This window comes from Kitasatospora sp. NPDC086791, from assembly GCF_040685975.1.
GTDB lineage: Bacteria > Actinomycetota > Actinomycetes > Streptomycetales > Streptomycetaceae > Kitasatospora.
This window is the reverse complement of the sequence record NZ_JBFBOC010000001.1, coordinates 801,106-883,303: the sequence shown is the minus strand read 5'-3', so window position 1 is coordinate 883,303 and position 82,198 is coordinate 801,106. Positions and strand designations below refer to the sequence as shown.

Here is an 82,198-nt window from a genome sequence, read left to right as displayed (position 1 = left end):
AGGCCCAGGCGAGGAGCGCGAGGAGGAGCGCGAAGGGGATGAGTGTGCAGAGGGTCGCGTGGCCCTCGGTATGGCGGGGTTCAGGTGCGTCCGCACGGACCCCTCTTCGTTCGTTTCCGATTCCGTTTCGGATCGACGTGAGATCGATCCGGATCGATCTGGGACCGCCGAGGGGACGCGCCATGACCGACCAGGACTTCCACCCCGGTCTCACCCCGGGACACCTGGGTGCGCCGGTGCTGGAGCCGGAGGGCCGCCCGCCGGCCGCGCCCCGGCCGCGCCACGATGCGCCGGATCCGCACCGACGGCGTAACGGACTGGCCTGCGGGCTCACCGCGCTCGCGCTGATCGCGGTGTTCGGAGGGGTCGGGATCACCGGCTACACCTGGTTCCAGGCGCAGCGCAAGCCCCCGGCCGCCGCCGACTTCGCCGGGCAGGGCACCGGCAGCGTCCAGGTCTCGGTGCCGGAGGGCGCGGGCCTGTCCCAGATCGCGTCCGCCCTGGTCCGCAACGGGGTGGTGGCCAGCTCGCTCGCCTTCACCCGGGCCGCGAAGGGCAGCGCGGCGGCCGCCGGACGGATCCAGCCCGGGACGTACACGCTGAAGCAGAGGATGTCGGCCGTGGCGGCGCTGGCGATCCTGATCGACCCGGCCAACGCCAACGGCCTGACCATCCCCGAGGGCTGGCGCGGCTACCAGATCTACGCCGCCATCGACAAGAAGCTCAACCTGCCCGACGGCACCACCCGGCGCACCGCCCAGGAACAGGGCGTCGAGCTCGGCCTGCCGGACTTCGCCAACGGCAGCCCCGAGGGCTACCTCTTCCCGGCGACGTACGCCGTCACCGACGCCACCACCGCGCTCGACCTGCTGAAGCAGATGGTGGAACGGGCCGGCAAGGAGTACGCCCGGGACGACGCCACCGTCGTGGCGCAGAACCTCGGGCAGACCGCGTACGGGCTGGTCACCGTGGCCAGCATGGTCCAGGGCGAGGCCGACAACACCGAGGACATGGGCAAGGTGGCCCGGGTGATCTACAACCGGCTGGCCAAGGGCATGGCGCTGCAACTGGACTCCACGATCAACTACGCGCTCGGCCGGTCGACCCTGAACACCACGGTGACCGAGACCAAGCTGGACTCCCCGTACAACACCTACCTGCACCCCGGGCTGCCGCCGACGCCGATCTCCAACCCGGGACGGCAGGCGATCATGGCGGCGCTGGACCCGACGCCGGGGGACTGGCTGTACTTCGTCACCGTGCGGCCCGGGGACACCCGGTTCACCGACAACTTCGAGGTGCATCAGCGCAACGTGGCGGAGTTCAACGCCAACCGGGCGGCGGCGAAGCCGAGCGCCACGGCGTCCGGGCCGGCCACCGCGTCCGGGTCGGCGTCCGGGGCTCCGTCGGGGGCCGGGGCTCCGGCCGGGCCGGGTGCGGCGACGCCGTAGTGATCTTGTGTGCTCTCCGTGAGGTCGCCCGTCGACGGTGCACTCACCCGGGCAGGGGTAAGGCTGCGGTACGGTAACGTCTCCCTCCAGGCGCTGCGCTAGCACGCCGGTTCGAGATTCAGCCGGGACGATGCCGTCCCGGACGGCCGGTCCGATCCGCCGGCCGTCACCGTCGGTTAAGGGGATCAATGACCGATCTGGGTGGGGGCTACGCCCCCCAGGGCGAGCCGTGGCACCCCGGTGATTCCGGGTACGACGGCCGGCAGCCGGTCCCCGGCCAGCAGGACGGCCAGTGGCAGCAGCAGTACCCGCAGCCGGGCCAGCCCGGCCAGCAGCCGTACGGGGACGGGCAGCAGGGGTATCCCCAGCAGCAGATGCCGCAGATGCAGCAGGGCCAGGGCTATCCGCAGCAGCAGGTGCAGCAGCAGGGCTTCCAGCAGCAGGCGTTCCCGCAGCAGGGCTTCCCGGGCGGTCAGCAGGGCTTCGTGCCGCAGGGCCACGCGCAGCAGGGGTATCCCCAGCAGCAGATGCCGCAGGGCCAGGGCTATCCGCAGCAGCAGATGCCGCCGCAGATGCAGCAGCAGGGTTTCCAGCAACAGGGCTTCCAGCAGCAGGGGTTCCCGGGCGGTCAGCAGAACGGGATGCCGCAGCAGCCGGGCATGCCGCAGCAGAACGGGATGCAGCAGCCCGGCGTGCAGCAGCAGCCGGGCATGCCCCGGCAGCAGATGGCACAGCAGCAGCAGGCCCGGCCGCAGGCGGCGCCGGCGCCCGCGCCTGCTTCGGGGCCGGGGCCGGACGGCATCGACTGGGAGGCCGAGGCCGCCGCGCTGGAGTCCGGCGCCCCGGTCGGCGGCGAGGGCGAGGGCGCGGCCGACGAGTGGGACGGCCACCAGGACGGCCACCCCGAGGACGGCGGCTACCTCGACGAGCACGCCGAGCAGGAGGCGGGCGGCTTCCTCGGCACGCAGGACGAGTCCCGCGAGGCGACGAAGAAGCGCAAGGAGAAGGGCAAGAAGTCGGGCCGCCGCAACGGTGGCGCCTGCCTGCTGGTCGCGGTGGTGCTGCTCGGCGCCATGGGCGGCGCCGGCTGGTGGGGCTACGGCTTCTACCAGGACCACTTCGGCCCGCCGCCGGACTTCACCGGCGAGGGCACCGGATCCGTCCAGTTCGAGGTCAAGAAGGACGCGGTCGCCGGGCAGATCGGCCTGGCGCTGAAGAACGCCGGCGTGGTCAAGAGCGTCGACGCGTTCACCTCGGCCTGCAAGTCCGAGCCCAAGTGCACCACCGTCCAGCCGGGCTTCTACGGCCTGAAGAAGGAGATGCCGGCCGCCGCCGCGCTCAAGGAACTGCTCGCCCAGGCGGGCGGTGCGGCGATCGTGATCCCCGAGGGCAAGAACTCCACCGAGATCTACGCCCTGATCGACGCCAAGCTGAAGCTGCAGAAGGGCGCGACGGCCGCCGTCGCCCAGGCCCAGGTCAACGACCTCGGCCTGCCCCCGTACGCCCAGGGCAAGATCGAGGGCTTCCTCTGGCCGACCCGCTACAACATCGCCGACGGCATGAAGCCCGAGGACCTGCTCAAGCAGATGGTGAAGAACGCCACCGACAAGTACGCCAACCTGGACTCCCAGGCGGCTTCGGTGGGCCTGAAGACCGGGTACGAGGTGATCATCGAGGCGAGCATCCTCCAGCGCGAGGGCAACAACGTCGACGACTTCGCCAAGATGGCCAAGACCATCCAGAACCGGCTGGCCGCCGGCGGCGAGATCAACCACAAGCTCGGCATGGACACCACGCTGCAGTACTCGTTGGGCCGCAAGGAGCTCAACAAGGGCGACATGGACAACGCGAGCAACCCGTACAACACCTACATCAACCCGGGACTGCCGCCGACGCCGATCTCCAACCCGGGCGACGACGCGCTCAACGCGGTGCTCCACCCGGCCGACGGCAAGTGGCTGTACTTCATCGCGATGGACCCGCAGCACACCCGGTTCGCCGAGACGAGCAAGGAGCACTACGCCAACGTCAAGGAGTACTGCCAGGCGGCCGGGAACGGCTTCGACGAGGCCCGCGGCCACTGCACCACCAAGTAGCCGCGGCGGGACAGCAGTTCATGGAGAGGCAGTGTTGACCAGCAAGCACCGGGCGGCCGTCCTCGGCTCGCCGATCGCCCACTCGCTCTCGCCGGACCTGCACCGGGCCGCCTTCGCGGCGCTCGGGCTGGACGGCTGGCGCTACGACCGCTTCGAGGTCGACGAGGCCGCGCTGCCCGGCTTCGTCGCCGGGCTGGACGAGGCGGAGTGGGCGGGGCTGTCGCTGACCATGCCGCTGAAGCGGGCGATCGTCCCGCTGCTCGACGAGGTCAGCGCGACGGCCCGCGCGGTGGACGCGGTGAACACCGTGGTGTTCACCGCCGACGGGCGGCGCACCGGGGACAACACCGACGTCCCCGGGCTGGTCAACGCGCTGCGGGAGCGCGGGATCACCGAGGTGTCCGGCGCCGCCGTCCTGGGGGCCGGGGCCACCGCCTCCTCGGCGCTGGCCGCGCTCGCCCGGATCTGCACCGGCGAGGTGACGGTCTACGTGCGCAGCGCCGAGCGGGCCCGGGAGATGGCCGAGCTGGGCGAGCGGCTGGGCGTGGTCGTCCGCACCGCCGACTGGGAGCGCGGGGCCGAGGCGCTGGCCCAGCCGCTGACCGTCTCCACCACGCCGGCCGGCGCGACGGACGCCTTCGCCGCCGTGCTGCCCGCCGCGCCGGGGACGCTGTTCGACGTGCTGTACCACCCGTGGCCGACGGCGCTGGCGGCTGCCTGCGCCGAGCGCGGAGCGACCGTCCTGGGCGGGCTGGACCTGCTGGTGCACCAGGCGGTGTTGCAGAGCGAGGCCTTCACCGGGCGGACGCCCGGGCCGCTGGCGGCGATGCGCGAGGCGGGGGAGAAGGCGCTCGCCGGGCGCTGAGCCCGAGCTCCCGGACCGCCCCCGGTGCCCGGACCGGTCGCCGGGTGTCCATCATCCGGACGCCCGGTCTCGCTGTCGGGCCTTCCGCGGCACGGTTCGTGACCGGTTGCCGTCCGTCACGCGGACTGTGGCCCCCAGGTGCCGCCGGGGCATGAAAGGATTCGGACAGAAGGCACGCTCGGGCGGGCCGCGGCGGTGCCGTGGGCCGGTCCGCTGATGAAGGAGCTCCGTTGGGTACGTTGCGCTGGCTGACGGCGGGGGAGTCGCACGGCCCCGCACTCGTCGCGACGCTGGAAGGCCTGCCCGCCGGTGTACCGGTCACCACCGCCGTGGTGGCCGACGCGCTGGCGCGCCGTCGGCTCGGTTACGGCCGCGGGGCGCGGATGAAGTTCGAGCAGGACGAGGTGACCTTCCTCGGCGGCGTCCGGCACGGCCTGACCATGGGCAGCCCGGTCGCGATCATGGTCGGCAACACCGAGTGGCCGAAGTGGGAGCAGGTCATGTCGGCCGACCCGGTCGACCCCGAGGTGCTGGCGGGCCTGGCCCGCAACGAGGCGCTCACCCGCCCCCGGCCCGGCCACGCGGACCTGGCCGGCATGCAGAAGTACTCGATCGAGGAGGCCCGGCCGATCCTGGAGCGCGCCAGCGCCCGCGAGACGGCCGCCCGGGTCGCGCTGGGCGCCGTCGCCCGCGCGTACCTCCGTGAGGTGGCCGGGATCGAGATCGTCAGCCACGTGGTCGAGCTGGCCGCCGCCAAGGCCCCGGCCGGTGTGCTGCCGCTGCCCGCGGACGAGGCCCGGCTGGACGCCGACCCGGTGCGCTGCCTGGACGCGGACGCCTCGAAGGCGATGGTCGCCGAGATCGACCAGGCCCACAAGGACGGCGACACCCTCGGCGGCGTGGTCGAGGTGCTGGCCTACGGCGTGCCGGTCGGCCTCGGCTCGCACGTGCACTGGGACCGCCGCCTGGACGCGCGGCTGGCCGCCGCGCTGATGGGCATCCAGGCGATCAAGGGCGTCGAGGTCGGCGACGGCTTCGACCTGGCCCGGGTCCCGGGCTCGCAGGCGCACGACGAGATCGTCCCGACCGCCGAGGGCGTCAAGCGCACCTCCGGCCGCTCCGGCGGCACCGAGGGCGGCCTGTCCACCGGCGAGGTGCTGCGGGTGCGCGCCGCGATGAAGCCGATCGCCACCGTGCCGCGGGCGCTGCAGACCCTGGACGTGCGCACCGGCGAGCCGGCCAAGGCGCACCACCAGCGCTCGGACGTCTGCGCGGTGCCCGCCGCGGGCATCGTCGCCGAGGCGATGGTCGCGCTGGTGCTGGCCGACGCGGTCAACGAGAAGTTCGGCGGTGACAACGTGAGCGAGACCCGCCGCAACGTGCAGGGCTACCTCGACCACCTGATCATCCGATGACCCACCCCGTCGTGGTGCTGGTCGGCCCGCCCGGCAGTGGCAAGTCCACCGTCGGGCGGGCCCTGGCCGAGCGCCTGGGCGTCGGCTTCCGGGACACCGACGCCGACGTCGAGGCGACGGCCGGCAAGCCGATCCCGGAGATCTTCATCGACGAGGGCGAGCCGCACTTCCGCGCGCTGGAGGCGGCGGCCGTACGGGCGGCCGCCTCGGGGCACGACGGGGTGCTGGCGCTCGGCGGCGGGGCCGTCATGGCCGAGGACACCCGTGAGCTGCTGCGCGAGCTGCCGGTGGTCTTCCTGGAGGTCCCGCTCGCCGACGCGGTCAAGCGGGTCGGCCTGGACGCCCCGCGCCCGCTGCTGGCCGTCAACCCGAGGGCCCGCTGGCGCGAGCTGATGGAGGCCCGCCGCCCCCTCTACCTGGAGGTCGCCACCGCCGTGGTCGACACCGCAGCCCGCACCCCCGAGCAGGTCGCGGACGCCGTACTGGAAGCACTGGAGCTGAAGACCCCCCATGACTGACTCCACCGTCAGGATCCACGTCGGCGGCAGCGCCGGCCACGACCCGTACGACGTGCTGATCGGGCACCAGTTGCTCGGTGAGCTGGCGCCGCTCATCGGCAACCGCGCCAAGCGGGTCGCGATCATCCACCCGGAGGCGCTGGCCGCCACCGCCGACGCCATCCGCGAGGACCTGGCGGGCGAGGGCTACGAGGCGATCGCGCTGCAGGTGCCGAACGCCGAGGACGCCAAGAGCGCCGAGGTCGCCGCGTACTGCTGGTCGGTGCTCGGGCAGACCGGGTTCACCCGCAGCGACGTCGTCGTCGGCCTGGGCGGCGGCGCCACCACCGACCTGGCCGGCTTCGTCGCCGCCACCTGGCTGCGCGGGGTGCGCTGGGTCGCCATGCCCACCACGCTGCTCGGCATGGTCGACGCGGCCGTCGGCGGCAAGACCGGCATCAACATCGCCGAGGGCAAGAACATGGTCGGCGCCTTCCACCCGCCGGTGGGCGTGCTGGCCGACCTCGGCACCCTGGAGACCGTGCCCAGGCACGACTACGTCTCCGGCCTCGCCGAGGTCATCAAGTGCGGCTTCATCGCCGACCCGGCGATCCTCGACCTGATCGAGGCCGACCCCGAGGGCGCCACGACCCCGGCCGGCCCGCACACCGTCGAGCTGATCCGCCGCGCGATCCAGGTCAAGGCCGACGTGGTCTCCGGGGACCTCAAGGAAGCCGGGCGGCGCGAGATCCTCAACTACGGCCACACCCTCGGCCACGCCATCGAGCGCAACGAGCGGTACAAGTGGCGGCACGGCGCCGCGATCTCCATCGGCATGGTCTTCGCCGCCGAACTCGGCCGCCTGGCCGGGCGGTTGGACGACGAGACGGCCGACCGGCACCGGGCCGTGCTGGCCTCGGTCGGCCTGCCGCTGAGCTACCGCGCGGACGCCTGGCCGAAGCTGCTGGACGCGATGAAGATCGACAAGAAGTCGCGCGGCGACCTGATCCGCTTCATCGTCCTGGACGGCCTCGGCAAGACCTCCGTGCTGGAGGGCCCCGACCCGTCCCTGCTGGTCGCCGCCTACGCGGAGGTCTCGGCGTGACCCGGGTGATGGTGCTCAACGGCCCCAACCTGGGCCGGCTGGGCAGCCGCGAGCCCGACGTCTACGGCGCGACCTCGTACGCCGGGCTGGTCGAGCGCTGCACCGCGCTCGGCAAGGAGTTCGGCTTCGAGGTCGAGGTGCACGAGACCAACTCCGAGCAGCAGATGGTGGAGTGGCTGCACGAGGCGGCCGACGGGCAGGTGCCCGTGGTGATCAACCCGGGGGCGTTCACGCACTACTCGTACGCGATGCGGGACGCCGCCGCGCAGCGCACCGCGCCGCTGATCGAGGTGCACATCTCCAACCCGTACGCCCGGGAGACCTTCCGGCACACCTCGGTGATCGCGGCGGTGGCCTCGGGCACCGTCGCCGGTTTCGGGCTCGGCTCGTACGAGCTGGCGCTGCGTGCGCTGGCCGAGGGGCTCACCTCGCGCTGAGGCTCGGCGGTCCGTCCGCTACGGGCCCCGGCCCACGGCCCGGCGGCGGACTGTGCCCGCTGCCGGGCCGCCGTGTAATGTCCCCGCTGAGAGGTGTCGGGAGGTGCCGTGACGCAGTACGCCGGAGGCGGGCAGGTCCCGCCGCGTCCCGCGGCTCCGCCGGTGCCGCCCCCGCCGCCGCAGGTCCTGCCCGCGCCGGCCGGGTCGCCGGCTCCCGTCGCGCCTGCGGTGCCCGGTGCTCCTGCGGTGCCTGTTGCTCCTGCCGTTCCCGGTGCGACTCCCGTTCCCGGTGCGCAGGCCGGGCCGGTCGCTCCTGCCGCGGTCGGGCCCGCTCCGGCGCCGGCTGCGGTGCCGACCCCGGCTCCGGCTCCCCTCGCGGTCCCGGTCCACGCCGCGGCGCCCGGCGCGGCGGTTCCCTCCGGGGGGACCGGGCACTTCGTGCTGCCGTCCGGGACGCCCGTCCAACTTCCCGTCCACCCGCCGCAGCGGCACGCGCCCACCGGGCCGATCGCCGTCCTGCTGATCGGTCCGGCCGGGGCCGGCAAGACCACCGTCGCCCGGTACTGGGCCGAGCGCCGCCCCACCCCGACGGCGCACATCAGCCTGGACGACGTACGGGAGTGGGTCCAGTCCGGCTTCGCCAACCCGCAGTCCGGCTGGAACAACGCCTCCGAGGCGCAGTACCGGCTGGCCCGCCGCACCTGCGGCTTCGCCTGCCGCAACTACCTGGCCAACGGCATCTCCTGCATCATCGACGACGCCGTCTTCCCGGACCGCCCGGCGATCGGCCTCGGCGGCTGGAAGCGGCACATCGGCCCCGGCATGCTCCCGGTCGTCCTGCTGCCCAGCCTGGACTCGGTGCTGCACCGCAACGCCCGGCGCAGCGGCAACCGGCGGCTCGGGGACGAGGAAGTGGCGCGGATCCACGGGCGGATGGCCGGCTGGTACAACTCCGGGCTGCCGATCATCGACAACTCCGCCCTGGACGTGGCCGGGACGGCCGCCGAGCTGGACCGGGTCATCCTGGCCCGGCTGATGGGCATGCCAGTCCGCTGACCTGGGGATTCGTGGGGCTGTCGGTGCCGGCTGCGATGATGGACCGGTCCTGTCGCAGCGTCCCGAGGAGCTGACGCCCGTGCCGGAAGGCCACATCATCCACCGCCTCGCCGCCGAGAACCGGCAGGCCTTCGGCGGCCGCCCGGTCCGGGTCTCCAGCCCGCAGGGCCGCTTCGCCGACGAGGCCAAGGTGATCGACGGGCAGCTGCTCACCGGTGCCGAGGCCATCGGCAAGCACCTCTTCCTCGGCTTCGAGGAGGGCGCCTGGGTGCACATCCACCTCGGGCTCTACGGCGGCTTCGCCTTCGGCACCGGCCCGGCGCCCGCGCCGGTCGGCCTGGTCCGGCTGCGACTGGAGGGCGAGGACGGCTACGCGGACCTGCGCGGCCCCAACACCTGCGCCCTCGTCACCGACGACCTGAAGGCCGCCGTCGCGGCCCGCCTCGGCCCCGACCCGCTGCGCGCCGACGCCGACCCGGAGGCCGCCTGGCGCCGGATATCGGCCAGCCGCACCACGGTCGCCGCGCTGCTGATGGACCAGAAGGTGCTGGCCGGGGTGGGCAACGTCTACCGGGCCGAGGTGCTGTTCCGCCACGGCATCGCGCCGCACCGGGCCGGGCGGGACCTCACCCGGAAGGAATGGGACGCGATCTGGTCGGACCTGGTCGCCCTGATGCACGAGGGCGTCGCGGCCGGCCGGATCGACACCGTCCGCCCCGAGCACACCCCCGAGGCGATGGGGCGTCCGCCCCGGGTGGACGACCACGGCGGCGAGGTGTACGTCTACCGGCGGGCGGCGATGCCCTGCCTGGTCTGCGGCACGGACGTGCGGACCGAGGAGCACGCCGCGCGCAACCTCTTCTGGTGCCCGACCTGCCAGGCAGCCTGAGACTGTGATCCACCCTCCGGCGCGGCGCCCAGCCCGTAGGCTGGGGCCGACCGGCCGGAGGGAGCAGGCAGATGGAGCATCGCCGGGTGGCCAACACCGTGTCAGGAACGGTGAGCGGCCACGTGGTGCAGGCCGACACCATCGGCGCGGTGCACCTCCACCAGGCCGAGCCGCCGCCGAGGCCGCATCAGGTCCGCCCCTCGCACGGGCCCTTCGTCAACCGTGAGCCGGAACTCGCCGCGCTGATGTCGGCGTTGGGCCGAATCGAGGCGGGCGGTCTGGGGATCGTGGTGTTCACCGGGATCGGCGGGGTCGGGAAGACCGAGCTGATCGCCAAGTTCACCGAGGAGCACCGGGCGCGGTTCCCGGGCGGCGACCTCTACGCGGACCTGCTGGCCTACCGGCACGGCGGCGGGGTGGACCTCCCCTCGCTGCTGGCCGGCTTCCTGCGCGCCCTCGGGGCCGAGCCCCCGGCGGTGGAGGCGGAGCGGTTCACGATGTTCCGGACGGTCACCGCCGAGCGCCGGTGCCTGTTCTTCCTGGACAACGTCGAGCACGCCGCCGAGGTGCGCGCACTGCTCCCGTCGAGCGGGCTGGTGGTGGTCGCGAGCCGGCGGCGGCTGCCCGCGCTGCGGACGGTCGGCGCGGAGGTGCGGCAGCTCGGGCCGCTGAGCGCGACGGCCGGTGCCGATCTGGTCCGGGCCTGGCTGGGCTCCGAGCGGGGCACCGACGGGGAGCTGGCGGCGCTGGTCGAGCTGTGCGGCGGGCTGCCGCTGGCCCTGAACGCGGTCGGCAGTCAGCTGCTGGACCGGGACAACCTGCCGGTCGGCCGGGTGGTGGCCGAACTGCACGACCGTGAGGGCAGGTTGGCCGTGCTGGACGACGGGGAGAGCGACCTCGGCCCGACCTACGACCTGGTCCACGAGCGGCTGTCGCCGCAGGGCCGGGCGCTCTACCGGCTGATCGGCGTGCACCCCGGTCCCTTCGTGTCGGCCGAGTCGGCGCGGGCGGCGGGCGTCGAGCAGGCCGGGGCGGCGCTGCGCGAACTGCGGGCCGTCCACCTGCTCGACGAGGTGGTGGACGACGGCCCCGGGACGCGGTTCCGCGCTCACGACGTGGTGCGGCTGCACGCCTACGGCCGGACCCGCGAGCTGCCCGGCCGGACGGAACTCCTCGCCCGGGTGGTGGCCTACTACCGGGGCCGGGCCGCACTGGCCGACCGGGCGATGGGATCCCGGCTGCGCCTGCAGGAGGAGAGCGGCGCGGAGCTGCCCGGCTTCGCCTCCGGTGCGGCGGCCCTGGAGTGGCTGCACGCCGAACGGGCCAATCTGCGCGCGGTGGTGGAGGAGGCGGCCGGGCAGCGGTGGCACGGCGAGGTGTGGCGGCTCTGCGAGTCGCTCTGGCCGCTCTACCACGGCCGCAAGCTCTACGAGGACTGGATCGCCACCCACCGGCTCGGCGTCGAGTCGGCCCAGTGGGACAACCAGCCGGCCGCCGTGGTCCGGATGCGCAACCAGCTCGCCCGGGCCCACTTCGAGCGCGGGGAGCACCGGCTCGCCGCCGAGCAGTTGGCGCTGGCCTCGGAGCAGCTGCCGCTGGTGGCGGACCGCCGGGTGGTGGGGGTGCTCCACGAGACGGACGGCCTGCTGTGCCTGGCCGACGGCCGTCCCGGCGAGGCGGTGGAGCGGTTCACGCTGGCCCTGGCGGAGAACCGGGGCGACGCCCACGGCGAGATCGTGCAGAGTTACAACCTGGCGCAGGCGCTGATCGCCGACGGCCGCGCCCGGGAGGCGCTGGACGTCCTGGGCGGTGCCGCCGAGCGGGCCGAGGACACCGGCGACCACGACATGCTGATGAAGCTGCCGCTGGTCCGGGCCCGGGCCCACCGCGCGCTCGGGCAGCTGGACCTCGCCGTCGCGCAGGCCGCCGACTGCGCCCGGCGGGCCGAGGAGCGGAGCCAGGTCGCGAAGGAGGCGCAGGCGCACACCCTGCTGGTCAGCCTCGCGGCGGAGCTCGGTGACCGGGAGCTGGCGGAGCGCAGCCGGGCGCGGCTGGGGGAACTGACCGGTCAGGGCCCGGACGAGGGCCCCTGAGGCCCGGTGGTGAACGAGACCCGGGTGCGGTGCCCGCCGGTGCGGACGGTGAGTCCGTGCCCGGGGAGGCCGGCCGGGTCGCCGCCGTCGGCGAGCCAGCAGGCCACGGCGGAGCCGAGCAGCAGCGGGTCGATGCCGGGGTCCGGGTCGCCCCAGCCCGGTTCGGCGCGGGCCTCCAGCAGCAGGCCGGTGCGCAGCCGGAGCAGGTGGCGGGCCGGGCCGAGGGCGGCCACCGCGACGGCGAGGCCGGGGAGTTCGGCGGCCGCGTCGGCGAGCCAGCGGGTGGCGGGGTGCTCGGCGCGGACCTCGGTGCGGGCCAGCACCTCCGCGGTGTAGCGCAGGGCGTCGCCCGGGTGCTCGTCGGTGAGCGCGTGGAAGCCGCGCGGGGTGTGGTCGGCCGGGTCGAAGGGGTAGCGCCGCAGGCTGACCTCGGTGCCCTCGCTCTCGCCCTCGACGTCGTACGCGGTGGGCCCGTCGGTGGTGCCGGGGCGTGGGACGGGCTTGGGGTAGGGCGGCAGGACCGGTTCCTCCCCGGGTTCGTCCAGGCCCTCCAGGAAGGAGTAGAGCAGCGGGCGCAGCAGTTCGGCGGACCGGCCGCGCCGGCTGAGCGAGCGCTCGGTGAGCGGGCGCAGGTCGGCCGGGTCCTGGTCGTGCAGGGCCAGGGCGAGCTGGGCGGCGAGGTCGCCGTCGGGGTCGAGCACCGGGGCGGTCTGGCCGAAGGCGTAGCCGGGGGAGCGCGGGTCGAGTTCGGCGGCGCCGGTGGCGACCAGCACGGTGGGCCGTTCCAGCGCGGCGCCGTAGACGGAGACCGAGCCGTGGTCGCCGATCAGGCAGTCGGCGGCGACCAGGGCGGCCTGCCAGCCCTGGTGCGGCGGGATCAGCCGCAGGCCCATCCGGCGGGCGGTGTCGAGCAGTGCCTCGGGGTCGTGCCGGCTCCAGATGTTGGGGTGCAGGACGAGGGCGACGGTGTACTCGTCGGCGGGCAGCCGGCGGACCAGGCGCCGGGGCAGGTCGGGGCGGCGGCCGAATAACGAGTGCTCGCTCCAGGTCGAGTTGACGACGACGAGCCGTCGGCCGTCGACGGCGCCGAGCGCGGCGCGGTAGGCGTCGCGGGAGCGCCGGCTGCGCAGCATCCGGTCGAAGCACGGATCGCCGACGACCCGGGCGACGTCCAGCGCCTCGGGGCAGGAGGTCCGCAGGCGGTCCAGCTGTTCGGGGTGGGAGAGGCCGAGGACGTCGACGAACACCCGTCCGCGGTGGGTGAGTTCGTTGCGGGAGAGGCCGGCGGAGCTGACCGTGTCGCCGGTGGACTCGGCCACCAGGCGGTTGTAGCCGGCGCCGTGCGGGAGGACGACGAGCCGGGCGTCCAGGCGGTGCATGGAGGAGTGGACGGCGCAGGCGACGGCCAGGTCGAAGCGGTGCCGGACGGCGTCCTCCCAGTCCAGCACGGTGAAGCCGGGCAGGCCGTGCAGGTACTCGTCCAGGGCGCGGTCGGCGAAGGCGGAGCCGGGGTTGACGGTGAAGTACCGGGCGATGCCGTCCGGGTTCAGCAGGGTGAGGACGTCCAGGACGCGGGTGGCCGAGGTGAGGGTGCGGGCGACCGCCAGCACGCGGGCACTGACCGGTCGGGTGTTCCAGCGGTCGGCGGGCCAGGCGTGGGGGTGGGACGGCACGCCATGATCGTACTCATCCGGGGTGCGGCCCGGGAGGGGTGTTCCCCGAGTGTCGGTCAGCCCGCGGCGGCGGTGGGCTCGTGGTGCTCGGCGGCGGCGCACTCGTCCAGGAGGGGGCGCATGGCCTCGTCCACGAGCCGGTAGCGCACCACACGTCCGTCCTTGTCGCCGGTGACCACCCCGGCCGTGCGGAGCAGCCGCAGGGCCTGGGAGACGGCGGGGTCGCGCATGCCGGTGGCGACCGCGAGGTCGGTGACGGCGAGCGGGCCGGCCCGGTGCAGGGCGAGCAGCAGGGCGAGCCGGCCGGGGTCGGCGAGCAGGGAGAAGCGCTCGGACCAGGACCGGACGTGCGCGGTGTCGCCGATCGCGGCGATGGCCTCGCAGACCCGGTGCCCGTCGATGGTGCGGTGGCCCGCGCGGTCGGCCGGTACGAGATGCATGCGGACATTCTTGCAGGCGGGGGCCTGTGATCCTGAACACCTGCGCAGGTGCGCAGCCTTGCATGGGTCGGGGCGGGACCCCTACCGTGTAGCCCGCCGTGGTGCTCGGGAAGACCGGTGACGGACCCTCAGGGGTCCGGATTCCGGAGCGGCCCTCGCCACTGTGATCGGGTCATTCCTTCGCCCGCGACGGAATGCGGTCCGTGTCCACGACGCCACTGGGTGCCTCGCGCCCCCGGGAAGGCGGACCCGGATGTCCCGTAAGCCAGGAGACCGGCCACGGCACTTCACGAAGTGATTCCACGAGGTGTTGGAGCGTGATCCGGAGATGACCCTGCCCGAAACCGCCGCCGCGAACGCGAAAGCGGTCCCGTCAGTGCTGCCCACCTTCCGGTGGAGACGCGAGGACACCGTCCGTACGGCCGGGTTGATGGGGGTGATCCTGGCCATGCACGTGGTGGCCTTCGGGACCCTGATCTTCCTGGTGGCGCCGGAACGGTACGCGGTCGGAACCCAGGTCTTCGGGGTGGGCCTGGGCATCACCGCCTACACCCTCGGCATGCGGCACGCGTTCGACGCCGACCACATCGCGGTGATCGACAACACCACCCGCAAGTTGATGGCGGACGGCAAGCGGCCGGTCTCGGTGGGCTTCTGGTTCGCCCTCGGGCACTCCTCGATGGTGGTCCTGATGGCGGCCCTGGTGGCGGGCGGCGCGCAGCTGGCCAACACGCTGATGGACGACGAGTCGACCACCCACAAGTGGCTCGGCGTGGTCGGGACGACCACCTCCGGCGTGTTCCTCTACCTGATCGGCGCGCTCAACCTGGCGGCGCTGCTCGGCATCGTCAAGGTGTTCCGGGCGATGCGGGCCGGGCAGTACGACGAGGCGGAGCTGGAGGCGCACCTCGACTCGCGGGGCTTCATGGCCCGGGTGCTGAACCGGGCGACCCGCTCGATCACCCGGCCCGGGCAGATGTTCCCGGTCGGCATGGTGCTGGGCCTGGGCTTCGACACCGCAACCGAGGTCACCCTGATGGTGATGGCGGGTTCGGGCGCGGCCTCCGGGCTGCCCTGGTACGCGATCGTCTGCCTGCCGCTGCTGTTCGCGGCCGGGATGAGCCTGTTCGACACCCTGGACGGGACGTTCATGAACTTCGCCTACCAGTGGGCCTTCGCCAACCCGGTGCGCAAGGTGTACTACAACCTGACCATCACGGGGCTGTCGATCGCGGTGGCCTTCATCATCGGCACCATCGAGCTGGTCGGCGTGCTGCACGAGAAGTTCGACCTGACCGACCCGGTGAGCGGCTGGATCGCGGACATCTCGCTGGACAACGTCGGCTACGCGATCGCCGGGCTGTTCGTGGTGGTCTGGGCGGTGGCGATCGGGTACTGGAAGCTCGCCGAGGTCGAGAAGCGCTGGACGCCCGAGGAGGCGTGAGCCGACGGGCCGCCGAACGGCGCCTCCCCGCCCGGGAAGGCGCCGTTCCGTGCGTGCGTGGTCAGCGCTCCTCGCGGAAGTCGACGTGCCGGCCCGCGACCGGGTCGTACTTGCGCAGGACCAGCCGGTCCGGATCGTTGCGGCGGTTCTTGCGCGTCACGTACGTGAAGCCGGTTCCGGCGGTGGAGCGGAGCTTGATGACGGGGCGCAGTTCGCTGCGGGCCATGGGGTGTCCTCCTGGTGCGTCGGGGCTGTGGCGTGCCGGATCGAGACCGTACACCGAAATGGAAGTCATTTTCATCTGGTGTAACGTGAGCTCCGTCCCGCCCATTCCCGGACGCCAGGGAGCGCCCATGTCCGCCCGCTGCCAACTCACCGGCCGGCGACCCGGCTTCGGCAACGCGATCTCGCACTCGCACCGCCGCACCGGCCGCCGCTTCGACCCCAACATCCAGCGCAAGCGCTACTGGCTGCCCGGCGAAGGCCGGTACGTCCGGCTCGCGCTGAGCGCCAAGGGCATCCGCACCGTCGACGTGATCGGCATCGAAGCCGCCGTCGCCCGCATCCGGGCCCGGGGGGAGAAGGTCTGATGGCCAAGCAGAGCAAGATCGCCAAGAACGAGCGGCGCCGCGCCGTCGTCGCCCGCTACGCCGAGCGTCGGGCCGCACTCAAGCGGATCATCGTCCACCCCGGCACCGGCCCGGCCGAACGCGCCGCCGCGCAGGCCGAACTCGCCCGCCAGCCGCGCGATGCCGGCGCGACCCGGATCCGCAACCGCGACGCGGTGGACGGCCGCCCCCGCGGCTACCTGCGGGCCTTCGGCCTCTCCCGGATCAACCTGCGCACCCACGCCCACGCCGGCCACCTGCCGGGCGTCCGCAAGGCCGGCTGGTGAGCGCCCCGGCCGCCCACCCGGAGGGGATCAAGCTGCCGGTGGTCGTCGTCGCCGGGCTGCACGCCGACGAACGCCGCGCCGCCGTCGAGGAACTGGCCGCCGCCGCGGTGGACGCCGTGGTGCTCCGGCACGACCTGCGGGACGCCGCGCGCGGCGTCGTCCACCGCGAACTGCGGGACGCCGGAGGAGCGTTCGACGAGGACGACGTACCGCTGTCGAACGACTGCCCGTGCTGCGCCCTGCGCGAGGACCTGCTGCCCCGGCTGCTGGAGATCGCCGACGAGGGCCGGTACGGGCTCGCGATCGTCGAACTGTGGGGCGGCAGCGATCCGCACCCGGCGGTCGAGGTCCTCGCCGAGGGCGAGTCGCAGGGGCGGCGGGCGGCGGACGCGGTCGAACTCGCGGGCGTGGTCGCCGCCGTCGACCCGAACCGGCTGATCGGCGAGCTCTCCGTCCCCGACGACCTGGCGGAACACGGTGAGCACACCGCCGCGCGGGACGAGCGGACCCGGGCGGAGGCGCTCGCCCACCAGATCGAGTACGCCACCACCCTTGCCGTCCCGCGCGCCACCACCCTCGCCGTCCCGCGCGCCACCGCGCACGCGCCGGGGCTCGCGCTGCTGCGCCAGCTCCACCCCACCGCGCGGGTCGTCCGGCTCGGCACCGGCGCCCTCACCCGGGCCGCGCTCGGCGGCTTCGACGTCGCCGCCGCCCGCGACCGGGTCAACCCGGCGATCGCGCTGCTGCCGCAGGAACGGGACGAGGCCGGCGTCACCACCCTGGTCTGGGAACGCCGCCGGCCGCTCCACCCGGAGCGGCTGCGCGAGGCGCTGGAACTGCTCGTTCCGGCGGCGCAGCGCAGTCGCGGCCGCTTCTGGCTGGCCAACCGGCCGGACCTGATGCTGGCCTGGGACGCGGCCGGGGCCAACCTCGCCGTCGAGGAGTGCGGCCCCTGGCTCACCACCCTGACCGACGCGGACTGGGAGTGCTACCCGCCCGCCCGCCGGGCGGCCGCCGCCCTCGACTGGCACCCCCTGCACGGCGACCGGGTCCAGCAGCTCAGCTTCACCGCGGAGGGGCTGGACGCCGACGGGATCACCGCCCTGCTCGACTCCTGCCTGCTCACCGACGGCGAACTCGCCGCCGGCGAGACCGGCTGGAAGACCCTGCCCGACGCCTTCCGGGACCTGCTCGCTCCCGTCCACCGGGCGGACCGCCCGCGCTCGCGCGCCGATGAACCACCCCGCCGATGAACCACCCCGCCGAAGAACCGTCCGTTGACGGACCACCCGACAGGAGCCCCTGATGGCCGTACCCAAGCGCAAGACCTCCCGCAGCAACACCCGGCACCGCCGCGCCCGGTGGAAGGCCGCGCCCCCGAAGCTCGTCCCGATCACGCTCGACGGCCGCGCCCTGCTCGTCCCGCGGAACCTGGTCCCGGCATACCGGCGGGGCCTGCTCGACCCGGACCAGGGGTAGCGGCGGCGACGCCGTGCGTACGCGGTGCGTGCGTGGTGCGGTGCGCGGCGTTCGGGCCCGGGCCGGCGGGAAGCGGGCGGTGGTGCGGGGGCGCGGGTGGGCGTGGGCCGAGGCACCCCGGGGTTCTGCCGGGGGCGCTCGGCGGGCGGTTCGGGCCGGGGGTTCGTAGGCTCGACGCATGGCGGATGCGTACGCGGGGCGGCGGGAGCGGGTGAGGGAGCACTGCAGTGCGGCCGGGGCCGATGCGGCGCTGATCACCCGGGCGGCGAACGTGCGGTATCTGACGGGCTGCGCGCCCTGCGGGGCCACGCTGCTGCTGACCAGGGAGCGGGCGCTGCTCGCGCTGCCGGACGACCTGCCGCCGGACGACTCCGGCGAGCACCTGATCGCCCCGGACGTCACCCGGCTGCCGGTGGCGGCCGCGGCGGACACCGCGCTGGCCGCCGCGGCCGCGGCGACCCGCTTCGGGGTCACCGGCCTGGCGGTGGAGGAGCACGACCTGACCGTCAGCCGGCACCGGGCGGTGGCGGGCCTGGCCGAGCGGGCCCGGCTGGTCGACCTGGGGCAGGTGGTCGAGCGGCTGCGGGTGGTCAAGGACGAGCACGAGATCGCCGACCTGCGGATCGCCGCCGAGATCGCCGACCAGGCGCTCGGCGAGCTGCTGGAGTCGATATTGGTCGGCCGGACCGAGCGGCACCTGGCCATGGAGCTGGAGCGCCGGATGATCGACCACGGCGCCGACCGGGCCGCCTTCCCGGTGTCGGTCGGTACCGGCAGCCACTCCGGCCAGGCCGCCCACCAGCCGACCGACCGCCGGGTGGAGGAGGGCGACTTCCTGACCGTGGTGATGGGCGCCCAGTACCGCGGCTACGGCGTGTCCACCGCCCGCACCTTCGTGATCGGCGCGGCTCCCGCGCCCTGGCAGGTGGAGCTGCACCGGCTGGTCTTCCGGGCCCAGCGGGCCGGCCGGGAGGCGCTCGGACCAGGCGTGGAGCAGTGCGTACCCGACCGGGCGGCCCGGCAGGTCCTGGAGGCGGCGGGCCACAGCGAGGCCTCGCCGCACCCGGTGGGCCACGGCATCGGGCTGGAGATCCGGGAGGCGCCGCGCCTCGGTCCGTCGGACATGGGTAAACTGGACAGCCGCGTGCCGGTCACCGTCGGCCCAGGGGTCCACCTCCCGGGCAAGGGCGGCGTCCGGATCGAGGACACGCTCGTCGTGCGCCCCCTCGAAGAGGGCGGGCCCGAGCTGCTCACCATCACCACCAAGGAGCTCCTCGCCCTGTGACCGCGGCCTCCAGTCGGCCGTCGGCGGCAGGACGCAACCCTTGGTTCCTTGACAGCTATATCCAGGAGTAAGTGCGCCCGTGGCTTCCACGAACGATCTCAAGAACGGCATGGTCCTCAAGCTGGAGGGCGGCAAGCTCTGGTCCGTCGTCGAGTTCCAGCACGTCAAGCCCGGCAAGGGCCCGGCCTTCGTTCGGACCAAGCTCAAGGAGGTCCTGACGGGCAAGGTCGTCGACAAGACCTTCAACGCCGGCACCAAGGTCGAGACCGCCAACGTCGACAAGCGCGGCATGCAGTTCTCGTACAAGGACGGCGAGAACTTCGTGTTCATGGACATGGACACCTACGACCAGCTCACCATCGAGCCGGCCGTCGTCGGTGACGCCGCCAAGTACCTGCTGGAGGGCTTCGAGGCCCTGGTCGCGCAGAACGAGGGCGCGGTGCTCTACATCGAGCTCCCGGCCGCCGTCGAGCTGACGATCGCCGAGACCGAGCCGGGCGTCCAGGGCGACCGCTCCACCGGTGGCACCAAGCCGGCCACCCTGGAGACCGGTGCCGAGATCCAGGTGCCGCTCTTCATCACCACCGGTGAGAAGGTCAAGGTCGACACCCGCGACGGCAGCTACCTCGGCCGGGTGAAGTAAGTCCGTGTCGGCCGCACGCAGCAAGGCCCGTACCCGGGCCTTCCAGATCCTCTTCGAGGCCGACCACCGCGGGGTCGACCCGCAGCAGGTCCTCGCCGACTGGGTGGCCCGCGCCCGCGAGCCGAAGCCCGACGAGGGCACCCCGCAGGTCGGCGAGTACACCATGGAGCTGATCGAGGGGTACGTCCAGCACGCCCGTCGCATCGACGACCTGATCTCGCAGTACGCGGTGGGCTGGACGCTCGACCGGATGCCGATCGTGGACCGCAACGTCCTGCGACTCGGCGCGTACGAGCTGATCTGGGAGGACGGCGTCCCGGACGCGGTCGTCCTGGACGAGGCCGTCGAGATCGCCAAGGAGTTCTCCACGGACGACTCCCCGGCCTTCGTCAACGGTCTGCTCGCCCGCTTCCTGGAGCTGAAGCCGAGCATCCGCCGGTAACCACCGGCCCGCTTCGTGAACGGCCGCCGAACCCGGATTCCGGGTCCGGCGGCCGTTCGGCGTTCCCGGCCGTCGCGCGCCGGGGACCGGGCGGCGTAGGGTGATGCCCTACTTGCCAGTAACTTGGCGTTCGGAACCACGTGCGAAAGGGCAGGTCTCCCCACATGACCACCGTGATCCGCAGCGAGTTCGACCAGGGCATCGCCCTCACCAGACACCCGGAGGAGGCCGGCCGCTACGAGGCCGAGCTGGGCGCCGGCTGGCAGATCGGCGGCGGGGTCAACGGCGGGCTGCTGCTCGCCGTGGCCGGACACGCGCTGTCGCTGGAGCACGAGTCGCACCCGGACCCGGTGTCGATCAGTGGTTACTACCTGTCCGCCTCCACCCCCGGCCCGGCCACCGTCCGCACCGAGGTGCTGCGCACCGGCCGCGGGCTCTCCACCGGCACCGCCTCGCTCAGCCAGGACGGCGTCGAGCGGCTGCGCGTGGTGGCCAGCCACGGCGACCTCTCCGCCGCCGACGGCGAGGTGCGCACCAGCGCCCGGCCGCCGCAGCTGCCGCCGCCGGACCAGTGCATCGGCGTGGAACACGCGCCCAGGGAACTGCTCACCGAGGCCGCCCTGCTGGAGCGCTTCGACCTGCGGCTGGACCCGGCCACCGTCGGCTGGGCGCTCGGGCAGCCCTCCGGCAACGGGCGGATCCAGGGCTGGTTCCGGCTCGCCGACGGCCGTCAGCCCGACCCGCTGCTGCTCCTGCTGGTCGCCGACGCACTGCCGCCGGTCACCTTCGACCTCGGCATGCCCGGCTGGGCCCCGACCGTCGAGCTGACCGTCCACCTGCGGGCCAAGCCCGTCCCGGGCTGGCTGCGCGTCACCCACGCGACCCGCAACCTGGCCGGCGGGTACTTCGAGGAGGACGCCGAGATCTGGGACGAGTCCGGCCGCCTGGTCGCGCAGTCCCGCCAGCTGGCCCGGGCGCCGCGGTAGTCCGGGAGGGTTGCGCCACCGGCACTATTACCGGTGGTTACATTCCTGTGACACGCCGTACGTGTGCGGCGCGCGGGTGGTGGGGAGGAAGGCGGTCAGCGGCGAGCCCGCCGCCGACCGTCACCCCCGCCGGCCGCCGTCGCCGGCGGTCGCCCGCCGAAGCCAGGAGCCAACCGATGAGTAGCCGCCACGGCCGCGCCCGCCGCAACTCCGACTGCACCGCCGGCGGCTCGCGGCCCGCGGTACGGGCGTCGCACCGGCCGAAGGGGACCGACGGGGCCGAGGTCGCCGAGGAGGTCGGGGCCGCCGAGGGGTCCGGGGGCATCGAGGGTGGCGAGGGTGGCGAGGGCGCCGACCGGGCGTTCGTCATCGGGGTGCTGACCAGCGCCGCGGACTTCGCACGGGCCCGCGCCTGGGGGATCTCCGACGCCCCCGACTACGAGCGCTACCTGGCCGACACCGGCGAGCTGCTGGCCGACGCGCTGGAGCGCTTCGAGACCGTCCGGGCACGGATGTTCCACCCGCAGGACTTCGAGGAGTTCTGCCTGCTCAACGGGCTGGACCCGGCCGAGCCCGCCGCCCGCGACCGCTACCTGGTCAACCCGGCGCTGCAGACCCAGCTGCTCGCCTACCAGGGCGAGGAGCCGGCCGGGGACTTCGTGCCGCGCCTGATCCGGGCCCGGGAGAACGGGCTGACGCTCTGCCACGCCGACCTGCTGCTCGACGGCGGCCTGTACGGGGGCGCGGGCGAGCCCGACGAGGAGCACACCCGCTGGGTGCGCGCCGCCTACGAGCGCGGGGGCGAGGTGTTCCGCCGGATGCTGGTCGGCGCGGGCGCCGGCGTGTACGAGCTGCGCCTGCGGGTGGACGCGCCCGGCGGCCGGCTGACCGCGGCCGCCCGGGTGCTGCAGTGGGAGGACGGCGTGGTGCGGATCAACGACGAGGACCTGGAGCTGGTCTGCGCGGTGCTGTGCGCCGGGCTGGCCCTGGAGCTGCCGGGGGTCGCGGTGCTGCACGGCTCGCAGGGCTCGGCAGCCTCCTGCGGGGAGTACCTGCCGGCCTCCTGGGCCTGGTCGAGCGGCGGGCAGGACTGGGCGCCGGCGGACCGGCCGGTCCGGCTGGACGGGGTGGCGGCGCAGCCCGGCTACAGCCTGGGCACGGTCTGCTGACGCGCCACGCCGCGCCGGTACGCCTCGCGCCGCGCCCGGACCCGAGCATCCCGCGCTCGCGATGGCGGGCGCCCGGAAACGCCGCGGCGCGGCCCCTGGTTCGGGGTGCCGCGCCGTGACGTTTCTGCTGGTCGGCACGGGTGGAACGAGTGCCGGCACGTGCGAGGTTCCGCGGGCGGGAGCCGGTGCGGTGAGCCTCAGCTCGCGTCCTCCTCGCGCACCGCACGGCGCGCGTCGGGGTTCAGCACGCCCCAGGAGATCAGCTGCTCGGTGAGGATCGACGGCGACTGGTCGTAGATGACCGCCAGGGTGCGCAGGTCGTCCTGGCGGATCGACAGCACCTTGCCGTTGTAGTCGCCGCGCTGGCTCTGGATGGTCGCCGCGTAGCGCTGCAGCGGGCCGGCCTTCTCGGAAGGGACCTGGGTCAGTCTCTCCAGGTCGAGGACCAGGCGCGGCGGCGGCTCGGCCGCGCCGCCGGGGGTGCCGCCGGGCAGCAGCTCCTGCACCGGGACGCCGTAGAACTCGGCCAGCTCGGCCAGCCGCTGCACGGTGACCGCACGGTCGCCGCGCTCGTACGAGCCGACGACGACTGCCTTCCAGCGCCCCTGGGACTTCTCCTCGACACCGTGCAGGGAGAGCCCCTGCTGAGTGCGGATCGCTCGGAGCTTGCCTCCGAGTTGCTTCGCGTAGTCGCTGGACATTGATCTCCCCGGACGAGATTGCTTCGCGTTCAGTGGTGGGTCACGGGCGATTGCCGACGCCGTTACCGGTGGGTTCGACGTCCGTCTCGTAACTCACTGTGAGGTTACGTAGAGTAAGGTAGTTGCGTCAAGCCGAATGGGGCAGTCGTGCGAATGGCCCGCATCGTCGGCGCGTCCGGGGTGTTAACCGCCGGAAGCGGAATGGTGGACTTCTGTTTGCCGTCCGGGGCGCTGCTAGGATGACCCGAAGCCCACGCCGACCCGGCGGGGGCGATCCAGACATCCTTTAAGGCCCGTCCAGTGAGGCGGGGAAGGAGGTCCGCTTCGGCATGACCACACACCGAGATTCCACGTCGCAGGAACCGACGCCGCGGCCGCCGCACCAAGTGCTGGACGGCACGGACATCGCCCGGGTCATCACCCGGATAGCGCACGAGATCGTCGAGCGCGCCAAGGGCGCGGAGGACGTCGTGCTGCTCGGCATCCACACCAGGGGCGTCCACCTCGCCCGTCGCCTGCACGGCCGGCTGGCCCAGATCACCGGGCGCGAGATCCCGCTGGGCACCCTGGACATCACCATGTACCGGGACGACCTGCGGCTGAAGCCCGCCCGCGCCCTGGAACACACCGAGATCCCGCCCGGCGGCATCGACGGCAAGCTCGTCGTGCTGGTCGACGACGTGCTCTTCTCCGGACGCACCATCCGCGCCGCGCTCGACGCGCTGAACGACATCGGCCGGCCGCGCGCCGTCCAGCTGGCGGTCCTGGTCGACCGCGGCCACCGCGAGCTGCCGATCCGTGCGGACTACGTGGGCAAGAACCTCCCCACCTCGCTGCGCGAGGCCGTGCAGGTGCGCCTCTCCGACAGCGACGGCGTGGACGCCGTGCTGGTCGGGGACCGCGACTTCACCGCGCGCTCGTCGCAGACCATGGCCGCCAAGCCGTCCGAACCGCACCTCCCGGAGTAGCCCGCGTGAAGCGCCACCTCGTCTCCGCCGCCGATCTCAGCCGCGACGACGCGCTGCTGATCCTGGACACCGCCGAGGAGCTCGCCCAGCTCTCCGGCCGGGCCGTCAAGAAGCTGCCCACGCTGCGCGGCCGCACCGTCGTCAACCTCTTCTTCGAGGACTCCACCCGGACCAAGACCTCCTTCGAGGTCGCCGAGAAGCGCCTCTCGGCCGACGTCATCAACTTCTCCGCCAAGGGCTCCTCGGTCTCCAAGGGCGAGAGCCTCAAGGACACCGCGCTCACCCTGCAGGCCATGGGCGCCGACGCGGTGGTCATCCGCCACCACGCCTCGGGCGCACCGGCCCGGCTGGCCCAGTCCGACTGGCTGCACGGCAGTGTGATCAGCGCCGGTGACGGCACCCACGAGCACCCCACCCAGGCGCTGCTCGACGCCTTCACCATGCGCCGCCACCTCAACCCGGGCGCCGGCCACGACCTCGCGGGCCGCCGGGTGACGATCGTCGGCGACGTCCTGCACAGCCGGGTCGCCCGCTCCAACGTCCACCTGCTGAACACCCTCGGTGCCCAGGTCACCTTCGTCGCCCCGCCGACGCTGCTGCCGATCGGCATCGAACCCGATCCCGAGACCGGCGCGGCCGGCTGGCCCTGCGAGATCAGCTACGACCTGGACAGCGTGCTGCCCAAGACCGACGCGCTGATGATGCTGCGGGTGCAGCGCGAGCGGATGAACGCTGCGTTCTTCCCGACCGAGCGCGAGTACAGCCGCCGCTACGGCATGAACGGCCTCCGGCTGGCCCAGCTGCCCGAGCACGCGATCGTGATGCACCCCGGCCCGATGGTCCGCGGCATGGAGATCACCGCCGAGGTCGCCGACTCGCCGCGCTGCACCGCGGTCGAGCAGGTCGCCAACGGCGTCTCCGTCCGGATGGCCGTGCTCTACCTGCTGCTCGGCGGAGCCACGCTCGCCGACGCCCCCGCCGACGCCCCCCGTACCGAGACCGTGGAGACCGCTCAGTGACCACCTACCTGATCCGCAACGCCAAGATCCTCGGCGGCGCCCCGCAGGACCTGCTGCTCGCCGACGGCGTGATCAAGGAGATCGGCACCGGCCTGGCGGTCGAGGCGGACATCGAGATCGACGCCACCGGGCTGGTCGCGCTCCCCGGCCTGGTCGACCTGCACACCCACCTGCGCGAGCCCGGCCGCGAGGACGCCGAGACCGTGCTCACCGGCACCCGGGCCGCCGCGATGGGCGGCTTCACCGCCGTGCACGCGATGGCCAACACCACCCCGGTGGCCGACACCGCCGGCGTGGTCGAGCAGGTCTGGCGGCTCGGCCAGGAGGCCGGTTACTGCGACGTGCAGCCGGTCGGCGCCGTCACCGTCGGCCTGGAGGGCAAGAAGCTCGCCGAGCTCGGCGCGATGCACGAGTCCGCCGCGGGCGTGCGGGTCTTCTCCGACGACGGCAAGTGCGTGGACGACGCGGTCCTGATGCGCCGCGCCCTGGAGTACGTCAAGGCCTTCGACGGCGTCGTCGCCCAGCACGCCCAGGAGCCGCGGCTGACCGAGGGCGCCCAGATGAACGAGGGCCGGGTCTCCGGCGAGCTCGGGCTCGGCGGCTGGCCGGCCGTCGCCGAGGAGTCGATCATCGCCCGCGACGTGCTGCTCGCCGCGCACGTCGGCTCCCGGCTGCACGTCTGCCACGTCTCCACGGCCGGCTCGGTCGAGATCATCCGCTGGGCCAAGGCCAAGGGCTGGGACGTCACCGCCGAGGTGACCCCGCACCACCTGCTGCTCACCGACGAGCTGGTCCGCTCCTACGACCCGGTGTACAAGGTGAACCCGCCGCTGCGTACCGCCGAGGACGTCCAGGCGCTGCGCAAGGCGCTCGCCGACGGCACCATCGACGCCGTGGCCACCGACCACGCGCCGCATCCGGCCGAGGACAAGGACTGCGAGTGGGCCGTGGCCGCGATGGGCATGGTCGGCCTGGAGACCGCGCTGTCGGTCGTCCAGCAGACCATGGTCGACACCGGCCTGCTGAACTGGGAGGGCGTCGCGGACCGGATGTCGCACCGTCCGGCCCGGATCGGCCGTCTCACCGGGCACGGCCGGCCGATCTCGGTGGGTGAGCCCGCGAACCTGGTGCTGTTCGATCCCGCGTACCGTGGTGTCGTGAACCCGGACAGCTTCGCCACCCGCAGCCGCAACACCCCCTACAAGAGCCTCGACCTGCCCGGACGGGTGCACGCCACCTTCCTGCGCGGGCGGGCCACCGTGCTGGCCGGCGAGCCGGTCGAGCAGGGCGGCGACGCGTGATGGACCACGCCACGCTCGCCAGGGAGCAGGCGAAGGTCACCGACTGGCCCGGGTACATCGGCTGGTCCATCGGCCTGCTGATCGTGATCGGCCTGGTCTACTGGCTGATGCGCCAGGGCTGGAACTGGCGCCGCACCCTGCAGTCCGGCATCCCGCCGCTGCCCGCCGTGCCGGACCGGGCCGGGCGCACCATCCTGGAGACCAGCGGCCGGTACCACGGCACGACCACCGCCGGGAACTGGCTCGACCGGGTCGTCGCGCACGGCCTGGGCACCCGCAGCCGGGCCGACCTCACCCTCGGCGAGGACGGCCTGCTGGTCAGCCGTCCCGGTGACGTCGACTTCTGGATCCCGGCCGCCCACCTGACCGGTGCCCGCACCGACTCCGCGATCGCCGGCAAGGTCGTCCCGTCCGGACTGCTCATCGTGAGCTGGGTCCACGAGGGCACCGAGCTGGACTCCGGCTTCCGGGCCGACCACCCCGACGAGCACGCCGCCTGGGTCGAGGCGATCGCCCACCTCGCAACACGTACGCAGACGAAGATGACGGAAGAGGCCGCGCAATGACCGCACCTGCCCCCACCACGCAGCGCCAACGGCGGGAGCGCCGGTTCTCGGACCGTGCGGCCGCCGTGCTCGTCCTGGAGGACGGCCGGACCTTCCGGGGCCAGGCCTACGGCGCGACCGGCGAGACCTTCGGCGAGGCGGTCTTCAACACCGGCATGTCCGGCTACCAGGAGACCCTGACCGACCCGTCGTACCACCGCCAGGTGGTCGTGATGACCGCGCCGCAGATCGGCAACACCGGCTGGAACGACGAGGACGACGAGTCCAAGCGGATCTGGGTCGCCGGCTACGTCGTGCGCGACCCCGCCCGGGTCGCCTCCAACTGGCGCTCCCGCCGCTCGCTCGACGAGGAACTGGTCAGCCAGGGCGTCGTCGGCATCAGCGGCATCGACACCCGCGCGCTGACCCGCCACCTGCGCGAGCGCGGCGCGATGCGCTGCGGCATCTTCTCCGGCGAGGCGCTGGCCGACCAGGCCACCCTGCTCGCCCGGGTGCAGCAGTCGCCCGAGATGAAGGGCGCCGACCTGTGCGCCGAGGTCGCCACCACCGAGCCGTACGTGGTGCCCGCGATCGGCGAGAAGCGCTTCACCGTGGCCGCGCTGGACCTCGGCATCAAGGCGATGACCCCGCAGCGGATGGCCGAGCGCGGCATCGAGGTGCACGTGCTGCCGGCCGACGCCACCCTGGAGGACATCTACGCGGTCCGGCCGGACGGCGTCTTCTTCTCCAACGGCCCGGGCGACCCGGCCACCGCCGACCACCAGGTCGCCGTCGCGCAGGGCGTGCTGGAGCGCAAGACCCCGTTCTTCGGGATCTGCTTCGGCAACCAGATCCTCGGCCGCGCCCTGGGCTTCGGCACCTACAAGCTCAAGTACGGCCACCGCGGCATCAACCAGCCGGTGCAGGACCGCACCACCGGCAAGGTCGAGGTGACCGCCCACAACCACGGCTTCGCCGTGAACGCCCCGCTGGACAAGGTGAGCGACACCCCCTTCGGGCGGGTCGAGGTCTCCCACGTCTGCCTCAACGACGACGTGGTCGAGGGCCTGCAGGCGCTCGACGTCCCCGCCTTCAGCGTGCAGTACCACCCCGAAGCTGCTGCCGGCCCGCACGACGCGGCGTACCTCTTCGACCGGTTCGTCGAGCTCATGCGAGGCGACGACAAGCACAGCGTGAAGCTCATGGAGGGCCAGCGTGCCTAAGCGCACTGACATCAAGTCCGTCCTGGTGATCGGCTCCGGCCCGATCGTGATCGGTCAGGCCGCCGAGTTCGACTACTCGGGCACGCAGGCCTGCCGGGTCCTCAAGGCCGAGGGCCTGCGGGTCGTGCTGGTCAACTCCAACCCGGCCACGATCATGACCGACCCGGAGATCGCCGACGCCACCTACGTCGAGCCGATCACCCCGGAGTTCGTCGAGAAGATCATCGCCAAGGAGCGCCCCGACGCGCTGCTGCCGACCCTGGGCGGGCAGACCGCGCTCAACACCGCGATCTCGCTGCACGCGGCCGGCACGCTGGAGAAGTACGGCGTCGAGCTGATCGGCGCCGACGTCGAGGCGATCAACAAGGGCGAGGACCGCGACCTCTTCAAGGGCGTCGTCGAGGCGGTCAACGCCAAGATCGGGTACGGCGAGTCCGCCCGCTCGGTCATCTGCCACACCATGGACGAGGTGCTGGCCGGCGTCGACACGCTCGGCGGCTACCCGGTCGTCGTGCGCCCCTCCTTCACCATGGGCGGCGCCGGCTCCGGCTTCGCCCACGACGAGGAGGACCTGCGCCGCATCGCCGGCCAGGGCCTGACCCTCTCGCCGACCACCGAGGTGCTCCTGGAGGAGTCCATCCTCGGCTGGAAGGAGTACGAGCTGGAGCTGATGCGCGACAAGCACGACAACGTCGTGGTCGTCTGCTCCATCGAGAACTTCGACCCGATGGGCGTGCACACCGGTGACTCGATCACCGTCGCCCCGGCGATGACCCTCACCGACCGCGAGTACCAGATCCTGCGCGACATCGGCATCGCCGTCATCCGCGAGGTCGGCGTCGACACCGGCGGCTGCAACATCCAGTTCGCCGTCAACCCCGAGGACGGCCGGGTCATCGTCATCGAGATGAACCCCCGGGTGTCCCGCTCCTCGGCGCTCGCCTCCAAGGCCACCGGCTTCCCGATCGCCAAGATCGCCGCCAAGCTGGCCGTCGGCTACACCCTGGACGAGATCCCGAACGACATCACCGAGGAGACCCCGGCCTCCTTCGAGCCGACCCTCGACTACGTCGTGGTCAAGGTGCCGCGGTTCGCGTTCGAGAAGTTCCCGAGCGCCGACGCCACGCTGACCACCACCATGAAGTCGGTCGGCGAGGCCATGGCCCTCGGCCGCAACTTCCCCGAGGCGCTGCAGAAGGCGCTGCGCTCGCTGGAGAAGAAGGGCTCCCAGTTCTCCTGGACCGGCCCGCTCGGCGAGAAGGCCGAACTGCTGGCCAAGGCGGTCGTCCCGACCGACGGCCGGATCAACACCGTGATGGAGGCGATCCGGGCCGGCGCCACCCCGGAGGAGGTGTTCGAGGCCACCAAGATCGACCCGTGGTTCGTCGACCAGCTCTTCCTGCTGGACGAGATCGCCGGCGAGCTGGCCGAGGCCGCCGAGCTCACCCCCGAGCTGCTGCGCCACGCCAAGCGGCACGGCTTCTCCGACGTCCAGATCGGCGAGATCCGCGGCCTGAAGGCCGACGTGGTCCGCGAGGTGCGCCACGCCCTCGGCATCCGCCCGGTGTTCAAGACCGTCGACACCTGCGCCGCCGAGTTCGCCGCCAAGACCCCGTACTTCTACTCGTCCTACGACGAGGAGAACGAGGTCGCCCCGCGCTCCAAGCCCGCCGTGATCATCCTGGGCTCCGGCCCGAACCGCATCGGCCAGGGCATCGAGTTCGACTACTCCTGCGTGCACGCCTCCTTCGCGCTCGCCGACGCCGGGTACGAGACCGTCATGGTCAACTGCAACCCGGAGACCGTCTCCACCGACTACGACACCTCCGACCGGCTCTACTTCGAGCCGCTCACCCTGGAGGACGTGCTGGAGATCGTCCACGCCGAGCAGCAGGCCGGGCCGCTCGCCGGCGTGGTCGTCCAGCTCGGCGGCCAGACCCCGCTGGGCCTGGCCCAGGCGCTCAAGGACAACGGCGTGCCGATCGTCGGCACCCAGCCCGAGGCGATCGACCTCGCCGAGGAGCGCGGCGCCTTCGGCCGCGTCCTGCGCGACGCCGGCCTGCCCGCGCCCAAGCACGGCACCGCCTTCTCCTTCGAGGAGGCCAAGGCGATCGCGGACGAGATCGGCTACCCCGTCCTCGCCCGCCCGTCCTACGTGCTCGGCGGCCGCGGCATGGAGATCGTCTACGACGAGGCCTCGCTCGCCTCCTACCTGGAGCGGCACGCCGGTCTGATCTCCGAGCACCCGGTGCTGATCGACCGCTTCCTGGACGACGCGGTCGAGATCGACGTCGACGCGCTCTACGACGGCACCGAGCTCTACCTCGGCGGCGTCATGGAGCACATCGAGGAGGCCGGCATCCACTCCGGCGACTCCGCCTGCGCGCTGCCCCCGATCACCCTCGGCGGCCACGACATCAAGCGCCTGCGCGCCTCCACCGAGGCGATCGCGCGCGGCGTCGGGGTGCGCGGTCTGATCAACATCCAGTTCGCCCTCTCCGGCGACATCCTCTACGTCCTGGAGGCCAACCCCCGCGCCTCCCGGACCGTCCCGTTCACCTCCAAGGCGACCGCCGTGCCGCTGGCCAAGGCCGCCGCCCGGGTCTCGCTCGGCGCCACCATCGCCGAGCTGCGCGCCGAGGGCATGCTCCCGGCCGAGGGCGACGGCGGCACGCTGCCCGCCGACGCGCCGATCGCGGTCAAGGAGGCCGTGATGCCGTGGAGCCGCTTCCGCGACGTGCACGGCCGCGGGGTGGACACCGTGCTCGGCCCCGAGATGCGCTCGACCGGTGAGGTCATGGGCATCGACAAGGTCTTCGGCACGGCCTACGCCAAGTCCCAGAGCGGTGCCTACGGCGCGCTGCCGACCAAGGGCAAGGTCTTCGTCTCGGTCGCCAACCGCGACAAGCGCAACCTGGTCTTCCCGGCCCGGGCGCTGGTCGGCCTCGGCTTCGAGCTGCTCGCCACCGCCGGCACCGCCGAGGTGCTGCAGCGCGGCGGCATCCCCGCCACCGTGGTGCGCAAGCACAGCGAGGGCGAGGGCCCGAACGGCGAGAAGACCATCGTCCAGCTGATCCACGACGGTGAGGTCGACCTCATCATCAACACGCCGTACGGCACCGGTGGCCGCCTCGACGGCTACGAGATCCGCACCGCGGCCGTGGCCCGCGCGGTGCCCTGCCTGACCACCGTCCAGGCGATGGGCGCGGCCGTCCAGGGCATCGACCGGCTGCTGCGCGACGAGGTCGGGGTGATGTCGCTCCAGGAGCACGCCGAGCTGATCAACGCCGGCCGCAAGTAGCACCACCGCAGTGGGGGGCACCGAAGCCAGTCGGGTGCCCCCCACTCTTGTGCCCGAATCCGCTCGTCGCCCCGGGAGTTGACCCCCCTTTGTACAAGATCCTCTTCGACCTCGTCTTCAAGAAGATGGACCCGGAGAAGGCCCACCACCTGGCCTTCTTCTGGATCCGGCTCGCCTCCTCGGTGCCGGGCCTGCGCACCCTGGTGCGGCTGGTGCTCGCCCCGGGCGACCGCGCCCTGCGCACCCGCGCCCTCGGCCTCGACCTGCCCGGCCCGTTCGGCCTCGCGGCCGGTTTCGACAAGAACGGCGTCGGCATCGACGGCCTGGCCATGCTCGGCTTCGACTACGTCGAGATCGGCACCATCACCGGCGAGCCCCAGCCCGGCAACCCGGCGCCCCGGCTGTTCCGCCTGGTCGAGGACCGCGCGCTGATCAACCGGATGGGCTTCAACAACCAGGGCTCCGCCCGGGTCGCCGCCCGCCTGGCCGCCCGCCCGCACACCACCTCCACCCCGGTGATCGGCGTCAACATCGGCAAGACCAAGGTGGTCGAGGAGGCCGACGCGGTCGCCGACTACGTCAAGTCCACCGAGCGGCTGGCCAAGTACGCCGACTACCTGGTGGTCAACGTCAGCTCGCCGAACACCCCCGGGCTGCGCAACCTGCAGGCCGTCGACCACCTGCGCCCGCTGCTGGCCGCCGTCCGCGAGGCCGCCGACCGCACCACCGCGCACCACGTGCCGCTGCTGGTCAAGATCGCCCCCGACCTGGCCGACGAGGACGTCGACGCGGTCGCCGACCTCGCCCTGGAGCTGGGCCTGGACGGCATCATCGCCACCAACACCACGATCGGCCGCGAGGGCCTGCTCACCGACGCCGGGCGGGTCGAGGAGATCGGCATGGGCGGCCTGTCCGGGGCCCCGCTCAAGGCCCGCGCCCTGGAGGTCCTGCAGCGGCTGCGCGCCCGGACCGGGGACCGGCTGACCCTGGTCTCGGTCGGCGGCATCGAGACCGCCGAGGACGCCTGGCAGCGGATCATCCACGGCGCCGACCTGGTCCAGGGCTACAGCGCCTTCATCTACGAGGGCCCGTTCTGGTGCCGGCGGATCCACAAGGGCCTGTCCGCCCGGATCCGGGCGGCGGGCTTCCGCGACCTGGCCTCGGCGGTCGGCAGCGCCGTGCGCAGCTCGTGACCGCGGTGGTCGCCGGGCGGAGACCCGGGCGACCGCCGGGCGAACGCCGCGAATGCCGCACCCCTCGTACTCCTCCTCCTCGGGCCCCTCGGACCCTTCGGACCTTTCGGAAAGTGACGACATGACCCTCGCCCCGTTCGGCGCCCGGCTGCGCCAGGCCCTCGACACCCGCGGTCAGCTCTGCGTCGGCATCGACCCGCACGCCTCCCTGCTCGCCTCCTGGGGGCTCGGCGACGACCTCGCCGGCCTGGAGGCCTTCAGCCGCACGGTGGTCGAGGCGCTGGCCGACCGGGTGGCCGTGCTCAAGCCGCAGGCCGCCTTCTTCGAGCGCTTCGGCAGCAGGGGCGTCGCGGTGCTGGAGAAGTCCGTCGAGGAGGCCCGGGCGGCCGGTGCGCTGGTCCTGATGGACGCCAAGCGCGGCGACATCGGCTCCACCATGGCCGCCTACGCGGAGGCCTTCCTGTCGCCCGGCAGCCCGCTGTTCTCGGACGCCGTGACGGTCAGCCCGTACCTCGGCTTCGGCTCGCTGCGCCCGGCTCTGGACCTGGCCCGGGAGCAGGGCTGCGGCGTGTTCGCGCTGGCGCTCACCTCCAACCCGGAGGGCGCCGAGGTGCAGCGCGCGGTGGGCGCGGACGGCGAGTCGGTCGCGGCCTCGGTGCTGCGGCAGCTGGCGGCCGAGAACGCGGGAGCCGCGCCGCTGGGCTCCTTCGGCGCGGTGGTCGGCGCGACGCTGGCCGACGCGGGCGTGGACCTGGCCATCAACGGCCCGCTGCTGGCGCCGGGCATCGGCGCCCAGGGCGCGACCATGGCGGACCTGCCGCGGGTGTTCGGCGCCTCGGTGACCAACGTGGTGCCGAGCGTCAGCCGGGACGTGCTCAAGCACGGCCCCTCGGTGGCGGCGCTGCGGGAGGCGGCGGAGCGCTTCGTCGGCGAGTTCGCGGACGCCGTCGAGTAGGCGGGTCGGACTCCGCCCGGCGGGCCCAGCGGGTGCCGTCGGGCAGCGGGAGCGGGCGGGGTCGGGGCGCGCGAGCGGGCGGCGTCAAGGACCCCGGGGTGTTCGGCGGGTTGCGGAAGGCGCCCCGCCGGTAGCCGATCGGTGACCCTGTGGAGTGTCCGCAGGACGGCGGCGGCGTCGCGGAGCCGACGTGAGCGCCGTCACATCGGCCCGTCAAAGTTTCGCAATCGCGGTCATTTTGCCCTGGAAAGTCCTGGTCGGCCTTGGCTGACCAGGACTTTTCGTGTTCTTTTCCTGACGTGGCGCCGCAATGCGGGTAGTGTCCGGCGATAGGTCATCGGCGAGCCACGAATTTCGTGTCTCCCGCAGGTCAGGGCCTTGTGGTTCCTCTTGCGGACGGCGTCCTGGGTACCAAACCAGTCATAGCTCAATCCCTTCCATCCACACCCTGAGGTGAACGGCGTGGCTCTTCCGCCCCTTACCCCTGAACAGCGCACCGCCGCGCTCGCCAAGGCCGCCGAGGCTCGCCGGGAGCGCGCCGAGGTGAAGAACCGGCTCAAGCACTCCGGCGCCTCCCTGCACGAGGTGATCAAGGCCGGCAAGGCCGACAACGACGTCATCGGCAAGATGAAGGTCTCGGCCCTGCTGGAGTCCCTTCCGGGCGTCGGCAAGGTTCGGGCCAAGCAGATCATGGAGCGCCTCGGCATCAGCGAGAGCCGGCGTGTCCGGGGTCTCGGTACCAACCAGATCGCCTCCCTGGAGCGGGAGTTCGGCGGAGGTGCCGCCTGACCGTGCCCCCGTGGTCCCGTCATCCTCCGCGATCCGGGATAATCGGTGCATGAGTGAGCGTCCGCGGCTGACCGTGCTCTCCGGCCCTTCGGGGGTCGGCAAGAGCACGGTCGTCGCTCATATGAGGAAGATGCACCCCGAGGTCTGGCTCTCGGTGTCGGCGACGACCCGCCACCCGAGGCCCGGCGAGAAGAACGGGGTCCAGTACCACTTCGTCGACAACGACGAGTTCGACAAGCTGATCGCCAACGGCGAGCTGCTGGAATGGGCCGAGTTCGCCGGGAACCGCTACGGCACCCCGCGCGCGGCCGTGCTGGAGAAGCTGGAGCGCGGCGAACCCGTGCTCCTGGAGATCGACCTGCAGGGTGCCCGGCAGGTGCGCGAGTCGATGCCCGAGGCGCAGCTGGTGTTCCTGGCCCCGCCGAGCTGGGACGAGCTGGTCCGCCGGCTGACCGGCCGGGGCACCGAGTCGCAGGACGTGATCGAGAAGCGGCTCGACGCCGCCAGGATCGAGCTCGCCGCCGAGCCCGAGTTCGACACGACCCTTGTCAACACCTCCGTCGAGCAGGTAGCGGCCGAACTGCTAGCCTTGCTCGGTGTAGCCTGACCTGTCTGTCTTTTCCACCCTTTCGGAAGGTTTTCGCGTGTCCTCTTCCATGACCGCGCCCGAGGGCATCATCAACCCGCCGATCGACGAGCTGCTCGAGGCCACCGACTCGAAGTACAGCCTCGTGATCTACGCCGCCAAGCGCGCGCGTCAGATCAACGCGTACTACTCGCAGCTCGGTGAGGGCCTGCTGGAGTACGTCGGCCCGCTGGTCGACACCCACGTGCACGAGAAGCCGCTGTCGATCGCGCTGCGCGAGATCAACGCGGGCATGCTGACCGCCGAGGCGATCGAGGCTGCCTGAGCCGGCCACTGTTTTTCCGGGAGGGCCCGGCGGAATCGTTTCCGCCGGGCCCTCCTGTCGTTTCTGCTCGGGGCTTCCCGTCGTGGGCCCGGGGCCGGCCCCGGGGTGGGGTGCCGCGCGGGCGGGAGCTGAGGGGCCGTAGGGTGGGCGGGTTCCCGGTGCGGAGGAAGGTCGGTACACATGGGCGGCGAGCGGAGCGGGCTCGGCACGGAGCGGGGCGTCGGTGCGGACGCCCCCCGGGTGGTCCTCGGGGTGAGCGGCGGGATCGCCGCGTACAAGGCGTGCGAGCTGCTGCGCCGGTTCACCGAGTCGGGCCACCTGGTCACCGTGGTGCCGACCGAGGCCGCGCTGCACTTCGTCGGCGAGGCCACCTGGGCCGCGCTGTCCGGCCGCCCGGCCGCCACCGAGACCTGGGAGCGCGTGCACGAGGTGCCGCACGTGCGGATCGGGCAGCAGGCCGACCTGGTCGTGGTCGCCCCGGCCACCGCCGACCTGATCGCCAAGGCCGCCCACGGCCTCGCCGACGACCTGCTCACCAACACGCTGCTCACCGCCCGCTGCCCGGTCGTGGTGGCGCCCGCCATGCACACCGAGATGTGGGAGCACCCGGCCACCCGGGAGAACGTCGCCACGCTGCGCCGCCGGGGCGTGATCGTGCTGGAGCCGGCCGTCGGACGCCTCACCGGCAAGGACACCGGCAAGGGGCGGCTGCCGGAGCCGTCCGCGATCTTCGACGCCTGCCGGGCCGTGCTGCGCCGCGGCGGGGAGGTGTCGCACGACCTGGCCGGCCGGCACGTGGTGGTCTCGGCCGGCGGCACCCGGGAGCCGCTGGACCCGGTGCGCTACCTGGGCAACCGCTCCTCCGGCAAGCAGGGCTACGCGCTCGCGGTGACGGCCGCCGCGCGCGGGGCCAGGGTGACGTTGCTCTCGGCCAACGCCGAGCTGCCGGATCCGGCGGGGGTGGACGTGGTGCACGTCTCGACCGCGCTGGAACTGCGCGAGGCCGCGCTGAAGGCGGTCGCGGACGCGGACGCCGTGGTGATGGCCGCGGCGGTGGCGGACTTCCGGCCGGCCGAGTACGCGACCGGCAAGATCAAGAAGGTCGAGGGGGTCGAGCCGGCCCCGGTCGCGCTGGTCCGCAATCCCGACATCCTGGCCGAGCTGTCGGCCCACCGTCCCCGTTCGGGTCAACTGGTCGTGGGATTCGCGGCGGAGACCGACGACGTGCTCGCCAACGGCCGCGCCAAGCTCGCCCGCAAGGGGTGTGACCTGCTCGTCGTCAACGAGGTCGGCAACGGCAAGGCCTTCGGTACGGACGTCAACGAGGCCGTCGTGCTGGGCTCGGACGGCAGCGAGACCGCCGTTCCGGTGGGCCCGAAGGAGGCGCTCGCCGACGTTGTCTGGAACCTGGTCGCAAAGAGGCTGGAAACGGCCGACAACTGATCGAAAGGCGCTGTGGGGCGCTCGAGAATTGCTGAAGTGGGTGACGTTCGGCGGAAGCAGACCGTTAGACTCCAGGAATCAAGTCTTTCCGGAGTTACCCGGTCGTCCGGGAACTTCAGTCAGCAGCCGCTGCAACCCCAGGGAGCGCTGTGTCTCGCCGCCTGTTCACCTCGGAGTCCGTCACCGAGGGCCACCCCGACAAGATCGCTGACCAGATCAGCGACACCATCCTTGACGCCCTCCTGCGTGAGGACCCGACTTCCCGGGTCGCCGTGGAGACGCTCATCACCACCGGCCAGGTGCACGTGGCCGGCGAGGTGACCACCAAGGCGTACGCGCCGATCGCCCAGCTCGTCCGGGACAAGATCCTGGAGATCGGCTACGACAGCTCCAAGAAGGGCTTCGACGGCGCCTCCTGCGGTGTCTCGGTGTCCATCGGTGCCCAGTCGCCCGACATCGCGCAGGGCGTCGACACCGCTCACGAGCACCGCGTCGAGGGTGACGTCGAGGACGAGCTGGACAAGCAGGGTGCCGGCGACCAGGGCCTGATGTTCGGCTACGCGTCCGACGAGACGCCCGAGCTCATGCCGCTGCCGATCACCCTGGCCCACCGCCTCTCGCGTCGGCTCACCGAGGTCCGCAAGAACGGGACCATCCCGTACCTGCGCCCCGACGGCAAGACCCAGGTCACCATCGAGTACGACGGCGACAAGGCCGTCCGCCTCGACACCGTGGTCGTCTCGACCCAGCACGCCAGTGACATCGACCTGGAGTCGCTGCTCACCCCGGACATCCGCGAGTTCGTGGTCGAGCCGGAGCTGAAGGCGCTGGCCGAGCAGGGCATCAAGCTGACCACCGAGGGCTACCGCCTGCTGGTCAACCCGACCGGCCGCTTCGAGATCGGCGGCCCGATGGGCGACGCCGGCCTCACCGGTCGCAAGATCATCATCGACACCTACGGCGGCATGGCCCGCCACGGTGGCGGCGCCTTCTCCGGCAAGGACCCGTCCAAGGTGGACCGCTCGGCCGCGTACGCGATGCGCTGGGTGGCGAAGAACATCGTCGCCGCCGGCCTCGCCCGCCGCGCCGAGGTGCAGGTCGCGTACGCGATCGGCAAGGCCGAGCCGGTCGGCCTGTTCGTCGAGACCTTCGGCACCGAGACCGTGCCGGTCCTCTCGATCCAGAAGGCCGTCTCCGAGGTCTTCGACCTGCGTCCGGCCGCGATCATCCGCGACCTGGACCTGCTGCGCCCGATCTACTCCCAGACCGCCGCGTACGGCCACTTCGGCCGTGAGCTGGCGGACTTCACCTGGGAGCGCACCGACCGGGTGGAGCAGCTGAAGGCTGCCGTGCGCGACTGACGTCCGTAGCGCTCGAAGCGGCGCCCGCCCCTCTCGGGGGGTGGGCGCCGCTTTGTGCGTGTGGGGGGGGCGTGGCGCTGCCGGGGGGTGCTGGGAGCGGCGGGTGCCGCTTCGGGTGGGCGCCCGCTGTGTGCGCGGTGTCGGTGTGACCTGGTAGTACTTGGTGGCGATGAGCAGCACAGGGGAGAACGGGGCCGCCGAGCCGGAGCAGCTGGCGTTCATCCGGGAGACGGTCAAGCGGGCCAAGCCGCGCAGCTGGCGCGGGGCCAAGCGGGCCGAGCACCTGCCGGTGGCCCGGGTCGTGGTGGACAAGGGCGTGCTCACCATCGACAAGTTCTTCGACTACGAGGTGCCGGCGAGCATGGCCGAGGAGGCCCGGCCGGGCGTCCGGGTGCGGGTGCGGTTCGGCGCGCGCGTGGTGAAGGGGCAGCGCGAGGGCGGGGAACTGCACGACGGGTTCATCGTCGCCCGGCTGGAGAAGAGCGATTTCGCCGGGCCGCTCGCCCCGCTGGCGCAGGTGCTGTCGCCCGAGCCGGTGCTCACCCCGCAGCTGCTGCGGCTGTGCCGGACCGTCGCCGACCGGTACGCCGGGACGCTCGCCGACGTGCTGCAGCTGGCCGTCCCGCCCCGGCACGCCAAGGCGGAGGCCGAGCCCTCGCCGCCGCCGCTGCCCCGCCCGGCCGCCCCGGCCCCCGGCAGCTGGCAGCGCTACCCGGCCGGTCCCGACTTCCTGGCCGCGCTGGCCGCGGGCGGTGCGCCGCGCGCGGTGTGGGCGGCGCTGCCCGGGCCCGGCTGGCCGTACGAGATCGCGCGGGCCGTGGCGGCGACGCTGGCGGGCGGGCGCGGGGCCCTGGTCGTGCTGCCGGACCGGCGCTCGGTGGCCCGGGTCGACCAGGCGCTGACCGAACTGCTCGGCCCCGGGATGCACGCGGCGCTGGAGGCCGACCTCGGCCCGCGCGAGCGTTACAAGCGCTGGCTCGCGGTGAGCCGCGGCTCGGTGCACGCCGCCATCGGCACCCGCTCGGCCATGTTCGCGCCGGTGCGCGACCTCGGGCTGGTCGTCGTCTGGTCGGACGGGGACGGCAGCCACAGCGACCCGCGCGCCCCGCACCCGCACGTCCGGGAGGTGGCGCTGCTGCGGGCCGCCGAGGAGGGCGCGGCGGTACTGCTCGGCGGGCACGCGGTGACCGTCGAGGGCGCGCAGCTGGTCAGCACCGGCTGGGCGCGTCCGCTGGTCGCGGACCGGGAGACGGTGCGGCAGGTCGCGCCGCGGGTGCGGACCGTCACCGATCAGGACCAGCACCGCGACGCGGCCGCGCAGGCCGCCCGGCTGCCCTCGGTGGCCTGGGAGGCCGCCCGGGAGGCGCTGGCGGCCGGGCACCCGGTGCTCATCCAGGTGCCCCGGCGCGGTTACGTGCCCCGGCTGGCCTGCGGGCGCTGCCGGACCCCGGCGCGCTGCCGGCGGTGCGAGGGGCCGCTGGAGACGCCCTCGGCGGACGCCGCGCTGACCTGTGGTTGGTGCGGGGAGGCGGAGCGGGACTGGCACTGCCCCGAGTGCGGGTCGTTCCGGCTGCGGGCCCAGGTGATCGGCGCACGGCGGACGGCGGAGGAGCTGGGCAAGGCCTTCCCGCGGATCCCGGTCCGCACCTCCGGGCGGGACGCGGTGCTGGCGACCGTGCCGGACGAACCCTCGCTGGTGATCTCCACCCCGGGCGCGGAGCCGGTGGTCGAGGGCGGCTCCGGGTACGGGACGGCGCTGCTGCTGGACGGGTGGGCGCTGCTGAGCCGACCGGACCTGCGGGCCGGGGAGGAGACGCTGCGGCTCTGGCTGGCCGCCGCCGCGCTGGTGCGGTCCTCGGCGGAGGGCGGCGCGGTGGTCGTGGTCGCCGAGCCGTCGGCCCGTCCGGTCCAGGCGCTGGTTCGCTGGGACCCGCTCGGGCACGCCGGGCTGGAGCGGGACGAACGGGCGCAGTTGCACTTCCCGCCGGTGTCGCGGATGGCCTCGGTCAGCGGGAGCCCGGCGGCGGTCGCGGACCTGCTGGGGCTGATCCGGCTGCCGGAGGGGGCCGACGTGCTCGGGCCGGTGCCGGCGACGGCGCTGCGGGGGGAGGAGCAGGAGCGGGCGCTGCTGCGGGTGGCGCCCGGGCAGGGGGCGGCGCTGGCGGCGGCGCTCAAGGCGGCGCAGATCGCGCGGATCGCGCTGCGGACGGCGGAGCCGGTGCGGGTGCGGATGGATCCGACGGACATCGGGTGAGGCGCGGGGGTGGCGGGGTGGGGCGGGGTGAGTGGGCCACCCCGCCCCGGGGTGGCCGGTCGTTCGTGTGGTGGTGCGGTGGTTCCGTGCGGTGGTGCGGGTGGTGCGTTCGTGCGGTGTGGGGTCAGCCGCGCAGGGGGATGCCGGTGCGGTCGACGGGGGTGCCGCGATCGATCGTCGTGCGGTCGATGGTGGTGCGGTCGATGGTGGTGCGGTCGGTCTGGGGGCGGTCGACGGGGGTGCGGTCCATGGCGCCGCGGTCCAGGCTGTTGCGGTCCAGGCCGCCCTGGCGGGCCGCCGGGACGGTCGCGGCCAGGCCGCCGGTGGGGGCCGCGGCGGGCAGGTCCTCGGAGCGGTCAGGGCGGCTGGGGCCCGGGACGGCGCCGCCGGCCGCCAGGAGCTCGCTGGTCGGGCGGCGCATGCCGTAGCGGCGGTGCACGGCCTGCTTGGTGACGCCGAGGGCGGAGCCGACCGAGTCCCAGGAGAAGCCCAGCGCCCGGTCGAACTCCACCGCCGCCGCCACCAGCGTCTCCACGCTCTCCCGCAACTCCTGCGCCAGGCGCACGGTCGGCGCCGGCGCCCGTCCGTACACCACGAAGCCGGCCGAGGTGCTGGGGCGGCGCGGTCGGTAGACGTTGCCCAGTTGGGCGGTGAGCGTCCGCAGCGCGTCGACCTGGCGCCGCACCCGCTCGATGTCCCGTACCAGCAGGTGCAGGCTCGCCCGCGCCCGGGCGTCGTGGTTGATCTGCTCGGCCATGGCCTACGTGCCACCTTCCGTACGGTTCGGCTCGGCCGGGCGGCGGTGTCCCGTGCGCCCGGCTCCGGTCAATCTCTCTTGACCAACGCCGAAGCGGGGGCCGGGGTAACGCCGCTCGGCAGAGTCGGGTTATGCCAGTGCGGTTCCGGCGGCCCCGAGGGCATGGGGGGAGGGGCGGGCGCGTTGCATAGACTTGGCGGGAACAGCCCTTGCCCGCAGTCCCTTCCCGACGCCCGACACCTCGACGGACAGGAGCCCGTACCCCGTGGCGATCCAGCCGATCCGCCTCTTCGGAGACCCCGTCCTGCGGGCCACCGCCAAGCCGGTGACCGTGTTCGACAAGGAACTGCGCAACCTGGTCCGCGACCTCACCGAGACTATGACGGCGGCCCCCGGCGCCGGCCTCGCCGCCCCTCAACTCGGCGTCTCCCTACGGGTGTTCACCTACCACGTGGACGGCGTCACCGGGCACCTGATCAACCCGGACCTGTCGCTCAGCGAGGAGGAGCAGGAGGGCCCCGAGGGCTGCCTCTCGCTGCCCGGCCTGCGCTACGACACCAAGCGCGCGTACGGCGTGGTGGCCAAGGGCTTCACCATGTACGGCGATCCGGTCACCCTGGAGGGCACCCAGCTGCTCGCCCGGTGCATCCAGCACGAGACCGACCACCTGGACGGCATCATCTTCATCGACCGGCTCGACCGCGAGCAGCGCAAGGCCGCGCTGAAGGCGATCCGGGAGGCGGACTGGGGCGCCGGGCCGGCGCCGGTCGTCAAGGTCTCCCCGCACAGCACCTTCGGCGCCGCGCGCTGACCCCCGGCCCGGCTTCCTGAACTCCCTTTTGCAGAAAGGCACTTGATGCGTCTCGTCTTCGCCGGCACCCCCGAGGTCGCCGTTCCCGCCCTGGACGCCCTGCTCGCCTCCGACCGGCACGAGGTGGTCGCGGTGGTCACCCGCCCCGACGCCCCCGCCGGACGCGGACGCAAGCTGGTCGCCAGCCCCGTCGCCCAGCGCGCCGAGGAGGCCGGGATCGAGGTCCTCAAGCCGGCGAAGCCCAGCGACCCGGACTTCGTCGCCCGGCTCACCGAACTCGCCCCCGACTGCTGCCCGGTGGTCGCCTACGGCGCGCTGCTGCGCCCGGGCACCCTGGAGATCCCCGAGCACGGCTGGGTCAACCTGCACTTCTCGCTGCTGCCCGCGTGGCGTGGCGCGGCCCCGGTCCAGCACGCGGTCTTGGCCGGCGACGAGGTCACCGGCGCGTCCACCTTCCTGATCGAGCAGGGCCTGGACTCCGGCCCGGTCTACGGCGTGATCACCGAGGAGATCCGCCCGGCCGACACCAGCGGCGACCTGCTCACCCGGCTCTCCGTCTCCGGCGCGCGGCTGCTCGCCGCCACCATGGACGGCATCGAGGACGGCTCCCTGCGCGCCGTGCCGCAGCCGGCCGACGGCATCACGCTCGCACCGAAGATCAGCGTCGAGGACGCGCGGATCGACTGGAAGCACCCCGCGCTGCGGGTCGACCGCGTGGTGCGCGGCTGCGCGCCGGCGCCGGGGGCCTGGACGGAGTTCCGGGGCGAGCGGCTGAAGGTCACCGGGCCGGTGAAGCTGCTACCGGAGTCGGCCGAGCTGGCGCCCGGCGAGGTGGCGATGGTCGGCAAGAACAGCGTGCGGGTCGGGACCGGCAGCCACGACGTCGAGCTGGGGGAGGTCCGTCCGCAGGGCAAGAAGGAGATGCGGGCGGCGGACTGGGCGCGTGGCGCCCGGCTGGAGGCCGGGGAGCGGTTCGGCGTCGGCGCCGAGGGCTGACGGCCTGCGGCTGACGGTCCACGGCTGATGGTGCGCGGTTGACCCGGGGCCCGCTCGCTCGTCTGCGCGAGCGGGCGGGCCCCGGGCGCGGGCGGGTCAGAAGTCGGACGGCAGGGCGGCCCAGCACTGGCCGTACCGGGCGTCGCGGATGCCGGACCTCCAGGCCAGCTGCAGCATGGCCGAGCCGGTGGCCTTGCCCACGACGCCGTCGACGCTCAGGTTGTACTGGCCGGTGCTGACCATCCGGTGCTGGAACTGCCGGATGCCCCAGTCGGTCTCCTGCCCGAACCGGCCGTCCTCGATGATCGGCGTCCGGATGCCGCTGAACAGGTTGACGAACTGCTGGGCGCACTTCACGGCCGCCGGGAGGTTCCGGTAGCCGTAGCCGACGTACGGCATGTCCGTGGTCGCCTGCGCGGTGCCGGAGGAGGCGAGGAGGGAGAGGGCGGTCAGGCCGAGGCTGACGGCGGTCAGGCGGGTTCTGCGGAACTTCATGTGGTGGATCCCCCGTGGGTGATGGGTTGCGGGGGTGTGTGCTGCGGCGCAGCGTCCCCCGGTGCGCGGTGTGGCCGCGCGGTGTGGTGCGCGGTGTGGCCCGGGCGGCCTGTGTGACCGTCAGATCGTAGCGGTGGGGACCGCGCGGGCCGGACGGTGGGGGCGGGCCGGGCGGAGAAGCCGCAGGTCCGGGTTTCGCGTTACTGTTCCTGTGGCGATCCTCGGATCCCCGCAGCCGATAACCCCCGCAGCACCTTGAGGCACACAGGCATGAGCACGCCCAGCAGCACCCCCGGCGCCAAGCGCGCACCCCGCCCGCACCGCCGTCCGAAGAAGGACCCGGCCCGCATCGTCGCCTTCCGCGCGCTGCGCGCCGTCGACGAGCGCGACGCGTACGCCAACCTGATCCTGCCCTCGCTGCTCCGCGAGGCCGAGCAGAAGGGCATGGACCGGCGCGACGCCGCGCTGGCCACCGAGCTGGTCTACGGCACGCTGCGCCTGCAGGGCACCTACGACGCGATCATCGCGGCCTGCATCGACCGGCCGCTCGGCAAGGTGGACCCGCCGGTCCTGGACGTGCTCTCGCTCGGCGCCCACCAGTTGCTCACCACCCGGATCCCCAGCCACGCGGCCGTCTCGGCGACGGTCGAACTCGCCCGGGTGGTGCTCGGCGACGGCAAGGCGAAGTTCGTCAACGCCGTGCTGCGCCGGATCAGCGCCCACGACCTGGACGCCTGGATCGAGCGGGTCGCCCCGCCCTACGACCAGGACGCCGAGGACCACCTGGCGGTCGTCCACTCGCACCCGCGCTGGGTGGTCTCCGCGCTCTGGGACTCGCTCGGCCGCTGGCAGCCGGACGCCTCCGGGCGCAGCGCGATCGAGGAACTGCTGCGGGCCGACAACGCCCGGCCCGAGGTCACCCTGGTCGCCCGGCCCGGCCGGGCCACCGTCGGCGAGCTGGCCGAGGCGCTGCCCGAGGCCGAGCCCGGGCGCTGGTCGCCGTTCGCGCTGCGGCTCGCCGAGGGCGGCGACCCGGGCTCGGTCGCGGCGGTGCAGGAGAACCGGGCCGGCGTGCAGGACGAGGGCAGTCAGCTGGTCGCGCTCGCCCTGGCGAGCGCCCCGCTGGACGGCCCGGACCGGATCTGGCTGGACGGCTGCGCCGGCCCCGGCGGCAAGGCCGCGCTGCTCGGCGCGCTGGCCGCCGAGCGCGGCGCGGCGCTGGTCGCGAGCGAGAAGCAGCCGCACCGGGCCCGGCTGGTGGCGCGGGCGCTGCAGGGCAACCCCGGTCCGTACACGGTGATCGCGGCGGACGGCACGCGTCCCGCCTGGCGGGCGGACGGCTTCGACCGGGTGCTGGTCGACGTGCCGTGCTCCGGCCTGGGCGCGCTGCGGCGCCGTCCGGAGGCGCGCTGGCGGCGGCGGCCGGCCGACGTGGCGGCCTTCGGGCCGCTCCAGCGGGATCTGCTGCGTTCGGCGATCGCGGCCACCCGGGTCGGCGGCGTGGTCGGCTACGCGACCTGCTCGCCGCACCTGGCGGAGACCCGGGCCGTCGTGGACGACGTGCTGCGGGCCGAGGGCGGCCGGGTCGAGTGGATCGACGCGCGCCCGCTGCTGCCCGGCGTCCCGGCGCTCGGGGACGGGCCGGACGTGCAGCTCTGGCCGCACCTGCACGGGACGGACGCGATGTACCTGGCGCTGCTGCGGCGGACGGCCTGATCGGGCTGGCTGGTCGGTAGCGGGGTGCCTGGCTCTCCGATAGGAGGGCCGGCCCGGTCGGGCCGCCCGGAGGACTGGCCGCAACCCCTGCGGGCGGTCCTGCGGGCGGCGGCCGGGCGGGGTGGTCGGCGGGCTGGGGCGTGCGGTGGCGTGAACCGGTGCTTGGCGGCGCGGTACGCGCCCGGGCGCGTGCTCCGGTGCCGGTGCGGTTGCTACCGCTGGGGGTGGGTGGGGCCGGGGAAGCCGGTGAGGAAGGCGTGGGCCTGGGCGCGGAGGTCGTCGACCGGCGGGTCCTCGCAGATCACCTCCAGACCGAGCGCGCTCGTCTGACCCCAGTGGAAGTAGGACTGGTAGGCGAGGTACGGGCGGTGGCCGTCGCTGGGGTCGAGCCCGATGGAGAAGGTCGCGTAGTGCGTGAACTCGCGCTTGTTCCGGGTGACTTCGGTCTGGGAGAGCTGCCACTCGAACTCGTACGGTTCGGGTTCGGCGGGCAGGTCCAGCAAGGCCTGGGCGAGTTGGCGGACCTCGTCCGGGTCGGCGAAGGGGAGTGACTCGGATCCGACGGGCGTGGCGGCGAACAGCTCCCACGCGCGGCCGTTGTGGCTGACGGTCAGTGCCCACGGGCCGTTCCGGTCGCGCCAGTGGCAGTGGAGGGTCAGGTCCATGGTGGTCAACCTCCCTGTGGTTCCGGGCTGTTCCGTGTTGTTCATCGTGGCACACCGGGTGGCGGAGGGAAGTCGGGTGTGAGCCGTTCTCGGGCCCGTTGCCAGGCGTCCTGCAGCGGGCGGTAGCCGAGGACGGTGATGCCGTGCTCGGCGACCAGGCGGCGGGCTTCGGGGGAGACCAGGAACTCGTAGTCGGTCCGGCGGACCCGCCAACCGTCCTGCGGGGCACTGGGGTTCGGGCCGGCCAGGCTGGGGTGCAGCGCCCACTCGGTCAGGCCCGGGGGCAGGGCGGCGAGCAGCCGGGCGTAGTGCGCGGGCTTGTCGTCGGGCGGGACGGTGAAGCTGTCGAGGAAGCCGTGGTCCACGACGGGCAGACCGCGCTCGCGCAGCCGGCCCAGGGCGGGCGGCAGCCAGACCCGGACTGCCGGGCCGTACTCGGCACCGAGGGCGAGGGTGAGGTCGAGGACGTCCTCGCGGCCGCCGTCGGCGAGGCAGTGGAAGTCGAGGTGGGTCGGGGTGAGGCCGGCGGTCGTCACCGCGTCGATCTGGGCGCGGAACTCGCGTTCGACGTGGTCGAGCCGGGCGCGGGCCAGGAGTTCGGCCCGTCCGCCGGGGGTGGGGGCGAAGAACTCGCCGTCGTCGTCCAGGAGGGACGGCACCCGCTCGCGGGCGGACAGCGGGCCCCAGCGGAGGTCCGGCGACTCGCAGACCACGGTGAGGTGGACGCCGAAGGGGACCTCCGGGTGCCGGCGCAGGAGCCGCAGGGCGTGCGGGGCGGCGGCGCAGGGGGTCATCAGGCTGCAGGAGGCGGCGATGCCGGTCCGGACGGCGTCGATCACGGCGTGGTTGACGGATTCGTCCAGGCCGAGGTCGTCGCAGTTGAGCAGGAGTAGACGGGCCTCGGGCGGGTGGCCGAGGAGGGCGTTGGCGGTGGGTGCGGGCACGACGGAAGTCTGCGACGGGGGAGGGGGCGGGCGCGCGGGGTTTTCGGCGGGTGCCGGGGCCCGGGTGCCGGGGCGCGGGTGTCGGGGGTGTTTCCGGCCGGGGTGCGTTCGTCCGGGGTCTCCGTCCGGTGGTGGGGTCGGTGGTGGTGGGGCGGCCGGGGCGGCCGGTCAGTCGGCGGTGGGGGCCGGGTGCCAGGGGCGGTCGGGGCGGGTGAGGACCGGGGCGGAGGTGAGGCGCAGCCCGTACACCTCGCGGTCGGTGGCTTCGTACGGGACCTGGCCGAGGTACTCGTGGCCGGTCAGGTGGCACCAGGCGGGCAGGTCGAGCGGGGCGGCGGGGTCGGTGGTGTGGATGTGGACCACCGCGCCGGCCGGGAGGTGCGCGATCCGGGCGCGCAGGCGGAGCAGGAGCCGGACGCAGAGCAGGCCGGTGCCGTCGATGGTGAGGTCAGGAGTGAGGTCGGGCGTGAGGTCGGGGGTGGCCGGGTTGTCGGGGGCGGCCGGGTCGCTCGGGGTGGTGGTGTCGGGGGCGGTCATCGTGGGGTCTCCTGGGTGATGCGCCAGAGGCGGCGGGGCAGTTCGCCCTCCTCGAAGGGGTGGACGTCGGTGAGGCGCCAGCCCTCGGCGAGCGCGTCCACCAGCTCGCGGGGGAAGAAGTGGACGGCGAAGCCGCCGTGTTCCCAGATGTCGTCGCCGTGGCCGGTGCCGGCGCCGTAGTGGGCGTCGCCGCTGTGACGGACGGTGTAGACGAAGGTGCCGCCCGGGCGCAGGACGCGGTGGACCTCGGCGACGATTGCCTCGATCTCCTCGGTCGAGAGCGCCATGCAGAGCAGCATGTGGGCGAAGACCGCGTCCACGGAGGCGTCGGGGAGGGGCAGCGGGTCGCGGACGTCGTGGGCGGTGACGGCGAGCCGGTCGGCCAGGCCCTGGTCCACGGCGGCGGCGTGCAACTGCTGCAGCGCGGTCGGGCTGAAGTCGGCGGCCAGCACGCGGAAGCCGGCGCGGGCGAAGTGCAGCGCGTCCCGGCCGTGGCCGGCGCCGAGTTCCAGTACCTCGCGGGCGCCGGCGGCGGCGAAGACCCCGGCGGCGTACTCGGCGGGGGCGGAGGGCTGCTCGCCGTACATGCCGGGGTTGGCGGTGTAGGTCTGCTGCCAGTGCGCGCGTTGGGTGTCGGCGAGGGCGGGCTCCCGGCCGGGCGTGGTGCCGGGGGTGTCGGTCATGGCGGGTGCCCTTCGCGGGGTGCGGGTGGTGCGGGTGCTTCAGATGGTGCGGGTGGTGCGAGTGGGACGGTGGTGCGGGGCCAGCCTAGGGTGCGGGTCGGTCGGTGGGCGCCCGGGGGCTCGGGTACGAGGGGGGCGTGGGCGGCGGCGCTCAGCCGAGCCGCAACCCCGGGGCGGTGCCGCCGAGCCGGGTCAGCAGGGCGGACAGGTGGCCGAGGTCCTGGGCGCTCCACTGCTCGGCCGCGAAGTGGTCGGCGGCGACCTGGCGGGCGGTGTGCAGCATCTCGGCGAGCCGCTCGCGACCGGTCGGGGTGAGGGCGGCGTACGCGACCCGGGCGTCCCGGGCCGCGGCCTCGCGGGTCACCAGGCCGATCCGCTCCAGCGGTGCGAGGCCGCGGGTCACGCCCGAGGCGGTGAGGCCGAGGGCTTCGGCGAGGTCGACCCGGCGCATCCTGGCGCCGGGAGCCTGGGCGAGGTGGAGCAGCACGGTGAAGTCGGACAGGCTCACCCCGTGCAGGCCGCTGAGGGTCGCGTCGAACCGCTTGACCACGGCCGTCTGGGCGCGGACCAGCCGGAGGGCGGTGTCCAGCGGGTCGGGGATCGGGGCCGTACCGGCCGGTTCCGCCGGGGTCGGCGTCGTCGGTCCGGTTGCCGGTCCGGTCGTCGGCTCCGCGGTCGGCCGTGCTGCCGACTGGGTCGCGGGCTGGGTTGTGGGCTCTGTCGCGGGCTGTGCTGAGGGCTGCGTTGCGGCGGGCTTGGTCATTGCCACCTCCTTGACTGCTCAAGTATATCCCCGCGGGGAGCCGTCAAGGAGGTGGCGGAGGGGGGAGGGGGTCGGTCAGCGGGCGGCGTTGTCGGCGGCGCGGCGCTGTCGCTTGCCGAGGGGTGCCCGGGAGAGGTCCTCGGCCTGGGAGCGGAGGTTCTTGACACCGTAGCCGCGTGCGGCCAGCCAGTCCTCCGCCGTCCGCTCGGCCCGCTCGGTGGCCGCCAGGATGTCCTCCTCGGCCTCGCCCTCGTCGAGGAAGCGGAAGGTGAAGGCGGCCCGCGCTGCGAGGTCGTAGCTGAGGTGGCCCTCGCGGGTGAAGGCCGCGTGCAGGACGTCGTGCTCGGGCGCGGCGGCGAGGAGCTCGGCACGCTGCCCGTCGGTGAGGCCGTCGAAGACGCCGCGCACCATGATGCGGAAGGTTCGGGTAGTCATCCCCCGACGATAGGCAGGAGGGGCCGCCGACCGCCAACGTGATTCCGGGTGTCGGCGGTCGGCGGCCCCTCGCCGGGGTGGGCGGTCGTCAGCCGGTGACGCCCAGTTGGGCCAGCAGGGCCGTGTTGTCCTCGATGTGCCAGTCCTCGACGATCCGGTCGGTGCCGACGTGCTGGATGTCGATGGCGTTGAACTCGACGGTCTGGCCGCGGCCGTGGACACCGTTGAAGGTGCCGGTGAAGTGGCCGCGGAAGACCAGCCGGGCGGTGATCTTGTCACCGGTGACCAGGACGTCGGACAGTTCGCAGGTCAGGTCCGGTACGGCGGCGCGGAAGGTGCGCGAGGCGAGCGCCGGACCGGTCGGGCCCTGCGGGCGGCCGGGCGGCAGCGTGTTGTCCCGGAACTGCGGGCTGATCGCGGCGTCCAGGTACTGCTGCTGCCCGGTGTTCCAGAACGTGTACAACTGCTGGGCCAGGTGCACCTCTTGTGCCGCCCGCCGGGTGCCGATCGAACGGTCCACGGTGAGCGCCTTCGGCTGGACCAGGCCGGGCGAGCGGTCGACCAGGTACTGCGGCCAGGCGTGCGAGGCCTGGCCGCGCCCGGCGTCGCGCCCGGCATCGTGGGCGGAGCCGTGGACGGGCGCGGCCGCGGCGGTACCGCCCGCCAGCGCGGCCAGCGCGGCGGCGACGGCGGCGGCACGGGTCAGGGCCCGGGAACGAACCGCTCCCGAGGGACGGGGCTCAGACAAGGCGGCCACCCCCGTCGACGTGCAGCACGGTGCCGGTGACGTACGGGTTGTCGATGGCGTAGCGGACGGCCTTGACCAGGTCCTCGGTGCTGCCCACCCGGCGGGCCGGGTTGCGCTCGGCGACACCCCGCAGGAACGCCTCCTTGTCGGCGCCGAGGCCGTCCCAGGAGCCGGTGTCGACGATGCCGGGGGACACCGCGTTGACCCGGACCGGGGCGATCTCCACCGCCAGCGCCTGCACCAGGAAGGCGAGCGCGCCGTTGGTCGTGGCCATCACCGTGCGGCCGGGGGCCGGACGCCAGGCGGCCACTCCGGAGAAGAACGTGAACGAGCCGCTCTCGGACACCTGACCGGCCAGGTGCTTGGCCAGCAGCAGCGGACCGATCACCTTGGCCGAGAACGCCCGCTGCACATCGGCCGCGTCGAGCTCCCGCAGCGGGCCGTTGGCCGGCATCGCGGCGGTGGAGACCAGGTGGTCGAACCGGCCGACCCGGGCGGCGAGTCCGGCGATCGACTGCTCGTCCGCCAGGTCGACCGCGAGCACCTCGGACGGCCCGGACAGCTCACCGGCCGTCCACTCCAGCTTGCGCGGATCCGGACCGGCCAGCACGAGATCGGCACCGGCGGCCGAAGCGGCCTTGGCGAGCGCCCGCCCGGTGTGCGAACCCGCGCCGACCACGACGAGGCGTCGGCCCTTCAGAGAACTGTCATCGGACATGGGAGAGCTCCTTGGGATCGATCAGAGGGAATCGGCCGGCTGGTGCGTGCTGCGGCGGCCACATCACGACCCTCTCCCGAGCTGCGGTGATGAGTCCAAGGCTTGTTTTATAGCCCAGCGATAACATCTGTTCATGGCAACGCTTCGGCAGCTCCAATACCTGGTCACGGTGGTCGACACCGGCTCCTTCACCCGCGCGGCCGAGCAGCTGCACGTCACCCAGCCCGCGCTCTCCCACCAGATGCGGGCCCTGGAGAACGCCGTCGGCGGCCCCCTGCTCGAACGCCTGCCGCGCTCCGTGCGGCTCACCCCGATGGGCCGGGCCGTCCTGCCGCACGCCCGGGCCGCGCTCGCCGAGGCCGACCGCCTGCACGCGGTGGCCCGGCGTACGGCCGGCCTGGAGGAGGGCGAGCTGGAGGTCGCGGCCATCTACTCCGTCAGTCTCGGCATCCTGCCGCCGGTGCTGCGCGCCTGGCGCCGACGGCACCCCGGCGTCCGGATCCGGTTGCGGGAGTACCCGCACGCCGACCGGCTCCGGGCCGCGATGGCAGCCGGCCGCGCCGACGTCGCCATCGGCCCCGCCCCGGCCGACTGGGACGGCCCGATCCGCGAACTGGGCGTCGAGGAGTTCGCGGTCGTCCTCCCCGCCGACGACCCGCTGGCCGACCGCCCCTCCGGTACCGTCGGGCTGGCCGAACTCGCCGACCGGGCCTGGGTCCACTACGCCCCCGACAACGGTCTCGCCGACCTGCTCGACCGCGTCGCCGCCCGGGCCGGTTTCCACCCCCGCGCGGCGGTTCGCGCCGAACAGACCTCCGCCGCCCCGCTGCTGGCCGCAGCGGGCCTCGGCCCCGCCCTGGTGCCCGCCAACATCGTCCCGCCGCACTTCGACGGCGCCGTGCTCCGCCCGGACCCGCCGATCCGCCGCACCCTCACCGCCTACACCCGTACCCGCCCCGACCCGCTCACCGTGGCCTTCGCCGACCTCCTCGCCGAGCAGGCCCGCGTGAACCCGCCCGGCCTGCCGGCGGCCGGAACGGAGTGCGGAGGAGCGAGTGGGTGACGGGGGAGGAAGGTGCTGGGGGGAGCGGGTGACGGGGGAGGCGGCCTGGGGCGCAGTCCGTCAGGTGCGCGGCGCGGCCTCGGTCGGGTGGTCGGGCGGCAGGGTGTGAGGTCGCTGGGTGTGAGGTCGCCGGGCGGGGGGTGGTGTCGCCCGGGAGGGCCGTGACGAAGGTGACACTCGATCAACTGCGTTCGGGTGGTGGGGATGTGGACCACGGCGGAGACTCCCTTCTCCGGCGGCCCGGGTGGCCGCCGCTCGGTGACTCCAAGACTGGTCGCTGCGACCCTGATCGCGCATGTGCCGATCGGCAGGAATCCCGGGGGAACCTCGCCGGGCTTTCCCTGCCGATCGGCACCCCCACTACCGACGGGAACTCCCGGGTCCCGGCCCGGGGCCGGGACCGTCCGCCGTCACCCGCAGGCGCTCCGGCCCGCTACACCCGGGCCGGGAGGCGGGTGCAGACCGCGCCGGTGGCGAGGGCGGCGGGTTCGGCGGCGATCGTGGCGAGAGTGAAGTCGGTGGTGAGGGCGCTGATGTCGCGGGTTTCGCGGAAGAGGTAGTGGTTGCCGCCCGGGCTCTCGTAGCGGGCGAGGTCCGGGACGACCTGCCGGGCGCGCAGCGCGTACTCCAGGGACTGGGTGGCGTTGGCCGCGCTGTGGTCGCCGGTGCCGTGGACGATCAGTACCCGGCGGCCGGCCAGTTGGTCGACCGGGTCGCCGCTGGGCAGCCAGGGCGCGATCCCGGCGACGCCGACGACGGACGGGTGCCCGGCGCACCAGAAGGCGGCGCGTCCGCCGAGCGAGTTGCCGATCAGGACCACCGGTACACCCTCGTACCGCCGGGCGAGCTCGTCGAGCGCCCAGTGGGTGTCGACGGCGGTGTCGGCGTCGTCGCCGTTCCAACCGCTGTAGCGGTAGCGCAGCAGGTGCACGGCGAGGCCGTGCGGCCGGCCGCGGTCGGCGAGCTCGGCGGCGAGCTCCCGAAGCCCCAGCTCGGCGACCTTCGACGGCCCGCGGCGGCTGCGGAGGAACCCGCCGGGCAGCAGCAGGGCGACGCCCTTGACCGGCTCGTCCCCCTGCCGCGGGGTCAGCTCTGGTGTGCGCGGACGGTGCGCTCGGAACACGCGTGATCCTTCCTGGTGGCTACGGACGGATTCTACGGTTCCGGTGACGGGCCACGGTGCGCGAGCAGGGGCCGCAGGACCCGGCCGGTGACCCGGGTGCGCACCACCGGAACCTGGATCTCGCCGCTCGGCACCGTGCGCGGGTGGTGGCGGAGGCGTGAAGGGCGGGGGAGCCGCGGACGGCGGAACGAGCCGATCCGGCGTGCACGTACTGCCGGGCCGCGAGGCTCACCCGGTCGGGTGATCGGGGCCCGGGGATGGGGCGGTCCGCTCCTGCGGGGCCAACTTTGGTCCGGCAGCAACTGGTCTGACGCCCAAGGGCGGTCGGTGTGGGCCGGGGCGTGGTCGGCGGACCCCGGGGGCCGGCCGCAGGGCGGGCCACTGGTTCCGGGCCGGGCCGACCGATGTGGCAGGGGAGGGCAGGGTGGAGGCGGCCCGGTCCGCAGGGCAAAGATTGGCCCTTGCCGGGCCGGCTGTCGGGGCGGGCAGGAGGATTCGCAACGATCACTCGATTCCGCGCCTCTCATGTGCAGGTGATGGCCGGGGTTTTCCCTGCTCTTTGTTTCCGGATCATGGCGGGCTCTGCGACGATCCGATGATCGTCGCCCGGTTGCGGTGGGCGGCGCGTCGCAGGGGAGAGAGACCGGCATGGCCGTTGGGCCCGAGGACAGCGTGGTCCGGGCGGGAAGGGGCGGCAGGTCCGCCTGGGGCAAGGACACCTGGATCGTGATCGCCGGCGGCGTGCTGGGGGCCATGTTCGCGAGCATGGGTCTGGCGGTGCTGTTCGGGCCGACCAACGGGTTCGGCGGCGACAGCCTCGGCTACATGGGCATCATCAGCATCCTCGGCCTGATGCCCTGCGGCGCAGGCTTCGTCTGGGCGCTGATCCACCCCCGGTTCGGGCTGCCGTCGGCCGCCGTCGGGGCGCTGCTGGGGCTCGGGATATTCGTCACCTTCGCCGGTGACGGCCTCGACGACTCCTGGACGGCGCCGCTGGACCGGCCGTCCACGACCCGCGCGGTGGGCAGCTGGACGGCTGGGGACCTGGTGGTGCGGGTCCGGCCCGACCTGGTGGTGGCGTACCGCAGCGCCACCGGTGCCGTCGTCTGGCGCTGGTCGCCGCCGGGGGAGGACTCGGTGTGCGCGATGAGCCGCGGGATCGGGCAGGGCGGGGCCGGCCAGTCCGCGGCCGGGCAGGGCGGGGCAGGGCAGTCCGCGGCCGGGCCGGGCGGCATCGGGCTGATCGGCCACTCGCCGCACGACAAGCCGTGCGCGGCGGTGACCGCCCTCGACCTCTCCGACGGCCGGGAGGGCTGGACCACCGCCGTCGACGCCCCCGCTCGCGACGGGGACGCGGCCGCGCCGGACGTGGTCGCCGTCGCCGGGCAGCAGGCCGTCCTGCAGGAGAAGGGCGGCTGGCGGGCGGTGCGGCTGACGGACGGCGGGACCGCCTGGCGCACCACGGTCGACCCCGGCTGCGCCCCGCTGCAGGTCGCGGGCGGTGCGGCGGACGTGGTGACGGTGGCGCAGTGCGGCGAGGCGGCGCCGGTCCTCCGGTCACTGGCGGCCGCGGACGGGCAGGAGCGGTCGCGGATCGCGCTGCCGGCGGCGGGCGGGCTGAAGAACCTCGCGGTGGTGTCGGTCGAACCGCTCGCGGTGTGGGTCGACGCCCAGGGCGAGCGCGGGACGCACGCGGTCCTGAGCTACGACCGGGCCGGGCGGCAGCGGGCGTCGATCCCGGTCTCCGGGGAGGAGTACGACCTGGACGTGATGCTGGGCGGGCTGCACGCCTTCGACGAGTTCGACGCCCGGCCGCTGTTCGGCGGGGTGGTCGTGGGGGACCTGTTCATCGTCCCCGGGGAGAAGCCCGGCGACGTCCGCATCAGCGACGGCAGGCACCCGAGCCGCAGCGCGACGGGGCGGCTGGTGGCCTACTCGCTCGCGGACGGCGGGCAGCGCTGGACGGCGGGGCTGGACGACCAGGTCACCGGCCTGGTGGTGGACGGGACGTCGGTGTGGGCGATGACCCGCGCCCGGATCACCCGGGTGGACACCGCGACGGGACGGCGGAGCGCCGAGATGGACGTGAACGGCACGGCGTCGCTGTACCCGGTGGACCTGTCGGCGTCGGGGTCCGGGCGGTTCACGGTGGTGGCGGAGGACGGGACGCGGGACGAGCCGCCGGTGCGCGGGATGGGCTGAGGGCGGGACGCGGGACGAGCCGCCGGGTCCGGCGCGCGCGGCCTCCCGGGCGCCCCCGCCACGCGGCGAGCGCCGCCCTGACCGGCGGATCTGACCCTTCCAGGCGGTTGTGTCAGGCTGGTGGGGGAGCACCGCAGAGATCGGGAGGCTCGTGATGGCCGAGATCAGGGTGAACGGGGTGGCGCTGCACTACGAGACCCGCGGCGAGGGCCCCGGCGTCGTCCTGGTGCACGGCTCGTGGAGCGACGCGGACTCCTGGGCGCGGGTGGTGCCGGGCCTGGCGGAGTCCGCCACCGTCGTCGCCTACGACCGTCGGGGGCACAGCCGCAGCGAGGACCCGCTCACCCAGGGTTCGGTGTACGAGGACGCGGCCGACCTCGCCGGGCTGATCCGGGGGCTCGGCCTCGCCCCGGCCTTCGTCTACGGCGACTCCTACGGCGCGCTGGTCACCCTCCGGCTCGCCGCCGCCCGGCCCGACCTGCTCCGGGGGATCGCCGTGCACGAGCCGCCCGGCACCGGCATCCTGCTCGCCGACCCCGACCTGCGCCCGATCGGCACGGCCTTCGCCGACCGGATCGCCGCCGTCCGGGGGCTGCTGGAGCAGGCCGAATCGGCCGCGGCCGCCGAACTCTACGTGGACAGCCTCGCCTTCGGGCCGGGCGCGTGGGAGCAGCTGCCCGCGCCGATCCGCCACACCTACATCCGCAACGCGCCCACCTACCTGGACGAGCTGCGCGACCCGGACGCCCTCGATCTCGACCTGGCCGGGCTGGCCCGGTACACCGACCCGGCGCTGCTCACGCAGAGCGACGACAGTGCGCCGATGTTCGGTGAGGTGCTGGACCTCATCGACCTCGCCCTGCCGAAGGCGGAGCGGCACCTGTACGCGGGCGGCGGTCACGCCCCGCACCTGTCGCGGCCGGAGGACTGGGTGCGGGTGGTCCTCCCGCGCGTGCTGGTGTGACGTACGGCGGGTCGGTGTGACGGACCGCGTGCCGGCGTGACGGACCGCGCCGCGGCGCACCGGGGCCGAACCACCGCCCGGCCGCCGGGGCCACGACCGATCGGGGCGGGTTCGTCCGCCTTCCGGGCGACGGGGATTCGATCCTGGACGAATCCCGGTGTCCGTGCTCGCCATCGAAGTCACCTGGGGCGCAGGCTACTTCCGTGACCGCGTCAGCACGGACGCGGTGCGAGCGGAAGGACGAACATGACGAGCACGCGCGGCCGTTTCGCCGCCCTGCTGGGTGCCGTCGCGGTGGTCGCCGGCACCACCCTGGCCACCCCCGCCGCCGCCGCCGGCAGCCCCGTCGCCGAGGCCGGGGTCGCGGCCTCGGCCGACCGGGCAGGCCCCGGCGGTGGGATCACCGGGCAGGCGCCCTGCCCGAACGCGCCCGAGTTCACCTGCGGGACCCTCACCGTCCCGCTCGACCACAGCGGCGCCGAGCCCGGCCGCCTCGACCTCGCCGTGGCCGTCGCCGGGAACACCCAGGCCCCCAAGGGCGACCTGCTCTTCCTCACCGGTGGCCCCGGCCAGCCCGGCGTCCCGCTGCTGAAGCGGATCGCGAGCACGATGGAGCCGGTCCTCAAGGACTACCGCCTGGTCATGTACGACCAGCGCGGCACCGGCGGCGGCGCGCTCCAATGCCCGGGCCTGCAGGAGGACATGGGCTCCTCCGACCTCGCCGTACCCCGCAAGCAGTCCATCGCCGACTGCGCCGCCGCCCTCGGCCCGAACGCCCGCTACTACGGCACCGCGGACACCGTCGCCGACATCGACCTGCTGCGCCGCGCCCTCGGCGACCGGCGGCTCACCCTGGACGGCGTCTCGTACGGCACCTTCGTCGCCGAGCGCTACGCCCTCGCCCACCCGGCGCACGTGGCCCGGCTGGTGCTCGACTCGGTGGTGCCGCAACAGGGTTACGACCCCCTCGACCTGGCCGCGCTGCCCGCCAGCGCCCGCGTTCTGCGGGCCGCCTGCCAGGCCACCAACTGTGGCACCGATCCGGCCGCCGACCTCGCCGCGGTCGTCCGGCAGTACGGCAACGGGGCGCGGATCCTGGACGCCCTCACCAGCTACGAGTTCACCGACCCGAACTACGGCGGGGTCGCGCAGGCGCTGCACGAGGCCGCCGCCGGGCAGCCGGCCAAGCTCCAGGCCTTCATCGACACCGTCCACCAGGATGACGCGGCCCCCGCGAACCTGCTCAGCCAGGGACTGCACGCCGCCACCGTGTGTGCCGACTCGCACTTCCCCTGGGGTACCACCGACACCCGGGTCGGGGGGCGCGCGGCGGCGCTGGAGCGCACCCGGCAGCGGCTGACCGCCGAGCAGACCTGGCCGTACGACGCGGCGACCGCGACCGGGCTCGGCAGCCTGCTGGTCTGCCTGGACTGGCCGCGCGAGCAGGTGCTGCCGACGCCACCGGCGCACCGCAAGCTGCCGGACGTGCCGGTGCTGCTGCTCGGCGGCGACCGGGACCTGTCCACGCCCAACGAATGGTTGTACCAGCAGGCGGCGTTGGCGCACGACCCGCAGATCGTGATCGTCCCCGGGGCGGCGCACTCGGTGCAGACCCGGGCGGCGAACCCGGTCGGGCGGCAGGCGGTGTACGACTTCCTGCTGAAGTAGCAGGGGAGTTCGGCCGGGGAGCCGGCGGCGGTCCGTTCCGCACAGGGGACGGAACGGCCTGCCGTCGGCTCCCCGGCCTTTTCCGGTGCGGCCGGTGGTCGCACTCCCGCCGGTGGTCACACTCCGGTCGTTCGGAGGCTCAGCGGTCGCCCGCGCCCCAGCCGTCGTCGGGCCGGGTGCGGTCCGGCTCGGGGCAGTCGACGTGCTCAAAGCCCCACAGCATCGCCTTGTACAGCACGAACTCCGCCGACGGCGGCTCGTCGTGGACCTCCCGATTGGTCAGAACCAGCTCCACCCGGACCTCCTCGGCCGGGGAGAAGACCAGGTTCTTCTGGTCCGGGAGGTTCTCGTACGTCACCGTCTGCCAGGTGTGGCCGGAGGCGGTCAACGCGGCCATCAGGTCGGTCTCGGTGACGCGGGTGTCGAGCGTCACCGACTCGCCTCCCGGCTGCGGGAGTTCGAGCTCGCCGTGCCAGACCGGCAAGGACAGCGAATGGAGCTGACGGCAGCGGCAGAACACCGTCAGCACGTCGCCCCAGCCGAAGCCGTGCGGCCAGCGGTCGTCGCGGTGGATCCGCCCGCAGTCCGACGGATCGCCGTAGTGGGCGGCGAGTTCGGGCAGCGAGGCGCCGTAACGCAGTTCACCGAGGCGGCCGGTGGTGGCCAGGCCGGTGAGGAGCGCGAGGAAGTCCGTCACCCCAGGCACCCGCGCACCGCGTCGATCAGCCGGTTCGCCCGGGCGTCGCCGTGGCCGATCATCCGGTTGGCGACGTAGCCGAACCCGATGCCGAACTCGTCGTCACCGAAGGCGAACTGGCCGCCCGCGCCGTCGTTGCCGAAGCTCCGCCCGCCGAGCAGCCGACGGAAGTCGGGGGAGTCGACCAGTACGCCGGAGCCCCAGCGGGCGCCCAGGTCGAAGCCCAGGAAGCCCGTGCCGGACGAGACTTCGCGCACCGCCCCGGTGACCGTCTCGGCGGAGAGCAGCCGCTCCCCGCCGTCCAAGCCGGTGACCGCCGCCGCGTACAGGCCGGCCAGCCCGGTGGCGGAGGCGACGGCGCCCGCGCCGGGCAGCTCGATCGCGTGCAGGGCCGGGTCGTTCCAGCCGTGCGGCGCGTCCAGGCCGGGGAAGACCAGCGCGCCGTTCATCGTCACGATCCGGCTGAGCAGGTGCTCCGGGCCGGGCATCGGGCGGCGGCCCTCCGCCTCCACCAGTCGTGCCAGGAGCGGGAGTTCGCTCTCCGGCAGGCCGATCCAGACCGGCAGGCCGAGCGGCTCGGCGAGCTCCTTGCGCAGGAACGCGCCCGGGGTCAGACCGGTGATCCGGCGGATCACCTCGCCGACCGCGAAGCCGAACACATGGCCGTGGTACTCGTGGGTCGTGCCCGGCTCCCAGAGCGGCGCCTGCGCCTCGATCGCCCGGATCACCGGCTCCCAGGCGGCGATCTCCTCGAACGGGAGCACCGCGTCCAGGGCCGGGAGGCCGGCGCGGTGGCCGAGGATCATCCGGGTGGTGATCTCCTGCTTGCCGTGCCGCGCGAACTCGGGCCAGTAGCGGGCGATCGGGGCGTCCAGGTCGAGCCGGCCCTGCTGGGCGAGCAGGTGCGCGGAGATGCTCACCGGGCCCTTGGCGCAGGAGAACACCGGCACCACCGTGTCCTGCGTCCAGGCCCGGCCGGTGCACTCGTCCGCCGTGCCGCCCCACAGCTCGACCACCTTGCGGCCGCCGGAGAACACCGTGACGGCGGCGCCCAGTTCGGGGAACTCGGCGAAGTTGCGCGCGAAGGCGTCCGCGACGGCGCCGAAGCGTTCGTCGGCCCAGCCCTGGTACTGCTGCATGGTGTGGAGTCCCGTTCTGCCCTCAAGATCAACGACCGGACCACGCTACGGGAGCCCGGCGGCCGAGACGAGCGGATTCCGCCAGGCCGGGGCTGGTGGGGCGGGTGTGACAGACTCGGCGGCGATCGGGCGATCGGGCGATCGGGCGATCGGGCTGCGCTCCGGGCGATTTGGGCGATCCGGATGGCCCGGATGATCGAATGCCCCAGACGACCGGATGAAGGAGCCCAGCATGACCGCAGTCCACGAATCCGTCCTCGACGCGATCGGTGGGACGCCGCTGTTCCGTCTCGCCCGGATCGGCGCGGGCGTCGGCGCGCCGATCTACGCCAAGGCCGAGTTCCTCAGCATCGGCGGCAGCGTCAAGGACCGCGCCGCGCTGTCGATGGTCCTGGCCGCCGAGCGGGACGGTCTGCTGAAGCCGGGCGGGACGATCATCGAGGCGACCTCCGGCAACACCGGCATCGGCCTGGCCATCGTCGGGCGGCAGCGCGGGTACCGGGTGATCGCCGGGGTGTCGGACCGGTCGGCGCCCGAGAAGTCGGACATCCTGCGGGCCTACGGCGCGGAGGTGGTGCTCGCCACGACCGCCGTGGCGCAGGAGGATCCGCGGCACCTGTTCAACGTGGTCCGGCGGCTCACCGCGGAGATCCCCGGGGCCTGGCTCGCCAACCAGTACGACAACCTGGCCAATCCGGACGCCCATGTCCGGACCACCGGTCCGGAGATCTGGGAGCAGACCGGCGGCCGGGTGACCCACTTCGTCGCGGGCGTCGGCACCGGCGGGACCGTCACCGGCACCGGCGGGTACCTGAAGCAGGTGTCCGGTGGCGCGGTCACCGTGATCGGCGCGGACCCGGAGTCCTCCTCGTACGGGGGCGGGGACGGCAGCCCGTGGTTCGTCGAGAGCATCGGGCACTTCCTCCACCCCGAGACGGTCGAGGACCGCTGGCCGCAGGCCTACCGCTCGGAGGTGGTCGACTCCTTCGAGCGGATCCCGGACCGCGAGTCGCTGCTGACGGCACGCCGGCTCGCGCGGGAGGAGGGCATCCTGGCCGGCCCGTCCTCGGGCACGGCGGTGGCGGCGGCGCTGCGGGTGGCGCGGCGGCTGGGCCCGGAGGATCGGGTGGTCGTGCTGCTGCCGGACTCGGGGCGCTCGTACCTGTCCAAGGTGCACAGCGACGCCTGGATGCGGGAGTGGGGCTTCCTGGAGGAGCCGGGGGAGACGGCGGTCCGGGCCGCGCTGGAGGCCGCGGGCCCATTGGTGGCGGTTCCCGCCGACGCGACCCTCGGTGCGGCGGTGGAGGTGCTGCGGGCCGCGCCGGGCGGCGTGGCCCCGGTGGCGCTGGCGCGGGCGGCGCGCCCGTTCGGGGTGAGCGCGACGGAGGTGGTCGGCTCGGTGTCGCTGGCGGTGCTGGCGGCGGCGCTCGCGGACGGCAGCGCCAAGCCGGGCGATCCGCTGGGCGCGCTGGTCGGTCCGGCGCTGCCGGCGGTGGGCGTCGGGCAGTCGGCGGCCGAGGTGCGGGCGGTGCTCGCGGGGCAGGCGGCGCGGGCCGCGGCGGGTGCGGAGGCGGCGTCGACGGGCGGGGGCAACCCCCCGGCCGTCCTGGTGCTGGTGGACGGACGGGTGGCCGGGGTGCTGCCGCAGGAGACCTTCGAAAGCTGACGTCAAGTCAGTCGGCCTCCGTAGGGGCCAGGATGGCGGAGACCACCCGGTCCAGGCCGCGGTCGAAGACCTGGTCCGGGTCGGCGGGCGGCCCGGCGGTGGCGAACGCACGCTCAACTACCGCCACTCGCCTGGCCTGTTGGCCGCCTCTCTGGGTGTCCCGGTGGTCATGGTGGTGGTCTTCGGCTACGTCTTCGGCAGCGCTGTGCAGGTGCCGGGCGGGGGCGACTGCCGGGAGTTCCTGATGCCCGGGCTGTTCGCCATGGTCGCCACGAACGGCATCATGCCCACCATGGTCGGCGCCGCCCGCGACGTCGGGCGCGGGGTGACCGACCGGCTGCGCTCCATGCCGGTCTCCCGCACCGGACTGCTGCTCGGGCAGACCCTCGCCGACCTGCTGGTCAGCGTGGTCGTCCTGGCGCTGCTGGCCCTGGTCGGGCTCGCCGCCGGATGGCGCGCCCGGCACGGACTCGCCGAGGCGGCCGGGGCGTTCGCCTTGCTGCTGCTCTTCCGGTTCGTGGTGACCTGGGTCGGCACGCTGCTCGGCCTGGCCGTCGGCAAGGAGGAGGCGGCCGGTCAACTCTCCGTCGTGGTCTTCCCGGTGGCGATGGTGACCAACGCCTACGTGCCGACCCTCGGCATGCCCGGCTGGCTGCGCTTCGTCGCCGACTGGAACCCGATCAGTGCCGTCGTCCAGGCCTGCCGAGAGCTCTTCGGCAACCCCTCGGCACCCGGATCCGCCTGGCCGATGCAACACGCCACGCTCGTCGCGCCGCTCTGGAGTGCCGGGCTGTTGGCGCTCTGCATGCCGCTCGCCGTAAGGAAGTTCGCCACGCACGGACGCTGGCCAGGGGGCTCCGCCACGCCCGCCGAATGTGCTGGACAGCAGGGCCGGTGTGGTCTTGGGTGGGGCGCCATGGAGTACACCCACCTCGGCCGCACCGGCCTGACCGTCTCCCGCCTCTGCCTCGGCACCATGAACTTCGGCCCGCACACCGAAGAGGCCGAGGCCCACCGCCTCATGGACACCGCCCACGAACGCGGCATCAACTTCTTCGACACCGCCAACTCCTACGGCCGCGACAGCGAGGGCAACCTCAAGGGCCGCACCGAGGAGATCATCGGCCGCTGGTTCGCCCAGGGCGGCGGCCGCCGCGAGCGCACCGTGCTCGCCACCAAGGCCTACGCCGACATGAGCGACTGGCCCAACGACGGCAAGCTCTCCGCGCTCGCCATCCGCAGGGCGGTCGAGGCCAGCCTGCGCCGACTGCGGACCGACCACATCGACCTCTACCAGATGCACCACATCGACCGGGCCACGCCCTGGGAGGAGATCTGGCAGGCGATGGAGGTCCTGGTCGCCCAGGGCAAGATCGTCTACGTGGGCTCCAGCAACTTCGCCGGCTGGCACATCGCCCAGGCCCAGGAGGCCGCCCGCTCCCGCCACTTCCTCGGCCTGGTCAGCGAGCAGTCCCTCTACAACCTGCTCGACCGCGCGATCGAACTGGAGGTCGTCCCCGCCCTCCAGCACTACGGCCTCGGGCTCCTCCCGTGGTCCCCGCTGCGCAGCGGCCTGCTCGGCGGCGTCCTGCGCAAGGAGCGCGAGGGCACCCGCGGCCGCAGCGCCCTGGGCTACGCGAGCGAACTCCTCGACAAGCACCGCGACCGCATCCAGGCCTACGAGGACTTCGCCGACGAACTCGGCACCGATCCCGCGGACCTCGCCCTCGCCTGGCTGCTCTCCCGCCCCGCCGTCACCGCCCCGATCATCGGCCCCCGCACCCCGGCCCACCTCGACGCCGCCCTCGCCGCCCTCGACCTCCGGCTCGACCAGAAGACCCTCGACCGCCTCGACGAACTCTTCCCGGGCCACCAGCCCGCCCCGGAGGACTACGCCTGGTAGCCCGCCCGGCCCCCGTCGTCCGGCATCGGCCATCGGCGTCGGTGCCGGACGACGGGGGAGGGTGCCGGCCGGCTGTGGTAGCAAGGCAGGCATGAGGGAGACGAGGGGTCGGGAGGCGTACCACCACGGGGCGTTGCCGGAGGCGTTGGTGGCGGCGGCGTTCGAGGTGTTGGACGAGCAGGGGCAGGAGAAGGTGAGTGTCCGGGAGGTGGCGCGGCGGGCGGGGGTGTCGGCGGGCGCGCCGTTCCGGCACTTCGCCGATCGGCAGGCGCTGTTGACCGCGTTGGCGGACCGGGTGCTGGCGGACTTCGTGCGGTGGCAGGAGGCGCAGGTCGCGGCCGCCGGGCCGGATGCCGGACCGGACGGTGGGTCGGTGATGCGGGCGATCGGCCTGGGGTTCGTCCGGTACGCGGTGCGTCATCCGCGGCGGTTCGAGCTGGTGCGCTCGCGGGTGTTCGCGGCCTCGCGGGAGCCCGAGCTGCGGGACCGACTGGACGGGATCGACCGGGCGTTCACGGATCTGATCGTCGCGGACCAGGAGGCGGGCCGGCTGCGCCCCGGGGATCCGGCGCTGGTCGGGTTGGCCGGGCAGGCGTTGGTGTACGGGCTGGCGCAGATGATCGTGGACGGGTACCTGCCGGCCGAGAAGGCGGAGCAGGTGGCCGCACAGGTGCTCGACACCTTCGGTCAGGGGATCGCCAACCAGCCTGTGCGGTAGTCGAATTGTGGTTGTGACGAGCCTTGACCGGGTCATCGCGCGCTGATGTAATCACCGCTTACATGGGAGGCGGGTGCCGGTGCGGTGGTACCCGCGGTCAGGCGCGGGGAGGCCACGATGACGACGGGTTCCACGGGTTCCACGGGTTCCACCGGTGCGACGGGAAGCACGTTCGTCCGCTCGATGTTCGCCAAGCCGCTGCCGGGCTACACCACCGCCGCCGCCAGCGGCGACACCGTGGTCCTGCTCATCGGCATGCGGATCAACCGGTTCTGGGCCGTGCACCACTGGGGCCCGGTGATGTTCGCGATGTTCCGGATGCTGTACGAGCTGCGCCGCGGTTCCGGACGTGGTCCCGGACGCGGCTCCGAAGGCGGTTCCGGGCGTGGCCTGCTCGGGCGGATCCTGCTCACCGCCTCGCCGCGCACCTACTACGTCGTCCAGTACTGGGAGTCGAAGGAGAAGCTGTACGGCTACGCGAGCGCGCCGGACGGCTTCCACCACACCGTGTGGGGCATCGCCAACCGCAAGCTGCGGGAAGGCAAGGCCCGCGGGCACGTCGGGCTCTGGCACGAGACGTACATCGTGCCGGAGGGTGGCTACGAGTCGATCTACTTCGACATGCCGCCGTTCGGCCTGGCCGGTGCCACCGGTGTGCTCCCGGTAGAGGAGCGCGGACGCCACGCGGCGCAGCGGCTGGCCCACCGGTCGAGCGGGACCGGCGGGGCGGGGGACTCCAGCGGCGCCGGGAAGCGGGTCGGGGACGCTGCCGTCAGGGACGGTGCGGTCAGGGACGGTGCGGCCGGCGCGTAGCCGACGGTGGGGGAGGCCTCCGGAGGTGGGGCGGGTCCCGTCGGCCGGGCCGTCGGCCGGATCACGCTACGGAAAGCCGCAGGTGGGCCGCCTGAGTGCGGGTACTCAGGGAGTGTCGTGAGTGGGCCGGCCGCCCGGCGTGAGAGCGTCGGGGGATGGTGGATCAGGGCAGCGCCGCGCGGCCGGCGCGGGTGGTGCACGAGGTGCCGTACCGGGCGCAGTGGGAGTCCCCGGAGCTGGTGCGGGAGATCGTCGACGGGCGGTTGGGCGCGGACGCCGACCCGCGCTGGGGGCAGTCCGGGGCGGCAGGGCCGGAGGAGTACGCGTGGTGGTCGTGGCGGCTCTGCGGGGTGGCCTGCCTGCGGATGGCGCTGGAGCACTGGTGGGGCGTGACGCCGACGGCGATGGCGCTCGCGGGCGAGTGCGTGGCGGCCGGTGCGTACGTGCGGGACGGTGAGAGCCTGCGCGGGCTGATCCACGCGCCGTTCGCCGAGTACGTCCGGCGGCGGTGGGGACTGGCGGCGCAGGCAAGGGAGTTGACGCCCGAGGAAGTGTCGGCGGAGGTCGTCGGCGGGCGGCTGGTGATGGTGTCGGTGCACCCGTCGATCCGGGAGCCGGGCGGGCCGGAGCCGGTGCGGCGCGGCGGTCACCTGGTGCTGGCGGTGGGCGCCACGGACACGGCGCTGCTGATCCACAACCCGTCCGGTTTCCCGGGGGAGTCGCAGGCCTTCGCGCGCGTGCCGTGGCGGTCGTTCGGGGCGTTCTACGCGGGGCGGGGCGTGGTGCTCGGTCCGCCCGAGCGCCGCAGGCCGTAGCGCGCGTGGCGCGTGGCGCAGAGTACCGCGAGCCGCGGTGCCGCTGCTACCGATGGTCCGGCAGCCCCACCGGGTTGATCGGCAGCTCGCTGCGACACAGCGCCGAGATCGGCTTCAACGCCGCTGCCAGCCGGTCGAGTTCGGCCCGCGGATAGTCCTCCCACACCCGGGTGGCGGCCAGGTCCGTGGCGGCCTCCAGAGCCTGGTGGCGGATCCGGCCGAGCTCGGTGATCGCGCCCCCGGTGGTCAGCCAGCCGCGCTCGACCAGGCGCTCCGCGGCCGCCTCCCACTCGGCGTCCGTCCACCCGCGCAGCGGCTGCAGCGCCTCGCGCCGCATGTCCATCGCGCAGCGGACCACCAGCGCCTCGCAGCCGTCCAGCCCGGCCGCCACCAGCGCGGCCACGTGGCCGTCCCCGCGGTGCTCACGCATCACGGTGGCGGCCTGCCAGAGCCGCTCGTACACACCGCTCGGCCGGGGCAGCCCGGCGTTCGCGGCGGCCAGCACCCGGCCCGCGCAGTCCAGCCGGGACGCGGCCTGCTCCAGGGTCTCAGCGACCAGCTCGACCTGCGCCCGGTCCACGTGCTCCAGCAGCCGGGCCAGCGTCGCCGCCGAGCCCTTCAGCCGGGCGGCCAGCGCCTCCTCCGGGCTCGCGTGCGACCACACCTCGGGCAGCGCGCGCTCGACCATCGCCGGGGAGAAGCTGAAGAACGCGGCGACCACCGGCGCCGCGTCCACCGCGCCGAGCGGGGCCGAGCGGTTCGCGAAGTAGCCGTGCAGCCGGCCGTGCAGCCCGGCCTCCTCGAAGGCGGCGCGGCCCTCGGGCAGGAAGTAGGTGACGGCGTGCACCGGCTCGAAGAGCCACCACAGCGCACGGGCGGGGTGGACGAGATCGGCCATCGGGAGACCTTCCTCGGACGGAACTCCCGGTGGGAGCGGGAGCTCGGGCGGTCGGGACGGCCCGGCGGGCGCCGTGGCGACCCGTGGCTGGGACCGCTCCGGCGGGTGCGTGGACCGCTTCGAGAGCTGATGACCACGGCGACGGCCCCGGTAACCCCGGACGGGGTGTGATGACGGTCACGCGGGCGTCTCGGGTTCGGTCGGCGGTCGCACGGCACGAGATGATGGGCGCGGCGCCCGTTCCCGGGGTGCCGCCCAGCCCTCATGCGAAGGTAGTCGTTCATGGCTCAGATCAACCCCAGCATCCTGTCCGCGGACTTCGCCCGGCTCGCCGACGAGGCCGAGGCCGTCCGGGGTTCCGACTGGCTGCACGTGGACGTCATGGACAACCACTTCGTGCCCAACCTGACCCTGGGCGTCCCGGTGGTCGAGTCGCTCGCCCGTGCCACCGACATCCCGCTCGACCTCCACCTGATGATCGAGGACCCGGACCGCTGGGCCCCCCAGTACGTCGAGGCCGGCGCGGGCTCCGTCACCTTCCACGTCGAGGCCGCCGCCGCGCCCGTCCGGCTCGCCCGCGAGATCCGCGCCAAGGGCGCCCGGGCGTCGATGGCGCTCAAGCCGGGCACGCCGATCGAGCCGTACGAGGACCTGCTGCCCGAGCTCGACATGGTGCTCATCATGACCGTCGAGCCCGGCTTCGGCGGCCAGGCGTTCCTGGACATCATGCTGCCGAAGATCCGCCGCACCCGGGAGCTGATCGCCAAGCACGACCTGGAGCTGTGGCTGCAGGTGGACGGCGGCGTCGCCGCGAGCACCATCGAGCGCTGCGCCGAGGCGGGCGCGGACGTGTTCGTGGCCGGCTCCGCGGTGTACGGGGCGGAGGATCCGGCGGAGGCGGTGCGCAACCTGCGGGACCTCGCCGACCGGACCTCGGCGGACGCCTGGTGGTCCTGCCGGCACTGAGGCCGGGCGGCGGTGGCCGTGGCAGCCGCTGACCACTGATCGCCGACTCCGCCGACCGCTCACGGCCGGACGCCGGATGGCCGGGCGCGGGTGGAGGAACGTCGGACCGTGATGAATGATCGGTGACGACGGACCCCTCTCCGCCCGGCCCTCCTCGTACGGTGGTGCAACCGCGATGAGCAACCTCGACCTCAAGCCCGCCCCGACCGCCTGCGGCCGCGAGGCCAGCTCCGGACCGGTCAAGGATCTGCTGACGCCACGTCAAGTTCCCCTCGGTGGAAGCACGGTGGTCCGCCGCCTGCTCCCCAACCTCGGCCGCCGGATGGTCGGTGCGTGGTGCTTCGTCGACCACTACGGCCCCGACGACATCGCCGACGAGCCCGGCATGCAGGTCCCGCCGCACCCGCACATGGGCCTGCAGACGGTCAGCTGGCTCCACCAGGGCGAGGTGCTGCACCGCGACAGCCTCGGCAGCCTGCAGACCGTCCGGCCGTACGAACTGGGCCTGATGACCTCCGGCCGGGCGATCTCCCACTCCGAGGAGTCCCCGCGCCCGCACGCCCGCTACCTGCACGGAGCCCAGCTCTGGGTCGCCCTCCCGGACGCCCACCGGAACGCCGCGCCCACCTTCGAACACCACCCCGACCTGCCCGTCGTCACCGCCCCCGGCCTGCGCGGCACCGTCATCCTCGGCACCCTCGACACCGCCACCTCACCCGGCACCACCCACACCCCCCTCGTCGGCGCCGACCTCGCCCTCACCGAGGGCGCGGACCTCCGGCTCCCCCTCCTCCCCGACTTCGAGTACGCCGTCCTCGCCATGTCCGGCCGCGTCGACGTCGACGGCGTCCCCGTCGAACCGGGCTCCATGCTCTACCTCGGCTGCGGCCGCCCGCACCTCCCCCTCCACGCCCGCACCGACGCCGCCGTCCTCCTCCTCGGCGGCGAACCCTTCGACGAGGAGATCGTCATGTGGTGGAACTTCATCGGCCGCTCCACCGAGGACATCGCCCGGGCCCGCACCGACTGGATGACCGGCGACCGCTTCGGCGAGGTCCACGGCTACGCCGGCGACCGCCTGCCGGCCCCGGAGCTCCCCGCCGTCCCGCTGAAAGCCCGGGGGCGGGAGCGCTGAGGGGGTCGGGTGGTGCGGGGCTCGCGGCTGGGGGCCTGTTGTCGCAGAGCTGTGACAGGCGGGGGCCGGATCCCTCAGGCGATCCTCATGACGTGCACGTATGGTCCGGCGCATGGCAGAGCAGGCGTCGGGGGCGGGTATGCGGAAGTTCGGGCACGGGGTGCGGTTGATCGGGATCAGTGTGGTCGCCGGTGCCGTGGCGGCGGGGATCGCGCTGCCGGCGGTGGCGGCGGTCGGGTTGGGGGCCCGGTCGGCGGCGGACGACTTCCAGAACCTGCCGGACGACTTCAAGACGCCGGCGCTGTCGCAGGCCTCGACGATCCTCGACGCGCAGGGCGGCACGATCGCCACCGTGTACGACCGCGACCGCACCGTGGTGCCGGGGGACCAGATATCCCCGCTGGTGAAGACCGCGTTGGTGGACGTGGAGGACAACCGCTTCTACGAGCACGGCGCGATCGACCTCAAGGGGGTGCTGCGCGCCGTCGACAAGAACGCGTCCTCGGGCACCACCGCGCAGGGCGCGTCCACGCTGACCCAGCAGTACGTGAAGAACGTCTTCGTCGACGAGGCGGGCGACGACCCGCAGAAGGTCGCGGAGGCGCAGCGGCAGACGATCGGCCGCAAGATCCAGGAGCTGAAGTACGCGATCAAGGTCGAGGAGACCCTGGGCAAGGACCAGATCCTCACCAACTACCTGAACATCACCTTCTTCGGGGAGAAGGCCTACGGCATCGAGGCGGCCGCGCACCGCTACTTCGGTGTGCACGCCAAGGACCTCACCCTGCCGCAGGCCGCGATGCTGGCCGGTCTGGTGCAGTCGCCGAGCGGCTACGACCCGACGGTCAACCCGACCGCGGCCAAGGAGCGGCGGGACACCGTGCTGCGCAAGATGGCCGAGTACGGGCACATCACCAAGGAGCAGGCCCAGCAGGCGATCGCGACCCCACTGGGGCTCGACGTCCAGGCGCCGCAGCAGGGTTGCATCCTGGCCAAGCAGGGTGAGGGCTTCTTCTGCGACTACGTGCGCCAAGTGGTGCTCACCGACCCGGCCTTCGGGAAGACGGCGGCCGAGCGGCAGGCGGTGTGGAAGCGCGGCGGGCTGCAGATCCGCACCACGCTCGACCCCAAGGCGCAGGCGGCGCTCTACTCCTCGGTGACCGACCACGTGAACGCCGGCGATCAGGCGGCGACCGCGATGAGCATCGTCGAGCCGGGCACCGGCAAGATCCTCGCGATGGGCCAGAGCCGTCCGTACGGGGTCGACTCCAAGCAGCACCAGACGCAGATCGACTACAACGTCCCCAAGGCCATGGGCGGCGGCCTGGGCTTCCCGACCGGCTCGACGTTCAAGCCGATCGTCGCGGCGGCGGCCCTGGAGAGCGGGCTCACGCCGAGCCAGAGCTACACCACCGACTACAGCATCCCGTGGCCGGCGATGAAGGACTGCGCGGGCGGGAAGTTCCCGTCGGCCGGGCAGGTGCACAACGACAGCACGACGCTGACCGGCCAGTTCGACATGAAGACGGCGATGGCGCAGTCGGTCAACACCTACTTCGCGAAGCTGGAGGCCGACACCGGGCTCTGCAACGTCGCCCAGATGACCAACAAGCTCGGCATCACGCAGCAGGCGGGCGGCGAGAAGCTCCAGGTGGTGCCGTCGATGACGCTCGGCAGCAACGACCTGACCCCGCTGACGATGGCGGGCGTCTACGCGGCCTTCGCGGCCCACGGCACCTACTGCGCGCCGACCGCCATCACCTCGGTGACCGGCCCGGACGGCAAGCAGGTGGCGGTGCCGCAGGCGAACTGCTCCGCCGTGATGTCCACGGACACGGCGGACACCGTCACCGCGATGCTCAAGGGCGTGGTGGACGACGGCACCGGCAAGATGGCCGGCCTCACCGGCCGGGACAGCGCGGGCAAGACCGGCACCACCAACGAGAGCCGGCAGGTCTGGTTCGTCGGCTACACCCCCGAGATGGCCGGCGCCACGGTCGTCAGCGACACCGACAACCCGAAGCCGCTGGACGGCCAGCGGATCGGCGGCAAGGTGATCGACCAGGCTTTCGGCGGCACCCTGGCCGGCCCGATCTGGCGCGACGCCATGGACGGCGCCCTCGACGGCACCCCGGCGGGCACCTTCCCCTCGGTCCAGCTGCCGTAGCGGGCACACGTCCCGCACGGGCGCCCCCGGGGGCGCCCCGTTGTCGGCGGCTGCTGCGAGGCTGGCGGCCTGGAGCGGGGCGTTCTGCCGGCGGTCCGGTGGTCCGGTGGTCCGGTGGTCCGGTGGTCTGGTGGTCCGGTGGGGAATGGCGCCCCGGTGGAGAGGGGGAGACGCGGATGCAGTTCGTCGAGGCCTTGTTCGATCACCTGGCGGGTGAGCACCTGACGGGTGAGCGGCCGTCGGGTGAGCGACGGGATCCCTGGAGGATTCACCACCTGGGTCGGCTGGCGGTGCCCTCGGGCGTCGCGAGCGTCTGCGATCCCACCTCGGGTGAGGCGGACTGCCTGGAGGTGCCTCCGGGTGGGCACCGCGTGTGCGCGGTGATGGACGCGGTTCCGGACACGGCGCCGATGGCGCTCGGGCCGTTGCTGTGGTTCGGCGAAGCACCGCCGGTGGCGCTCGGCGAGTACTCGGGCGTCGGTGTGCTGACGCACTGTGGCGTGGTCTGCCCGAGCGGTTCGCAGGACGGTGACGATGCCCTGGTGGGCGGGCTGATGCGGCTGGCCGGGCGGGAGATCCGGCGTCGTGCGGCGCTCGGCCGGGACCGCGGTCTCCTGCCGGTCTTCGAGACGCCTGCGGACGGTACCGGCCCGACGCCCTGCGGCCGGCCGAGGAGTCCGACCCCGGCGCGTTCGGGGCCGGATGGCACGTCCTGGCGGACGAAGGGACCGGCGCGACCGTCATCGCGCTGCTGGACAACGGTGAGGGTGGCGGCATCCACCCCTGCCTGGACGCGCAGGGGCGCGAGGTCGCCCACCTCGTGCGGTTCGAGACGGAGTGACGGCGCGCCGGCGGGGTCCGCGGCGGCGGCCCGGTGTCCGGTGCGCGGCCGTGGCAGTGAGGCGGGCCTGGGGTGCTACTCCGCGAGGTCCGGCGCGTCGCTGAGCCCGAGGCGCAGGTGCTCGATGTGGTAGACGGCCTGGTCGAGGAGCGCGGCGACGTGGTTGTCGTAGAGCGCGTAGACGACCGAGCGGCCCTGGCGCTGTCCGACCACCAGGCCGAGGTTGCGGAGCAGTCGCAACTGATGCGAACAGGCGGACTGTTCGAGGCCGACCTCGGTGGCGAGTTCGGTGGCGGCGCAGGGGCCTTCGCGGAGGCGGGACAGGATCAGCAGGCGGGAGGGGGTGGCCAGGGCCTGGAGGGTGGTGGCCACCCGGGCAGCGCTGACGGCGTCCAGGCGCGTGTGCGGGACGGCGGTGGCGGGGGCGGCTCCATGACCCATGCGGCAATAGTACAACTCATGCATGAAGGAGCGTTCATATGTTCATGTATGGTGGATGGGTTGTTGGTGCTGCCCGTCCCCGTTCCCGTCCTGTCGCCGAAGGTCCTCGCCGCCATGTCCTCCTCCACCCTGACCGAGCGCCCCGCGCCCCCGGCCGCCCCGCGTCCGGACACCGCGCCCCGGCGGCGCACCCGGGTGCTCGCGCTGCCCGAGGCCCGCTGGGCCGCCGCCGCGACGGTGCTGTTCCTGATCGCGCTGCCGCTCCAGCTGACCGGCGCCCCCGCCTGGGCCTGGGGCCCGCTGTACGCGCTGGCGTACGCCACCGGCGGCTGGGAGCCCGCCTGGGCGGGGCTGGGGGCGCTGCGCGAGAAGACCCTCGACGTCGACCTGCTGATGATCGTCGCCGCGCTCGGCGCCGCCGCCGTCGGGCAGGTCATGGACGGCGCGCTGCTGATCGTCATCTTCGCCACCTCCGGCGCCCTGGAGGCGCTCGCCACCGCCCGGACCGCCGACTCGGTGCGCGGGCTGCTCGACCTCGCCCCGGCCACCGCGACCCGGCTGCTGCCCGACGGCCGGGAGGAGACCGTGCCGACCGGGGAACTGGCCGTCGGCGACACCGTGCTGGTCCGGCCGGGGGAGCGGATCGGCGCCGACGGGCGGGTGCTGGACGGCGTCAGCGAGGTCGACCAGGCCACCATCACCGGTGAGCCGCTGCCCGTGGCCAAGGAGACCGGCGACGAGGTGTTCGCCGGCACCCTCAACGGGACCGGCGCGCTGCGCGTCACGGTGGACCGGGACGCCTCGGACTCGGTGATCGCCCGGATCGTCGTGATGGTCGAGGAGGCCTCCGAGACCAAGGCGCCGACCCAGCTGTTCATCGAGAAGGTCGAACAGCGCTACTCGATCGGCATGGTGGCCGCGACCCTCGCCGTCTTCGCCGTGCCGCTCGCCCTCGGCGCGGCCTTCACCGGCTCGCTGCTGCGGGCGATGACCTTCATGATCGTCGCCTCGCCGTGCGCCGTCGTCCTGGCCACCATGCCGCCGCTGCTCTCCGCGATCGCCAACGCCGGACGGCACGGCGTGCTGGTGAAGTCCGCCGTGGTGATGGAGCGCCTCGGACAGGCGGACGCCGTCGCCCTGGACAAGACCGGCACGCTGACCGAGGGGACGCCCCGGGTCAGCGAGATCCACCCGTTGAGCGGCTCGGGCCTCTCAGCCGACGGGCTGCTCGCGCTCGCGGCCGCCGCCGAGCACGCCAGCGAACACCCGCTCGGCCGCGCCGTCGTGGACGCCGCCCGCGCCCGGGGGCTCACCCCGGCCGCCGCCGAGGACTTCGCCTCCGTACCCGGGGCCGGCGTCACCGCCACCGTCGGCGGCCGGGTGGTCGCGGTCGGCGCGCCCGCGCGGCTGGTCAACGGCCGGACGGACGCCGCCTCGACCGAAGCGGCCGAACTGGCCGCCGCACTGGAGCAGGCCGGGCGCACCGCCGCCCTGGTCGAGGTGGACGGCGTCCCGGTCGGCGTGCTCGGCCTCGCCGACCGGCTGCGCCCGGACGCCGCCGCCACCGTCGCCGCCCTGACCCGGCTCACCGGCCGCGCGCCGGTGCTGCTCACCGGGGACAACCCGCGCGCCGCCGCCCGGGTGGCCGCCGAGGTCGGCATCGCCGAGGTCCGCGCCGGGCTGCTGCCGAGGGAGAAGGTCGCCGCCGTGCGGGAGCAGGAGGCCGCCGGACGGAAGGTGCTGGTGGTCGGCGACGGTGTCAACGACGCGCCCGCGCTGGCCGCCGCGCACACCGGCGTCGCGATGGGGCGGGCCGGCTCCGACCTGGCCCTGGAAACCGCCGACGCGGTCGTGGTCCGCGACGAACTCGCCACCGTCCCGGCCGTGGTGGCGCTCTCCCGACGGGCGCGGTCCCTCGTCGTGCAGAACCTGGTGATCGCCTCGGTGTTCATCTCGGTCCTGGTGGTCTGGGACTTGGTGGCCGCCCTGCCGCTGCCGCTCGGGGTGCTCGGTCACGAGGGCTCGACGGTCATCGTCGGCCTCAACGGGCTGCGGCTGCTGCGCGAGGCGGCCTGGGTCAGGGCCCGGGCGCAGGGCGGGAGCTGAGCCGTCGGCTCGGGTCCGGAGGGCCGGCTTGGTGCCGGGGTCGCCGCTTCGGTTACTCGGTTTCGGCGGAGGCGGCAGTAGCGGCGTCCGGGGCGGCGGCCGGTTCGTGGTCCCGGGCCGGGGCCTGCTCCATCGCGGTCATCCGCGGGAGCAGGAACAGCACGGCGACCAGCAGGACGAGCAGCAGGACGCCGCCCACGACGAGCGGGATCCGGATGCCGGTGACGGAGGCGATCCAGCCGCTCAGGGCGGCGCCGGTCATGATGCCGAGTCGGCTCAGCAGCAGGTAACAGCTGTTGACCCGGCCGAGCAGTTCCTTCGGCACGGCCTGCTGGCGCAGCGAGATCGCCTGGATGTTCCAGGTCACGATGCCGAAGCCGATCACGCCGTACAGGGCGGCGATCTCGACCACCGAGGTGCTGAACGCCATCAGGATCAGCGAGACGCCCATCAGCAGGAAGGCGAGGGCGATCCGGGTGCCGCGGCCGAGCAGTCGGCTGAGCCGACCGGCCAGGGTGCTCGCGGCGGTGCCGCCGATCGCGCCGGCGGCCAGGACGATGCCGTAGGAGGCGGCGGGGGCGTGCACGACCCTGGTGACCATCAGGACCATCATGGTGGTGCCCATGAAGCAGGCCAGCGCGCCGAGGGTGGAGAGCACGGCGAGCATCCGCACCTCGCGGTGGCGGAACAGCCAGGTGACGCCCTCGCGGATCTCGGTGAGCACCGGGCGGCCGGCCTGGGCGCGGGCCGTGGTGGAGCGGCCGGTCGCGGCGACCAGGAGGGCGGCGAGCGCGAAGGAGACGCCGTCCACCGTGAAGGGGGCGGCGGCGGCCACGGCGAACAGGGCCGAACCGAGCAGCGGGCCGATCAGGTTCCCGCCGACGAGCATGTTGGCCTGCATCCGGCCGTTGGCGGCGTCGAGTTGGTCGGGGCGGACCAGCTCCGGGACGGCCGAGGTGGCGGCGTTGGAGAAGACCGTCTCGCCGCAGCCGAGCAGGAAGGCCAGTGCGGCGAGCGCGAGCAGTGGCGGGCCGGCCAGGAAGACCCAGCAGGCGAAGCCCAGCACGACGGCGGCCCGCAGCGCGTCGATGGTCCACATCAGCCGGCGCCGGTCGGCCCGGTCGGCGAGCACGCCGCCGTACAGCGACATGACCAGGAAGGGCAGCGACGCGGCGACCGAGACCACCGAGACCGCGCTGGGCGAGTCCGAGACCGCCACCGCGAGCAGTGGCAGGGCCGAGTCCCGCATGCCGTCGCCGACCGAGGAGATCGCCGAAGCGGACCACAGCAAGGTGAATTTCCGGCCCAGCTGCGGACGGCTTCCGGGTGGCTTCTCGGCCAGGTCTGCTGCGGTCACCGAGGCAGTATGTCATGTCCGCGGAGGAACGGCGTGGGAACGTTCGAGCGGATTCCGAACTGTCCGGGGTATCCCGAACTGGGCGTGACAGCACGGAAGTCGGGGTCCTCCCGGGGTGTCCGGACTGTCTTGCGGGTTTGCGAACTCTTGACGGCGTTTCCGGTCGGCGGGCCCCGGAGGCGGCCTTGGACGGGCGTGGTCGATCCGCGGCGTCGGGTGGCCTTCGGCGGCGGCGCGAAGCGATACGAACCGGGCGGGCCCGGAGACGTCCGGGAGGTCGCGGGCCCGCCCGTCCTGTGCGCTCGGAGGGGGCGGCCGTCAGTGGTGAGGACGGCAGCGGTGGTTGTCAGTGTTCGGGGACGGCGGCGGCGGTCGTCAGCGCTTCGGCACGGCGTCGGGGGACTCCGGGAGCGGGTAGGCGGCGGGGTCGACCGGGCCCGGGAGGTCGGTGGCCGGGCGGGCGGGGGCGGTCGGGTCGGGCAGGGACGGCTGGGCGGGCGGCGCCGGGACCTGGCTGAAGGGGATGCCGGGCGGCGCCTGGACCGGCGTGGTGCGGCCGGCGGGCACCGGGCCCCGGCCCCGGGTGCCGCAGCCGGCCGCGGTCTCCAGGTTCTCCGGGCTCTGGACGGCGGGCTGGTTGCCGCTGAAGCAGTTGTCCGGGTCGACGGAGGCCATGGCGAGATCGGTGCCGTTGCCGGTGACGCGGTTGCCCTCGACGCGGTTGCCGCTCGCCGGGTGGCCGGGCGGGTCGGTGATGACGATGCCGACGGCGCGGTTGCCCCGGACGAGGTTGCGCTGCACCTGGTTGGCCGTGCCGCCGCCGATGCCGATCCCGATGCCGTAGCCGCCGTCGGCCTGTTCGGGGGTGTCGGCGGCGTTGTTGTCGGTGACGGCGTTGCCCACGATCACGGCGCCGTGTTGCGGAGCGAGGGCCTCCAGGTCGTTGGAGTTGACGGTGACGCCGACCCGGTTGCCGGTCACGCGGTTGCCGACGATCGTCAACCCGTCGGAGGCGTTGGTGAGTTCGATGCCCACGGCGTTGCGTTCGACGATGTTGCCGCGCACCAGGGTGTCGCAGGGCTTGCACTGGCCGACGTAGATGCCGGAGTCCGCCTGCCCGGAGGCGTACGAGTCCTCGATGACGCCGCCGCGCGCGTCGAAGGCGTAGATGCCGTACAGGCCGTTGTCGTAGGCGGTCACGCTGGTCGCGCGGAAGCCCTGGACGACGGGGAAGCGGGCGGTGTCCAGGGGGTCGTATGCGGAGCCGCCGGCGCCGTGCTGCTGCAGCTTCTCGTCGGTGACGCCGGTGAACAGGACGCCGTTGGCCAGGTAGCCGTGGACGGTGAGGTTCTCGACCACGGAGCCCGCGCCGGTGACGGTGACGCCGTTGACGAGGCGCACGCCGCCGTCGAGGACCACGGTGTTGCGGTCGGTGCCGCGCAGCACGATCCGGGGCTTGTCGATCCGGACGCTCTCCCGGTAGGTGCCCGGGTCGACCAGCACGGTGTCGCCCGCGCGGGCCACGTTCACGGCCTGCTGGATGGTCGGGAAGTCCTGTGGGACTCGAACGACCGTGCCGTCCGGGTGTTTCGCGTCGGACGAGGGCGAACCGCCGGACGAACAGCCGGAGATGACGAGCATGGCGGCGGTGAGCAGGGCGGGGACGACGTTCCGGATCGCCGATCCCCGTGCCCGTAGTGTGGTGGAAACGAATTGACGTGCCATCAAGAGTTGCATGAGGCGTGTCTATCGTCTCCAATGTGGCCCATGCATGCCGAAACCGGAAAGGCGCAGGACCGGCCACGAACTGTCGCGGGCGGAATGGACCGGAGGACCCTGCTCGCGGGCGGCGTGGTGCTGGCCGCCGGGGTCGGTGCCGGGGTCGGCGTGGGGGCCACGGCGCTGGCCCGCGGGGGCGACGGCGGACGGGCCGCGCCGCCGCCCGAGCCGCCCGTCCCCTTCCACGGCGAGCGGCAGGCCGGGGTGACGGCCCCGCAGCAGCCGGCCACCCAGCTCATCGCCTTCGACCTGGCGCCGGCCGTGACCTCGGACGGCCGGACCGTGCTGCGCGGCCTGCTCGGGGAGTTGACCCGGGTGCTCGCCGAGGCGGTCGGCGGCAGGTCGGCGGACGCGCGGCTGCGGGGTGGCGAACCGGCCCGGCTCAGCGGCCTGGTGGGGGTCGGGCCGGGGCTCGCGGCCCGGCTGGGGCTGAACGTTCCGGCGCCGGTCCTGGCGGAGCTGCCGGCCTTCTCGGGGGACCGGCTCGACCCGGCGCGGGGCGGCGGCGACCTGCTGGTCCAGCTGTGCGCGGCGGACCGCTGGCCGCTGTCCGTGGTCGCCGAGCAGGTCGGCGCGGCGGCCGGGGCGGCGGGCGCGTCCGTGCGGTGGACGCAGTCCGGCTTCCTGCCCCGGACGGCCGCGGGCAGCACGCCGAGGAACCTGTTCGGCTTCAAGGACGGCACGGCGAACCCGGACGAGGAGGCCGCCCGGCAGTGGGTCTGGGGCCCGCCGGGACCGCACGAGCACGGGACGGTCCTGGTCTACCGCCGGATCCGGATGGACACCGCCGGCTTCACCGCCCTGCCCGCCGACCGCCGGGACCAGGCGATGGGACGCCGGGAGGGCGACGGCGCCCCGCTCACCGGCGCGGCGGAGCACGACGAGCCGGACATCTACGCGAAGAACCACGACGGTTCGTACGTCATCCCGGCCACCGCCCACATCCGGCTCTCCAGCCCCCGGTTGGACGGCGGCGCCCGGATGCTGCGGCGCGGCTACAGCTATGACGACGGGCCGGGCGACCGGGGTCTGCTGTTCTGCGCCTTCATGCGGGACCCGGCGCTGTTCACCCGGGTGCAGGAGCGGCTGGCCGCGCGGGACGCGCTGAACCCGTTCCTGGAGCACACGGCGTCGGCGGTGGTGTACGTCCTGCCGGGGGTGCGGGAGGGCGGGGTGCTGGGGGAGGGGCTGTTCGGGTGACCGTCCCCCTGGGGCGTGCCGTCTGCCGACTGCCGACTGCCGTCTGCCGTCTGCCGTCTGCCGACCGCCGTCTGCCGTCTGCCGACCGCCGTCTGCCGTCTGCCGTCTGCCGACTGCCGTCTGCCGTCTGCCGACTGCCGACCGCCGTGCCGTCGTCGTCGCCGCTGTCGGGTGCGGCGACGGCGGCACGGCCCCGTGATCACCAGTCGACCGGGATGCGGGCCGGGCTCCGGGTGGTGCCGCCGAGCTGCCAGGCGATGTCGGCGACCGGGATGGTGAGGCGGAGGCCGGGGAGGGCGGTGGCGAGGCGGTGCAGGGACTCGCGCATCTCGAGCCGGACGCGCCAGGCGCCGATGCAGTAGTGGGGGCCGGCGCTGAAGGCGAGGGTGGGGGCGGCGAGCGGGAGGTCGAGGTCGGCGTCGAGGCCTTCGGAGTAGACCTCGGGGTCGCGGTTGGCGCTGCCGAGGCTGATCGCGACGACGGAACCGGCCGGGATGGTGGCGCCGCCGAGCTCGATCGCCGCGGTGGCGCGGCGGATGGTGGCCTCGTCGTCGCCGAGCGGGATGTAGTGGAGCAGGCGTTCGGCGGTGCGCTCGGCGGTGTCGGGGTCGGCGAGGCGCGGCCAGTGCGCGGCGCGTTCGCCGAGGAGGTAGACGAGGGCGTTGCCGAGGGCACCGGCGACGCTCTCGTTGCCGCTGGCGGTGAGTCCGGCGACGAGGTGGACGAAGGATTCCTCGGGGATGCCGCCGTCGTGGTCGGCGGCCCGGACGAGTCGGCTGACCAGGTCGTCGCCGGGCTCGCGGCGGCGGCGCTCGATCAACTCCGTGGTGAACGCGCCGTATTCGGCGAGGGCGTCGGCGTGGTCGGCGGTGGCGCTCGCGCTCTCACCTCCGGAGGTCCCGCCCTCGGCGGGGTCGCCGCCCTGGGCGAGCAGCGCGAGGGTCCAGCGCTGCAGCCGGTCCGCGTCCAGGCTGTCCGGCCCGTCGCCGTCGAGCCCCATCAGCCGGGTGGTGACGGCGAAGGGCACCGGCCGGGCGAACGCGGTGACCAGGTCGGCCGGTGGCCCCGCGGCGACCAGCGCGTCCACCGACTGCTGGACGGCGGCCGCGACCCAGGGCTGCCAGCCGGCGATGGCGCGCGGGGCGAAGGCCCGTTGGACGGTGCCGCGCAGTCGCCGGTGGGCGGGGCCGTCCTGGTTGAACAGGGAGGCCGGGTTGGCGGCCACGTCGGCGGTGGCACCGGCGGTGCCGACGTCGTGCAGGTCGGCGCGGGTGATCCGGGGGTCGCCGAGGACCTGCCGGACGTCCTGGTAGCGGGTGACCAGCCAGGCGGGGGTGCCGTCGGGGAGGGTGGTCGGGCGGGGCGGAAGGGCGGGGGAGACGGGGAGCCGGTGGAGCGGGGGGAGGGCGGCCCGGGTGTCGGCGGCGGAGTCCATGGGTCCCTTCGACGGTCGGCGAGGCGGCGGCAAGCGTGGTGGGCGGGCCGGCTGGTCGACGGGAGGGGAGTCCGAGAAACTAACTGTCATATTTCCATGGGGAATTGGAGGCTTGTGACGCTTCTCCCGTTGTGCCCGATGCTATGCCCCGAGCCGGGTCGGCGAACCGGAACGACCGGAGGGTGTCGAGCTCTTCGGGGGTGGTCCGGGCGACGCGGCGCAGGTCGTAGAGGTACGACTTGCCGGCCTTCCAGCTGCGCCAGGGGCAGAGCGGCGGGAACGGCTCCCCGGCCGTTCCGCCCGGCAGTGGCGCGGAGTTGGGCACCCCGTCGGCGCCGACGGTGCACCAGCCGCGCCCGGGCAGCCAGCGGCACCAGACGTCCAGGTCGGTCCGCTTGAACGACGGCCTGCCGTGGAAGGTGCCGTCCGGCTCGAAGCGGTAGACCAGGCCGTCCAGGCGGCGGATGAAGGCGATCGACGACATGGCAGATTCCCCCGAGTCGCCGGCGCGCAGGGCCGGTGGGTGTCGAGGATACCCCCACCCTGTACCGGAGGCCGGGGAATTCGGGTGGGGCGCGGCAGGCCGGGCTGCCGCGCCCTCCGGGTTCAGGGGTGGGCGAGGCGGCCGACCAGGTCGTAGCCGGCCTCCTCGATCGCGGCGGCGACGTCGGCGTCGGCGAGCGACCGGGTGCCGTCGACGGTGACGGTGACCGTGCCGGAGGTGAGGTCCACGGCGACGTCGGTGACGCCGTCGAGCTTCGTCAGCTCGGCGGTGACCGAGGTGACGCAGTGGCCGCAGGTCATGCCCTTGACCTGGAAGGCCGCGAGCAGGGGGGACTCGCCGGCGGAGGCCGCAGTGGTGTCGGTGTCGGTGCCGGCCTCGGCGCCGGTGCCGCACGAGCCGCAGCAGGAGGGGGCCTCGGTGCCGACCGACTCGACGGTGACGGTGGTCTCGCTCATGGTGTGCTCCTGTCGTGGATGTCCGGCGCCTTCCGGGAAAGGCCCGGTCAGCGGGTTCGCCGGAGAACATACCATACCCCCCTAGGGTATCAAGAGGCTCGCGCGTCCCGCGCGGGATGCGGCGGTTCCACCGGCCCGGAGCCGCCGATACCGGCCTGTGGCGGCCCTGTTGCGGGTTCCGGGGCAGGGTGGGAGGGTGCGTCCGCGTGCCGGCGGACGACCGACCCGACCACCCGAGGTGAGCCCCGTGAACCCCATGGACCAGACCACCCGCCGCGGTCCGCGCGGCCTGCGCGAGACCCTCGCCGCCGGCGAACGGACCTACTCCTTCGAGTTCTTCCCCGCCAAGGACGACTCCGGCGAGCGGGCCCTTTGGGCCGCGATCCGGCGGGTGGAGGCGACCGCGCCGACCTTCGTCTCCGTCACCTACGGCGCCGGCGGCTCCTCGCGCGACCGCACCATCGAGACTACCGAGCGGATCGCCGCGCAGACCACGCTGCGCCCGGTGGCCCACCTGACCGCCGTCGGCCACTCCACCGCCGAACTCCAGGCCGTGCTGCGGCGGTACGCGGACGTCGGGATCCGGGACGTGCTCGCCCTGCGCGGCGACCCGCCCGGCAACCCCAACGGGCCCTGGGAGCCGCACCCGCAGGGCCTGCGGCACGCCGTCGAGCTGGTGCGGCTGGTCAAGGAGTGCGGCGCGTTCACCGTCGGCGTGGCGGCCTTCCCCGAGCGCCACCCGCGCTCCACGGACTGGGACGACGACATCCGGCACTTCGTCGCCAAGTGCCGCGCGGGCGCCGACTACGCCGTCACCCAGATGTTCTTCGAGGTCGAGCACTACCTGCGGCTGCGGGACCGGCTGGCCGCGGCGGGTTGCGAGACCCCGGTCATCCCGGAGATCATGCCCGCCACCGACGTCCGCCAGATCAGCCGCTTCGCCGAGCTCAGTGGGGCGTCCTTCCCGGCCGGCCTCGCGCTGCGCCTGGAGGCGGCCCGCGGCGACCGTGCGGCCGCCCACCGCATCGGCGTCGACCACGCCACCCGGATGGCCGAGCGCCTGCTCCGCGAGGGCGCGCCCGGCCTGCACTACATCACGCTGAACCGCTCCACCGCCGCGCTGGAGATCCACCGCAACCTCGGCCTCGACCGACCGGTCGGGGAGCCCGCGGCCCTTCCCCTGACCGTCGGCCGCGCCTGACGAGCGGGCACCCGCGGCCGCGCAGGTGCCACCGTCCGGCGCCGGGTGGCGGCGCGCCTCGGTTCTTGGATACCCCATATGGGTATATGGTGACCGGCGCTCATCGGAGTCCCGCGGCACCTCGGGAGGCGGACCACCATGCACGCGATCCTGCACGCGCTGTCCATCGCCGGATCGATGACCTGGGAGATCACCTGGGCCCTGATCCTCGGCTTCCTGCTCTCCGCCGTCGTCCAGGCCGTCGTCCACAAGGCCACCGTGGTCCGGCTGCTCGGCGACGACCGCCCCCGGACCCTCGCCGTCGCCGCCGGCCTCGGCGCCGCCTCCTCGTCCTGCTCGTACGCCGCCG

Annotated in this window: 78 protein-coding genes, 1 pseudogene and 1 riboswitch (1 of these 80 cut by a window edge); of the genes and pseudogenes, 54 read left to right on the top strand and 25 right to left on the bottom strand. The window is 73.7% G+C overall.

The window, feature by feature from the left end; all coding sequences use genetic code 11:
* The first annotated feature begins 182 nt into the window (after positions 1-182).
* A complete protein-coding gene (gene mltG / locus AB0Q99_RS03995; protein ID WP_363568143.1) occupies positions 183-1,451 on the top strand; it encodes an endolytic transglycosylase MltG in 1,269 nt (422 codons plus the stop codon).
* A gap of 185 nt (positions 1,452-1,636) precedes the next feature.
* Here the strand turns inward: mltG (AB0Q99_RS03995) and AB0Q99_RS03990 are convergent, their stop codons facing one another.
* A complete protein-coding gene (locus AB0Q99_RS03990) occupies positions 1,637-2,047 on the bottom strand; it encodes a hypothetical protein (RefSeq protein WP_363568141.1) in 411 nt (136 codons plus the stop codon).
* On the opposite strand from AB0Q99_RS03990, the gene mltG (AB0Q99_RS03985) reads away from it, so the two are divergent.
* The 9 genes from mltG (AB0Q99_RS03985) to AB0Q99_RS03945 all read left to right on the top strand — a co-directional run bounded on the left by mltG (AB0Q99_RS03985) (position 2,024) and on the right by AB0Q99_RS03945 (position 11,904).
* A complete protein-coding gene (gene mltG, locus AB0Q99_RS03985) occupies positions 2,024-3,547 on the top strand; it encodes an endolytic transglycosylase MltG (RefSeq protein ID WP_363568139.1) in 1,524 nt (507 codons plus the stop codon). The genes AB0Q99_RS03990 and mltG (AB0Q99_RS03985) overlap by 24 nt on opposite strands.
* A 34-nt stretch (positions 3,548-3,581) precedes the next feature.
* Positions 3,582-4,412 (top strand): shikimate dehydrogenase, encoded by an 831-nt coding sequence (locus AB0Q99_RS03980; RefSeq protein WP_363568137.1) that lies wholly within the window; start codon positions 3,582-3,584, stop codon positions 4,410-4,412.
* 230 nt (positions 4,413-4,642) lie between these two features.
* Positions 4,643-5,827, top strand: coding sequence for a chorismate synthase (aroC, locus tag AB0Q99_RS03975; RefSeq protein ID WP_363568136.1), 1,185 nt, complete (start codon positions 4,643-4,645; stop codon positions 5,825-5,827).
* A complete protein-coding gene (locus tag AB0Q99_RS03970; RefSeq protein WP_363568134.1) occupies positions 5,824-6,345 on the top strand; it encodes a shikimate kinase in 522 nt (173 codons plus the stop codon). The genes aroC and AB0Q99_RS03970 overlap by 4 nt, the downstream gene beginning before the upstream one ends.
* A complete protein-coding gene (aroB, locus tag AB0Q99_RS03965; protein ID WP_363568132.1) occupies positions 6,338-7,429 on the top strand; it encodes a 3-dehydroquinate synthase in 1,092 nt (363 codons plus the stop codon). Before AB0Q99_RS03970 ends, aroB begins: the two co-directional genes overlap by 8 nt.
* 8 nt (positions 7,430-7,437) lie before the next feature.
* The gene (gene aroQ / locus AB0Q99_RS03960) at positions 7,438-7,866 is read left to right on the top strand and encodes a type II 3-dehydroquinate dehydratase (protein WP_360261932.1); all 429 of its coding nucleotides are present in this window, start codon (positions 7,438-7,440) and stop codon (positions 7,864-7,866) included.
* 246 nt (positions 7,867-8,112) lie between these two features.
* A complete protein-coding gene (locus AB0Q99_RS03955; RefSeq protein WP_363568130.1) occupies positions 8,113-8,922 on the top strand; it encodes an AAA family ATPase in 810 nt (269 codons plus the stop codon).
* Between the two features lie 79 nt (positions 8,923-9,001).
* Positions 9,002-9,811 (top strand): DNA-formamidopyrimidine glycosylase family protein, encoded by an 810-nt coding sequence (locus tag AB0Q99_RS03950; RefSeq protein WP_363568128.1) that lies wholly within the window; start codon positions 9,002-9,004, stop codon positions 9,809-9,811.
* Between the two features lie 71 nt (positions 9,812-9,882).
* The gene (locus tag AB0Q99_RS03945) at positions 9,883-11,904 is read left to right on the top strand and encodes an ATP-binding protein (RefSeq protein ID WP_363568127.1); all 2,022 of its coding nucleotides are present in this window, start codon (positions 9,883-9,885) and stop codon (positions 11,902-11,904) included.
* Here AB0Q99_RS03945 and AB0Q99_RS03940 read toward each other — a convergent pair.
* Both AB0Q99_RS03940 and AB0Q99_RS03935 read right to left on the bottom strand, forming a co-directional pair.
* Complete coding sequence (locus tag AB0Q99_RS03940) at positions 11,880-13,577, bottom strand: hypothetical protein (protein ID WP_363568125.1); 1,698 nt, start codon at positions 13,575-13,577, stop codon at positions 11,880-11,882. The genes AB0Q99_RS03945 and AB0Q99_RS03940 overlap by 25 nt on opposite strands.
* Before the next feature lie 56 nt (positions 13,578-13,633).
* Positions 13,634-14,017 carry a metalloregulator ArsR/SmtB family transcription factor gene (locus AB0Q99_RS03935; protein WP_363568123.1) on the bottom strand — a complete coding sequence of 128 codons (384 nt, stop codon included), beginning with the start codon at positions 14,015-14,017 and terminating at the stop codon, positions 13,634-13,636.
* A gap of 82 nt (positions 14,018-14,099) precedes the next feature.
* A riboswitch (cobalamin riboswitch) is annotated at positions 14,100-14,314 on the top strand.
* 31 nt (positions 14,315-14,345) lie between these two features.
* Here AB0Q99_RS03935 and AB0Q99_RS03930 point away from each other — a divergent pair.
* Positions 14,346-15,461 (top strand): HoxN/HupN/NixA family nickel/cobalt transporter, encoded by a 1,116-nt coding sequence (locus AB0Q99_RS03930; RefSeq protein WP_363568122.1) that lies wholly within the window; start codon positions 14,346-14,348, stop codon positions 15,459-15,461.
* Positions 15,462-15,522: 61 nt separating this feature from the next.
* Here the strand turns inward: AB0Q99_RS03930 and rpmG are convergent, their stop codons facing one another.
* Entirely contained in the window at positions 15,523-15,687 is a 165-nt protein-coding gene (rpmG, locus tag AB0Q99_RS03925) for a 50S ribosomal protein L33 (protein ID WP_363568121.1), read from the bottom strand.
* Between the two features lie 127 nt (positions 15,688-15,814).
* Here rpmG and rpmB point away from each other — a divergent pair, with 127 nt between their 5' ends.
* From rpmB to AB0Q99_RS03880, 9 genes are all read left to right on the top strand, one after another.
* Positions 15,815-16,051 (top strand): 50S ribosomal protein L28, encoded by a 237-nt coding sequence (gene rpmB, locus AB0Q99_RS03920; RefSeq protein ID WP_363568119.1) that lies wholly within the window; start codon positions 15,815-15,817, stop codon positions 16,049-16,051.
* On the top strand, positions 16,051-16,356 hold the full coding sequence (rpsN, locus tag AB0Q99_RS03915; RefSeq protein WP_363568117.1) for a 30S ribosomal protein S14: 306 nt from the start codon (positions 16,051-16,053) through the stop codon (positions 16,354-16,356). The genes rpmB and rpsN overlap by 1 nt, the downstream gene beginning before the upstream one ends.
* Positions 16,353-17,609 carry a GTP-binding protein gene (locus AB0Q99_RS03910; RefSeq protein ID WP_363568116.1) on the top strand — a complete coding sequence of 419 codons (1,257 nt, stop codon included), beginning with the start codon at positions 16,353-16,355 and terminating at the stop codon, positions 17,607-17,609. The genes rpsN and AB0Q99_RS03910 overlap by 4 nt, the downstream gene beginning before the upstream one ends.
* A gap of 52 nt (positions 17,610-17,661) precedes the next feature.
* The gene (gene rpmF, locus AB0Q99_RS03905) at positions 17,662-17,835 is read left to right on the top strand and encodes a 50S ribosomal protein L32 (protein WP_363568115.1); all 174 of its coding nucleotides are present in this window, start codon (positions 17,662-17,664) and stop codon (positions 17,833-17,835) included.
* Between the two features lie 178 nt (positions 17,836-18,013).
* On the top strand, positions 18,014-19,120 hold the full coding sequence (locus AB0Q99_RS03900; RefSeq protein ID WP_363568113.1) for an aminopeptidase P family protein: 1,107 nt from the start codon (positions 18,014-18,016) through the stop codon (positions 19,118-19,120).
* 79 nt (positions 19,121-19,199) lie between these two features.
* A complete protein-coding gene (gene efp / locus AB0Q99_RS03895) occupies positions 19,200-19,763 on the top strand; it encodes an elongation factor P (RefSeq protein ID WP_350629439.1) in 564 nt (187 codons plus the stop codon).
* 4 nt (positions 19,764-19,767) lie between these two features.
* The gene (gene nusB / locus AB0Q99_RS03890) at positions 19,768-20,205 is read left to right on the top strand and encodes a transcription antitermination factor NusB (RefSeq protein ID WP_363568111.1); all 438 of its coding nucleotides are present in this window, start codon (positions 19,768-19,770) and stop codon (positions 20,203-20,205) included.
* A gap of 164 nt (positions 20,206-20,369) precedes the next feature.
* Positions 20,370-21,191, top strand: coding sequence for a thioesterase family protein (locus tag AB0Q99_RS03885; protein ID WP_363568109.1), 822 nt, complete (start codon positions 20,370-20,372; stop codon positions 21,189-21,191).
* Positions 21,192-21,367: 176 nt separating this feature from the next.
* Positions 21,368-22,360 (top strand): hypothetical protein, encoded by a 993-nt coding sequence (locus tag AB0Q99_RS03880; protein ID WP_363568108.1) that lies wholly within the window; start codon positions 21,368-21,370, stop codon positions 22,358-22,360.
* Between the two features lie 197 nt (positions 22,361-22,557).
* Here the strand turns inward: AB0Q99_RS03880 and AB0Q99_RS03875 are convergent, their stop codons facing one another.
* Positions 22,558-23,061, bottom strand: coding sequence for a transcriptional regulator (locus tag AB0Q99_RS03875; protein WP_030056198.1), 504 nt, complete (start codon positions 23,059-23,061; stop codon positions 22,558-22,560).
* Between the two features lie 329 nt (positions 23,062-23,390).
* Between AB0Q99_RS03875 and pyrR the strand changes: the two genes are divergently transcribed.
* From pyrR to AB0Q99_RS03805, 14 genes are all read left to right on the top strand, one after another.
* The gene (gene pyrR, locus AB0Q99_RS03870) at positions 23,391-24,029 is read left to right on the top strand and encodes a bifunctional pyr operon transcriptional regulator/uracil phosphoribosyltransferase PyrR (protein WP_363568106.1); all 639 of its coding nucleotides are present in this window, start codon (positions 23,391-23,393) and stop codon (positions 24,027-24,029) included.
* A 5-nt stretch (positions 24,030-24,034) separates the two neighbouring features.
* Positions 24,035-25,048: an aspartate carbamoyltransferase catalytic subunit gene (locus AB0Q99_RS03865; RefSeq protein WP_363568105.1), complete on the top strand. Its 1,014-nt coding sequence runs from the start codon at positions 24,035-24,037 to the stop codon at positions 25,046-25,048.
* Positions 25,045-26,349 (top strand): dihydroorotase, encoded by a 1,305-nt coding sequence (locus AB0Q99_RS03860; RefSeq protein ID WP_363568104.1) that lies wholly within the window; start codon positions 25,045-25,047, stop codon positions 26,347-26,349. The genes AB0Q99_RS03865 and AB0Q99_RS03860 overlap by 4 nt, the downstream gene beginning before the upstream one ends.
* Positions 26,349-26,915 (top strand): hypothetical protein, encoded by a 567-nt coding sequence (locus AB0Q99_RS03855; RefSeq protein ID WP_363568102.1) that lies wholly within the window; start codon positions 26,349-26,351, stop codon positions 26,913-26,915. Before AB0Q99_RS03860 ends, AB0Q99_RS03855 begins: the two co-directional genes overlap by 1 nt.
* A complete protein-coding gene (carA, locus tag AB0Q99_RS03850; protein WP_363568100.1) occupies positions 26,912-28,117 on the top strand; it encodes a glutamine-hydrolyzing carbamoyl-phosphate synthase small subunit in 1,206 nt (401 codons plus the stop codon). Before AB0Q99_RS03855 ends, carA begins: the two co-directional genes overlap by 4 nt.
* On the top strand, positions 28,110-31,418 hold the full coding sequence (gene carB / locus AB0Q99_RS03845) for a carbamoyl-phosphate synthase large subunit (RefSeq protein ID WP_363568098.1): 3,309 nt from the start codon (positions 28,110-28,112) through the stop codon (positions 31,416-31,418). The genes carA and carB overlap by 8 nt, the downstream gene beginning before the upstream one ends.
* Positions 31,419-31,507: 89 nt before the next feature.
* The gene (locus tag AB0Q99_RS03840) at positions 31,508-32,611 is read left to right on the top strand and encodes a quinone-dependent dihydroorotate dehydrogenase (RefSeq protein WP_363568097.1); all 1,104 of its coding nucleotides are present in this window, start codon (positions 31,508-31,510) and stop codon (positions 32,609-32,611) included.
* 121 nt (positions 32,612-32,732) lie between these two features.
* Entirely contained in the window at positions 32,733-33,566 is an 834-nt protein-coding gene (pyrF, locus tag AB0Q99_RS03835; RefSeq protein WP_363568095.1) for an orotidine-5'-phosphate decarboxylase, read from the top strand.
* 462 nt (positions 33,567-34,028) lie between these two features.
* Positions 34,029-34,355: an integration host factor, actinobacterial type gene (gene mihF, locus AB0Q99_RS03830; protein ID WP_030056187.1), complete on the top strand. Its 327-nt coding sequence runs from the start codon at positions 34,029-34,031 to the stop codon at positions 34,353-34,355.
* Positions 34,356-34,404: 49 nt separating this feature from the next.
* A complete protein-coding gene (gmk, locus tag AB0Q99_RS03825) occupies positions 34,405-34,962 on the top strand; it encodes a guanylate kinase (protein WP_363568093.1) in 558 nt (185 codons plus the stop codon).
* 37 nt (positions 34,963-34,999) lie between these two features.
* Positions 35,000-35,266 (top strand): DNA-directed RNA polymerase subunit omega, encoded by a 267-nt coding sequence (rpoZ, locus tag AB0Q99_RS03820; RefSeq protein ID WP_030240625.1) that lies wholly within the window; start codon positions 35,000-35,002, stop codon positions 35,264-35,266.
* 180 nt (positions 35,267-35,446) lie between these two features.
* Positions 35,447-36,709, top strand: coding sequence for a bifunctional phosphopantothenoylcysteine decarboxylase/phosphopantothenate--cysteine ligase CoaBC (gene coaBC / locus AB0Q99_RS03815; protein ID WP_363568092.1), 1,263 nt, complete (start codon positions 35,447-35,449; stop codon positions 36,707-36,709).
* Positions 36,710-36,858: 149 nt separating this feature from the next.
* Positions 36,859-38,070, top strand: a complete 1,212-nt coding sequence (metK, locus tag AB0Q99_RS03810; RefSeq protein ID WP_363568090.1) for a methionine adenosyltransferase — start codon at positions 36,859-36,861, stop codon at positions 38,068-38,070.
* Between the two features lie 169 nt (positions 38,071-38,239).
* A complete protein-coding gene (locus AB0Q99_RS03805; RefSeq protein WP_363568088.1) occupies positions 38,240-40,324 on the top strand; it encodes a primosomal protein N' in 2,085 nt (694 codons plus the stop codon).
* A 124-nt stretch (positions 40,325-40,448) separates the two neighbouring features.
* Here AB0Q99_RS03805 and AB0Q99_RS03800 read toward each other — a convergent pair whose 3' ends face one another.
* The gene (locus tag AB0Q99_RS03800; RefSeq protein WP_363568086.1) at positions 40,449-41,081 is read right to left on the bottom strand and encodes a hypothetical protein; all 633 of its coding nucleotides are present in this window, start codon (positions 41,079-41,081) and stop codon (positions 40,449-40,451) included.
* A gap of 265 nt (positions 41,082-41,346) precedes the next feature.
* Here AB0Q99_RS03800 and def point away from each other — a divergent pair, with 265 nt between their 5' ends.
* Both def and fmt read left to right on the top strand, forming a co-directional pair.
* A complete protein-coding gene (def, locus tag AB0Q99_RS03795; protein WP_363568084.1) occupies positions 41,347-41,892 on the top strand; it encodes a peptide deformylase in 546 nt (181 codons plus the stop codon).
* A gap of 45 nt (positions 41,893-41,937) precedes the next feature.
* Positions 41,938-42,888: a methionyl-tRNA formyltransferase gene (fmt, locus tag AB0Q99_RS03790; RefSeq protein ID WP_363568082.1), complete on the top strand. Its 951-nt coding sequence runs from the start codon at positions 41,938-41,940 to the stop codon at positions 42,886-42,888.
* A gap of 96 nt (positions 42,889-42,984) precedes the next feature.
* Here fmt and AB0Q99_RS03785 read toward each other — a convergent pair whose 3' ends face one another.
* On the bottom strand, positions 42,985-43,383 hold the full coding sequence (locus tag AB0Q99_RS03785) for a peptidoglycan-binding domain-containing protein (protein ID WP_363568081.1): 399 nt from the start codon (positions 43,381-43,383) through the stop codon (positions 42,985-42,987).
* 270 nt (positions 43,384-43,653) lie between these two features.
* Here AB0Q99_RS03785 and AB0Q99_RS03780 point away from each other — a divergent pair, with 270 nt between their 5' ends.
* Positions 43,654-45,099, top strand: a complete 1,446-nt coding sequence (locus tag AB0Q99_RS03780; RefSeq protein ID WP_363568079.1) for a transcription antitermination factor NusB — start codon at positions 43,654-43,656, stop codon at positions 45,097-45,099.
* Between the two features lie 212 nt (positions 45,100-45,311).
* On the opposite strand, the gene AB0Q99_RS03775 is transcribed toward AB0Q99_RS03780, so the two are convergent.
* The 8 genes from AB0Q99_RS03775 to AB0Q99_RS03740 form a co-directional block, all read right to left on the bottom strand.
* A complete protein-coding gene (locus AB0Q99_RS03775; protein WP_363568078.1) occupies positions 45,312-45,764 on the bottom strand; it encodes a hypothetical protein in 453 nt (150 codons plus the stop codon).
* A 41-nt stretch (positions 45,765-45,805) separates the two neighbouring features.
* Positions 45,806-46,708 (bottom strand): polysaccharide deacetylase family protein, encoded by a 903-nt coding sequence (locus AB0Q99_RS03770; RefSeq protein WP_363568076.1) that lies wholly within the window; start codon positions 46,706-46,708, stop codon positions 45,806-45,808.
* A 168-nt stretch (positions 46,709-46,876) separates the two neighbouring features.
* Positions 46,877-47,245, bottom strand: coding sequence for a sulfurtransferase TusA family protein (locus AB0Q99_RS03765; protein ID WP_363568074.1), 369 nt, complete (start codon positions 47,243-47,245; stop codon positions 46,877-46,879).
* A complete protein-coding gene (locus tag AB0Q99_RS03760) occupies positions 47,242-47,928 on the bottom strand; it encodes a class I SAM-dependent methyltransferase (protein WP_363568072.1) in 687 nt (228 codons plus the stop codon). Before AB0Q99_RS03760 ends, AB0Q99_RS03765 begins: the two co-directional genes overlap by 4 nt.
* Before the next feature lie 151 nt (positions 47,929-48,079).
* Positions 48,080-48,691, bottom strand: coding sequence for a MarR family transcriptional regulator (locus AB0Q99_RS03755; protein WP_363568070.1), 612 nt, complete (start codon positions 48,689-48,691; stop codon positions 48,080-48,082).
* A gap of 75 nt (positions 48,692-48,766) precedes the next feature.
* Positions 48,767-49,126 (bottom strand): DUF6204 family protein, encoded by a 360-nt coding sequence (locus AB0Q99_RS03750; protein ID WP_363568069.1) that lies wholly within the window; start codon positions 49,124-49,126, stop codon positions 48,767-48,769.
* 88 nt (positions 49,127-49,214) lie between these two features.
* Positions 49,215-49,874 (bottom strand): ester cyclase, encoded by a 660-nt coding sequence (locus AB0Q99_RS03745; RefSeq protein WP_363568067.1) that lies wholly within the window; start codon positions 49,872-49,874, stop codon positions 49,215-49,217.
* Entirely contained in the window at positions 49,867-50,592 is a 726-nt protein-coding gene (locus AB0Q99_RS03740) for an SDR family oxidoreductase (RefSeq protein ID WP_363568065.1), read from the bottom strand. The genes AB0Q99_RS03745 and AB0Q99_RS03740 overlap by 8 nt, the downstream gene beginning before the upstream one ends.
* 133 nt (positions 50,593-50,725) lie before the next feature.
* Here AB0Q99_RS03740 and AB0Q99_RS03735 point away from each other — a divergent pair, with 133 nt between their 5' ends.
* Positions 50,726-51,655 (top strand): LysR family transcriptional regulator, encoded by a 930-nt coding sequence (locus AB0Q99_RS03735; protein ID WP_363568063.1) that lies wholly within the window; start codon positions 50,726-50,728, stop codon positions 51,653-51,655.
* Between the two features lie 433 nt (positions 51,656-52,088).
* On the opposite strand, the gene AB0Q99_RS03730 is transcribed toward AB0Q99_RS03735, so the two are convergent.
* The gene (locus AB0Q99_RS03730; RefSeq protein WP_363568062.1) at positions 52,089-52,778 is read right to left on the bottom strand and encodes an alpha/beta hydrolase; all 690 of its coding nucleotides are present in this window, start codon (positions 52,776-52,778) and stop codon (positions 52,089-52,091) included.
* 648 nt (positions 52,779-53,426) lie between these two features.
* Between AB0Q99_RS03730 and AB0Q99_RS03725 the strand changes: the two genes are divergently transcribed.
* The 3 genes from AB0Q99_RS03725 (at position 53,427) to AB0Q99_RS03715 (ending at position 57,612) form a co-directional block, all read left to right on the top strand.
* On the top strand, positions 53,427-54,980 hold the full coding sequence (locus tag AB0Q99_RS03725; RefSeq protein WP_363568060.1) for a PQQ-binding-like beta-propeller repeat protein: 1,554 nt from the start codon (positions 53,427-53,429) through the stop codon (positions 54,978-54,980).
* A gap of 154 nt (positions 54,981-55,134) precedes the next feature.
* Positions 55,135-55,944, top strand: coding sequence for an alpha/beta hydrolase (locus AB0Q99_RS03720; RefSeq protein WP_363568058.1), 810 nt, complete (start codon positions 55,135-55,137; stop codon positions 55,942-55,944).
* Between the two features lie 246 nt (positions 55,945-56,190).
* Positions 56,191-57,612, top strand: coding sequence for an alpha/beta fold hydrolase (locus AB0Q99_RS03715; protein WP_363568056.1), 1,422 nt, complete (start codon positions 56,191-56,193; stop codon positions 57,610-57,612).
* A 139-nt stretch (positions 57,613-57,751) separates the two neighbouring features.
* Here AB0Q99_RS03715 and AB0Q99_RS03710 read toward each other — a convergent pair whose 3' ends face one another.
* Complete coding sequence (locus tag AB0Q99_RS03710; RefSeq protein ID WP_363568054.1) at positions 57,752-58,309, bottom strand: hypothetical protein; 558 nt, start codon at positions 58,307-58,309, stop codon at positions 57,752-57,754.
* The gene (locus AB0Q99_RS03705) at positions 58,306-59,448 is read right to left on the bottom strand and encodes a serine hydrolase domain-containing protein (RefSeq protein ID WP_363568052.1); all 1,143 of its coding nucleotides are present in this window, start codon (positions 59,446-59,448) and stop codon (positions 58,306-58,308) included. Before AB0Q99_RS03705 ends, AB0Q99_RS03710 begins: the two co-directional genes overlap by 4 nt.
* A gap of 232 nt (positions 59,449-59,680) precedes the next feature.
* Here AB0Q99_RS03705 and AB0Q99_RS03700 point away from each other — a divergent pair, with 232 nt between their 5' ends.
* The 6 genes and pseudogenes from AB0Q99_RS03700 to AB0Q99_RS03675 all read left to right on the top strand — a co-directional run bounded on the left by AB0Q99_RS03700 (position 59,681) and on the right by AB0Q99_RS03675 (position 65,363).
* Positions 59,681-61,114: a pyridoxal-phosphate dependent enzyme gene (locus tag AB0Q99_RS03700; protein WP_363568051.1), complete on the top strand. Its 1,434-nt coding sequence runs from the start codon at positions 59,681-59,683 to the stop codon at positions 61,112-61,114.
* A gap of 169 nt (positions 61,115-61,283) precedes the next feature.
* A pseudogene (locus tag AB0Q99_RS03695) lies at positions 61,284-61,832 on the top strand (ABC transporter permease); the annotation flags it as partial.
* Positions 61,833-62,030: 198 nt separating this feature from the next.
* Complete coding sequence (locus AB0Q99_RS03690; RefSeq protein ID WP_363568225.1) at positions 62,031-63,017, top strand: aldo/keto reductase; 987 nt, start codon at positions 62,031-62,033, stop codon at positions 63,015-63,017.
* A 91-nt stretch (positions 63,018-63,108) separates the two neighbouring features.
* Positions 63,109-63,735 (top strand): TetR/AcrR family transcriptional regulator, encoded by a 627-nt coding sequence (locus tag AB0Q99_RS03685; RefSeq protein WP_363568050.1) that lies wholly within the window; start codon positions 63,109-63,111, stop codon positions 63,733-63,735.
* 183 nt (positions 63,736-63,918) lie between these two features.
* On the top strand, positions 63,919-64,548 hold the full coding sequence (locus tag AB0Q99_RS03680) for a DUF4188 domain-containing protein (protein WP_363568223.1): 630 nt from the start codon (positions 63,919-63,921) through the stop codon (positions 64,546-64,548).
* 155 nt (positions 64,549-64,703) lie between these two features.
* Positions 64,704-65,363, top strand: coding sequence for a C39 family peptidase (locus AB0Q99_RS03675; RefSeq protein WP_363568048.1), 660 nt, complete (start codon positions 64,704-64,706; stop codon positions 65,361-65,363).
* A 46-nt stretch (positions 65,364-65,409) separates the two neighbouring features.
* Here AB0Q99_RS03675 and AB0Q99_RS03670 read toward each other — a convergent pair whose 3' ends face one another.
* Positions 65,410-66,261, bottom strand: coding sequence for a hypothetical protein (locus AB0Q99_RS03670; protein WP_363568046.1), 852 nt, complete (start codon positions 66,259-66,261; stop codon positions 65,410-65,412).
* A gap of 282 nt (positions 66,262-66,543) precedes the next feature.
* On the opposite strand from AB0Q99_RS03670, the gene rpe reads away from it, so the two are divergent.
* The 3 genes from rpe (at position 66,544) to AB0Q99_RS03655 (ending at position 70,529) form a co-directional block, all read left to right on the top strand.
* On the top strand, positions 66,544-67,227 hold the full coding sequence (rpe, locus tag AB0Q99_RS03665) for a ribulose-phosphate 3-epimerase (RefSeq protein ID WP_363568045.1): 684 nt from the start codon (positions 66,544-66,546) through the stop codon (positions 67,225-67,227).
* Positions 67,228-67,402: 175 nt separating this feature from the next.
* Entirely contained in the window at positions 67,403-68,362 is a 960-nt protein-coding gene (locus tag AB0Q99_RS03660; protein WP_363568043.1) for a pirin family protein, read from the top strand.
* A 112-nt stretch (positions 68,363-68,474) separates the two neighbouring features.
* Complete coding sequence (locus tag AB0Q99_RS03655) at positions 68,475-70,529, top strand: transglycosylase domain-containing protein (protein WP_363568041.1); 2,055 nt, start codon at positions 68,475-68,477, stop codon at positions 70,527-70,529.
* Positions 70,530-71,445: 916 nt separating this feature from the next.
* Here AB0Q99_RS03655 and AB0Q99_RS03650 read toward each other — a convergent pair.
* Complete coding sequence (locus AB0Q99_RS03650; protein ID WP_363568040.1) at positions 71,446-71,811, bottom strand: metalloregulator ArsR/SmtB family transcription factor; 366 nt, start codon at positions 71,809-71,811, stop codon at positions 71,446-71,448.
* A 114-nt stretch (positions 71,812-71,925) separates the two neighbouring features.
* On the opposite strand from AB0Q99_RS03650, the gene AB0Q99_RS03645 reads away from it, so the two are divergent.
* The gene (locus tag AB0Q99_RS03645) at positions 71,926-73,917 is read left to right on the top strand and encodes a heavy metal translocating P-type ATPase (RefSeq protein ID WP_363568221.1); all 1,992 of its coding nucleotides are present in this window, start codon (positions 71,926-71,928) and stop codon (positions 73,915-73,917) included.
* Positions 73,918-73,969: 52 nt separating this feature from the next.
* On the opposite strand, the gene AB0Q99_RS03640 is transcribed toward AB0Q99_RS03645, so the two are convergent.
* Positions 73,970-75,274, bottom strand: a complete 1,305-nt coding sequence (locus AB0Q99_RS03640) for an MFS transporter (RefSeq protein ID WP_363568038.1) — start codon at positions 75,272-75,274, stop codon at positions 73,970-73,972.
* A 375-nt stretch (positions 75,275-75,649) separates the two neighbouring features.
* Positions 75,650-76,999, bottom strand: coding sequence for a right-handed parallel beta-helix repeat-containing protein (locus AB0Q99_RS03635; protein ID WP_363568036.1), 1,350 nt, complete (start codon positions 76,997-76,999; stop codon positions 75,650-75,652).
* A 96-nt stretch (positions 77,000-77,095) separates the two neighbouring features.
* On the opposite strand from AB0Q99_RS03635, the gene AB0Q99_RS03630 reads away from it, so the two are divergent.
* Positions 77,096-78,253 (top strand): Dyp-type peroxidase, encoded by a 1,158-nt coding sequence (locus AB0Q99_RS03630; RefSeq protein WP_363568034.1) that lies wholly within the window; start codon positions 77,096-77,098, stop codon positions 78,251-78,253.
* A gap of 199 nt (positions 78,254-78,452) precedes the next feature.
* Here AB0Q99_RS03630 and AB0Q99_RS03625 read toward each other — a convergent pair whose 3' ends face one another.
* The 3 genes from AB0Q99_RS03625 to AB0Q99_RS03615 all read right to left on the bottom strand — a co-directional run bounded on the left by AB0Q99_RS03625 (position 78,453) and on the right by AB0Q99_RS03615 (position 80,648).
* Entirely contained in the window at positions 78,453-79,688 is a 1,236-nt protein-coding gene (locus tag AB0Q99_RS03625) for a cytochrome P450 (RefSeq protein WP_363568032.1), read from the bottom strand.
* A 79-nt stretch (positions 79,689-79,767) separates the two neighbouring features.
* On the bottom strand, positions 79,768-80,172 hold the full coding sequence (locus AB0Q99_RS03620) for a hypothetical protein (protein ID WP_363568031.1): 405 nt from the start codon (positions 80,170-80,172) through the stop codon (positions 79,768-79,770).
* 122 nt (positions 80,173-80,294) lie between these two features.
* The gene (locus AB0Q99_RS03615) at positions 80,295-80,648 is read right to left on the bottom strand and encodes a cation transporter (protein WP_363568030.1); all 354 of its coding nucleotides are present in this window, start codon (positions 80,646-80,648) and stop codon (positions 80,295-80,297) included.
* A 256-nt stretch (positions 80,649-80,904) separates the two neighbouring features.
* Between AB0Q99_RS03615 and metF the strand changes: the two genes are divergently transcribed.
* Both metF and AB0Q99_RS03605 read left to right on the top strand, forming a co-directional pair.
* A complete protein-coding gene (gene metF, locus AB0Q99_RS03610; RefSeq protein ID WP_363568219.1) occupies positions 80,905-81,849 on the top strand; it encodes a methylenetetrahydrofolate reductase [NAD(P)H] in 945 nt (314 codons plus the stop codon).
* 138 nt (positions 81,850-81,987) lie between these two features.
* Positions 81,988-82,198: the start of a permease gene (locus AB0Q99_RS03605; protein ID WP_363568029.1), read on the top strand. It continues 977 nt past the right edge of the window; the window shows 211 of its 1,188 coding nt (coding positions 1-211); its start codon is at positions 81,988-81,990; the stop codon falls past the right edge of the window.

Excerpts from the sequence above, each read along its gene's own strand:
- mltG (WP_363568143.1), top strand. The coding sequence starts at position 183 with ATGACCGACCAGGACTTCCACCCCGGTCTCACCCCGGGACACCTGGGT.
- mltG (WP_363568139.1), top strand. The coding sequence starts at position 2,024 with ATGCAGCAGCAGGGTTTCCAGCAACAGGGCTTCCAGCAGCAGGGGTTC.
- AB0Q99_RS03970 (WP_363568134.1), top strand. The coding sequence starts at position 5,824 with ATGACCCACCCCGTCGTGGTGCTGGTCGGCCCGCCCGGCAGTGGCAAG.
- aroB (WP_363568132.1), top strand. The coding sequence starts at position 6,338 with ATGACTGACTCCACCGTCAGGATCCACGTCGGCGGCAGCGCCGGCCAC.
- aroQ (WP_360261932.1), top strand. The coding sequence starts at position 7,438 with ATGGTGCTCAACGGCCCCAACCTGGGCCGGCTGGGCAGCCGCGAGCCC.
- AB0Q99_RS03945 (WP_363568127.1), top strand. The coding sequence starts at position 9,883 with ATGGAGCATCGCCGGGTGGCCAACACCGTGTCAGGAACGGTGAGCGGC.
- AB0Q99_RS03935 (WP_363568123.1), bottom strand. The coding sequence starts at position 14,017 with ATGCATCTCGTACCGGCCGACCGCGCGGGCCACCGCACCATCGACGGG.
- AB0Q99_RS03930 (WP_363568122.1), top strand. The coding sequence starts at position 14,346 with ATGACCCTGCCCGAAACCGCCGCCGCGAACGCGAAAGCGGTCCCGTCA.
- rpmG (WP_363568121.1), bottom strand. The coding sequence starts at position 15,687 with ATGGCCCGCAGCGAACTGCGCCCCGTCATCAAGCTCCGCTCCACCGCC.
- rpmB (WP_363568119.1), top strand. The coding sequence starts at position 15,815 with ATGTCCGCCCGCTGCCAACTCACCGGCCGGCGACCCGGCTTCGGCAAC.
- rpsN (WP_363568117.1), top strand. The coding sequence starts at position 16,051 with ATGGCCAAGCAGAGCAAGATCGCCAAGAACGAGCGGCGCCGCGCCGTC.
- rpmF (WP_363568115.1), top strand. The coding sequence starts at position 17,662 with ATGGCCGTACCCAAGCGCAAGACCTCCCGCAGCAACACCCGGCACCGC.
- AB0Q99_RS03900 (WP_363568113.1), top strand. The coding sequence starts at position 18,014 with ATGGCGGATGCGTACGCGGGGCGGCGGGAGCGGGTGAGGGAGCACTGC.
- AB0Q99_RS03885 (WP_363568109.1), top strand. The coding sequence starts at position 20,370 with ATGACCACCGTGATCCGCAGCGAGTTCGACCAGGGCATCGCCCTCACC.
- AB0Q99_RS03880 (WP_363568108.1), top strand. The coding sequence starts at position 21,368 with ATGAGTAGCCGCCACGGCCGCGCCCGCCGCAACTCCGACTGCACCGCC.
- AB0Q99_RS03875 (WP_030056198.1), bottom strand. The coding sequence starts at position 23,061 with ATGTCCAGCGACTACGCGAAGCAACTCGGAGGCAAGCTCCGAGCGATC.
- pyrR (WP_363568106.1), top strand. The coding sequence starts at position 23,391 with ATGACCACACACCGAGATTCCACGTCGCAGGAACCGACGCCGCGGCCG.
- AB0Q99_RS03855 (WP_363568102.1), top strand. The coding sequence starts at position 26,349 with ATGGACCACGCCACGCTCGCCAGGGAGCAGGCGAAGGTCACCGACTGG.
- carA (WP_363568100.1), top strand. The coding sequence starts at position 26,912 with ATGACCGCACCTGCCCCCACCACGCAGCGCCAACGGCGGGAGCGCCGG.
- pyrF (WP_363568095.1), top strand. The coding sequence starts at position 32,733 with ATGACCCTCGCCCCGTTCGGCGCCCGGCTGCGCCAGGCCCTCGACACC.
- gmk (WP_363568093.1), top strand. The coding sequence starts at position 34,405 with ATGAGTGAGCGTCCGCGGCTGACCGTGCTCTCCGGCCCTTCGGGGGTC.
- coaBC (WP_363568092.1), top strand. The coding sequence starts at position 35,447 with ATGGGCGGCGAGCGGAGCGGGCTCGGCACGGAGCGGGGCGTCGGTGCG.
- AB0Q99_RS03805 (WP_363568088.1), top strand. The coding sequence starts at position 38,240 with ATGAGCAGCACAGGGGAGAACGGGGCCGCCGAGCCGGAGCAGCTGGCG.
- AB0Q99_RS03800 (WP_363568086.1), bottom strand. The coding sequence starts at position 41,081 with ATGGCCGAGCAGATCAACCACGACGCCCGGGCGCGGGCGAGCCTGCAC.
- fmt (WP_363568082.1), top strand. The coding sequence starts at position 41,938 with ATGCGTCTCGTCTTCGCCGGCACCCCCGAGGTCGCCGTTCCCGCCCTG.
- AB0Q99_RS03785 (WP_363568081.1), bottom strand. The coding sequence starts at position 43,383 with ATGAAGTTCCGCAGAACCCGCCTGACCGCCGTCAGCCTCGGCCTGACC.
- AB0Q99_RS03780 (WP_363568079.1), top strand. The coding sequence starts at position 43,654 with ATGAGCACGCCCAGCAGCACCCCCGGCGCCAAGCGCGCACCCCGCCCG.
- AB0Q99_RS03775 (WP_363568078.1), bottom strand. The coding sequence starts at position 45,764 with ATGGACCTGACCCTCCACTGCCACTGGCGCGACCGGAACGGCCCGTGG.
- AB0Q99_RS03765 (WP_363568074.1), bottom strand. The coding sequence starts at position 47,245 with ATGACCGCCCCCGACACCACCACCCCGAGCGACCCGGCCGCCCCCGAC.
- AB0Q99_RS03760 (WP_363568072.1), bottom strand. The coding sequence starts at position 47,928 with ATGACCGACACCCCCGGCACCACGCCCGGCCGGGAGCCCGCCCTCGCC.
- AB0Q99_RS03755 (WP_363568070.1), bottom strand. The coding sequence starts at position 48,691 with ATGACCAAGCCCGCCGCAACGCAGCCCTCAGCACAGCCCGCGACAGAG.
- AB0Q99_RS03750 (WP_363568069.1), bottom strand. The coding sequence starts at position 49,126 with ATGACTACCCGAACCTTCCGCATCATGGTGCGCGGCGTCTTCGACGGC.
- AB0Q99_RS03740 (WP_363568065.1), bottom strand. The coding sequence starts at position 50,592 with ATGTCCGATGACAGTTCTCTGAAGGGCCGACGCCTCGTCGTGGTCGGC.
- AB0Q99_RS03735 (WP_363568063.1), top strand. The coding sequence starts at position 50,726 with ATGGCAACGCTTCGGCAGCTCCAATACCTGGTCACGGTGGTCGACACC.
- AB0Q99_RS03725 (WP_363568060.1), top strand. The coding sequence starts at position 53,427 with ATGGCCGTTGGGCCCGAGGACAGCGTGGTCCGGGCGGGAAGGGGCGGC.
- AB0Q99_RS03720 (WP_363568058.1), top strand. The coding sequence starts at position 55,135 with ATGGCCGAGATCAGGGTGAACGGGGTGGCGCTGCACTACGAGACCCGC.
- AB0Q99_RS03715 (WP_363568056.1), top strand. The coding sequence starts at position 56,191 with ATGACGAGCACGCGCGGCCGTTTCGCCGCCCTGCTGGGTGCCGTCGCG.
- AB0Q99_RS03705 (WP_363568052.1), bottom strand. The coding sequence starts at position 59,448 with ATGCAGCAGTACCAGGGCTGGGCCGACGAACGCTTCGGCGCCGTCGCG.
- AB0Q99_RS03700 (WP_363568051.1), top strand. The coding sequence starts at position 59,681 with ATGACCGCAGTCCACGAATCCGTCCTCGACGCGATCGGTGGGACGCCG.
- AB0Q99_RS03690 (WP_363568225.1), top strand. The coding sequence starts at position 62,031 with ATGGAGTACACCCACCTCGGCCGCACCGGCCTGACCGTCTCCCGCCTC.
- AB0Q99_RS03685 (WP_363568050.1), top strand. The coding sequence starts at position 63,109 with ATGAGGGAGACGAGGGGTCGGGAGGCGTACCACCACGGGGCGTTGCCG.
- AB0Q99_RS03680 (WP_363568223.1), top strand. The coding sequence starts at position 63,919 with ATGTTCGCCAAGCCGCTGCCGGGCTACACCACCGCCGCCGCCAGCGGC.
- AB0Q99_RS03675 (WP_363568048.1), top strand. The coding sequence starts at position 64,704 with ATGGTGGATCAGGGCAGCGCCGCGCGGCCGGCGCGGGTGGTGCACGAG.
- AB0Q99_RS03670 (WP_363568046.1), bottom strand. The coding sequence starts at position 66,261 with ATGGCCGATCTCGTCCACCCCGCCCGTGCGCTGTGGTGGCTCTTCGAG.
- rpe (WP_363568045.1), top strand. The coding sequence starts at position 66,544 with ATGGCTCAGATCAACCCCAGCATCCTGTCCGCGGACTTCGCCCGGCTC.
- AB0Q99_RS03660 (WP_363568043.1), top strand. The coding sequence starts at position 67,403 with ATGAGCAACCTCGACCTCAAGCCCGCCCCGACCGCCTGCGGCCGCGAG.
- AB0Q99_RS03655 (WP_363568041.1), top strand. The coding sequence starts at position 68,475 with ATGGCAGAGCAGGCGTCGGGGGCGGGTATGCGGAAGTTCGGGCACGGG.
- AB0Q99_RS03650 (WP_363568040.1), bottom strand. The coding sequence starts at position 71,811 with ATGGGTCATGGAGCCGCCCCCGCCACCGCCGTCCCGCACACGCGCCTG.
- AB0Q99_RS03645 (WP_363568221.1), top strand. The coding sequence starts at position 71,926 with ATGTCCTCCTCCACCCTGACCGAGCGCCCCGCGCCCCCGGCCGCCCCG.
- AB0Q99_RS03635 (WP_363568036.1), bottom strand. The coding sequence starts at position 76,999 with ATGGCACGTCAATTCGTTTCCACCACACTACGGGCACGGGGATCGGCG.
- AB0Q99_RS03630 (WP_363568034.1), top strand. The coding sequence starts at position 77,096 with ATGGACCGGAGGACCCTGCTCGCGGGCGGCGTGGTGCTGGCCGCCGGG.
- AB0Q99_RS03625 (WP_363568032.1), bottom strand. The coding sequence starts at position 79,688 with ATGGACTCCGCCGCCGACACCCGGGCCGCCCTCCCCCCGCTCCACCGG.
- AB0Q99_RS03620 (WP_363568031.1), bottom strand. The coding sequence starts at position 80,172 with ATGTCGTCGATCGCCTTCATCCGCCGCCTGGACGGCCTGGTCTACCGC.
- AB0Q99_RS03615 (WP_363568030.1), bottom strand. The coding sequence starts at position 80,648 with ATGAGCGAGACCACCGTCACCGTCGAGTCGGTCGGCACCGAGGCCCCC.
- metF (WP_363568219.1), top strand. The coding sequence starts at position 80,905 with ATGGACCAGACCACCCGCCGCGGTCCGCGCGGCCTGCGCGAGACCCTC.